This window comes from Pseudomonas sp. E45-MNA-CIBAN-0222, from assembly GCF_040310405.1.
GTDB lineage: Bacteria > Pseudomonadota > Gammaproteobacteria > Pseudomonadales > Pseudomonadaceae > Stutzerimonas > Stutzerimonas stutzeri_AC.
Map to the genome: position 1 here is coordinate 112397 of NZ_JBEOPU010000007.1, position 110898 is coordinate 223294.

A 110898-nucleotide genomic window follows, 5' to 3' on the forward strand; every position below is an offset into this window, starting at 1 on the left:
ACGCCCATGACGGACAATATCGCCCTATCCGGCCTCGCCAAGCAGATGGTGTTGACCGGCCTGCTCGACGACAAGACGGCGCAGCAAGCGCAACAGCAGGCAGCACGTAACAAGCTGTCGTTGGTGAGCTATGTCGTTCAGAACAAGTTGGCCAAAGGCCGTGCGGTAGCGGAGCTCGCTTCTGACCAGTTCGGCGTGGCCTTGCTGGACCTCGCTGCGCTTGACAAGGAGTCGCTGCCTAAAGAGTTGGTCAGTGAGAAGTTGGCGCGACAGCACCGCGTCCTGCCGCTCTCCAAGCGCGGGACAAAGCTTTACATTGCTATTTCAGACCCGGCCAATCATCAGTCAATCACCGATATACAGTTCAGTACTGGGCTGTCGATCGAATCGATCCTAGTCGAGGACGACAAGCTTGGCGATGCCATAGATAAGCTGTACGACAGCGGCACGACTGGCCTAGATGACCTAGGTGACGTCGATCTAGATGGCGTAGATGTCGAGACGGTCAGCGATGATGGCAAAACTGAGGACGGCGGCGAGGCGGCGGATGATGCCCCCGTAGTTCGCTTCGTCAACAAGATGCTGCTAGATGCCATTCGTGGAGGCTCATCTGACCTGCACTTCGAGCCTTACGAACGAACCTTCCGCGTTCGACTCCGTACGGACGGCATTCTTCACGAAGTTGCGAGGCCGCCTATTCAGCTGGCACCGCGCATTTCCGCACGTCTTAAAGTCATGGCTGGGTTGGACATATCCGAGCGGCGCAAACCGCAGGACGGCCGTATCAAGATGAAGCTGTCCAAGAGCAAGGCCATCGATTTTCGCGTCAATACACTGCCCACGCTGTGGGGTGAGAAAATCGTGATGCGTATTCTCGATCCGTCCAGCGCTCAGATGGGGATCGATGCACTGGGCTATGAAGAAAGCCAGAAAGAGCTGTACATGAATGCCCTTAAGCAGCCGCAGGGTATGATTCTGGTAACCGGCCCTACGGGATCGGGCAAGACGGTATCCCTTTACACCGGTCTCAATATTCTCAACACGGTGGATGTGAACATCTCGACCGCCGAAGACCCTGTGGAGATCAATCTGGAGGGTATCAACCAGGTCAACGTCAACCCGAAGCAGGGTATGGATTTCTCCCAGGCGCTACGCGCGTTTCTGCGTCAGGACCCGGACATCATCATGGTGGGTGAGATTCGCGACCTGGAAACAGCCGAAATCGCGATCAAGGCGGCCCAGACAGGCCATATGGTGATGTCGACGCTGCACACCAACAGCGCCGCTGAAACCCTGACCCGTCTTCGCAATATGGGCGTGGCCGCATTCAATATTGCGACCTCGGTCAACCTGATCATTGCGCAGCGACTGGCACGCAAGCTTTGCAACAGTTGCAAAAAAGAAGTGGAGTTGCCTCGCGAGGCCCTGCTGGAAGAAGGTTTCCCCGCGGAGAAGATTGGAACCTTCAAAATCTACGGTCCGGTTGGTTGTGATAATTGCAAGGGCGGTTACAAAGGCCGTGTCGGTATTTATGAAGTGGTTAAAAACACGCCAGCCCTTGCCAGGATTATCATGGAAGACGGCAATTCCATCGACATTTCCACCCAGATGCGTAAAGACGGCTTCAACGATCTGCGTACTTCGGCTCTTGTTAAAGCCATGCAGGGCGTGACCAGCCTGGAAGAAGTGAATCGGGTGACCAAGGACTAACATGGCGCAGAAAGCGATAAAGACCAGTGTGTTCACCTGGGAAGGGACGAACAGGCAGGGCGCAAAGATCAAAGGCGAGCTGAGCGGCGTCAGCCCTGCGCTGGTAAAGGCCCAGCTTCGTAAGCAGGGCGTCAATCCGCAGAAGGTGCGCAAGAAGTCGGTGTCGCTGTTCAGCGCCGGCAAAAAGATCAAGCCGATGGACATCGCCCTGTTTACGCGGCAGATGGCGACCATGATGAAAGCCGGCGTTCCGCTGCTCCAGTCGTTCGACATCATCGGCGAGGGCTTCGACAACCCGAACATGCGCAAGCTGGTGGACGACCTGAAGCAGGATGTCGCGGCAGGTAACAGTTTCGCCAGCGCGCTGCGCAAGCAGCCCAAATACTTTGATGACCTGTATTGCAACCTGGTCGATTCCGGTGAGCAATCTGGTTCGCTGGAAACCCTGCTGGATCGTGTCGCGACCTATAAGGAAAAAACCGAGGCACTGAAGGCCAAGATCAAAAAAGCGATGAATTACCCCATCGCGGTCGTTCTGGTTGCGATCATCGTGTCGGCGATTTTGCTGATCAAGGTGGTCCCGCAGTTTCAGGATGTATTTGCCAACTTCGGTGCAGAGCTTCCAGCGTTCACTTTGTTTGTGATTGGCATATCCGAAGCGCTACAGGCGTGGTGGCATTTGGTGCTGCTTGCCATGGTTGGCGCTGCCTTTGCTTTCAAAACTGCTCACGGCAAGTCCGAGCGCTTTCGTAACTCGTTTGACCGATTCCTGCTCAAGATGCCGATTGTGGGGGATATCCTCTATAAATCTGCCGTTGCACGTTTCGCCCGTACCTTGGCTACTACCTTTGCTGCAGGCGTGCCGTTGGTGGACGCGTTGGATTCGGTGGCGGGCGCGACAGGCAACGTGGTTTTCCGTAATGCCACGATGAAGGTCAAGAGTGATGTCTCCAGCGGTATGCAGTTGAATTTCTCCATGCGCACGACCGGCACTTTTCCGAGCATGGCGATCCAGATGACCGCCATTGGCGAGGAGTCGGGTTCGCTGGATGAAATGCTTGCCAAGGTCGCGACCTTCTATGAAGACGAAGTGGACAACATGGTCGATGGACTGACGGCTTTGATGGAGCCGATGATCATGGCGGTTCTGGGTGTTCTGGTGGGTGGCTTGATCATCGCGATGTACTTGCCGATCTTCCAGCTTGGGGCTGTCGTCTAAAAATGGATGTGGTGACTTTTCTGGTCAGCAACACGCTGGCCTTTGTTTTATGCGCGCTTGTGTTGGGCCTTCTGCTTGGCAGCTTTCTCAACGTCGTGATTTACCGCCTGCCGATCATGATGCAGCGCGATTGGCGTAGGCAGGCGCGTGAGTATCTGGAGTACCCACCGGAGCCGGCCGGCGAGCGCTTCAACCTGCTGTTGCCGAACTCACGCTGTCCTCACTGTGATCATAAGATTCGCTCTTGGGAGAACATTCCTTTAGTCAGCTGGTTGGCCCTGCGCGGCAAGTGCTCGGCTTGCCGGGCTCCGATCAGCTGTCGTTATCCGCTGGTGGAGCTGGCTTGCGGGCTGTTGTCCGGGTATGTCGCCTGGCATTTCGGGTTCTCCTGGCAGGCCGGGGCGATGTTGTTGCTGACGTGGGGCTTGTTGGCGATGAGCATGATCGATGTCGATCACCAGCTGTTGCCCGATGTGTTGGTGCTGCCGCTGTTGTGGCTTGGTCTCATCCTGAACAACTTCGGCTTTTTCGTATCGCTTGAAAGTGCACTGTGGGGCGCCGTAGCCGGATACCTGAGTCTCTGGTCGGTTTACTGGCTGTTCAAGTTGGTCACCGGCAAGGAGGGCATGGGCTACGGTGACTTCAAGCTGCTTGCGATGCTTGGGGCGTGGGGAGGGTGGCAGGTGCTGCCGTTGACCATCCTGTTGTCATCGGTGGGTGGCGCTGTGCTCGGTAGCATCCTCTTGCGGATGCAGAAGGCAGAAAGCAATACGCCAATTCCTTTCGGCCCTTACCTTGCTATCGCCGGCTGGATTGCATTGCTTTGGGGTGACTGGATTACCGAAAGCTACCTGCAGTTCGTGCGCTTCTAATCGATTACTGACCGGCTGAGTCAGCTTCTTGCCGGCGGAACTATGATGAGCTTCATGGTGTTACCGTCCTGCGGCGCCTGTGCCGCAGGCTTGCACTTCGCTTGCTGAGTGGTTACTACTGCGCGTCCTGTTTCTTGGCTAGGGGTGTGGCTGACGGATGAAACCCTGGGTTCTTGGATTGACTGGTGGTATCGGTAGCGGCAAAACCGCTGTGGCGGATCGGTTCGCCAGCCTGGGTGTGCATGTAGTCGATGCCGATCAGGCGGCGCGCTGGGTGGTCGAGCCTGGGCGGCCAGCGCTACTGCAGATCGTTGAGCGCTTTGGCAAAGATGTCCTGCTGCAGAGTGGTGAGCTGAACCGTGCCGAGCTGCGTCAGCGGATATTTGTCGACCCGGCTGAGCGGCAGTGGCTGGAAAAGCTCCTGCATCCCTTGATTCGTGCCGAGGTCGCTCAGCAACTCGCGCTTGCCGATTCTTCTTATGCAATCATGGTGTCACCGCTGCTTATCGAGTCTGGGCAGTATCGTCAGGTTGGTCGCGTATTGGTCGTGGACGTACCGGAGTCGCTCCAGATCGCACGCACGACGGCTCGTGATCAGGCCAGCGAGGAGCAGGTGCGCGCCATTCTCAGCGCTCAGGTTCAGCGTGAAGAGCGCTTAAAGCATGCCGATGATGTGCTTGTGAACGATCGTGACCTGTCATGGCTTGGAGTGGAGGTCGAGCGTTTGCACCGTTTTTATCTGACATTGCGAGGAGGCCAGGAATGACCGCAACAGTTGAGTGCCCCACCTGTGGGGCGCCAGTAGAGTGGGGGGCGCAGAGTCCGAATCGGCCATTTTGCTCCGAACGCTGCAAGCTCATTGATCTCGGCGCTTGGGCTGCCGAAGCACATGCCATTCCAGGTAACGAGCTGGAGGATGATGTGTTTTCGGGCGATATGCCCCCGCGTGAGCACTAGGCTCTTTTCGGGCTTCGCGTTTCCTTTTTGTTACTTCTCTTCTTTCCAAGGCGCTTGCAAGTAACGGCTATGGTTGAAACTTTCCATCCAGTCAGGATAGAAGACGACCAGCGCCGTAATGGCTGTGCCATTGATAAATGCCTCGGGAAACATTACCAGCCAGATGTATCCGGCAAAGTCGTCTAGCCAGGGCGGCATTGGGTAGCGCCCGTCAAATAGCAGCACACCTAGCGACGCCAGGATGCATGTCAGTGCTGCGAGGGCCGCTGGGAAGAATCCTGCGAAAAAAATAAACACGAACAGGTTGCGCGGCTGGGCGCGCTCGACTTGGCGTGCGCAGACGATGGTGACCAGTACCGGAAGCAGAACAAGCAGAACGCCATTCATGCCTAAGGCCGCCAGATGTTGGTGGCCGGTCAATGTCAGGCCGAGTTGTGCGACCAGTGCTGCAATGATGGCGAGGGGCCAGTCAAGCAGCAGGGTGATGGCTGTCAGTCCAATAAAGTGGAAAGAGAGACCTGAGTCGAAGTCCCGACGTACCAGCCAGAGCAGGAATATGGATAGCATTGCGCCGAACAGGAGGTGCTGTCGGCGTGTATCACTGAACAATTCCACCCACGGTGCTCGCCATGCCGCCCAGAGCAAGGCGGTCGAATAAATCAGCCAGCCGAGCAGAAGGCTGGAGGGAGAGAGTAGATGAGCGGCTATCATCTCGTGACTCCTTTGCGGTGGTCGTGCTGGGTCATTTTCTGCTGAATATTCTCGACTGTTGGATCTCTCAGGGCGCAGGGTTCGGCTGTCTCGTGTGGATCGCTTCGATCTCCTTCAACACTTCGCCCGACAGTTCTAACTCGATGCTGGAAATGTTTGATTCAAGCTGCTCGAGCGTCGTGGCACCAATGATGTTGCTGGTAACGAAGGGTTGTGCTGTGACGTAAGCGAGGGCCATCTGGGCCGGACTCAGGCCATGTTCGCGAGCTAGAGCGACGTATCGGGAGCAGGCTGCCCGTGCCTGAGGATTGTTATAGCGTGCGAAACGTTGAAAAAGCGTAAGGCGTGCATTGGCCGGTCGTGCCCCGTTCTCGTACTTTCCAGTCAGCATGCCGAATGCAAGTGGCGAGTAAGCAAGCAGTCCGCATTGTTCGCGTATGGAGATCTCGGCCAGGCCGACTTCGAAGCTTCGGTTGAGTAAGTTGTATGGGTTCTGTATCGACACGGCGCGTGGCCAGCCACGGGAGTCGGCCAGCTGCAGATACTTCATTGTGCCCCAGGGTGTTTCGTTTGAAAGGCCGATATGGCGAATCCTGCCGGCTTTAATTTCCTCGTCTAGCACCTCCAGGGTTTCTTCAAGCTCTGTGAAATCGCCCTCCTGATGCTGGTAGCCCAGTTGTCCGAAGAAGTTCGTGCTGCGTTCAGGCCAGTGCAGCTGATAGAGGTCGACCCAGTCCGTCTGAAGCCGGCGGAGGCTGTCGTCCAGCGCAGCGCGAATGTGTTTGCGGTTGAATTTAAGATGGCCATCGCGGATGTGGGTGATGCCATTGCCGGGCCCGGCGATCTTGGTCGCTAAAATCCATTTGGCCCGATCGCCGCGAGCCTTGAGATAGCTGCCAATGCAGTGCTCGGTGGCTGCGTAGGTTTCCGGGCGCGGAGGGACCGGATACATTTCGGCCGTATCGATAAAATTGATCCCGGCCGCTTTCGCGCGGTCGAGCTGGGTGAATGCTTGGGCTTCGGTGTTCTGTTCGCCCCATGTCATCGTGCCTAAACAGAGTGCGCTGACGTTCAGGTCGGTGCGGCCTAGTTGGCGATATTGCATGGGGGTACCTCGTGCAGTAGGGCGAATCGGAGAGCGGGTAGGTTATCGAAGATGGGGCGGCTCGTGAGCATGAGAGTGACTGCGTGCATTGAAGTGCCACGTGTGTTCGATTGATGCGTTGGACCGAGCTTCGAGGCTTAAGGGTGCGATAAATTTTCCCTGGGGCGTCCGCCTAGATAAGTGCGTGGAAGTAGTAAATGTCGGTTGCTATTTTTCTGGTAATCAGGATAATTCCGCAGCCTGTCGCCGGGGATGCCTAGCCCGTCGACGCAAGTCAAAGGTAGGGGATGCCAAGCCTGCCGAATCATTGCCGTAGCGGACGCGCTGACCCGAGCCCCCGATAGCGTCTGTTTCCGGCTGCCCTGGTCTTGCCAGGGCGAGCACCATTCAGTAAGATTCGCCGTCTTATTTTCAGGGCGGCCCCTGAGGCTATAACGAATGAAGACATTTACTGCTAAACCGGAAACCGTCAAGCGCGACTGGTTCGTCGTCGACGCTGCCGGCCAGACCCTGGGTCGTCTGGCAACCGAAATCGCTAGCCGCCTGCGTGGCAAGCACAAGCCGGAATACACCCCTCACGTAGATACCGGCGATTACATCGTTGTGATCAATGCTGAGCAAGTGCGTGTTACTGGTGCCAAGACCACTGACAAGATGTACTACTCTCACTCCGGTTTCCCGGGTGGCATCAAGTCCATCAACTTCGAGAAGTTGATTGCCAAGGCGCCCGAGCGTGTGATCGAGACCGCGGTCAAAGGCATGCTGCCGAAGAACCCGCTGGGTCGCGACATGTATCGTAAGCTGAAGGTTTACAAGGGTGCTAGCCATCCTCATACCGCTCAGCAGCCCCAAGAACTGAAGATTTAACGGAATAGTTCATTATGTCGGCGACTCAAAATTACGGCACTGGCCGTCGCAAGACTGCAACCGCGCGCGTTTTTCTGCGCCCGGGCACTGGCAAGATCTCCATCAACAACCGCGAGCTGGACAACTTCTTCGGCCGCGAAACTGCCCGCATGGTAGTTCGCCAGCCTCTGGAGCTGACTGAGACTGTCGAGAAGTTCGACATCTACGTCACTGTTCTGGGTGGTGGTGTAAGTGGTCAAGCTGGTGCAATTCGTCACGGTATTACTCGCGCCCTGATTTCGTACGACGAGACGCTGCGTAGCTCGCTGCGTAAGGCTGGCTTCGTTACTCGTGATGCTCGCGAAGTTGAACGCAAGAAGGTCGGTCTGCGCAAAGCGCGTAAGCGTCCGCAGTACTCCAAGCGCTAATTCGCGCTTTCAAAAGAAACGCCCAGTTTCGTTCGGAGCTGGGCGTTTTTTTTTCTGCTCGTTTTGTGTTGGTGCGACAGTGTGTCGCGCGTCGCTAGGCCAGGTTGTCTGGGGGGAGAGGCTTTGTGACTGGCTATTACCTTGTCAGAAGAAGGTCTTTTCTTTACCATTTGGCGAATTTTTCGCGGCTCAATTTTACGTAGTACATGCCTGTTTTAAAGCAGGCCATAAGAAGCTGATGGGAGACGACTGAATGAGCAATGACGGCGTGAATGCAGGCCGGCGTCGCTTCCTTGTGGCCGCCACTTCGGTGGTGGGCGCTGCAGGAGCGGTGGGTGCCGCGGTCCCGTTCGTGGGATCGTGGTTCCCGAGTGCCAAGGCCAAGGCTGCCGGGGCGCCGGTGAGGGTGAATATCGGCAAGATCGAGCCGGGGCAGCAAATGGTCGCCGAATGGCGCGGCCAGCCGGTATTTATCGTGCGTCGGACCGAAGAGATTCTCGGAAGCTTGGAGAAGGTTGCCGGTCAGGTAGCCGATCCAGAATCCAAAGACTCTGATCAGCCCGCTTATGTCGATCCAAAGAATCGGGCGATCAAGCCTGAGTTGCTAGTCGTGGTTGGTCTGTGCACCCACCTCGGTTGTGCGCCGTCTTTCCGGCCTGAGGTGGCTGCAGCTGACTTGGGGGCTGACTGGATGGGCGGGTATTTCTGCCCATGCCATGGCTCCAAATACGATATGGCCGGTCGCGTCTACAAATCGCAGCCAGCTCCCTTGAACCTGCCGGTGCCCCCGCACTCGTACGAGACCGATAATGTGATCATCATCGGTGTGGACCAGGAGAACGCCTGATGAGCAAGTTCATGGAATGGGTCGATGCCCGCTTCCCCGCGACCAAGATGTGGGAAGACCATCTCTCGAAGTACTACGCCCCTAAGAACTTCAACTTCCTGTATTTCTTTGGCTCGCTGGCGCTGCTGGTGCTGGTCAATCAGATCCTTACCGGCATCTGGCTGACCATGAGCTTCGAGCCTTCGGCTGAGGGCGCCTTTGCCTCCGTTGAATACATCATGCGTGATGTGGAATACGGCTGGATCATCCGCTATCTGCACTCCACTGGCGCATCCGCGTTCTTCGTGGTCGTCTACCTGCATATGTTCCGCGGAATTCTCTACGGCTCGTATCAGAAGCCTCGCGAGCTGGTGTGGATCTTCGGCATGATGATCTATCTGGCGCTCATGGCTGAAGCCTTCATGGGCTACCTGCTGCCATGGGGGCAGATGTCGTACTGGGGTGCCCAGGTGATCATTTCGCTGTTCGGTGCCATTCCGGTCATCGGCGCTGATCTGACCCAGTGGATCCGTGGTGACTACCTCATCTCCGGTATCACGCTGAACCGCTTCTTCGCTCTGCACGTAATCGCGCTGCCGATCGTCATTCTCGGTCTGGTAGTGCTGCACATCCTGGCGCTGCATGAGGTTGGCTCGAACAATCCGATGGGCGTGGATATCAAGAAGACCAAGGATGAAGCCGGTGTGCCGCTCGATGGCATTCCTTTCCATCCGTACTACACGGTGAAAGATATCGTCGGTGTGGTGGTCTTCCTGTTTGTCTTCTGCGCGGTCGTTTTCTTCTTCCCGGAGATGGGTGGTTATTTCCTCGAGAAGCCGAACTTCGAAGCGGCCAACGCGTTTAAGACGCCTGAGCATATCGCGCCAGTTTGGTACTTCACCCCTTACTACGCGATTCTGCGCGCGGTGCCTGACAAGCTTCTTGGTGTCATCGCCATGGGTGCGGCCATCGCTGTGCTGTTCGTTCTGCCTTGGTTGGACCGCAGCCCGGTCAAGTCCATGCGCTATAAGGGTTGGATGAGCAAGATCGCGCTGTTGGCGTTCTGCATCTCCTTCATCATTCTCGGTGTATTGGGCGTACTGGCTCCCACGCCTGAGCGCACTCTGGTGTCGCGCATCTGTACGGCTATCTACTTCGGATACTTCATCCTGATGCCGTTCTATACCAAGCTCGAGAAGACCAAAGTGGTACCGCAAAGGGTGGATGGCTGATGAAAAAGCAATTTGCTGCATTGATTCTTGCAATTGTGCCGGTCTTTTCCTTCGCGGCCGGCCCAGCAGTTCAGTTGGACAAGGTTGACATTGATTTGACCGATAAGGCCGCCATGCAGGACGGTCTGAAGACATTCGCCAACTACTGCATGGGCTGTCACAGTGCCCAATATCAGCGCTACGAGCGGGTCGCCACTGATCTGGGTATTTCGGAAGAAGTGATGATGGACAACATTGTCTTTTCCGATGCCAAGTTTGGTGATCACATGAAAATCGGCATGCAGGCCGACGAAGCGAAAGTTTGGTTCGGCGCTGCGCCTCCAGACTTGACGCTGGTTGCGCGTGTTCGTGGTAACGACTGGCTGTACTCGTACATGCGTAGCTTCTATGAGGATCCAGCGCGACCCTACGGCGTTAACAACACCGTGTTCCCGAACGTTGGCATGCCGCATGTACTTGCTCCTTTGCAAGGGCGTAGAGTCGTCGGTTGCAAGCAGGTCCAGGTGGTTGAGAACGGCCGCAAGCAGTTCGATCCCTTGACTGGCACGCCAATCACGGAAGAAGCGTGCGACCAGATGGTTGTCGAGCCGGGCACCGGAGAGCTTTCCGAGGCTGAGTACGATGAGAAGATCAAGAATCTGGTGACCTTCCTGGCCTACTCGGCCAATCCGGTCAAACTGCAGAGTCAGCGCATTGGTACCTATGTGCTGCTTTTCCTGGCTGTGTTCTTCGTGTTCGCCTACCTACTCAAACGTGAGTACTGGAAAGACGTTCACTAAGCCGTTCGTTGCTACTGCTGTACCCTGCGCGCGCCCAATGGGCGCGCGCGTTTTTTCTGCTTCCAGATAAATGAGTGAGGAAGGACCTATGGCTGCAACCAATCGGTTGGGCTGCTATTCCGATCCCGCCGACCACTATTCCCATCGTGTTCGTTTCGTGCTCGCAGAGAAGGGCGTTAGCGTCGACATCCTTGATGTCGAGGCAGGGCAGTGCCCGGTGAAGTTGGCGGAGGTTAACCCCTATGGCAGCTTGCCGACTTTGGTGGATCGGGATCTGGCGCTGTATGAGCCGGGAGTGATTCTGGAGTATCTGGAAGAGCGTTATCCGCATCCGCCGCTATTGCCGGTCTATCCCGTGGCGCGGGCCAATACGCGGCTACTGGTGCATCGTATTCAGCGTGACTGGTGTTCTCTGGTTGATCGCATTCTCGATCAACGTACCAGCGAGCCACAGCGTACGCAGGCCCGTAAGGAGCTTCGCGAAAGCCTGACGGGCGTTTCCCCGATATTCACCGAGAAGGCTTATTTCATGAGCGACGAGATCAGTCTGGTCGACTGCTGTCTGTTGCCTATCCTATGGCGTTTGCCCAAACTCGGTATCGAGCTGCCCCGAGCAGCCAAGCCACTGCTTGATTACATGGAGCGCAATTTCGCCCGCGAGGCCTTCCAGGCCAGTCTTTCCGCCGTCGAGCGCCGCATGCGCTGAGAGAGGATGTCGTCATGAACTCAAGTCGCCCGTATCTAGTGAGAGCGCTCTACGAGTGGATCGTTGACAACGAGTGCACGCCGCATCTGCTGGTCAACGTCGATTATCCGGGTGTGCAAGTGCCTGCCGGTTTCGCCAGCGATGGTCAGATCGTGCTCAACGTCGCGCCAAGCGCTGTGCGCCATTTGCACATGGACAACGAAGCGATCAGCTTTGAGGGGCGTTTTGGTGGTGTTGCTCACTCGCTTAATGTGCCGTCCGCGGCGGTTATGGCGATCTATGCCAGAGAGAATGGGCAGGGCATGGTTTTCGAAATCGAGCCTAGCCCACCGGACGATGACGCGCCGAGTGATAACGGTGGGGCTGGTGATGAGGGGCCGCGACCAGGCGGGCGCCCGAGTCTGAAGGTGGTGAAGTAAGCGGGTGCTAGATGCGGGAGCTCAGAAACTCTGAGCTCCGCTGATGACTTAGTCGATGTATTCGAAGAGCTTCACGATTCGCTGTACGCCCGAGACTCCCTGGACGAGGTTGGTGGCGCGATTGCCTTCCTGGCGGGTGACCAGGCCCAACAAATAAACGATACCGTTTTCGGTGATGATCTTGATGCGTGAGCCGGGCACGTTGTTGTCTGCCAGCATTTGGGTCTTGATCTTGGTGGTCAGCCAGGAGTCGTTGCTGCGCGCCAGCGCAGATGAAGGCTGCAGGATCTGTAGCTCGTTATGTACCCGCTTGACCCGCTGCACGCTGCTCGCGGCCTTTTCCGCCATTTCCTTGAGCTCTGCGCGTGGGGTTTGGCCTGCGAGGAGGACGACGCCGTTGTAGCTTGCTACAACAATGTGCGAGGCCTTATCGAGGTCGGGGTGGGCCTTGGCGATGTTGACGGCGGCTTTGGTTTCGATCAGTGAGTCGTCGATCTTGCTGCCAATGGTGCGGGTGCCGCGGTTGTCGGCAATTGGATCGTCGCGAGTGGCAGTCAGTACCGAGCTGCAGCCGCTGACGGCCAGGCAAAGTCCGAGGGTGATCACAGGTAGGCGAAACACGTTCATTCCTCACTTCCGAACAATTGGTTGTCGATCAGATCGCACAAGCAGTGGATGGCCAGCAGGTGGACTTCCTGAATTCGCGCTGTGACCTTGGCCGGTACGCGGATCTCTACGTCTTCCGGCAACAGCAGCGATGCCATTCCGCCGCCATCTCGACCGGTCAGCGCAACGACGAGCATTTCCCGATCATGCGCTGCCTGGATGGCTTGAATGACGTTGGCGGAATTACCGCTGGTGGAAATGGCCAGCAATATGTCGCCTGGCTGGCCCAGTGCGCGAATCTGCTTGGAGAACACTTCGTTGTAGCTGTAATCGTTAGCGATCGAGGTGATGGTTGAGCTGTCGGTGGTTAGCGCGATTGCCGGAAGGCTGGGGCGCTCGCGTTCGAAACGATTGAGCAACTCTGACGAGAAGTGCTGGGCATCGCCGGCTGAGCCGCCGTTCCCGCAGGTGAGAATTTTGCCTTCACTCAGCAGGGCGTTGACCATTGCTTGACCGGCTTGCTCAATGCTGGGAGCCAGCACTTCCATGGCCTGCTGTTTAGTTTCGATGCTGGCCTGGAAAAGCTGGCGGATACGGGTTTGCATGTCCATCGGTGGTTGACCTTCAAGGTGATGGGCGCGTCCGGGTGTCGATCGGGCAATGCGCTTACGGTTCGCTGGGCTGGGTGGCATAGCGCAGCAATCGCGCTATGGATCGTTCAGCTATCAAATGCGTTGCGGATCCAGTTCAGGTCCTGGGTATGGCCGGCTGCGGCGATGGCGATTACATCGAAGCGGCAAGGATGTTTAGCCCAGCGGCTTTCCTTCTGCAGGAAGAACTGGGCTGCCTTTATCAGCTTCTGCTGCTTGCGCGTGTCGACGCTCTCCAGCGCGCCGCCCCAGGCAGCGTGGCGCCTGTAGCGGACTTCGACGAATACTACTGTATCGCCATCTAGCATGACCAGATCGAGCTCGCCGCTGCGACAGGACCAGTTGCGTTCGAGCAGGCGCAATCCTTTGTCGCGTAGATGGTCCAGGGCGAGCATTTCAGCAGAGCGTCCACTGCTCTGGCTTTCGCTCATTGCTGGGCGTCTTCCAGTCGTTCCACCATGCCATCGCGGAACTGAGCCCACGGCAGCTCACGCTGGATGCGCTGCTCGGCGCTCAGGCTCAGGGTGCCGGAAAGTCCTTCCAGTCGTGTGTCCGGCAGTGCGAGTAACTGGTTCAGGCGCGGGGCTAGAAGGTAAGCATCAGCCCCCATGGCGTAGAGGCGCCCCAGGCTTCCACCGGCCTGCGGCCACTTCTGTTCTACCTCCCGGCGCAGTGGCAGCTGGTCATCCAGCAGCCAGGGGGTTTCGGCAAAGCGGATGCCTTCGAGGTCCAGGTACTGCGTGCGGTTGTGGCTGGCGGCATGCAGGTGCGAAGTTGCATATACCGGCAGGTCACCTGCGTACTGGAATATCAGCGTGGGTCTGACTTGCTGAGCTTGCTGCGGAGTTGCGGCCAGGAAGATGAAGTCAACGTCCTGGCGGCGAGATGGCTGGCTGGCTGCGGATGCGCTAGTGGTACTGCCTGCGCGGCTTCCGCTATTTCGCAGCTGTAACAGGTCGGCGATCTGATTGGCTAGCTTCACTGGCTCGGCCAGCGGCTCGGCTGCGACCAGAGTGCCGCCGGCCTCTTGCCAGCTCTGGCGAAATGCATCGAGGATTCGGGCGCCCCATTCCCCGCGCGGCGCAAGGGCGATGGCGCGGCGGTGACCGTCTGCCCAGGCGCGGCGTGCAACTTCGCGGGCTTCATCCTCTGCAGCCAGTCCAAATTGGAACAGCTGAGGTGGAGTGTTTTGTCCTGCGTCACTGTAGTTGAGGGCGAGGGTGGTAATCGGCAGCTGGTCGCGTTCGCCGAGTTGCCGAACCAGATCCTTCTCTAGCGGGCCGATTACCAGCTGCACGCCATCTGTCTGGGCCTGTCGATAGAAGTCATCGATGGAGCTCATGCGGGTGCTGTCGTACAGTTCGATGCGTAGCGCTTGGCCAGCCTGTTGCGCTTGCAGATGAGCGGCCAGGAAGCCATCACGCAAGGCGCGGGCGACGCTCGCCAGCTGGCCGTCCATCGGTAGCAGCAGGCCGACATGGGTCAGCGGTTGGTCGGCCAGTTCGCGTAGCTTCTGTAGCGATTCCGGCAGCTGCAGCGCAGCTGGATGCTGAGGATTCTGGGCGATCCAGTCGTCCATGGCACGCTGTTGCTGGGCGACGGTGCCCGCCCGCTTCAATGACAGGGCAAGCGCCTGCCAGCCGGCCAGATCGGTGTCCGTGGCGCCTTGTAGTTGTTTTTCGGGGAGGGCGGAAATCAGCTTCCAGATCGCTTCGTGGTTCGTCTTGGCTTGTTCGCCACTCAGCAGTGGAGCGGTGAAAACGCGTTCGCGCGCTGCGGCAAGAGGTTTGTTAGTGGCTTCCAGTGCGGCAGCGCGAGCGAGCTGGCTACGGATTTGCTGTGCCACCGGAAGTTCGCCGAGACGTTCGAATGCAGGGTGCTGAAATGCCTGTTCAGCCTTCTCTGGCTCCCCGTTAGCCAGTGCGATCTCGCCTTGCAGGGTCAGTGCAAAGATTTGCTGCGCCGGCATCAATCCATCCAGGGGAACTTGCCGCAGAATGTTCTGCGCCTGCGCGGTGTTGCCCTGCTGCATGCTCTGATCTGCTGCCGCGAGGCGCAGCTGAGCAGCTTGTTCTGGGTCGCTCTGGCTGGCTTTTTCCAGGAGCTGTTGAGTGGTTGCTTGCGGGGTGCGAGGAAGCTCGCCCAAGGTGGAGGATGGGGAGCTGGCGCAAGCTGCAAGCATGGCAGCGAGGCAGAGTAGTAGGAGAGGACGTAGGCAGGCCATTGTTTGATCGTTCCTGAAAGCACTGGCGAGTGTTTGCGGATTGTACCCAAGCACTGAAGTGGCCGCGATGTTGCGACGGTGAATCGGGCTACAATGCGCATTTCCGTAACAGAGGTAAGCCCTGTGACTGCCAGCGCTGGTGCGAATTCCGGAGTGGGTACGCTTTATGTCGTCGCCACACCTATCGGCAATCTGGAAGACATCAGTGCTCGTGCCCTGCGCGTGCTTGGTGATGTAGCGCTTATTGCCGCGGAGGATACCCGGCATTCGTCTCGCCTAATGGCGCACTTTGGCATCCATACTCCTTTGGCCGCGTGCCATGAGCACAATGAGCGTGACGAGGGCAGTCGATTCATCGGCCGATTGCAGGCGGGGGATGATGTTGCACTGATTTCTGATGCCGGCACACCGCTGATCTCCGACCCGGGCTACCACCTCGTGCGTCAGGCTCGCGCTGCGGGGATTGCGGTCGTGCCGGTTCCGGGCGCCTGCGCGTTGATTGCGGCACTATCCGCTGCCGGCTTGCCGTCGGATCGTTTCATTTTCGAGGGTTTTCTGCCCGCAAAGACTGCTGCTCGGTGCATGCGCCTTGAGGCGCTGAAGGAAGAGCCTCGCACCCTTATTTTTTATGAGGCGCCGCATCGAATACTCGAGTCTCTGTGTGACTTCGAGGCGATATTCGGTGGGGCGCGTGTCGCTGTGCTTGGCCGGGAGTTGACCAAAACCTTTGAAACGCTGAAAGGCTTGCCCTTGGCCGAGCTGAGAGCTTGGGTCGAGGCAGACAGCAACCAGCAGCGGGGCGAGTGCGTACTGCTTGTAGAGGGTTGGCAGGCTCCGCCGGGTGAAAGTGCGGTGAGTGCGGAGGCGTTGCGGGTGCTTGATTTGTTGCTAGCTGAAATGCCGCTTAAACGAGCAGCTGCCATCGCAGCTGATATCACGGGTGTGCGTAAGAATCTGTTGTATCAGGCAGCGCTGGAGCGCAAATAGCAGGACCCATTGCGCGTGCGCTAGGGAGGTGCGCTTGCAGCAAGCTCCTCGCAACGATACTCTGGCGCCTGGAGAGTCGATCGGACAGTCGCTGTCTCTTTTTGTTCCGGCAAGAAGGGAGGGAGGAAAGTCCGGGCTCCATAGGGCGAAGTGCCAGGTAACGCCTGGGGGGCGTGAGCCTACGGAAAGTGCCACAGAAAATAACCGCCTAAGCGTTTCGGCGCCGGTAAGGGTGAAAAGGTGCGGTAAGAGCGCACCGCACGGCTGGCAACAGTCCGTGGCTAGGTAAACCCCACTTGGAGCAAGACCAAATAGGGATCCATTGGCGTGGCCCGCGCTGGATCCGGGTAGGTTGCTAGAGGCAGTCAGTGATGGCTGTCGTAGAGGAATGGCTGTCCTCGACAGAACCCGGCTTACAGATCGACTCTCCTCCTCTTTTACCTTCGTGACGCCCGATTTTAATTCCGAAAGATTATTGCTCTTAACAAAGCACATTAACTTTGTTGAGTAACTGCTTGCGCCTGTTCGGAACCTCCCTTCCTTCCCTTCGCTGTTCTGCTCGATTCCAGCATTAGCGTCGCTAAATTGCCGCTCCGTAAGGCTTTTTCCCGTCCGGCTTGCCTTGACGGTGGGGCGGCTGCGTTTCTATAGTGCGCACAAGTGGTAGGAAGTGGCAGAAAGTGGGTAAATATGGGCATGGATAGCTAATTTAGGGGAAGCGCAGCCGTGTTTCGCGGAGCTAACGCCATCAGTCTCGACGCCAAAGGCCGGCTAGCTATGCCCAGCCGGTATCGCGACGAGCTGAATTCCCGTGGCGATGGCCAGTTGATCATCACAATCGACGCTGTGGACCGCTGTTTGTGCATCTATCCCCTGCCCGAGTGGGAGCTGATTGAGGCGAAGCTCCGCGAGCTGCCCTCTCTGCGCGAAGAAGCCCGTCGGTTGCAGCGTCTGCTGATCGGTAATGCCGTTGATCTTGAGATGGATGGCAGCGGTCGCGTGGTTGTGCCGCCGCGCCTTCGCGAGTACGCCCGGCTAGACAAACGGGCGATGTTGGTAGGGCAACTGAACAAGTTTCAACTGTGGAACGAGGACGACTGGAACGCGATATCCGACGCGGACCTGGCGGCCATCAAGCAACCCGGCGGTCTGCCGGAAGAACTACGTGACCTAATCCTGTGAGCCAGATCAGCAGTCTGCGACATATTACCGTGTTGCTCGACGAAGCCGTCGCGGCGCTGAACGTGCGCGCGGATGGCCGTTATCTGGACGGAACCTTCGGGCGAGGCGGTCATAGCCGACTGCTACTTCAGCAACTTGGCTCTGATGGCCAATTGCTAGGCTTCGACAAGGACCCGTTAGCCATCGCTACGGGGCAAGCACTAGCGGCCGAGGACGGCCGCTTTGTCGTTGTGCAGAGAAGTTTTGCCGAGCTGGGTGAGGAATTGGCGCAGCGCGGCTGGAATGGGACTGTCAGTGGAATTTTGCTGGACCTCGGTGTGTCGTCGCCGCAGCTGGACGACCCTGCTCGTGGTTTCAGCTTTCTTCACGACGGCCCTCTGGACATGCGAATGGATCCAAGCCGTGGCGTGAGCGCAGCTGAATGGATCGCCCATGCCGAAGAGGAAGAGATCGCTCGCGTATTCAAGGAATATGGCGAGGAGCGCTTTGCCAAACGCATGGCGCGCGCGGTGGTGCAGCGCCGTGTAGAGGCGCCATTCGAGCGCACGGCCGACCTGGCCAAAGTGCTAACCGAGGCCAATCCGGCCTGGGAAAAAGGCAAGAATCCGGCGACACGCGCCTTCCAAGGTTTGCGTATCTACATCAACAACGAGTTGGGCGATCTTGAGCGTGGGCTTGAGGCTGCCTTGGACGCGCTTGAAGTCGGTGGCCGGCTCGTTGTTATCAGCTTTCATTCGCTGGAAGATCGCATCGTCAAACAGTTCATGCGCCGACACGCCAAAGGCGAAGCGGACAAGCTGCCGCGCGATCTGCCAATCATCCCAAAGGCCTTCGAGCCGCGATTGAAGCTGTTTGGCAAGCCCCAGTACGCATCTGATGCTGAGGTCAAGGCCAACCCGCGTTCGCGTAGCGCGGTCATGCGCGTTGCGGAGAAACTACGGTGAGCCGTGTGCTTCGTTCGATGCCTCGCGGCAGCCTGTTGGTGCTGGTGTTGTTCGTCAGCGTTCTGCTGTCGGCGATCGCGGTTGCCTACTGCGCGCATTGGAATCGCCAGCTGCTCAATGATCTGTATGGCGAGCTCAGTGTGCGCGACAAAGCCCAGGCCGAGTGGGGGCGCTTGATTCTTGAGCAGAGCACTTGGACGGCTCACAGCCGCATCGAGACGCTGGCGACTGACCAGCTACGCATGCATATTCCTGCGGCGGCAGACGTCAGGCTGGTGAAGCCATGATGAACCTTCAGGGCGCGCTTTATCCGTGGCGCTTCCGCATCGTACTGACGCTGCTGGCTCTGCTGGTGGGTGCCATCGCTTGGCGTATTGTCGATTTGCAGGTGATGGATCAGGGGTTTCTCAAAGGCCAGGGTGACGCGCGCAGCGTTCGGCACATACCGATACCTGCCCACCGGGGCTTGATCACGGACCGCAACGGTGAGCCACTTGCAGTGAGCACGCCAGTCACCACGCTTTGGGGTAACCCGAAGGAGCTGCAGGCATCCCGCGCACGGTGGGCGGAGTTGGCCAAGGCCCTGGGTCAGGACGCAGCGACTTTGAGCGAGCGGCTACAGTCGCAAGCTTCGCGCGAATTCATCTACCTGGTGCGCGGCCTGACGCCCGAGCAGGGTCAGGACGTGCTGGATCTGAAAATTCCCGGTGTATACGCCCAGGAAGAGTTCCGCCGGTTCTATCCAGCTGGCGAAGTGGCCGCACATGTAGTGGGTTTTACCGATATTGATGACCGTGGTCGTGAAGGCATGGAACTCGCTTATGACGAGTGGCTTGCCGGCGTGCCGGGTAAGCGCCAGGTGCTCAAGGACCGCCGCGGCCGGCTGATCAAGGATGTCCAGGTAACGAAGAACGCCAAGGCGGGCAAGGCCATGGCATTGTCGATCGATCTTCGCCTGCAGTACCTCGCCCACAGCGAACTACGTAACGTTGTGCATGAGTACGGCGCCAAGGCCGCCAGCCTGGTGATGGTCGACGTCAAGACAGGCGAAATCCTCGCCATGGCCAATCAGCCAACCTACAACCCCAACAATCGGCGCAACCTGCAGCCGGCCGCCATGCGCAACCGTGCGATGATCGACGTCTTCGAACCAGGTTCGACCGTCAAGCCGTTCAGTATTGCCGCCGCGCTGGGCACCGGCAAATATCAGCCGGATTCAGTCGTCAACACGCTGCCCGGCTGGATGCGCATCGGCCGCTACACAATCCGCGACGTGTCTCGCGGCGGCATGCTTTCGTTGACCGGCATTCTGATGAAGTCGAGTAACGTTGGTATCAGCAAGATTGCGCTGGATATCGGCGCCGAGCCGGTTTACGCGGTGATGCAGCAAGCCGGCTTCGGTCAGGACACCGGACTGGGTTTTCCCGGTGAGCGTGTGGGCAACCTACCTAATCATCGTAAGTGGCGGGACGCTGAAACCGCATCCCTGGCCTATGGCTACGGCTTGTCCGTGACAGCCGTTCAATTGGCACATGCGTATGCCGTGCTAGGTAATCAAGGCTCCAACGTACCGCTTTCTCTGTTGCGCCTGGATCGGGCGCAGGATGGTGTGCAGGTCATCGATAAGCAGATTTCCGGGACGGTTCTGCAGATGTTGCGCGCTGTCGTTGAAGAGGAAGGTGGTGGTGGTGCGCGCGCAAAAGTGCCGGGCTACCAGGTCGGCGGAAAGAGCGGGACCGCCAAGAAGATCTCCGGCACGGGTGGCTACACCAAGGATGCCTATCGTTCGTTCTTCGCTGGTGTTGCGCCGCTGTCCAATCCGCGGATTGCTGCGGTAATCGTCGTAGATGAGCCGAGCAAGGGGCAGTACTACGGTGGTTTGGTTGCAGCCCCGGTATTCGGCAAGGTCATGGCCCGGGCGCTGCGTCTGATGAATGTTGCACCGGACAATCTGCCTCCGCCGGCCGATCTACAGACCGTGGAAGCAGTAAAAGGCAAGGGAGGGCGCATCTGATGCCAATGCCTCTGAATCATCTGTTGCCTCAAGCTGGCAGCGATGTCCTGATTCGCGAATTGACACTCGACAGCCGCAAGGTTCGCGGCGGTGATCTGTTTTTGGCGGTGCCGGGGCTGCAGTTCGATGGTCGCGACCATGTGCAGGATGCCATTGCTCGCGGTGCCGCTGCGGTTGCTTATGAAGCGGAAGGTCTCGACCAGGCGCTGACCGGTAATGCCGTGATGGTCCCGGTGCAGCATCTGGCCAGTCAGTTGTCCGCCATTGCCGGGCGCTTCTACGGTGAGCCCAGCCGCAGCCTGCGCCTAGTCGGCGTTACCGGAACCAATGGCAAGACCAGTGTCAGCCAGCTGATTGCGCAGGCGCTCGACCGTCTCGGCGAGCCCTGCGGCATCATTGGCACGCTGGGTACGGGGTTTCACGGCCATCTGCAGCTCGGCCGGCATACGACGCCGGATGCCATCGGCGTACAGGCGACGCTGGCCAACCTCAAGCAAGAGGGCGCTCGCGCCGTAGCGATGGAGGTGTCCTCGCACGGCCTGGATCAGGGGCGAGTCGCCGCGCTGGATTTCGACGTCGCCGTGTTCACCAACCTGTCGCGTGACCACCTTGATTACCACGGCACCATGGAAGCCTATGGGGCCGCGAAGGCGCGCCTGTTCGACGTGCCCGGCCTGCGCTGCCGGGTGATCAACATTGATGACGGTTTTGGTCGCGTGCTGGCGGGTGAAGAGCGCGACTCGCGGCTAGTTACGTACAGTCTGGAGGATCGCTCGGCCTATCTGTTTTGCGCCGATGCCCGACTCAGTGATGATGGCATCCATGCGCGGCTCATCACTCCCCAGGGTGAGCGCTCGATGCGCAGCCCGTTGCTGGGACGCTTCAACGTCAGCAATGTACTGGCCGCCATTGGCGCTCTGCTGGGAATGGACTACCCGTTGGATGAAATCCTGGCTGTGCTGCCGGAGCTCGAGGGCCCAGCTGGCCGCATGCAGCGCTTGGGTGGCGGTGATCGCCCGCTGGTCGTGGTCGACTACGCACACACCCCCGATGCATTGGAAAAAGTCCTCACCGCACTGCGTCCACACGCGCGCGGCAGGTTGCTTTGCCTGTTCGGTTGCGGCGGTGATCGTGATACCGGCAAACGTCCGCTGATGGCTGAAGTCGCGGAGCGTCTGGCCGACGGCGTTGTGGTCACCGATGACAATCCGCGCAACGAGGCGCCCGAGCAGATCATCGAGAACATCCGTGCAGGGTTCGTCAACCCCGAGGCCGTCACCATCATGCATGGCCGCGCCCAAGCGATTGCCAGCGTTATCTCGATGGCACGAGCCGAGGACGTGGTCGTGCTCGCCGGCAAAGGTCACGAGGACTACCAGGAAGTTTGTGGTGAGCGCCTGCCGTTCTCCGACATCGAAGAAGCCTCCACGGGCTTGGCCACTTGGGAGAATCCCCATGCTTGAAGCGATGCGCCTGAGCGCGCTGCAGCAGCCTTTGTCCGGCCGTCTGATAGGCGCGGATGCCGGCTTCGACGCAGTCAGCACCGACAGTCGCGCTGTTCAGCCGGGGCAGTTGTTCATCGCGCTGACCGGACCTCGCTTCGATGGCCATGCCTATCTGGCAGACGTGGCCAATAAAGGCGCAGCTGCAGCGTTGGTTGAGCGCGAGATCGCAGGCGCGTCGCTGCCGCAACTGGTCGTCGCCGATACCCGTTTGGCACTCGGGCGCCTTGGTGCGCTCAATCGTGACGCTTTCTCCGGGCCTGTCGCAGCGATCACCGGCTCCAGCGGCAAAACCAGCGTAAAGGAAATGCTCGCCAGCATTCTGCGTAGCGCGCACGGGCAGAACGCCGTACTGGCGACTCGCGGCAATCTCAATAATGATCTGGGCGCGCCGTTGACCCTGCTAGAGTTGAGCGCCGAGCACCGCGCTGCGGTCATCGAGCTCGGTGCTTCGCGCCCCGGCGACATCGCTTACACCGTAAAGCTGGTGCGACCTGATGTCAGTCTGATCACCAACGCCGGGACCGCTCATGTCGGCGAGTTCGGCGGCCCGCACAAGATCGTCGAAGCCAAAGGCGAGATTCTCGACGGTCTGAGCGAAAGCGGCATTGCGGTCCTGAATCGCGATGACAAGGCCTATCCGATCTGGGCCGAGCGTGTCGCGGGCAAGCGTATCGTTTCTTTCGGCCTGGCGAACCCGCTCGCCGATTTCTCCGCCGGCTCTATCGCCTACGATCAGCGCGGTTGCCCGAGCTTCGTTTTGACCGGCCCGCTGGGCAATCTCCGTATTCAACTCAATCTGCTGGGGCGGCACAACGTTGCCAATGCCTTGGCCGCAGCTGCGGCGGCTCATGCGCTCGGTGTCGACGCCGACGCCGTTGTTGCCGGCCTGCAACAGCTGCAACCGGTCAAGGGCCGAGCCGTAGCGCTGATGCTGGGCAATGGTGTGCGCCTGATCGACGACAGCTACAACGCCAATCCTGCTTCGATCTGCGCGGCAATCGACGTGCTGACCAGTTTTGCCGGTCGCACCATCCTCGTGCTTGGCGATATGGGCGAGCTGGGCGAGTGGGCTGAGCAGGGCCATCGTGAAGTTGGCGCATACGCGGTTGGCAAAGTCGACACCCTCTACGCGGTAGGGCCGCTGATGGCCCATGCGGTTCAAGCGTTCGGCCCAGGGGCGCGACATTTCGCCGACCAGGCCAGCCTCATCGATAGCCTGCGAGCCGAACAGGGCAGCGGCACCACCATTCTGATCAAGGGCTCACGCAGCGCGGCGATGGACAAAGTCGTCGATGCGCTCGCTGGGCCATCCATGGAGAAACATTGATGCTGCTGCTGCTCGCCGAGTATCTGCAACAGTTCCACAAGGGCTTCGCGGTCTTTCAGTACCTGTCGCTGCGTGGAATTCTCGGCGTCCTCACCGCGCTGGTGCTGTCGCTGTGGATGGGCCCTTGGCTGATCCGCACGCTGCAGTTGCGCCAGATCGGCCAGTCCGTGCGTACCGATGGTCCGCAGTCGCACCTGTCCAAATCCGGCACCCCGACCATGGGTGGTGCGCTGATCCTCAGCGCCATCAGCATCAGCACGCTGCTGTGGGCAGACCTGTCCAATCGCTATGTCTGGGTGGTACTGGCGGTGACTTTGCTGTTCGGTGCGATCGGTTGGGTCGATGACTATCGCAAGGTGATCGAGAAGAACTCCCGTGGCCTGCCGAGCCGCTGGAAATATTTCTGGCAATCGGTCTTCGGCCTCGGCGCCGCTGTCTTCCTTTATATGACTGCGCAGACGCCAGTCGAAACCACGCTGATCCTGCCGTTGCTGAAGAACATCGAGATCCCGCTGGGCATCGGTTTCGTGATTCTCACCTACTTCGTCATCGTCGGCTCGAGCAACGCGGTCAACCTCACCGATGGTCTTGATGGTCTGGCGATCATGCCTACCGTGATGGTCGGTGGTGGCCTGGGTATTTTCTGCTACCTGTCCGGTAACGTGAACTTTGCCGAATACCTGCTGATTCCTTATGTGCCAGGCGCCGGTGAGCTGATCGTCTTCTGCGGCGCGCTGATCGGCGCCGGTCTCGGCTTTCTCTGGTTCAACACCTATCCGGCCCAGGTCTTCATGGGCGACGTCGGCGCGCTGGCGCTCGGCGCAGCCTTAGGCACCATCGCGGTAATCGTTCGCCAGGAAGTGGTGTTGTTCATCATGGGTGGCGTGTTCGTGATGGAAACCCTGTCGGTAATGATCCAGGTCGCCAGCTTCAAGCTGACCGGTAAGCGCGTGTTTCGTATGGCGCCGATCCACCACCATTTCGAACTCAAGGGCTGGCCCGAGCCTCGGGTAATCGTGCGCTTCTGGATCATTACCGTGATCCTGGTGCTCGTTGGCCTCGCCACCCTGAAACTGAGGTAATTGAGAGTGCTCATCGCTTCCGACCAGTTCCGCATCGTTGTCGGCCTCGGCAAGAGCGGCATGTCCCTGGTTCGCCATCTGGCGCGCCGTGGCCTGCCGTTTGCCGTCGCTGACACCCGTGTGAACCCGCCGGAGCTGGCGACTCTCAGCGCAGAGTATCCCGACGTGCAGGTGCGCTGCGGCGAGCTTGACGTGGAGTTTCTCTGCACTGCCAGCGAGCTGCTGGTGAGCCCAGGCCTGGCAGTCAGCACCCCGGCGCTGCAGGAAGCGAAAGCCCGCGGAGTCAAGCTGTCCGGGGATATCGAGCTGTTCGCTCGCGAAGCCAGGGCCCCGATCATTGCTATCACTGGTTCCAACGCTAAAAGCACCGTAACCACGCTAGTGGGCGAAATGGCAAAAGCCGCAGGATGCAAAGTGGCAGTTGGCGGCAACCTCGGCACTCCGGCCCTTGATCTGCTCGATGATGAGGTAGAGCTTTACGTGTTGGAGCTGTCCAGCTTCCAACTCGAAACCACCGAGCAGCTCAATGCCGAGGTGGCGACCTGCCTGAACATCAGCGAAGACCACATGGACCGCTACAGCGGCCTGCCGGCCTACCACCAGGCCAAGCATCGAATCTTCCGTGGTGCGCGCCAGGTGGTGGTCAATCGTGACGATCGCCTCAGCCGGCCATTGGTGGCTGATGATTTGCCCACCTGGACCTTCGGGCTCGGCAAACCCGACTTCAAGGGGTTTGGGCTGTTCGAAGATAAGGGTGAGAAGTACCTGGCGTTCCAGTTCGAGACGCTGATGCCTGTTCGTGAGCTAAAGATGCGAGGCGCGCACAATCAGTCCAATGCGCTGGCGGCCCTGGCGCTGGGCAATGCCGTAGGGCTGCCGTTCGAGCCGATGCTGGAGACGCTGCGCCAATTCGCCGGCTTGCCGCATCGCTGCCAGTGGGTTGGCCAGCGGAACGGGGTCGATTACTACGACGATTCGAAGGCTACTAATGTCGGAGCGGCGCTGGCAGCGATCGAAGGCCTGGGAGCCGATATTGATGGCAAGCTGGTGCTGATTGCCGGTGGCGACGGCAAGGGGGCAGATTTTTCGGCGCTGCGTTTGCCGATTGCTCGTTACTGCCGCGCCGTGGTGTTGCTCGGTCGCGATGCACAGCGTCTTGCCGATGCCTTGGCCGATGCTACGGCCCTGGTCCACGTTACGACGCTAGACGAGGCTGTACAGCGCGCCGCTGAGTGCGCGAATGAGGGCGATGCGGTATTGCTCTCGCCGGCCTGTGCCAGCCTGGACATGTTTAAGAATTTCGAAGAGCGTGGCCAGCTCTTCGCCGCTGCGGTGGAGGCGCTCAACTGATGCTCGCCTTCCTGCGTCATGCACCTTCGCCTTTGTTCGGTCGCCGCGGCCTGGATCTGGATTTCCCCATGCTTGCCGGCTGCCTGGCACTGCTTGGGCTCGGCCTGGTAATGATCACCTCGGCATCCTCCGAAGTCGCGGCGGTGAACGCTGGCAATCCGCTCTACCACATGATTCGTCACCTCATCTATGTGCTGCTGGGCCTAGGCGCCGGCACCGCGATGCTGCTGGTGCCGCTGTCGGTTTGGCAGCGCCTGGACTGGATGCTCCTGCTGGCGGCGTTCGGGCTGTTGATTTTGGTGCTGTTGCCGGGCATTGGTCGCGAAGTGAACGGCTCCATGCGCTGGATCGGTTTCGGTGCGTTCAACGTGCAGCCATCCGAGTTGGCAAAAGTGTTCGTGGTCATTTATCTGGCCGGTTATCTGGTGCGCCGGCAGGAAGAAGTCCGCGAGAGCATGTGGGGGTTCGCCAAGCCGTTCCTGGTCCTGCTGCCGATGGCATTCCTCCTTCTGCTGGAGCCTGACTTCGGCGCCACGGTGGTCATGATGGGCGCCGCAGTGGCGATGCTGTTCCTCGGTGGCGTGGGGATGATTCGCTTCAGCTTGCTGGTAATCGCGGCGGTCGGTGCAGTAGTGGTGTTGGTACAGACCCAGGAGTATCGCCTGCAGCGCCTGATTACCTTCACCGACCCATGGGCGGACCAGTACGGTGCCGGCTACCAGTTGACCCAGGCGTTGATCGCCTTTGGACGTGGCGAATGGTTCGGCGTCGGGCTGGGTAACAGCGTGCAGAAGCAGTTCTATTTGCCGGAAGCGCATACCGACTTCGTATTCTCCGTGCTGGCCGAGGAGCTGGGCATGATCGGTGCGTTGGCGACGATCGCGCTGTTCGCGTTCGTCGGCATCCGCGCGCTGTATATAGGCCTATGGGCAGAGAAGGCCCGGCAGTTCTTCGCCGCCTATGTCGCCTGGGGGCTGGCGTTCCTCTGGTTGGGCCAGTTCCTGATCAACGTAGGCGTGAATGTCGGTCTGCTGCCAACCAAGGGTCTGACGTTGCCGTTCCTCAGCTATGGCGGCAGCTCGCTGGTCGTGACCTGCGCAAGCATGGCGCTGCTGCTGCGGATCGAATGGGAAAGCCGCACTGTGCTGGGCAGTGAGGATACCGAGTTCGACGAAGCCGATTTCGCCGAGCCGCCGACCAAGGAGGTCGCCCATGGCCGCTAATGTGCTGATCATGGCTGGCGGTACTGGTGGCCACGTCTTCCCCGCGCTGGCTTGTGCCCGTGAATTTCAGGCGCGTGGCTATGTCGTGCACTGGCTTGGTACACCGCGCGGTATCGAGAATGAACTGGTGCCGGCAGCCGGTCTGCCGCTGCATTTGATTCAGGTCAGTGGGTTGCGCGGTAAGGGCATCGCATCGCTGATCAAGGCGCCGCTGCAGCTGATTCGGTCACTGTTCCAGGCGCGCCGCATCGTTCGCCAACTACAGCCGGTGTGCGTGCTGGGTTTGGGTGGCTATGTCACTGGGCCGGGTGGACTGGCTGCTAAGTTGGCCGGTGTGCCGCTGGTTATCCACGAGCAGAACGCTGTGGCTGGTACCGCCAACCGTAGCCTCGCGCCACTCTCAAGCCGCGTTTGCGAAGCCTTCCCGGATACGTTCAAGGCCAACACAAAGCGTCGTACCACGGGTAATCCCGTACGTGAAGAGCTGTTTCTGGAAACCCCGCGTGACACCCTGGTCGGTCGCCGACCACGGCTGTTGGTGCTGGGTGGCAGCCTCGGTGCCGAGCCTTTGAACAAGCTGTTGCCTGTGGCTTTGGCGCAGCTGCCGCTGGAATTGCGCCCAGAAGTGTTCCATCAGGCGGGCAAGCAGCACGCCGACCTGACTACGCAGCGCTACGCAGAAGCAGCCGTCGAGGCCGAGGTCGCACCTTTCATCAAGGACATGGCGCGGGCATACGCCTGGGCCGATCTGGTCATCTGTCGTGCAGGCGCGCTCACCGTTTGCGAGCTGGCCGCCGCCGGGCTGCCGTCCTTTCTGGTGCCGCTGCCCCACGCGATAGACGACCACCAGACGCGCAACGCCGAATATCTGGCGAAGGAGGGCGCTGCCGTCCTTCTGCCGCAAGCCAAGACTGATGCGGCCGCGCTTGCCGCTCAGCTGACCGAGGTAATGATGCAGCCGGAAAAACTCAAGGCCATGGGCGCCACCGCGCGCCGCCTGGCCCGGCCCGACGCCACCCGCAGCGTGGTCGATATCTGTCTGGAGGTGGCCCGTGGCTAAATCTCCCGCCGCGGTAAAAGCGGAAGTACGGCGCATGCGCCGCATCCGTCGTATTCACTTCGTAGGTATCGGCGGAGTTGGGATGTGCGGTATCGCCGAGGTGCTGCTCAACCTCGGCTACGAAGTTTCCGGATCCGATCTCAAGGAGTCTGCCAGCACCGATCGCCTGCAGAGCTTCGGGGCGCAGATATTCATCGGCCACCAGGCCGGTAATGTCGCAGGTGCCGACGTGCTAGTGGTGTCCAGCGCGGTGAATTCGGCCAATCCAGAAGTTGCGCTGGCGCTCGAACAGCGTATTCCGGTTGTGCCGCGTGCCGAGATGCTCGCTGAGCTGATGCGTTATCGGCACGGCATTGCGGTCGCCGGGACCCATGGCAAGACCACCACCACCAGCCTGTTGGCCTCGGTGTTTGCTGCTGGCGGGCTTGATCCGACCTTCGTCATCGGCGGCCGACTGACTGCGGCCGGCACCAACGCGCAGCTGGGTAGCAGCCGTTACCTGATCGCCGAGGCGGATGAGAGCGATGCCAGCTTCCTCCACTTGCAGCCTATGGTGGCGGTGGTGACCAACATCGACGCCGACCACATGAGCACCTACGGCGGCGACTTCGGCAAGCTGAAGAAGACCTTTGTCGAGTTCCTGCACAACCTGCCGTTCTACGGTCTGGCTGTGCTCTGCGTCGATGATCCGTTCGTGCGCGAGATCATCCCGCAGATCGGCCGCCCAACTACCACCTACGGTTTCAGCGAAGACGCCGATGTGCGCGCGATCAATATTCGCCAGGAAGGCATGCGCACCTACTTCACCGTGCTGCGCGATGGCTGCGAACCGCTGGATGTATCGGTGAACATGCCCGGCAACCACAACGTGCTCAACGCTCTGGCGACCATCGCCATCGCGACTGATGAAGGTATTGATGACGACGCCATCGTTCAGGGCCTCGCGGAGTTTGCTGGCGTCGGCCGCCGCTTCCAGGTTTATGGCGATCTGCCGGTCGAGAATGGCAGCGTGATGCTGGTAGACGATTATGGTCACCACCCGCGCGAAGTTGCCGCTGTGATCAAGGCCGTACGCGGCGGTTGGCCGGAACGGCGCCTGGTGATGGTCTATCAGCCACACCGCTTCAGCCGTACCCGCGACCTTTATGACGACTTCGTACAGGTGCTGGGCGAATCCAACGTGCTGCTGTTGATGGAGGTCTATCCGGCCGGCGAAGACCCGATCCCCGGCGCCGATAGCCGTCAGCTGTGCCACAGCATCCGCCAGCGCGGACAGCTGGATCCGATCTATGTCGAGCGTGGCGTCGACCTGGCGCCGCTGGTCAAGCCGCTGCTGCGCGCTGGTGACATCCTGCTCTGCCAAGGAGCTGGCGATATCGGCGGACTGGCGCCGCAACTGCTGAGAAGCCCGCTGTTCGGTGGCGATGGCTCCGCGAGGAAATCCCAATGAGCGCCCTGCATTCGACTCGCGACCCCAAGGCATTCGGCCGTGTCGCTGTGCTTTTCGGCGGCAAGAGCGCTGAACGTGAGGTGTCCCTGAAATCCGGCGCCGCAGTTCTCGCCGCGTTACAGGAAGCCGGTGTGGATGCGTTCGGTATCGATGCCGGCGACGATCTGCTGCAGCGTCTGGGCAGCGAACGGATTGATCGTGCCTTTATCGTCCTGCACGGTCGCGGCGGCGAAGATGGCAGTATGCAAGGCTTGCTGGAATGCGCCGGTATCCCTTACACCGGTAGTGGCATCCTGGCGTCGGCCCTGGCCATGGACAAGCTGCGCACCAAGCAGGTCTGGCAGAGCCTGGGCCTGCCGACTCCGCAACATGCCGTGCTGGCTACGGAAGCCGATTGCAAGGCTGCAGCGGACACCTTGGGCTTTCCACTGATCGTCAAGCCGGCGCACGAAGGCTCGAGCATCGGCATGGCCAAGGTCGGTGAGCTGGCAGAGCTGATCAGCGCTTGGCGTGACGCTAGTGCCTACGACTCGCAAGTGCTGGTCGAGCAGTGGATCCAGGGCCCGGAGTTCACCGTGGCCGTATTGCATGGCCAGGTGCTTCCGCCTATTGGCTTGGGCACGCCGCATAGTTTCTACGACTACGACGCCAAGTACCTGGCCTCTGATACCCAGTACCGCATTCCCTGTGGGCTCGATGCAGAACGGGAAGAGGAACTCAAGGTGCTGTCAGCCCGTGCCTGCGAAGCGGTCGGCATTCGCGGCTGGGCACGGGTCGATGTGATGCAGGATGCCGTCGGCAATTTCTGGTTGCTGGAAGTGAATACCGTACCCGGCATGACCGATCACAGCCTGGTTCCGATGGCGGCGCGTGCTGCTGGTCTGGATTTCCAGCAGTTGGTCCTGAGCATTCTTGATGACAGCCTCGAGGCGGGGAGCTAGCCATGATCGCCACGCTGCGCCATTCGCAACCCGGAAGCGGCCGTGCCTCGCGCAAGCCCGTGCAACGGGGTGCGAGCCGCCTGGTGCAACCGCAGCCGCTTTCGCAGCGCCTGCCGAAGCCTAACCTCTCCGGCCTGAAACGCTTCGTCTGGCCGGTGCTGCTGATTGGGCTGGTGGTTGGTCTTTACGACCTGGGCGAGCGCTTGTTGCCCTACGCCGACCGGCCGATTGCCAAGGTCAGCGTGCAGGGCGAGCTGGGCTATGTCAGCCGTGAAGCGGTTCAGCAGCGTATCGCGCCTTTCGTCGAGCAGAGCTTCTTCAAGGTTGATCTGAACGGTATGCGCCACCAACTCGAACAGATGCCGTGGATCGCTCACGTCGAAGTTCGTCGCGTCTGGCCGGACCAGGTAATGGTGCGTCTGGATGAGCAATTGCCGATTGCCCGTTGGGGGGGCGAAGCATTGCTTAACAATAAAGGACAGGCTTTCTCGCCGGATGACCTGAGCCGATATGAACACTTGCCACATTTATATGGTCCGAAGCGGGCCCAACAGCGTGTCATGCAGCAATACCAGATGCTCAGCCAGATGCTGCGCCCCCTGGGATTCTCCATTTCCCGCCTTGAGCTGCGTGAACGTGGGAGCTGGTTTCTGACCACCAATCAGGGCATCGAATTGCTGCTGGGCAGGGATCAGGTTGTAGAAAAAATGCGTCGCTTCACCGCCATTTATCAAAAGGCGCTGGAGCAGGAAAGCGAGAAGATCGCACGGATCGATCTGCGCTATGCGAACGGCCTGGCCGTCGCCTGGCATGAGCCGATCCCGACTGCGGCGGATACGACCGTCGCTGCGAAGAATTGAGGAATGAGACACATGTCGAGCGTGCAAAGCGGCAAGATGATCGTCGGCCTGGACATCGGCACCTCCAAGGTGGTGGCGCTGGTGGGTGAGGTGACTGCCGATGGTGAGCTGGAAATCGTTGGGATCGGTACCCACCCCTCACGTGGGCTGAAGAAAGGCGTGGTGGTCAACATCGAATCCACCGTGCAGTCGATCCAACGCGCCATCGAAGAAGCTCAGTTGATGGCTGGCTGCCGCATCCATTCGGCCTTCGTCGGCCTGGCCGGCAACCATATTCGCAGCCTGAACTCCCACGGCATCGTCGCAATTCGCGACCGCGAGGTCAGCACTGCAGATCTCGAGCGTGTACTCGACGCCGCCCAGGCTGTGGCAATTCCGGCCGATCAGCGTGTACTGCATACGCTTCCCCAGGATTACGTGATCGACAATCAGGAGGGCGTGCGTGAGCCCCTGGGCATGTCCGGTGTGCGCCTGGAAGCCAAGGTTCATGTGGTTACCTGTGCGGTAAATGCTGCGCAGAATGTCGAGAAGTGCGTGCGTCGCTGTGGCCTTGAAGTTGACGACATCATTCTCGAGCAACTGGCTTCGGCTCATGCCGTGCTTACCGACGACGAGAAAGAGCTGGGTGTCTGCCTGGTCGACATCGGCGGCGGTACCACCGATATCTGCATCTTCACCGAAGGTGCGATTCGTCATACGGCGGTCATTCCGATCGCGGGCGACCAAGTCACCAATGACATCGCCATGGCGCTGCGCACGCCGACTCAATATGCCGAAGAAATCAAGATTCGCTATGCTTGCGCGTTGGCAAAGCTGGCCGGCGCAGGCGAGACCATCAAGGTTCCCAGCGTTGGCGATCGTCCGCCGCGCGAGCTCTCTCGCCAGGCATTGGCGGAAGTTGTCGAGCCGCGTTACGACGAGCTCTTCACGCTGATTCAAGCGGAGCTGCGGCGCAGCGGCTACGAGGATCTGATTCCGGCCGGAATCGTCCTCACCGGCGGCACAGCGAAGATGGAAGGAGCCATCGACCTGGCCGAAGAAATCTTTCACATGCCGGTACGCCTTGGCGTGCCGCACGGGGTCAAGGGACTGGCTGACGTAGTACGCAACCCAATCTATTCGACGGGCGTGGGCCTGTTGCTGTACGGACTGCACAAGCAGGCCGACGGCAATCCCGTACCTGGCATCGGCAATTTCGCCGAGGACTCAAAGACGTCTGTTCTGGATCGGCTCAAGGGCTGGATCCAGGGCAATTTTTAAGCAGTGCGCTGTAAAACCAAAACTAGAAAGCTGGAAGGAGAGAGGGAAATGTTCGAACTCGTAGATCATACCCCGCAAAGTGCAGTCATCAAGGTCATCGGTGTCGGCGGTGGCGGTGGCAATGCCGTGAACCACATGGTTCGCAATAACGTCGAAGGCGTAGAGTTCATCTGCGCCAATACTGACGCTCAGGCGCTGAAGAAGATCGAAGCGCGCACCGTGCTGCAGCTTGGCTCGGCCATCACCAAGGGCCTGGGTGCCGGGACCAATCCGGATATCGGCCGTCAGGCTGCGATGGAAGATCGTGAGCGCATCGCCGAAGTACTGGAAGGTGCCGACATGGTGTTCATCACCACCGGAATGGGTGGCGGTACCGGTACTGGTGCTGCGCCGATCATCGCTTCGGTAGCCAAGGAAATGGGCATCCTTACCGTCGCAGTGGTCACCCGTCCGTTCCCCTTCGAGGGCCGTCGTCGCATGCAGGTTGCCGATGAAGGCATCCGTGCGCTGTCCGATTGCGTCGACTCGTTGATCACCATTCCCAACGAAAAGCTGCTGACCATTCTTGGTAAGGACGCCAGCCTGCTGGCCGCCTTCGCCAAGGCCGATGATGTGCTGGCCGGTGCGGTCCGTGGTATCTCCGACATCATGCAGCGTCCAGGCCTGATGAACGTCGACTTCGCCGACGTGAAGACCGTAATGGGCGAGATGGGTATGGCGATGATGGGCACTGGCTGTGCCACTGGCCCTAACCGTGCTCGCGAGGCCACCGAAGCGGCCATTCGCAACCCGCTGCTCGAAGACGTCAATCTGCAGGGCGCACGCGGCATTCTGGTGAACATCACTGCCGGCCTGGACCTGTCCCTCGGCGAATATGCCGCGGTTGGTGAGATCATCGAAGCGTTTGCTTCCGACGAAGCTACTGTCAAGGTGGGTGCTGTTATCGATCCCGACATGACCGATGAGCTGCATGTCACTGTTGTCGCGACAGGTCTCGGCCCGCGCCATGAAAAGCCGGTCAAGGTCGTGGACAACACCGTGCAGACCACCGTTGCCGCTTCTGCCGCTCCGGCACAGCGCCAGCAGGAGCATGCAGCGGTCAACTATCGTGACCTGGAGCGCCCGACTGTAATGCGTAATCAGGCCCATGCAGCTGCCACGGCAGCGAAGATGAACCCGCAGGAAGATCTGGATTATCTGGATATTCCCGCGTTTCTGCGTCGTCAGGCCGATTGATTGAAGTTATCAGGAGTATTGTTGTGATTGGTGTTCAGCAAAGTTGGCTTCTGCTATTATCGCCGCCAATTGTTGAAAGCAATTCGCAACTAGCGCTATAGCGAAGCAAAAAAGGCCATGATCAGACAACGCACACTAAAGAACATCATTCGCGCCACTGGCGTCGGCTTGCATTCGGGTGAAAAGGTTTATCTCACCCTGAAACCGGCACCGGTGGATACTGGAATCGTGTTCTGTCGTACCGACCTCACTCCGCCCGTGGAGATTCCCGCGCGGGCTGAAAACGTTGGCGAAACCACCATGTCCACGACGTTGGTCAATGGTGACGTCAAGGTCGATACAGTGGAGCATCTGCTGTCGGCGATGGCCGGCTTGGGGATCGACAATGCCTACGTCGAACTCTCCGCGTCGGAAGTGCCGATCATGGACGGCAGCGCTGGGCCTTTCGTATTCCTGATTCAATCCGCCGGCCTGCAGGAGCAGGACGCCCACAAGAAGTTCATTCGCATCAAGCGTGAAGTGACTGTCGAGGAGGGTGACAAGCGCGCTACCTTCCTGCCCTTCGACGGCTTCAAGGTGAGCTTCGAGATCGATTTCGACCATCCGGTTTTCAAGGGTCGCACCCAGACTGCCAGCGTGGATTTCTCGAGTACTTCCTTCGTCAAGGAAGTCAGCCGTGCACGTACCTTCGGGTTCATGCGCGACATCGAGTTCTTACGCTCGCACAACCTGGCGCTTGGCGGCAGTGTTGATAACGCCATCGTGGTGGACGAAACCAGTGTGCTCAATGAAGACGGCCTGCGTTATGAGGACGAATTCGTGAAGCACAAGATTCTCGATGCCATCGGTGATCTCTACTTGCTGGGAACCAGCCTGATCGGCGAATTCCGCGGCTATAAATCCGGCCACGCGTTGAACAACCGCTTGCTACGCACCCTGATGGAACAAAAGGATGCGTGGGAACTGGTGACCTTCGATGACCCGCAGACCGCACCGATCTCCTACATGCGTCCGGTGGCAGCCGGCTAGCTGTACCTCTCTTCCAAAATTTAAGGCCACCCTCGGGTGGCCTTTTTTTGTTTTCGTTTTTGCAAGCAAGCCGGGCGTCTGTGCACTGACGGCGAAACAGTGCGCCTTGCTCGCTCAGTGTTAGTTCATACCGTCGAGCAAGCCCGCCAGATCATCGGCGTGCTCTTCTTCCTGCGCAAGAATGTCCTCGAAGATGCGCCTAGTGGTAGGGTCCTTGTCACCGATGTACTGGACGATTTCGCGATAACTGTCGATAGCGATGCGCTCGGCCACCAGGTTCTCAAAGACCATGTCGCGCAGCCCGTTGCCTTCGGTGTACTGCGCGTGAGCGCGCTCGGTCAGGCTGTCCGGGTTGAAATCCGGCTCACCGCCTAGCTGCACGATGCGCTCGGCGAGGCGGTCGGCATGCTGCTGTTCTTCGTTGGCATGCTCGAGAAATTCGTCAGCGGCGGCGCCGGACTTCAGCCCGGTAGCCATGTAGTAATGGCGCTTGTAGCGCAGGTAGCAAACCAGCTCGGTTGCCAGCGCTTCGTTCAGCAGGTTGATCACTACCTCGCGATCAGCCGAATAGCTCTCGGTGACGGCGCCATTCTCGACGTGTTGGCGAGCCCGCTCGCGTAGGCTCTGCTTATCGCTTAATTGTACGTAGCTCATCGCCATCTCCTGGTCAGTTTCACCGCAGTTGCGGTGCTTCACGGTTCGCCAATTGAGATCGGGATGCCGTCAAAAAGTTTAGCTGGTTGGCTCATCTGGCGGTGCAGGTAGAGGATCGGATTCCCCGGGCTCGTCTATTGGAACGGGGTCGCCTGGTTCCTCACGCTTGGGGTTGCCTTCTTTAGGTGCAGCGATTTGCCCATACGGTGCCCACATACATCTGCTCCTTAGCTAAGCGCTTGCAGCAGTTCGTCCTTGCGCATGCTAGAGCGGCCGCGAATATCACGTTCGCGGGCCTTCTGCATGAGTTCCTCACGCGTCATGTCGGCAAGTGCCGTACTCGAGGACTTCGAATTTTGCGCTGAGCCCTTGTTGGGTGATCTACCTTGTCGTGTGGCGGCCGCCCGATGGGCCGAGTCCTTTCGTTCGGCGCGCTTGGCCGTCTGGCTTTTGCTCGTGCCTGATCCGCCCTTGCGCTCGCCGCCACCGGATTGCTTATTGATGGTTGCCCAGGCACGCGCTTCAGCCTCTTTCTCGGGCACACCGCGTTGCTCGTAGCTCTCCTCGATATGCTCAGCCTTTCGCCGCTGCTGTTCGCTGTATTCGGCTTTGTCTCCGCGGGGCATCACAATCTCCTCCTGTTGCGGGATGAGCTGGCGGGCGCGTGGTGTACACCGCCTGCGCTTACATCTGGGTCAGCGTAGATTGCGCTGGTTTTCGTCCAGCTGCTTGCACGTGAGGAACCCTTGGCCGTCGACCCGCCCGGAGGCGTCAAAGCTGACGTAGTAAGGCTGCTGCTTGCCGTCATGATTGAGAATGTAGTCGTGGCAAAGCCCAGGTGCCGCCCCTCTTGCGCTGGCCTTGGAAGGCTCGCCGCCGATAGTCAGTACCCGTTCCAGGGACATGCCGGTTTCCACATCACGTACCAGTGGTTGATCGCGGAAGGTGATTCGGTCGACAGGGTTCTGCACATTGCCCGAGCAACCGGCGAGCAGTACCACTGGGGCGATGGCATAGATGGCGTGCTTGAACATGTGAATCCCTCGTAGCGAATGGTCGTATCTTTATGGCCGTTCGGTGCTGGGCAAGGTTCAATTTGATGCCGCGCTATGGGCCTCAACGGTCACTCGGCGTTACGCGCCAAATGACGTTGCCCACGTCATCAGCAATCAGCAGCGCTCCGGTCTTGTCCACCGCGACGCCTACTGGTCGGCCCAGTGCCTCACCTGCCTCGTTGACGAATCCGGTCAGTACATCCTCGGCGTCACCGTCCGGCAGGCCGTTGCGGAAGGGGACAAAGATCACCTTGTATCCACTGCGAGGTTTACGATTCCAAGACCCATGCTGGCCGACGAAAGCGCCGTGGGCGTATCGCTGCGCAAGCAGCGTGCCTTCATAAAAGGCTAGGCCGAGTGAGGCAGTGTGCGCGCCCAGCGCATAGTCCGGGACGATGGCGCGTTCGACCAGATCCGGGCGAGGCGGCTGAACGCGGGCGTCGACGTGCTGGCCGAAGTAGCTGTATGGCCACCCATAGAATCCGCCGTCCTGGACCGACGTCATGTAATCGGGCACTAGATCGCTGCCGATTTCGTCGCGCTCGTTGACCGTGGTCCAGAGTGCGCCGTTGTCAGGTTGCCAGGCGAGACCGTTGGGGTTACGTAAGCCTGAGGCGAACAGGCGTACGGTTCTCGCCTGCGGGTCGACCTCCAATATTGCGGCGCGGTGCTCTTCGGCCTGCATGCCATTCTCCGCCACGTTGCTGTTCGAACCGCTGGTGACGTAGAGATGGCGACCGTCCTGGCTGGCGATGACATTCTTGGTCCAGTGATGGTTGAGTGGGCCGGCTGGTAGATCCACCACCTTGGTCCCCTGCACGGTTATTCGAGTGGCGTCTTTCTCATAGGGGAAGCGCAGCAGCGCATCCGTGTTGGCGACGTAGAAATCACCGTCGACCAGCGCCATGCCGAAAGGCGAGTTGAGCTTTTCCAGGAATGCCGTGCGTAGTTCCGGCTTCCCGTCTCCGTCACTATCGCGCAGCAGGGTGATTCGATTAGCGCTGGGGCCGCCGGAGCCTGCTCGCGCCATGATCTTCTTAGCGATCCAGCCGCGCAGGCCCTGGCTCTTTTGCTTGGGAGGTGCAGCGCTTTCAGCGACCAATACATCGCCGTTGGGCAACACGTATATCCAGCGTGGGTGGTCCAGGCCGGTGGCAAAGGCCTCGACGTGAAACCCAGGCGCAGCATGCGGTTTGATTCCTTCCGGCCAGCCTTTGGCGGGTGCGATGTTAACGGTTGGCAATAGCGTCTTGTTCGGTTCCGGCAGAACTGGACTCGGCCCATACCCGGACTCGACTGGCAGCTTGGCTGTTTCGCTGCAGCCCGCTAATGCAAGTAAGCCGACACCGAGCAATAGGGTGGTTTGGTCAATACGCATGGCACAGTCCCTGAGTGGGTGACGCGGCTTAGGTTATGAATGATCTGCCCGATGGCGGCGCTTTCGAGCGGCCTGTAGTGCGGAGTGCCGTTCCAGGCGCGGCACCAGCACGAAGATCGCCAGGGCCAGAAGAGTGCTCAGCACGGCTGTAGCCTCATGCCCTAGGCCGACCGCTACACCGATTGCGGCAGTGAGCCAGATACCGGCTGCGGTAGTTAGGCCTTTGACGTCCTCCGCGGAGCTACCCTTGAGGATAGTCCCAGCACCAAGAAAGCCGATACCAGTCACCAGGCCCTGAATTACCCTGGAAATGTCCTCATGGGTCATGCCTGCCTGGACCGGTACCAGGACGAAAAGCGCTGCGCCGAGGGCTACCAGCATATGGGTGCGCAGGCCGGCGGCTTTGCGTTTGCGTTCGCGCTCATAGCCGAGCATCCCGCCCAGGATCGAAGCGATCAGCAGCCGGCTGCTGACCCTTGTCGCATCTTCCAGATCGGTAATGTCGGAGAACTCCGAAGCAACTGTGCTGGAGATGATTGCCCACCATTCCATGTCGTTCTCCCAGCCAGGTCGATACTGATATGGAGTCATGCTGGTGGGGAGGGTTCGCTAGTCAGTCACCTCGAAACGTAGCATGCCGATCATCTGACCAGCCTCAGTGACGACTCGCACTCGCCAGCGTCCGGCGGGTTCGGCTGGAAAGTTGCGTTTGTGGGTCCAGGCGCGATAACCGGCTTCGCGACCGCCGCTGATGTCTAGGGCGATGCGGTCAACGCGCCGGCCGTTGTGCGTCCACTCGTGGTAGATCCGTTCCTTCAGGCCGCGAGGCGCGTTGATCGCAGTGTATGCATATAGCCCGTTAGTGGTCAGCTCGGTGCTGCTCAGCTTTCGCAGCCCCTTGCCCGGTTTGCGCTGGCGGTCATCGAGACTCATGGTGACTGCGACGTCGGTCAGCCATAGCGTTGCCGGGGGCACCCAGGTTCGGCCCAGCCAGCCAGCTGCACCCAGCGCCACGGCCAACAAAACGATGCCCGGCACGGTGCGCCAGCTCCAGTGGGGAAACAGACCGCTTAGACTCGGCAGCGCCAGCACTACCGCGACCGCGAGAGCCAGCTGATAGCTCTGGGGCGTGGAAAGATGAAAGATGATCGGTAGTGCGGTCAGCAGTACGGCAAACAATGTCAGCGCGTGGAAGCCGAGGTAGACCCAACGCCTTGGCGCCAGCCATTTGTAGTACAGCGGATCGATCAGCGAAACCAGCGCGGCCGCGCCAAGCAACCCAGTAAACACGGCTTGGCCGCTGTTCCAGGTGGTGGTGATGAAGAAGAACGGAATGATGAAGAACAGGGTCTCCTGATGCACCATCTGGGTGGCGTAGCGCAGCAATGGCGGTGGCACCTGCCAGCCGAACCAGCGATGCAGGACGCGGCGCAGACTGGATTCGAGCACCAGCCAGAGCCAGCTGACCAGCATGACAAGCGCCACCACTTTGGCCAGGCCCGCATGGCGCTCCACCAATACGAAGCTGGCCACGCCTGAAATGAACCCGAATAACGCGACCGTGCCCGGGTAGCGGCGGATCAGCCGACTGGCCAGTTCGAACAGGCGCAACAGCAAGGGTTTGAGAGGCATGGTGGGTCGGGTCCGGAGACAGCGTGCTAATTAGCAGTATCGAGCACGCCTGGGCAGGCGCAAGCATGTGGTTCGCTCGCAGGCTGCATGGTACCGCGGACGCACCCGCTCAGGCGGGGGAAACGGCGCCGCGGCTGGCGACGCCGATCGCTGATGGATCAGTCCTCTATTTGTGGCAGCTGCTGCGCAGCGGTCTGTTCTGGCATCGCCGATGAGTGATGGCTGGTGATCAGCCATTGCTTGGCGTCATCGAACCACTTGTAGGTGAAGGTGTAACGGGCCGGGACGCTGCTGCCATCGCCAAGTTGAAAGTTGTAGACGCCGGTATCGAGCGCACTGGTGCAGTCGATCATGATCATCCGCGAGACGATTTCGCCTTTCGGCTTGAGCTCGAGAAAGTGTTCGAAATAGTCCAGTTTGGCTTCCGGGGTCTGCCGGGGCGTATTGGATACCGTCGGTAGCAGCAGCGAGTCCGGCGCATAATTTTCCACTACTCGATGTGGATCGCCGGATTGGACATCAGTGTTCCAGCGGTCGAACAAGGCGGCGACCTGGGTTTCATCGGTCTTATGGCAAGTCTGGTTGTCCGCCAACACGGCGAATGGGGCGAGAGAAAGTAATAGGGGGAGGGCGTATTTCATGCTGTCACTCGTAGTCGGTGGTCGATTTGCGGAGTGGCTCCGCAGCGGTACTGCACATCGTGGTTACGTCATGCTCAGCTGTGACCGTCCGGGAACGCCGTTATTCCCGCCAGCGGTCAGTCAGGGACGAAGTGCAGACTCGATGGCTTCACGGACATTCGTGTAGGACCGCGCCGCTTCTGGCGTCAAGTTAACCTGCGGTAGTCCAACGGTCTCGCACAGCCGGTCGATGAAATCCTGATCGGTTTCTGGCTCATCCAGGTTGACGACGCAGATCGGAGTCAGATCATTCTTGTCGCACAGCACGAAATCGAAGCGAGCGGCAGCAATGCGGTTGGTGGCTTGATACCAGTAGGCCCGACGGGGGATGGCGGTGACCTCCACTACATCTGCGACGCTAACCTTCGGCAGTATCAGGTATTGCTCGCCGACAGTACGCTGCAGCATTTCCAGCAATTCGCGTTCTGCTGGTGAAAAAAAAGGCGCCTTGAGGCTATAGGGATATTGCAGCGCAGGATGGTTGAGCTGGCGATTCTTTACGAAGAAAACCAGACGAAACAGACGAACGCGACAAGCGTCAGCGCCAGCCAACTCATCGCGAATCACCTGAGCGCATCCGTATCGCAGCCCTTCTCAGCGTAGTCATCGGTGGCCTCCTGTCTTTAAAGCGAGCTTACTGGTCAGTTGAGTATTGAATGACCAAAACGTTCGTCTGCTTATCCACTACAGCTGTGGGCCGAGCTGTGGATAAGCATGGGGCTGTTAGCTGCAGGCTAGGAACCACTAAGGATTTAGGGCGTTGATCAATAAACGAGCATTTCGTCTACACACGACGTGATAGCTGGAAATTGAGCTTATACAGCGAGGCTTTGCAACTGCAGGTTAGCTTATCCACGATTGCTGTGGATGCTGCTGTGGATAAAGTGGGGGGTCAATGCTGCAAGCCGCGCTGGGCGAGGCTTGCAGTCATTAGAGTGTTTTTTGACCAGCGCCAGGCCGAGCTATGTGGATGTCACTGTGGCACGCTCTTGGCCCAGCGACTGTGCGTCGGTGGCTGCCAGGCGTCGAGTAGCGTTATGAGCGCTTGGGGCTGGTCGCTGCGTCGCAGCATTTCGCGATGCTGCGCACGTACAAAGCCTTCTTCGACCAGGTGATCGAGGAAGTGACTGAGCTTGCTGTAGAAGTGATTGACGTCCAGCAGTCCAAGCGGCTTGGGGTGGTAGCCGAGTTGGCCCCAGGTCCAGACTTCGAAGAGTTCTTCAAGCGTTCCCAGCCCGCCAGGCAGCGCAATAAAAGCATCCGCCAGCTCTGCCATGCGCGCCTTGCGCGCGTGCATGCCGTCGACGACCTCCAGGCGGGTAAGCCCGGTATGACCAACCTCGGCATCTTTCAAGCTTTGTGGAATGATGCCAATAACCTCGCCGCCGGCGGCCATGGTGGCGTCAGCAACCACACCCATCAACCCGACTGCACCGCCGCCGTAGATCAGCCGGATATCGTTTGCGGCCAGCGTTCGGCCCAGATCCTGTGCCGCTTGTTCATAAATGGGGTTTGAGCCGCGGCTAGCGCCGCAGAAAACGCAAATGGAACGCAGGGTCATCGTTTACTCCGCTAATTAGGGCCTGCGGAAGACTACGCCGCCGGCTCCATGCGGCCAAGCTGACCAACGCATGATAAAGGCGTTCGGCGTTTATCAACGCGCCCCGGCGGCACATGCGTAGGTGGCGAATAGCTGCTTGATCAGATGGCGACTGGACATGGCTGATGCTCCTCAATAGGTGCGCTTATCCTGAGGCAACCGAGAGCAGCAGGCCTTTAGTTTCTCGCCATCGCGGCGATTGCCGTTAATCTATAAGGGATGCTTCTGATATCCCCAAGTTCTGTGTGCAGTTCTGTGGATAACCTTTGGAAGAGTGGCTGCAAGCGAGGCGTGCGTAGCGCCTACAAAGTATGTGCATTTTTTGTACAGCTCATCTCGGTGCGACCGCAGGCCGCATTGCAGCTGGTTTGGCACTTGCCTCAGGGGTTTGGAAAACGATTTTATCGGGCGTCGAAGAACGTCGTACTTATTCACCAAAGCTGTGGAAAACTCTGTGTGTAGTCTGGGTAAATACCCTCGTGGCCCTGTGCCCACGCCGTCGCCAATCACATGATTGAAAATCGCTCACTAGCCTGGACCGGCGCAAGGCGAGGTTCGGACATCCCCGAGTCTTATGCCGCAGCATTCATTTCTGGGCGGTTAGTTGTGAGGGGCCGGCGCCTGAACGACACTCGCTGCTCTGAATTCAACCAATAAGAAACCGCTTAGGGAGTTTCCCATGACTGATGCCATCCGCTTCGAAGACAAGGTAGTGATTGTGACCGGCGCCGGTGGTGGGCTCGGGAGAGCCCATGCGCTGCTGTTCGCTCGTCACGGTGCAAAGGTCGTGGTCAACGACCTGGGCGGCAGTGCCCAGGGCGAAGGCGCCAACAGTTCCGCTGCCGATCGCGTGGTGGAGGAAATTCGCCAGGCGGGCGGTACCGCCGTAGCCAATCATGATTCGGTTACCGATGGCGATCGGATCGTGCAGCAGGCCCTTGATTCCTTCGGTCGCATCGACGTAGTGGTGAACAACGCCGGCATTCTGCGCGACAAGACCTTTCACAAGATGGAGGACGCCGACTGGGATCTGGTCTATCGCGTGCACGTCGAGGGCGCTTACAAGGTCACCCGTGCAGCCTGGCCGCATATGCGTGAGCAGAATTATGGGCGAGTGATCTTTACCGCTTCGACGTCTGGCATCTATGGCAATTTCGGCCAGGCGAACTACGGCATGGCCAAGCTCGGTCTGTATGGGCTGACTCGCACGCTCGCACTGGAAGGGCGCAAGAACAATGTGCTGGTCAATGCCATCGCGCCAACCGGCGCTACCCGGATGACGGAAGGGCTGATCCCGCCGCAGGTGTTCGAGCAGCTCAAGCCGGAGCTGGTGAGTCCGCTGGTGGTTTATCTGGCCAGCGAGCAATGTCAGGAGACCTCAGGTCTCTTCGAGGTTGGCGGCGGCTGGATGGGCAAGGTGCGCTGGGAGCGCAGCCTTGGCGTGGGCTTCGATCCGAAGGCCGGCTTCGATGCCGAAGACGTCGCCGCGCAGTGGCAACAGATCTGCAATTTCGAAAATGCCGCGCACCCAGCCGATAACATGGAGGCGTTGAAGGAAATGATGGCCAACCTGCAAAAGCATGCCGGCTGATCTCGCTTCAGTTCAGCGCGCTGCCGGGTAGTCCGGCAGCGCGATCAGGCCGGGGCCTCGTCTGGCCCAGCCTGCAGCAGGCGCAGTGCTTTTTCTCGGGCCTGACTCAGATTGCTAACGTAGAGCAGGTGGCCTTGCAACCTGTGGATGCCGGCACGGCGCAGCTTCAGGCGGACCTGGGCATTGCTGCCACTGAGTATCAGCGTGACCCCTAACCGGCGGTAATCCACCAGCACGTTCTCCAGCGATGCCAGTGCAGTCATGTCCAGCATCGGTACCGCGCTGATATCGACGATCACCACTTTGACCTCGGGGTTGAAGCGCCGCAGGGCGCCCAGCGCCTTTTCCGCCGCGCCGAAGAACAGCGGCCCACGGATCGCATAGGTCGCGACGTGCTCGGGCATGTCTTGGAGGATCCGCCGTTGCTCGCGCGAGAGCGCGGTGGTATCGGTCAACTCGCTCATGCGCTTGATAAACAGTCCGGCCGCCAGCAACAGCCCGACGCCGACGGCCAGCACCATGTCGAACAGCACCGTGAGTGTCAGGCAGGTCAGCAGCACCAGCACATCGCTGCGCGGAGCGATACGCAGCACGTGCACCACGTGCGGGGCCTCGCTCATGTTCCAGGCCACCATTACCAGCAACGCAGCCAGCGCCGCCATTGGCAGATAACTGAACAGCGGCGCCAACCAGAGTATTGCCACCAGCACCACGCCGGCGTGGATGATCGATGCCAGCGGCGAGAAGGCACCAGCGCGGACATTGGTCGCGCTACGGGCGATGGCGGCAGTTGCGGTGATGCCGCCAAACAGCGGTGCGACCAGGTTACCCAGGCCCTGGCCTATCAGCTCTGCATTCGGTTCGTGATTGCTGCCGGTCATGCCGTCGGCAACTACTGCGCAGAGTAGTGATTCGATGGCCCCGAGCATGGCGATCGCAAATGCCGGGGCAAGCAGTTGGCGCAATAGCTCGTAACTCAGTTGCAGCGGCTGGCCGTCCGGGCCAGGCAAAAGCCATGGCCAGGCGAAGTCGGGCAGAAATGGTGGAATACCCGGATGGGTGACCCCGTCCAGCGTGTAACTGAAGCGCTCTCCCAGTGTCGCCACGGATAATCCGGACGACTCCAACAGCAGGCCAGCCAATGCGCCTACCGTCAACGCCACCAGATGCCCCGGTACTTTCGGTACCCAGCGCGGCCAGATGATCAGTACTGCCAGGCAAAGTGCAGCCACCAGAGCATCGCCAAGGTGTGCGCCTGGCAGCGAGCGGACCAGCAGGCCGACTTGCTCGACGTAGTGCTGTGGCTGTTCGGTAAGGGAGAGACCGAACAGGTCCTTGATCTGCAGGGTGGCGATGACGATGCCGATACCTGCGGTGAATCCCAGTGTGACGGGGTAGGGGATGAAGGCGATCAGACGGCCGGCGCGCAGCAGGCCAAGGGTGATCAGGATCAGACCGGCGAGCATGGTGCACAGCAGCAGACCGCCGAGACCGAACTGCTGGGTAATCGGCAGCAGGATCACCACGAACGCCGCCGTCGGCCCGGACACATTGAAGCGCGACCCCCCGGTCAGCGCGATCAGCGGCGCAGCGACCAGTACCGTGTAGAGGCCATGTTGTGGTGCCACGCCGACGGCGATCGCCAGTGCCATGGCCAGTGGAATGGCGATGATGCCCACCGTCAACCCGGCGCTAATGTCGCCGCGTAGGGCGCGGGCTCCGTACCCCAGGCGCAAGGTCTGATGCCATGCGGCAAATAAAGGGGGAAACTTCATGCCTGGGACGCTCCTTGTTCGCGAAGGCGCCATTATAGACGCGGGCAGCTCTTGTTATTTGTGCTGCAAGATCACCCGGTATGCTGGCGCGGCGATGTACGACCTTGGTCGCAAGCCGCCTTGGCGCGTTGAGTGAGTCGCCTGCGAGGAGTAAACTGCCGCCCCCGTGAGACCCCGTGGACCGGAGGCGGCATGCGTAAAGACAAGAAGCAGGTGATTGGCGACGAGATCGCAGATGAGTCGATCAAGCTGTTTCTTCAGCCTGAGCCGGCTGACGATACTCCCCCTTCGCTGCATAAGCTGATCAAGGCCTACCGTGGCCTTCGCGTCGATGATTTCGAGCGTTTTCTCGGCTTCTTCGTCGCTGCTGGCTACGATCTTGGCGCGCGGGATGGCAAGGGGCATGACTTTATCGACCTGGTCGCCGACCAGCGTCAGGCCAGGCCCTATATCGAATTGATCGAGGCCATGCGCGGCTGAACTGAGAGTCGCCATTTCGTATCGAACACAACGGCACCCTAGCCAGCCATGAACGGCAAGGCTGCGGCTGGCTACGGCAACATGATTCGCAATCGATTTCCTCGCAGTGTCCACCGTCGAGCCCTGGGTCAAGCCCGCTCCGGATGGATCGCAGCGAGAGGAAGGAGGCCAAAAGCCGCCCTTCCGACAGCTGGCAGGCAGCCTTTGGCTACCTGTTCTCGGGCACATGCTCCCGAGCAGCGGCACAGGCACACGCTCCGTTCCTGACCGTCTGGCTGGTGGGTTTTACGGGGCCGCGTACTGCGGTCACGACAGTTTAATGCTGTGATTCTGGAGAACGCGTTGATGACGCAACACGATAGCGAAGCAGTGGATATGGTGCTGGTGGGAGCCGGCATCATGAGTGCGACCCTCGCGGTACTGCTCAAGGAACTCGATCCCAATATCAAGCTGGAAATCGTCGAGCTGCAGGAATCCGGAGCCATCGAAAGCTCCAACCCGTGGAACAACGCCGGCACCGGTCACGCCGGGCTCTGCGAGCTGAACTACACCCCGGACAGCAAAGACGGCGCGATCGATATCAAGAAGGCCGTGCTGATCAACACCCAGTTCGAGGTCTCCAAGCAGTTCTGGGCCTACCTTGCCGACCGTGAAGGCTTCGGCTCTCCCCGTGATTTCATCAATCCCGTGCCGCACCTGAGCTTCGTGCGCGGCAGCAAGAACATCGACTACCTCAAGCGTCGCTTCGAAGCGCTGAAGACCCACCACGCCTTCGCCGACATGGTTTATACCGAGGACCGTGCGACGCTGGCCGAGTGGATGCCGCTGATGATGCCGGGCCGCGCTGCGGACGAGCCGATCGCGGCGACTCGCGCCATGAATGGCACTGACGTCAACTTCGGCGCGGTGACCAGCCAGATGCTCAGCTATCTGTCGCGTAGCGGCGGAGTCAAACTGTCCTACAACCAGAAAGTTACCGGTATTGACCGCACGGCCGGTGGCTGGACGGTGGACATCAAGAACACCCGCACGGGGGATTCGCGCCAGGTACAGGCCGGCTTCGTTTTCCTCGGTGCCGGTGGTGCTGCGCTGCCGTTGCTGCAGATGTCCGGCGTCGAAGAGGGCAAGGGCTTCGGCGGGTTCCCTGTCAGCGGCCAGTGGCTGCGTTGTGACAACCCTGAGATCGTCAAACAACATCAGGCCAAGGTCTACAGTCTGGCTGCAGTCGGTGCGCCGCCGATGTCGGTGCCGCATCTGGATACCCGCGTCGTCGACGGCAAGAAGTCGCTGCTGTTCGGGCCTTACGCCGGCTTCACCACCAAGTTCCTCAAGCGTGGTTCGTTCCTGGACCTGCCGCTGTCGATCCGTCCGGGCAACATCGGCCCGATGTTGGCTGTTGCTCGCGACAACATGGATCTTACCCGCTACCTGATCAAGGAAGTGCGGCAGTCCATGGAGGATCGCCTGGAGACGCTCCGTGGCTTCTACCCTGAGGCCAAGGCCGAGGATTGGCGACTGGAGGTCGCAGGCCAGCGCGTGCAGATCATCAAGAAAGATCCGAAGAAAGGCGGCATCCTGCAATTCGGCACCGAGCTGGTCGCCGCGAAGGATGGCACCATCGCCGCGCTGCTAGGCGCTTCGCCTGGGGCCTCGGTGACTGTTTCGATCATGCTCGACCTGCTCGAGCGCTGCTTCCCCGAGCAGTACCGTTCGCAGGCGTGGACGAGCAAACTGCAGGAGATGTTCCCGGCGCGCGAAGCCACGCTGCAGAACGATCCAGTGGCTTACCGCGAGATCAGCGAAATGGCTGATAAGCGCTTGGGGCTGGAGTACTGAGCCGCTAGGCCGGTCTAGTCTGAAGCATAAAGCCCCGTACCGTGCGTACGGGGTTTTTTTTGCATTGAGTTTGTCGGGGTGAGATCTGCCGTGCGCCATCCAGTCAGGCTGCCCGCAGGCAATTGGCGGGGAGTTGTTGGCCGATCCAGCTCAGACGCAGCTCCTGGATCTCGATCCAGCCCGCTCCTTCGGGCTTACCGGCACTGCTCAGCAGCATGCGGCAGCGACCATGCTCATCGAGCAGGGCAAAATGGCGGGGCTTGGGGCGGCGCAGTAGCGAGAGGATCTGTCGCATGGTTTTCGCTCATCGCAAGGGGATGCCTCTTTATCTCAGAGGTCTGTGACAGGCGCGTGAAATGAACGGTGGGGCGCCGCCGTTGGTCTGAATCGCATCACTGTCGGCACGTCGTGCTGCTGGGTATACTGCGCCCCACTCGTCGCCCCTAACCTGGAGAAAACAGCATGCTGCAACGCCTGTTGTTCGGTCTTGTCACCGTTCTTGGAATGAGTCTCGTGGGCTGTGCCCATAGCCCCCAGCAGCTCGATCCCAACCCAAAACTCAATGGCTCTATCAATCCTGTCGGTCAGGGCCAGCCGGTCGTCGTGCGGGTGGTCGATGGACGCCCGTCGCCGACTCTCGGTACCCGCGGCGGCCTTTACCCGGAAACCAGCGCCGTGATCGTGCCTGCCGCCAAGGTGCTACCAAAGCTCCAGGCGCAGACCGAAGCGGCAGTACGTCTGCTCGGCTTTACGCCGTCGGCCAATGCCTACAATGCGCCACAACTGACCTTGACCCTGGCGGAATTGAAATACCAGTCGCCGAAAGAGGGTTTGTACGTCACCGAGGCCAACGTTGGCGCGACGCTGAAGATTGAGGTACAGAATGCCGGCAAGCGCTACAACGGCCGTTATGGTGCGTCCCTGAATCAGCGTTTTGGCATGGCACCCAACGAGCAGACCAATACCAAGTTGGTCAGCGATGTTTTGAGTGATGCGCTGACCCGCGTTTTTCGGGATGAGAACATTGGCCGCTTGCTAGCCCAGTAAGCGTCGTTAGCACTGGGCCGTCTCACACGGACGGCTCATCCGAAACCCTGCCATGGCTGAGCCTGGCAGGGTTTTTCATTTTCAGGGTGCGGAAATGAAGACGCCCCGCGGGGAGCGGGGCGTCGAATGCAGCCAGTTGAATCAGCGCACGCCGGAGTTGCGCAGGGCGGCCGGGGTGTACTGGTTGGAGTTGGCCTTGTAGTTGTAGGTGTAGGGGTTCTTCTCTTCGTTCTTCATGCCCATGACCAGATAGCGGCCGGAGATGAGGTCGTAGAGGGTTTCCATCGAGTAGAGCGGAACCTGCACGTTATAGAAGTGCAGGTTATGCGCTTCGGCTACACGCCATAGTTGGTTGCGACCGTCATAGTGATCGACGACTGCGGCCTGCCAGGTGTCCTCATCGATAAAGAAGTGACGCTTGGCATAGATATGGCGCTCGCCGGTCTTCAGGGTCGCTTCCACTTCCCAGACGCGGTGCAGCTCGTAGCGGGTCAGATCCTGGTTGATATGGCCGGCCTTGATGATGTCGCTGTACTTGAGCTGCGGCGAATCCAGGCGATAGGCGTTGTACGGGATGTATAGCTCTTTCTTGCCGATCAGTTTCCAGTCGTAGCGGTCCGGCGCGCCATTGAACATATCCAGGTTGTCGGAGGTACGCAGGCCGTCAGCTGCAGTGCCCGGGCCGTCATAGGCAACCTGCGGGGCGCGGCGCACACGGCGCTGGCCGGCATTATAGATCCACGCCATACGCGGTTCCTTCACCTGGTCCAGTGTCTCGTGTACCAGCAGCACGTTGCCGGCCAGGCGGGACGGCTCGGTGACCTGCTGCTTGAAGTAGAACAGCACGTTGCCATGCTTATCGGGCTTGTAGTCGGTCAGGGTGTCGGTGTAGACGACTTCGTCGACGAACTTGACCAGGCTGAAATTGCCGTTCACCTGAGGCGTCGCCTGGGCGATCACCCGGCGTGCGGAGCCGCCGCGATAGCGGGTGATATGGTTCCAGATGACTTCCATGCCGTCTTTCGGGATCGGGAAAGCGATGGCTTTTTCGAAATTCTCCAGGCCGTTGCCGCCACGAACCATGTTGGTCTGCGTAGCGTTGCGCGCTGCAGCGTCATACACGTGCTGCGGCATGGCTGCGCTACGACGGGTCTCGTAGACCGGCAGGCGGTAGCTCTCCGGATAACGCTTGAACATGGCGATTTGGCCAGGTGTCAGGTTGTCCTTGTACTCCTCGAAGTTCTTCGCCGTGATGGTGAACTTTGGCTTGTCGTTGGGATAGGGGTCACCAACGAAACCGTCCGCAGATACCGCCGCGGCGTCCTGGGCCAGCCCGCCGGTCCAGGCAGGAATGGTGCCGGCGGCGTTGCCTGCCTTCTCTGCGCCGATCGGCGTCAGCTCGGCGCCAAGACGTGCAGCTTCGGATTCCGATACCGCGGCCATGACGTTACTGGCGAGCAGTGAAAGCGTGAGCGCCCCGGTTGTGAACATTGTTATTTTCATTATCTCGTCCTGTCGTTTTTAAATAGCTGTTTCCCCGTGGCGCGCAAAAAATGCTGACGCCAAGTGATACGGCGTAGTGACGCGTGCCGGCAGCGCCCTTCACTGGAAGGCATCCGCTCGGTGGCCATGCAATGCTTGCATCCACCGACGGCAATCGCGCTTGGCTGCCGCCCCCGCACACGCTCTAGTTCGCCGTTTCGAGGTATGCCGAGGGTGCGGGCGCACCTGGCCATTAGTCAAGGCCGACTGGTGAAGACCGTGCCATAAGCTGGCCTTATAGTAGTGCAGAGAGGTTGCCGCCCCGTCGGAAACGACGGAAATGGTACGCGTGGCTGGATAAGCTGCGCGGCTGCCTGGCGGGTCTGCAAAAGAGGATATCTGGATGGCGCTATATGCGCAGGTGGGACTGGTGATTGCCCAGCCGACGCTTCTCAATGCATTGGCGCTGGTCAGTGTGCTTTGCGGAAGCTGGTTGCTGCTGGCTACCCAATGGCGCGAGGCCCGCGCCCCGCGGCGAGCATTGACTACCTATACGCCGAAGGCTTCGCATCAGGTGGCATCGAACGGCACCGCAGCGAACGGCACTGCAACAAGACGCATCAACCAGGTGTTCTACAAGTGCGGTGTGGCTGGGCTGGTGATCGGCCTGACGCTTTCGATGGCTTCGCAGCTGCTTTGAAAAGCTCGTGTTGAAGGTTTGTGTTTGACGGCATTGTGGCTGACTGCAGGGCCCGTCGCAGTCTGTGCGCAGGGCCCAGCGCGTCTCAGGGCTCTAGCCCGGCGTTCAGGCGGTACTGGTTACGCACCGGCGTGGCGTACTGCTGAATCAGATAGGGTTGTTGTACGCTCGGGCAGGCGGCGAGGCGTTTGCTCCATTCGGCTTCGGCGCGCTCCACTTCCTCACGGCTGAACAGCTCGGCTGCGCTCGGTACCTGGATATCCGGATCTTGCTCATCCCAGAGGCGATAGGCCAGATAGTGCACTGGGAACAACCTATAGCTGCCGAGAATCTGACGATCGACCGCATTGGCCATCTGCTTGGCATCCTCGGGCACGCTCTCCATCGGCGTGCTGAAGGCAATATGCACACGGCCTTTGTAGCCGGTGATGCCCAAGGCGATGCTGGCATCGTCCTCACCCGGAGCCTTGTTGTAGGTCCCGGTAGTGGCGCGGATGTACAGCTCGCGTGCCTTGGCCTGATCGCACGGGTCGTACTCGTAGCTGATCGCCACCGGCACCGGTCGCAGCGCGGCGAGCGTTTCGGCAAAGGCCTCATCCTTGCGGCTCATGTGCAGCATCTTGAGGATCGCCGAGTCGGTGCGGTCATCACCATCCTTGGCGCGGCCTTCAGCCTGCGCGATCCAAACCGACTCCCCATCGTTGCGGATCGAGTGGTTGATATAGCCTGAAAGTACCTGATACGCCGCCAGCTTTTCCCGGCGGCCGGTAATGGACCGGCGTACGATGAAGCTCTTGTTCAGGCGCATCAGATCGCTGACGAAGGGCCGCTGTAACAGGTTGTCGCCAATGGCGATGCGTGGCGTACGGATGCCGGCCTGATAGACCGCATAGTTGACAAATGCCGGGTCCATGACGATGTCACGGTGGTTGGCCAGGAACAGATAGGCGCGGCCTTGCTGCAGCCGTTCCAGGCCGGAAAAGGTAACACCGTCGGTGGCTCTCTCAATGGTGCGGTCGATGTAGGCTTCGATCTTGTGCTGTAACGCATCCACTGTATGGATGCTGGCGAACTGTCGGCGCAGCCTGCGCGAGATGACTGGCTTGATCAGCCAGCCCATGCTGTCGGCCAGGCGCGGAAAGCGGAAGTGCGCCAGAATGTCTAGAAACTCCCGGTCGGCAAACAGGCGTGCCATGACTACCGGGACTTCGGCGTCGGCGTAGGGTCGGATGGCTTCGAATTCGTCCATCATGCTCTCTGTAAAGGAAACGAGGAACGGGCTGCAGCGCTGGGCAGGGCAATTCACGGAACGGGCCGGAGCCGGTTGGCTCATACTCTTCGAGTACAGCGGCTGTTCGCATGATTGCCGGCGAGGTCCTGCATGCGGCCCGGGGGCCTAATTGCAAGGCGCACCGAGTCAGTCTTCTTGTATGGGGTCGAGTCAACGACCTTCAAAGACGGCGATTATAGCGGCAAGTCACGTGGAGGATTGATGCTAGAAACACAGGTCTTTCAATGCCCCTACTGTGGCGAGCCGGTCGAAGCCGTGCTCGATCTGAGTGGCGGCGACCAACAGTACATCGAAGACTGTGCGGTGTGTTGCCGGCCAGTGCTGTTCGATCTGCGCACGGACGGTGAACAGTGGCAACTGGAAACCCTCAGGGAGGACGAGTGATGCAGCGTATTTACGAGCCGCGCGACCTGTTGGAGGCGGAGATGCTCAACGGCATGCTGATCGGCGAGGGCATCGAGGCCTTTCTGGCGGGCAGTCACCTGATCGGCGCCATGGGCGAGCTGCCCGCCGCCGGGTTGCTCGGGCTGATGGTGCCGGATGAGGATGCCGAACGGGCACGTCAGCTGATCGCTGCGTACAATGGCGCCGAGCCATTGCCGGGCGATGAACCGGAAAGTTATCCCGGCGAACTGATCTGCTGACGAGTGTTTCTATGTGCGGTCGCTACGCCCTTTTTCGTTGGAGCCAGGACTTCGCTGCCTTGCCCGGTTTCCCCGCTGATCAGCAGCCGCATTGGAGCCTTGCGCCTGGCGCTTCGGTGCTGTTGCTGCGCCAGGTAGATGCAGAATTGCAGCTGAGCCGGGTGCGCTGGGGACTTACACCGGCCTGGCTCACCGATCTGACGCGCACGCCCGCGCAGGCCCGCGCCGAAACCCTGGCTGAGCAACCGATGTTCCGTGATGCCTTGCGCCTGCGTCGTGGTCTGCTGCCGGCCAACGGCTTCTACGAGTGGCGGGGCACCGCACGAAAACGCCCTTACTGGATGACCAGCGAAGGTTCGCTGACCTACTTCGCAGCGCTCTGGGAAGCCTATCCAGTGCAGGGGCATACTTACCTCAGTGCTGCGGTCGTGACGCTGCCGGCGGCGACGCTGCGCCGGCCGTTGATACTCGATGAGGCCGGGCAGGCTGCCTGGCTCGATCCTGACACGCCGCTTGAGGCACTGAAGGCGTTGCTGGCTCAGCCCCAGCCAGCATTGCGTGAGCGCCCGCTCGCAACAGTGGTGAATGACCCGCGCATCAACGGGCCGGAATGCCTAACGCCGGCTTGAGCAGGCGTGCTGCTTACCTACTTACACCCTGAACTGATTGATTAGGCGGCGCTGCTGCTCGGCCAGGCGTGTCAGCCCGGCACTCGCTTGACTGGCTTCGTCGGCGCCGGCGGCGACTTGCTGGGCGACCTGGCCAATATTGGTGACGTTGCGGTTGATGTCTTCGGCGACCGCGCTTTGCTCTTCGGCAGCGCTGGCGATCTGGTTGTTCATGTCGTTGATCAACGAGACTGCCTGGGTGATTGCCTGCAAGGCTTCGGCTGCGGCGTCAGCCTGCTCGACGCTGCGTAGCGTACGGCTCTGGCTCTGCTCCATCACCTGCACCACGCTCCGCGTACCACTTTGCAGTTGCTGAATCATCTGCTGGATTTCGCCGGTCGCTTGCTGGGTCTTCTGTGCCAGGTTGCGTACCTCGTCAGCCACCACAGCGAAGCCGCGGCCTTGCTCCCCAGCTCGGGCTGCCTCGATTGCCGCATTGAGGGCGAGCAGGTTGGTCTGCTCGGCGATGCTGCGGATGGTGACCAGAATGGCGTCGATATTCTCGCTGTCTCGGGCGAGCGTCTGCACCACCTCAACCGCCTTGCCAATCTCGTCGGCCAGCTCGGTGATGGTGGAGCCGGTGTCCCGCACGATATGGCGGCCTTGGTTGGCCGCGCGATCCGCGTTATTGGCTGCCTCGGCAGCCTGGGTCGCATTACGCGCCACGTCCTGAGCGGTCGCCGTCATTTCATGCACCGCGGTCGCAACCAGCTCGATCTCCGCCAGCTGGGTCTGCACGCCTTTGTCGGTGCGAATGGCGATATCGGCCGTATGCTCGGAAGCGTCGCTGACCTTTTGAACGGAGGCGACTACCTCGCCGATCATGCCCTGCAGCCGTGCCAGGAAGGCGTTGAAGCCAGCGGCGATCTGGCCCAGTTCGTTGCGGCTGTCGATATTCAGACGTTGGGTGAGGTCGCCTTCGCCCTGGCCGATGTTGTCCAGCATCACCACCATGTCGCGTAGCGGGCGGGTGATGCGACGGCTGATCAGCCAGATGGCGAGCAGTCCAACAAAGGCGATCAGCACGCCGATGACCAGCATGGTGCCGAGATCGCTGCGGCTTTCCTCGCCGAGCGCGACCATCAATTGATCCAGTTCCTTCATTACTTCGGCAGTCGGCAGTTCGAGCATCAGCACCCAGCGGGCATCGGTACCGGGGAATGAGAATGGCAGCAGCAGTGCGACGCGGCCGCGAGCGTGATCGATGCGGTAGTGGGTCTGACCGGAGGGCAGTTGTTTGACCAGCGCCTGCTCATCGGCATCGAGAATTTGCGCTGCGGGTTTGCCAAGCAGGCTCTTGTCACGACTGTATGCCGCGAGGCGCCCATTGTTGGAGATCAGTGCGATCTGCCCGACACCGCCATATAGCTGGCTATTAGCGGCGCTCAGCAATTGCTGGATAAAGTCGACACTGATATCCGCGCCGACGATGCCCTGGAACTTGCCGTCAATGATGATCGGTGCGTTGAACGACGACAGCAGCTGCGTCTGGCCATTCATCTCATACGGCGCGGGGTCGCCGACGCAGGGCTTGAGTTGTTCACGCGGACACAGGTAGTACTCGCCGGCACGAACGCCGGTTTCCAGCAGGCTGGTGTCCTCGATGTCAGTGAGTCGCTCGACCAGCAACTTGCCGCTGGTGTCGCGGTAGATCCAGCTGGCGAAGCGGCCATTGACCATGCCCGGGGCGTCGCCGCGATACATCAGGTCATTGGCGTCTACCCCGTTAGGCTCCCAGGCGATATAGGTACTGGTGAGATTGGGATTCTCGGTCAGCGTCTGGCGCGCCAGGTTGATCAGTTCCTCGCGCGTGAGGTTGGCCATTGGCATACCCTCGTCGTCGCTGAGGCCGGTGAGGGTATGCACCCGGGCGAGGCCGGTGGCAATCTGCAGAGGTGCCTGTAGTTGTGCCTGGATGCGGCTGACCTGGGCTTGCGCCAGCGCCGTGACGCGCTGTTCGACCATGCCATCGATCAACGTGCGCGTGCGGTCCTCGACCAGCGCCTGGCTGCGCATGCCGGAAACCATCGCGTACAGCAGAAGCGCCGCGATCACGGCTAACGTGCAAGCACCGGCCAATGCCGCGAAGGCGGTCTGAATGGATCGGAACATGTGCGGTACTCCAGTTGCGTAGCGGATAAGTAGGCTATCGGCCGAATTTGCGACAACTGCAGCGGAGTCGCTGGTTGCCTGCCAGGTGGGGTCGCTCTAGGATACGGCGCAGGTTTACTGGAGAGACTCGATGTTCAAGCCGCACAGATTATCCATGCTTGTCGCTGCAGCCGTGCTGGCGGGGTGTCAGGCCGTCAACACCACCAGTGGCGGTGCCGTGGGTGTCGAACGCAAGCAGTACATGTTCAGCATGCTGTCGACCGACCAGGTCAACCAGATGTATGCCCAGTCTTATCAGGAGACGCTCAGCAAAGCTGCGAGCCAGGGCGTGCTGAAGAAGGACACCGCGATCGCCAAGCGGGTAAACGGCATAGCTCAGCGGCTGATCGCCAAGGTGCCGGTGTTCCGTCCAGATGCAGCGCAGTGGGCTTGGGAGGTTAACGTCATCGACAGCCCCGAGCTCAATGCCAACTGCGGCCCGGGCGGCAAGATCATTTTCTACACCGGCCTGATCGAGAAGCTGAAACTGACCGACGATGAGATCGCAGCGGTGATGGGGCACGAGATCGCGCACGCGCTACGTGAGCATGGGCGCGAGGCGATGTCCAAGGCTTATGGCGTGCAGATGGCGACCCAGCTGGGTTCGGCCATGGGTGTAGGCACTGGCGGCCTGCAGATGGCGAATATGGGTGTCGAGTATCTGATGACCCTGCCCAACAGCCGGGGCAATGAGAACGAGGCGGATCTGATCGGTCTGGAACTGGCTGCACGTGCCGGTTACAACCCGAATGCCGCGATTACGCTGTGGGAGAAGATGGGGGCCGCCGGTGGTTCGGCGCCGCCAGAGTTCATGAGCACTCACCCGTCGTCAACCACGCGCACTGCGGCGCTCAAGGCGAATATCCCGAAGGTCATGCCGCTGTACGAGCAGGCCCGTAGCGGCCGCTGAGCGATGCCTCGTCGCCGACCGCTCAGGCCGGCGACAGCAGTGCTGAAAGGGGTGTTTCGATGCCCAGTTGCTGATGCACGCCTTCGAGGTCGATGAGCGTGTGAATCTCCTCGATGTCCCCGGCTGGGCTGAGTGTCCAGACGCTCACCACAGCAATTGCAAGAATCTTGTCGGTTACCGAGTAGCCGAATTGTGGCGTGGCGAGTGTGCCCATCACGGTGCTCGAGGTTACTACCTTGTGTCCCTCGCAAATGCACTCATCCACAACCACTTCCAGATCCGGCATGGCCGCACGCACGTTACGCACGAGTTCGGCGAAGCCTGCGCTGTTCAGCGGCTGGCCAATGAGTGAGCCTTTATAGGCGAAATATTTGCTCTGCATCTGTTCGGAGAGGGCCAGTCGGCCCTTGTTCCAGCTCAGATCGATATGGTTGCAGACTCGTTTCTTGCGTCCATCCGCTGACATGCAGCCTATTCTCCTCGGGGCGCTGATGGTGCGCTGCGGTAGCGCACTCTATCAGCTCCCCAGATGCGCAGATTTGCGCTGCGTATCAGCCTGAGACAATAGTGCTCATGGTCAGCGCCTGATAGCCGGCGTACACCGCCAGTGCCGCGAAGCCGGCCGCCGCGACACGGCGAATCAGCGTCAGCGGCAGGCGATCGGCAGCGAAATGGCTGGCCAGAACGACCGGGACGTTGGCGAGCAGCATGCCGACGGTGGTGCCGAGGATGACCAGAACGAAATCCGGGTACTGCGCGGCGAGCATCACCGTGGCGACTTGGGTTTTGTCGCCCATCTCAGCGATGAAGAAGGCCACGGTGGTGGCAACGAAGGGGCCATAGCCGCGGCCCAGTTTGGCGTCGTCGTCATCCAGCTTGTCGGGCACCAGCGTCCACAGTGCGACGGCGACAAAGCTTGCGGCCAGCACCCAGCTCAACACTACTGGCGAGACCAGGCCAGATACCCAGCTGCCAAGCGCGCCGGCTGCTGCGTGGTTGGCCAGGGTTGCGACGACGATACCCCAGATGATCGGCCACGGCCGCCGATAGCGTGCCGCCAGCAGCAGTGCGAGCAGCTGAGTCTTGTCGCCGATTTCGGCGAGGGCAACGATCAGGGTAGGGACGAAAAACGATTCCAAGCGGCATTCCTTTAGGGCGGGTCGACAGATTCACCATGACATGCGCAGCCTGCCCGCCCGGGTCAGGTGTACATGTCATGGGTCTTGTCAAACCTGGCCTGGCGTATCGTTACGCGCCGGCCGGTCGCATGCGCCATGGTCTGCGGACCAAGTATGTTGACGCATGCCAGACGAGCAGGGCGCTCGTCGGAGACTACTCCCCCAAGGACGGCGGCGAGTTTGCCGCAACCGCCCGTTCGGTGCAACCGCCGGTCGCGGGGGTCAGAGTCGCACGGTGCGATAGATGCGAAAGCCATCGCGCTCGGCAACGGTATGACAGGTGCCAAGGTGCTGCTCGATCAAAGGTGGATAGCGTAGAAATGCATTGGCCACCAGGCGCAGTTGTCCACCGCTGAGCAAGTGTTCGGAGGCACGCTCGAGAAGGGTCTCGCTGGCTTTGTAGCTGGTGTGTACACCCTGATGGAACGGCGGGTTGCTGACGATCGCTGCCAATTGCCGTGGCGCGGCGTCGATGCCATCGCCCGCAATAACGTCACCCTCGAGTCCGTTGGCGGTGAGCGTTCTGCGACTGCTCTCGACGGCAAAGGCATCCACATCCAGCAGCACCAAGTCGCTTTGCGGATAGCGACGCTTGAGCGTCGCGCCGAGGATGCCGGCACCACAGCCGAAGTCGAGCACGCGGCCGCAGGGCAGGTCGTCGAGATGCTCGAGCAGTAGGGCGCTGCCGATATCCAGGCGACCGTGACTGAAGACGCCGGGCAGGCTGATGACCTGCAACGGGCCGTCCGCCAGCTCTAGGGTGAAATGGCGCGCCAGTGCGTCGAGCTCCGGTACGCTCGGCGCCTGCTCGATGTCGACCTGCCAGAGCTGGCAGTGGCGGGCGCTGTCGAGTTTGCGGGCGCGGCCCAGGCTGGTTAGCTGCTTGGCGGCACGCTCGACGCCGGCTCGTTTTTCGCCGACCAGGTACAGCGGACGACCTTCAAGGTGCGCCGCCAGTGCATGCAGCAGATAGTCGGTCAGTTCGCGGGATTTTGGCAGGAATAGCACGGCGGCTTCGAAGTCGCCCTGTGGTGGAGAGACGCCGAAGCTGCAACGTCCGCTGAAGCGCTTGTTCAGCAGTTGCTGTTCGCCTGCGTGCCAGCTCCAGCCGACAGCGCTTTCGAGCTGACCCAGCAGGTCGTCCGCGGGCAGGCCTGCCAGCAATAGCCGCCCTTGAAACAACCCGGCCTGACGCAGCAGCACTTCGCTTCGAGGGTCCATCGGCGTCTCCCTGAAAAAGTCCGGGAGCTTAGGGGCTATGGGCTATTGCTCGCAAGCTGGGCAAGGCTATTGCCTGCAGGCCTGAACTCAGTTCACCTGACGAATCGGCGCGCCAGCGAAGAAAGCCGTCGCGTTCTCTGCCAACTGGTCGACGATCCGCTGACGTGCCTCCCGACTGCCCCATGCGCTGTGCGGGGTGATGATCAGGCGCGGCAGGTCCGGGGCCAACAGCGGGTTGTCGTCGCTTGGCGGCTCGCTGGTCAGCACATCGGTGGCGGCTCCGCCCAGATGACCGTGGCGCAGCGCGTCGGCCAGCGCCTGTTCGTCGACCAGACCACCGCGGGCGGCGTTGATCAGGAACGCGCTCGGCTTCATCAATTGCAGTTCGCGCGCACCGATCAGATTGCGCGTCTGCTCGGTCAGTGGGCAGTGCAGCGTCAGGGCGTCCACCTGCGGCAGCAGTTCTTCCAGGTTTAGACGCTCCGGGCGCTTTGGTCGCCCCGGCAGGTTGCCGACCAGCACGCGCATGCCGAATGCCTCGGCCAATCGAGACACCGCGCTGCCGAGTTCGCCATGGCCTAGCAGGCCGAGGGTCTTGCCTTCCAGCTCGACGATGGGGAAGTCCAGCAGGCAGAACTGACCGCTTTCCTGCCAGCGGCCGCGGGCGACCGCCGCCTGGTAGTCGGGCAGGCGCGTGGCCAATGCCAGCAACAACATCAGCGTGTGCTGAGCAACGGTCGGGGTGCCATAGGCCTGGCAGTTGCAGACAACGATGTCGCGTTCGCCGGCAGCTTGCAGGTCAATATTGTTGACCCCTGTGGCCGAGACCAGGATCAGCTTGAGATCGGGGCAGGCCGCGAGGGTGTCTGCATTCAGCGCCACCTTGTTGACGATGGCCACCTGCGCGCCACGCAGACGCTCGACAATCTGATCCGCCGTGCTTTGCTCATGCAACACGAGCTCGCCGAACGCGTCCTGCAGCGGGGTCAGATCGAGGTCACCTTGGTCGAGCGGAGAAAGATCGAGGAAAACGGCGCGACTGGACATCAACTGTACCTTTCGAAGAAGCCGGGGCTGGTCGACAATGAAACCCGGCATTATGTGGAGAGCGGATTGTGTACTGGATGGAATTTATGACCGTGGCGCTGGTGCATCTACTCGCAGTGGCGAGTCCCGGGCCGGATTTCGCGGTGGTGGTGCGCGAAAGCGTAACCCAGGGGCGGCGCACTGGAAGTTGGACAGCATTGGGCGTTGGCTGCGGGATATTCGTGCACGTCGCCTACTCTTTGCTCGGCATTGGCCTGATCGTCTCGCAGTCGATTGTGCTGTTCAACCTCTTCAAGTGGCTGGCGGCTGGCTATCTGCTCTATCTCGGTTGGCGTGCCCTGCATGCACGGCCGATGAGCCTGGATGTGGAGGATGGCGCGAGTGCGCGGGCAAATCGCTCGGCGTGGCAGGCGTTCGCTGTTGGCTTCGTCACCAACGGTCTGAATCCCAAAGCCACGCTGTTCTTCCTCTCGTTATTCACAGTAGTGATCAGTCCTGATACGCCGCTGTTGGTGCAGGCCGGTTACGGCGTCTACCTCGCCGGCGCCACTGCGCTGTGGTTTCTGCTGGTGGCCTGGCTGTTCAGTCGAGGCCGCGTGCGTGCTGGCTTTGCGCGAATGGGCCACTGGTTTGATCGGCTCACTGGCGCGGTACTGATCGGTCTTGGTGTACGTCTGGCCGTCAGCGAGATCGGTTAACACGCTGAAACGAGGTGCGCGGAAAATAATCCTTTGGACTGATTTTGCATGGGGGCGGACGCTCTAGAGTGCTGCTTACAACTCCAACAAGAACAGGATGCCCCTCATGCTGCAGACCCGTGTCATCAAGCCCGCGGCGAACGCCTATCAATATCCCTTGTTGATCAAGCGCCTGCTTTTGTCCGGCGTGCGCTACGAGCGCACCCGCGAGATCGTCTACCGTGACCAGCTGCGTTACGACTACCGCACCCTGAATCAACGTGTCGCGCGGTTGGCCAACGTGCTGACCGCAGCTGGCGTCAAGGCGGGCGATACTGTGGCGGTGATGGACTGGGACAGCCACCGCTATCTGGAATGCATGTTCGCCATTCCTATGATTGGCGCCGTGGTGCATACCATCAACGTGCGGCTCTCCCCGGATCAGATCCTTTACACCATGAATCACGCCGATGACCGCTTCGTGCTGGTCAACAGCGAGTTCGTGCCGCTGTACCAGGCGATTGCCGGGCAGCTGACCACCGTGCAGAAGACGCTGCTGCTCACCGATGGCGACGTGCACGACGCCGGCCTGCCGGATTGCGTCGGCGAGTACGAAAGCCTGCTGGCTGCCGCCGAGCCGAACTACGACTTTCCCGATTTCGATGAGGATTCGGTTGCCACGACCTTCTACACCACTGGCACTACCGGCAATCCCAAGGGTGTGTACTTCACCCATCGCCAGCTGGTGCTGCACACCCTGGCCGCGGCGGTGACCGTCGGCTGCCGGGAAAATCCTCGGCTGATGGGCTCGGACGACGTCTATATGCCGATCACGCCGATGTTCCATGTGCATGCCTGGGGGTTGCCTTACGTCGCTACCATGCTCGGCCTCAAGCAGGTCTATCCCGGGCGTTACGATCCCGAGTACCTGATCGACCTGTGGCGCCGTGAGCAGGTGACTTTCTCCCATTGCGTGCCGACCATCGTGCAGATGCTGCTCAACGCCAAGGCGGCGCAGGGTACTGACTTCAAGGGCTGGAAGATCACCATTGGCGGCAGTGCACTCACCCGCGGCCTGTATGACCAGGCCAAGGCGTCCGGTATGAACCTGATCGCCGCGTACGGCATGTCCGAGACCTGCCCGCTGATATCCGGGGCGCACATCAACGACGAGCTGCTTGAGGCTGACGAAGACAGCCGCAGTACCTTCCACCTCAAGGCCGGTGTTCCGGTGGTGCTGGTCGATGCGGCGATTCAGGCCGCCGACGGCAGCTTTCTGCCCGCAGACGGTACCTCACAGGGCGAACTGGTATTGCGCGCGCCGTGGCTGACGCAGGGCTATTACAACGAGCCGGAGAAGAGCGAAGAGTTGTGGGCCGATGGTTGGCTGCACACCGGTGACGTCGCGGTGATCGACGAGATGGCCAATATCGAGATTCGCGACCGCATCAAGGACGTGATCAAGACCGGAGGTGAATGGCTGTCATCCCTCACCCTGGAAGGACTGATCAGTCGTCACGAGGCGGTGCGTGACGTCGCCGTGGTCGGTGTGCCGGACGAACGCTGGGGCGAGCGACCCTTTGCCCTGGTGGTGCTGTGTGAAGGCCGTGAACTGAGCGCTGCCGACTTGCAGGCCTTCCTCGAACCGGCGGTGACTGAGGGGCACATCAACAAGTGGGCGATCCCGCAGCAGATCGCGGTGGTCAGCGAGATTCCCAAGACCAGCGTTGGCAAGCTGGACAAGAAGCGCATCCGCAGCGAGATCGCGCGTTGGCAAGACGAAGGCGCTTCGCAGCAAACCTCGCCCAATTGAGCGAGGGGCCTGCTGGTTCAGACGTCCAGCAGGTCCTGCGCGCGGCTCTATAGGACGTCCAGGGTAAACGGTTTGCCGAGTAGTTCCAGGTCCGGCTGGGCTGCGCTGCGTGCATGCAGCGCCTCTTCGGCGTAGCCGGTGATGACGGCGCTTCGACTCTGATTGGGTTTGCCGCGCGAGCTCGGTGAATCAATGGCCGTTCATTCCGCCCGGCAAGCCGATGTCCTTGATCGGCAAGTCTAGCGCGCTGACCTGTGCGAGCAACTCGAGGGCGGGGCTTCTGCTGTCCGCCTGCAGCGTTTGATGCTCCATATCTTCGAGTACTACTGCGAACAGCGGTTGGCCGATCACGTCTGCGCTGCCGGTCATGGTTGCGCGCAGGCGCTGTCGCTACTGGCGACTACGGTGTAATCAACGTCGGCTGCCACGATCAGATATCGACACGGCACGTGACCGTTGCTGGATGGCGGCGCAGCAGTCAATCTCTGCTACCGCGCTTCGACGCGCCGGAAAAAACTGCTGATTACAGAGGATGAAATGGCCGCTACCCCACCGATGCTGATCCGCGAAACCTTTCCTGTCGGGCCTTTGCAGTGCAACTGCCATCTCTTCTAAGCTCATAACTCTCTGATTTATAGTGTTTTCCTTGGTTATGTCCTTTTAAATCAGATGGTTGCGTATCTGCTATATGCGGCATTATTTAGCAGTGATATGCATGATTTTGCACTGCCGATGTGCCAAATTTGTGCCATGCGATCACTTCGAGAAAGGGTTTGGGAGAGCCTGTAGACAGCACGTTGCCAGCCCGCTCCGCTACTTTAACCGTGTCGCCTTCGGCTAATTCCCTTCTATTGGTTCTAACAGCATGCTCAAGATAGTACTGACCAGCATCACATTCCTTTGCGGCATCTACTTCATCGGTGAAAAAGTCCGACGCAACGCAAAAATCGACGCGTTTTTGGGTGCTCTTGAAGGCAGCTATACACGGATAAATGAACACCTGGAGAGCTCGACTGTGCTCTCTGGCCTGAGGCTTCTGCGCAAGATTTATGGCTGGACTAGCATCGCACTGTTCGGTTTTGTCTTCGTGATCATGAAGGTGTTACCTGGTAGTGCGGGGGCCTTCCTAGTTGTTTTTCAGCTGTTCTTGCTGACATTCCTTGGCTGGTTCTCGATCAAGTGGGCGATCGATCACAAAGCCACTCTGAGTGATCACTGGAAAACGCATTCGTTGCTGATTTTTGGCCCTCTGCTGATGGGGGTTTCTGACACATTCCTGCACACGCCGTTTACCCAAGCTCTGGCCCTGTCGCTTGAGCCCCTATCAGGTGAGCTACATGCTGTGGTGCTCGACCTTCACCCTATGGCCATCGGCGCACTTTATTCAGCCATTTGCCTAGTTTTCTTTTTGCTCTACTACCTCATGACCTGGATCATCACCACCCCTTTGCTGATTGCGTCGGTGCTTGCAATTGCCTTACCCATTCACTTCGCTCGCTTTCTGGCAGTAATTGATCGGGAGAATACTTTTCTCTGGTTGGCCGTATTCGTAGCAGGGGTTTGTACGATCTGGCTGACGCAACTCTAGATTTTGGCTGCTGATGAGACGTGGAGCCTAGCCGGTAAAAAACTTTCGAAGAACCTACCGGGAGTCTGATTTCACATTGAGCAAACCTGACGGCATCAGCTAACCAATGCAGCCGTGAGCACAACAATGTCATGGCTGTGGCGAGAGTCAGTCCATGCAAGCTTTGCTCACAGTCGAACAGCTTTCGGAATACCTGCAGAAATCAGTTACTAGCGTCCGGAGTGATGCAACACGTAATCCGCAGTCCCTTCCACCTGTAGCGGCCCCTCTGCTTCCGAAGCGTGGGCGTCCGACCAAGGCTGAGCAGGTCACCAGGTCTCGACGTTCTGCGTCATGAGTCAGGACGTACCTCCAACCTCAACGAGCTTGCTGTCACGTCTTGAGCGGCTGCAGTCTGCGGCCATCGAAAAGCGTGCGCCGACTGTCGAAGTTCACCAGCCGCTTTTTCTTCCTGGGGTAGGTGCGATTAGTCGGGCGATGCCTAACCACATTGCGCGTTCTAGCCTGTTTTCACCTGTTGCCAGGGGACGCAAGAAACTGCACAGAGAAGCCGTGCTGGTGAGTCGTTCTGATGCGGTCATCACATACTGGGGCGAGCAACTGGACGAGTCTCAGGCTGACGTATGGATGCAGGTCATGCACGAAGCTCTGAAGTATCCATTGGGTGATTCCGTTCCCATAAACCGCGCCAGATTTCTTCGTGACATCGGTCGACACACTGGCAAGTCCGACTACGAATGGCTACATCGAGCAATAAAAGCTTTATCGTTTGCCATGTTGGTCGCTGAAGCTGCCAAGGATGGTAAGACAAAGTTGTCAGTCGGTCGCACACGGGTGCTGCATATGATCGATGGATTTGACTACGACGATGAGTTGGAACAGTACAGCGTGCGTATCGATCCTAGGTGGCGTGGCCTTTATGGCAACAATGAGTACGCGCTGGTCGATTGGGAGAAACGTCTGCAGATTCGGCCGGGCCAGGATATGGCTAAGTCTCTGCAGCGTTTGGTTGCCACTACGAGTGACACGGTTCAGCGGTATCAGTTGAGTTGGCTCAAGGAGAAGTTGCAGTACTCCAGTCCGATGCGAAAGTTCAAGGAGGCGCTGATCGCTGCCATGCGCGAACTCGAACGGGTAGGGATCATAACTGGCGGGCGCATCGAGCTCAGCACCAGGGGGAAGGAGCAGGTGACTTGGCATAAAATTTCGAGTTCTTTGACGGGGCATCGGGATAGCGTTCCGTCCATATCGGGATAGCGTTCCGCTTGGTCGGGATTGCATTCCGCTTCATCGGGATAGCATTCCACCCAGAGCACTGGAGGTCACGGCTGGCGGGCCTTTCAAGTTGCTGTGGAGCTCTCTACCTTTTTTCTACCGTTTAACTACCCGGGGCGGCCTGTGGATAGTCGAGGCATGAGGGTTGGACGCCAGGGGAGGGGCTGCTCGTCTGGCGTCCAACCTGTTAGTCGAAGAAGTGCGCCTTTGGATTGTCCCTTCTGCGCTCAGCTTCCAATTGCTCCAGCTCTTCAGTGACCAGTTGCTTCAGGCCCAGCCTGTCGAGTTCGGCCATCACCTGGTTTTCTTTTAGGCACGATTGTATGTCTTGCCAAACTGTGCCGGTCAGATTTAGGCCAATACCGTCGATGCGTGCAAATGGTTCGGTTTCTTTACGCAGTCGGTACAGAGCGATTGCACGGACGAAGTCGGCAAACGAAATCTCATCTTTTGCCGCAGTGATTATTGATAGCTGTACAGCTCGTTCGCTTATCACAAAAGGCATCTTGGAAGAGGACTTTGGGTGGCTACGAATACAGGCTATAAGATCCGCAGTCTCTCCCCAGATCGCACGCCATTTTCCAGAGTCCTGAGTATGGTTATGTGTTAACTGATCAAACCAACCGGCAAACTGATGTGGATTTGTGCAGCCTGTTCGGCACATTAGCTCGTACATTAGAGCAACTGAGCGAATCTGATCTTGATGAAGCTCTTTTGCGTTGCGTGCTGGCATGGGGGCGGTAATTAAAGGTTGATTAAATTACCTTGTAGTTTATTCGGTGTGCGGCTGTAGGAAATAGATTTATCTGCTTGCTGTGGCTGGCAGAGGCAAGTTTAATTAATTCTGGTTGCATAGTAGGTGCAGAGAAGTGGCAGGATAAAATCGTCTAGTGCCTAGTTGATATCGTATGTGTGGTAAGTTTTTTAGGGCAGGATGTGTGAGGTAGGCCTACCGGCAACCTCACCACCTGCTTTATTCGCCTGTGGCTCAAAAGGGTTTTTGTGATGTGAAGAATTAGCTACGGTCAGTGTTGGGTTGAGTTTTATACGTAATCAATATGATCTCTTTTCAGGCAGTAAGTGATTATATCTGGCTTTCCAGCAGAGTTACGTAAGATGCCATGAGAGTAATCTGGGTGATAGAGCCTTGGTTGCGCATAAATTATCTCTGCTCTGTCACCCAAAGTCGGAAAGGCAAGTGCCATCGCTAGTACATGGGGCTTTGGGCCTAGCGGAATTAAGTCAATATTACGGGTGGTCTCATTTCCAACGCTTTTAATCCAGTCCAATGCTGCAAACATATCCATAGCATGAATTCTTTTAATTTCAGTGTGGTACTCAAGATTCGGTGCGAGGTTGTGCAGTAAGGCCCAGCTTCTCCTGAAGCTAGGTGAGCCTGGGGGGAATGGAAATAAAAATTTCGGTGATTTTCCTCGGTGCTGTTCAAGTACCTCTGCAAGATTGAATGCCATGTATCCGACGCTGATAATTGCAGTAGAGTCGCCGCTTGCAGGTTCTATGCGAGAGAAACCAGGAAGAGCTGATGGAGGCTCTGCGTCTTCCGTTAGTTGACCTTCTTTATACCCCTCTGGGCGGGTATAGCAAACAATGAGATCTTTAACATTTTGGTTGACCAGTAACCGTTTTATTGCGAATAAGAAAAATCTTTTTGGGAGCGAGCTAATGTCGAGAAGGATGGAGGAGTTTTCTTCGGATGAAAGGTCCGATATAATTTGATTCCATGTGCTTGCTTCTGAAAGTAGATGTGCTTGTATCACATCAACTTTATTATTTAGAAGTTTTTTTATTTTCTCTTCATGGAGCTTAGTAAGCTTTTCTGTTTCACTGGTGAAACGATTTTCAGGGTCAGAAATTTTCAAGCAGCAGTGTGTTTGTGAGCTATCTATGGCGGATAGCCATTCTGCTACGGCGGTACACCTTGGTTCAAAAGATGCACAAAGCAATCCCTTCCATTGGCGGGGGCCTATTTTGGGCAGTATCCAATCAATGTCCCCCCAGGGGCGAATACTGCTAGTGCCTATTAGACTCATTTAGAAAAGCTCGTTCTGAACAGGTGGGTCAGAGTCTTCCGTTTTACTGTCTTTATGGTTTGTGTTTTTTCCATCAAGTACGTCAGAAAGATGCTGGATATTTGCATATATAGGTTCTTTTGTTCTGACGTGAGGGATGCGGAAATACGGACATAATAGTGGGTTGAGATACCACTTCATTCGGGGTACTCCGTCCGGGCTCTTTGTTGTGTGCTCGGACTCAATCAAATCCCCTTGATCTCGGCAGCTTCGTAACAAGTTTGTTACGGGAGTGGATTGTTCAAAATCACTTTTATATAAAGAAAATCCAGTGTGTCCTGGGTTGGATAGGGCGCGATCATTTCGGATTGCATTGGATAGCCACGCGCCGATAGAGGTAATAAAGGCGAGGCGCTTATCGCCGTCAGTCCCTTCTCTCAATTTCTCAGCCCATATCCTACTGGCTTCGTAAATGCCAATTACTTGTTTGTCCATATCTATCGAGGGTAGGCTGGTTTTCTGGAGCTCTTCATCTGATGTACTTCTTAGCCATGCAGCCCAAATCGATCTGCATATGGTCATAAACGCAAGAATGTTCCATCCAGATAAGTCAATAATATGTCTTTCCCCGCTCCAAATTAGCATTTCTCGTGCATCGCCAGCTATCTGGACTAAGGCGGCTTCATTTCTCTCTTTTTTCCAATAAACCCTCTCTTTCCAGGTCGGTGTGCTTTCAGGAACCGAAGAAAGATAAGTTTTATCCTTTTGTTGTTTGCGTTGTCGAAGCCAAACTTCGCTTAGCTTTGCATCTAAAGGATCGGTTTTCCAGGTCTCCTCAAGCAGTAGCCTCCATTCATTTGACCAGTTCTGAGGTATATTTAAGAGTGGTTTTTTTTCTTTTGCGTATATTCGTGCTCGCTCCGCAGGGGTCAAAGTTTTGCCGAATACCGTGCTTAATAATTTATCTTTGCTGATGTTTTCTATGCTGAAGCCGTATGCGGTCAAACGTCGATGAAAAACGTCTGTTGCGAAGTCTCTGAATGATATCCCAAGCGACGCATTTTCATGTCGTCTAAGTATTTCATCTATATCTACGATGGAATAGTCTCGCATATTCTCAAGGTGGGCGCCGCTGCCCCAAACAGATACGTCTGAGTTCCAGGCGTAGTGGCGTGTCCCAACACGATAAGCTACGCGACCGTCCCTGAGTGCAAGCGCTCTGTTAATTACTTGACGAAAGACATTTGAGTTGCCAGATAGTTTCTCTAATTCGTATAGCTCTTCGTGTTGGTCGATTCGCAAGTATACGAGAGTGTTATCTGGTATCACGCCTGAGAGTCTTAGTGCTTCTGCTAAAGCTGCAGCTGGCTCACCAATATCCGTTTTTGTGGACTCTACTTCAGGGGGGAGTTTTTCTGTGTTGAAGTTAAAGTATTTTCTATATTCTGTTATTCGATTGTTTATCTTGTTTTCGATTTCTTCGAAATTATGACAATCTTGAAGGTAACCATACCAGGCGAGAGAGGATGCTATTTTATCGCTGAGAGATTGTTTTGATTTTGTTGTCCAGGTAATAGGGAGTTCGCCTCTTAGAACGCCATCTATTGCCTGCTCTTCTGCTAGATACTTAACGTTGGCTATGAGGTCTTGGACTAGAATGTAATTTATATAATCGGCAAATGTGGTTGCGGCCCAACTCTGCCGCTTTTCAATTGGGTGCTCAGATAAGCGGGAAGCTACTACTCGTGCATTGTCTCTTATCAGGTGCACCCCTGCGGCTATGAATGCTTTATAGTTGTTCGGTGCAGGGTATTTGTGGCCGGACCTGGAGTAAGCAACCCTGGTCCTAGTATTGAGTAAGCTTAAAAGCATGCTCTTCCCGCTACCTTGCCTGCCTTTGATGACAACATTTCCAGTTCCAAATAGCTCTTCGGAGTCAGACGCTATGATCGGGCTGAACATTTTTACGAAGTCATTTGGTGCCAGTATTTCTGTTACCCAAAGGTCGTGAAAGGGGTTGTCAAATCTGTTCATTGGACTACCTTTAGCTCTCGTTCTGACCTTGGAAATAGAGGCTTCCAAGTTGCGCTGGTCTGATGATAAATGGGGGGAGTGTTGTTTGGGCAGTTGCTGTAGAGAACCACAAGGCTACCAACTTTATTCCATCCGAACTCCTCCCCATCTAGGGGGTGCTCAATTGTCTCGTACCCTGATTTTAAAGTGGCCCTTAGTTTAGAAAAGAGCTTTGGTTCGCCAGGGGTGGAGGCTGGGCCGACTAGGCATGAGTCACTTAAAATTGAGACGGGTTTGTAAGTGATGTTATTGTTTTTTAGTTCTGCTATTTTATCTTTGACTGCTTTGTCGCCGGGCGCGCAAATAATTAATGGTATTACTATTATTGGCCCATTAAAGTTCTCCGAGGCGAACTTCAGCGCGCGACATAGTTGCCCCCCTGAGCCAACAAAGTCCTCAAGCAAGACTAGGTACTTAATTTCTTTTTTGTTCCGGTAGGCTTCAATTCTATCCGGGCATCCAAGTTCTCTTAGGCTGAGCCAATCTGGACGAAGGCTCTGCCCTTCGAGGCCTGTTATATGTAAAAAACCATTTATTCTTAGGCTGTCGGTTACTGGGCACGGCCAAGTGGCTTTTAGTTCGGCATTCAGGAGTTCTGATGCATTTTTGCTAAATATATCAATGTTGGCTAAGTCGATGAGCCAGGGTTTAATTATGTGCTCGCTTGCGCAACGATATAGCTCTTCGAATTCTTGATGTCCGGCAAAAAATAAATACTCGATAGATCTAAACGCATTCCATTGATCTTCTTCTGACTCAAAGCAATTTAGCCATGTGTTTAAGCGAGCCATGAAGTCTCTGCTAACACGATTAGATACTTTCTTTGTGGGTTCGAATTGGTGGAATAGGTGGGCTGCAAGTGTCTCATAAAGTCCCCGTAGCTTGCTCGCACGGGCAGCGCGCCCCTCATGTTCCGGGTGATGCTTTCTTTGCAGTTTCTCAATAATATCAAGGGCGGTAGTCATTATTTTTCCCTTGAATTGCGTCTTTTAGCATTCTTCCTATTGTAAGTCCCATCGTAGGGGGGACTGCATTACCTACTAGGCGGAATTGCTCATCAATTGGGCCGTGAAAAATATAGGAATCTGGGAATCTTTGAATGCGAGCGGCTTCTCTCACGCTAAAGCCGCGGTGCTCGCTCGGATGCAAGAAGCATCTGGGATCCCCAAAGCGAGAGTCAACGGTGTGTGATGCTCCGTTCAATAAAGGTCGCCGGTACTTACCATTAAAGGTGTTGGTCAGGTCCACGAAGCCATCGATTTTTCTGAGATATCCTTTTCTGATGAGGGACTTGATATCTGTTGCAACCTTCCTTTGTAGGTCTAGGTATATGGCGCGGGGTATTACTGGGTCTGCGTCGCCGAAAGTTCTTCTTCTGTTTCTACGGCGCAATTTCATTATGCTCTGTAAAACTTCTTTTTCTTCTAGTGTGGTATCGCCAAATACTTCAGGGATGTTCCATGTATGTACCGAGGCGGTGCCGCCTCTAACATTGCAGAGCTTCTGTCCAGGTTCAATTTGACTAGAGATTTTATACTCTGGTGTGTCTGGTTGAAATGTTTTTGGCTCATGATTGGCAAGGTTGGAAATGTTGGCTAAAACATCTATCAATGTAAGGTGTTTTTGTTTTTCAAGCGCTGTTGTTATTTTGAAAGTTTTCTTCCAGGCTAGCAGGAACGCTCTTTTTCTAGATTGCGGGGATCCCGTGTCTCTTGCATCTAATATTAGTGTGGTGGTCTCGTAGCCCGCAGCGTTTAATTTTGAGTGAGCGCGATCCCAGTGGGTTTTATGCTCACCTTGTAATATGCCTAGGACGTTCTCGAAAACCATCGCTTTGGGGTTTACGTCGATTCCTATTTTGACGGCGGATTCAAGTAGGTGATTCCTCGGGTCGTCAATATTTCTTTTTCCTACCGTAGAGAAGCCTTGGCATGGTGAGCCTGCAACTACTACATCGCAATCAAACTCATTGGGTAGTTTTCCGTTTGATAGATCCCAGATGTGAGCGTGATCACCAATGTTGTTCCTGTAGTTTTCAACCGCAAGCGGCCAGATATCAAAGGCTGCTACGGGGCTGAAACCCGCTTGCATGAACCCCAAGTCAAGTCCGCCACAACCTGAGAATAGGCTCAAAAAACTTAGGCTGCTTTCCGGTTCTTGGGCTTCTGGAGTCATTTTGAATTCGTAGGTTTGTTGAAGTGTCAAAGTGTGTAATAGGCACAGTAGGGCGAGAGTATACTGATCTAAGCGGCCTGGGCCCAGGTGTGTGCTAGATCAGCTTCCTTGCGAGGTCTTCCGCTCTCGGGTGGTAGTAACGCATCAGCATGCGAGTGTCCTGGTGGCCGGTAATTTTGGTTAGCTCATGCAGCGGGAATATTTCTGCCAGGCGTGAGGTTGCCTCATGGCGCAAGTCATGGAAGCGCAAATCAACCAGAAACGGGTCGTCTTGGATGAGTTGGTCGATCTTCTCTTTGGCGAGTCGCTTCTGTTCGAGGAAAAGGTTCAAGCCCTCGACATAGGCCTTGCGCGCCTCGGTGATAGCGCTCGCGAATGCTTTGCTGATTGTGTCTGGGCGACTCTTAAAGCAGCGGCCATCGTCACGCTCGGCGAGACTTTCCAGTATCTCCACAGCTTTGCTGGAAAGGGGGACGCCCCGAGCAGAGCCGTTCTTGGTCATGGGCAGCAGTGCGACCCGCTTGTCCCTGTTTACGTTGGCGCGTAGCAGGCCGGTTATCTCACTGCGGCGCATCGCCGTTTCTACGGCGAAGGCGACGATCTTTGGCAGCTCGGCCGAGCGCGAGTGGCGGCTGATCATTTCCAGTTCGTCCAGGTGCTCACATACCAGCTTCCCGTCTTTGCGTGTCCATACATCGGCACTGAGGATTCGCCGTTCTCTGGCGTCATCAACGCTCGGCTGCCGGATCAGTTCGACAGGGTTGCTTAGCGACTCCATGCGCCACTCTTTGCGGGCGATGGTGAAGACGTGAGAGATCAGGGCCAGCTCGCGGCGCACGGTGGAGGGGGCCATGCCTTCCTCTAGGCGCATGTCGCGATAGGCCGCCATGTCGGAGCCACGAATGCTGGCAAGCGAGCGAAGCGTGAGAGGGTGGCGTTGCATGGCCTGGATGCGCGATAGCTCGGAGGCGCTGCTGCGCTTCTTGCTGGTCACCTCCTTGGCGTACAACTCCAGTGCGCTGGAGAACGAGGTGGCCTCGGCTTCGTTGCGGCTGACGAACACGCCAGCATCCATTTCGCGTTCGATCATGGTCGCCCAGGTTTTTGCCTCTGTCTGGGTATTGAATGTGCGGGTCTGTTGGGGCCACCCTTTACGCCTGATTTGGGCGTGCCACTGGTAAGGGCCTTTCTTCCTGAATGTCGCCATCTTCAAACCGCACTGTGCCAAAATTGTGCCATCAATCATACAGGAGCACCCATGGAAGCCGCAAAACCCCAGATAATACGGGAATCCTTCCCCGTCGGGCCTTTGCAGTGCAACTGCACGATCATTGGCGACCCGGTAAGTAAAAAGGCCATCGTGGTCGATCCCGGTGGCGACCCGGAGCTGATCATGGCCCGGCTGAATACCCATGGCCTGAAAGTGGTGAGCATCATCCATACCCACGCGCATCTGGATCATTTCCTGGCTTCGGGGCAGATGAAGGAAAAGACCGGCGCCACGCTTCACTTGCACAAGGCTGATCAGTTTCTCTGGGACAACCTGGAAATGCAGTGCCGCATGTTCGGTGTGCCGTATACGCCGGTGCCAGGGCCTGATAAGTGGCTGGCCGATGACGAGGAGCTGGCCTGCGGTTGCGGTGTGGCGTTGCACACTCCGGGGCATACGCCAGGCTCGATGAGTTTCTGGTTCGCTGACGCCAAGCTGTTGATCGCCGGCGATACGCTGTTCCGTCGCGGTATCGGGCGTACCGACCTTTGGGGTGGGGACTACTCAAGCATCGAGCGCTCCATCAAGCAGCGACTCTACTCGCTCGACGAAGAGGCCACCGTGGTGACTGGCCATGGTCCGGACACTCGTCTGGGAGACGAGATGCGCGAGAATCCTTTCGTTCGCGCCTGAATGTCCGGCCGTTGGACGGGTTCTGCTGCACGGTTCCTATCCTTGGTGGTGGTCGATGGTAATCTAGCGCCGCATTCAGGGCTGCGCTCGCAAGGGCTGGGGACTGCCTTGGTAACTGACAAGAGAAGGAAGTAACTATGAAAATGCTGAACATGACCGCTCTGGCTGCAGGCGTTGCTCTGCTGGTTGGTTGCACCACCAATCCCTATACCGGCGAGCAGCAGGCTGGAAAAGCCGGTGTATATGGCGGTATCGGTGCCGTCAGTGGTGCGGTCATCGGCGCTGCGACTTCGAGCAAGAAAGATCGCACCAAGGGCGCACTGATTGGCGCAGCGGTAGGCGGCGCAGCGGGCGGTGGCTACGGTTACTACGTCGATACCCAGGAAGCCAAGCTGCGTCAGACGCTGCAGGGCACCGGTGTTCAGGTACAGCGCAATGGTGACAATCTGACGCTGATCATGCCTGGCAACATTACCTTTGCCAGCAACTCGGCAGATATCTCCAGCAGCTTCTATCCGACGCTGAACTCACTGGTGCAGGTGTTCAAGGAGTTCAACAAGAATGGCGTAGATATCGTCGGCCATACCGACAGCACCGGTTCGCTGCAGCTGAACCAGGATCTGTCCAACCGTCGTGCGCAGAGCGTTGCCTCTTACCTGGCGTCCAACGGCGTCGCCGCTTCGCGGATTTCCTCCTACGGTGCGGGCCCAAGCCAGCCGATCGCCAGCAACGATACGACTGCTGGCCGTGCGCAGAACCGCCGCGTCGAGATCAATCTTCGTCCGCTGTAATGCTCTAATAGATTGCGGGGCTGCAACGGCCTCGCAATTGTCTGTTTTCAGACGCCATTAATTCGTTTCTTGCTCGTGCCATTGAACCTCTCTGCACTATTCGAATCTGACATTCGATAGCACACCAGTAGTGGCACAGAGGAGGTCGAATGGATGATCGTCCCGCTCTCCATTCCCGCAGGTCCTGGTTGCCATTACTGGTCGCGCTGGCCCTGATGGCGGGGCTGGGTGGATGGATTGGCTGGCAATGGTATGTTCAGGAGCAGCGCAGCAGGATCGAGCAGGAGCAGCGCTTTACCTTTGCCGTCGATGATATAGAGCACACCCTTCGCGAAAGAATGCGCGCCTACGAAATGGTCTTGCGTGGGCTTGCCGGCGTAGTTGCGGGCAACGACGACGTGAAAGTGGACGAGTGGGCGCGTGCTGCGGATCAGCTGCAGCTGCAGGATTTCTACCCCGGAATTCAGGGCGTTGCATTGGCGCGACACGCCACGCCAGCGACTCTGGAAACCATGATCAATCACATCCGCAGCATGGGCCGCGACCGTTTCCGGATGTATCCGCCTGGGGAGCGGGACGAATATGTGGTGACCGATTACATCCATCCCACCGATTGGCGCAATCGCCGGGTGCTCGGTTTCGACTTGTTCAGCGAAGCGACACGCCGTGAGGCCATTACCACCGCACGTAACACTGGCAACCCGGTGCTCACTGGCCCGTTGCGACTCAAGCAAGAAACCGAACAGAACGTGCAGATGGGCGTTCTGTTGTTCTTTCCTCTTTATGCCTCGACGGCGCCGGTAACCACCGAAGAAGAGCGTAAGCGCGCCTTCGTAGGCAGCCTGCATGGAGCCTTTCGCCTGACCGATCTGATGGAAGGCATCTTAGGGTCCCGTAGTCGGATGCTGCAGCTGCAGCTGTTCGATGCCGCCAGTCCGGAGGCGCCGCTTCTTACCGGGCGTGCCCCGGTGAGTACCGATGCCGCGTTTCAGCGCATCCGCAATATCTACATGTATGGACGTAGCTGGCAGTTGCAGGTGGCAAGTACTCCCGAGTACGAAGCGGTGCTGCGCGACAACAATCGGGCCTTCAGCCTGGCCGCCGCTTTGACGGCCGCGGCACTGTTTTCATTGCTGGTGGGCGGCTACCTCTACCTTCGCGAACGCGCACTACGCAGCAGTCAGGCGTTAAGCCTGCAACTGCAGGAACGCGAGGCACGCTTTCGTCAGTTGATCGAACAACTTCCGGTTGCCACGCTGCTGTGCAACGCAGGTGGGCGCATCGAGCTGGCCAACCAGAGCGCCGGACAGCTGCTGGCAAGCTCAACAGAGCTTCTGGCCGGGGAGCGTGTGAGCCGCTATGTTCCAGGTGTGCTCGGTGAACAGACCCTGCGGCAGCTGCGTGAGACTAGTCAGCTGGAGCTCCAGGCACAGCGCGAGGATGGCAAGCCCATACCGGTGGCCGTCAGCCTGACAAGCTTCAGTCATGATGACGAGTTGTACTACGTGCTCAACCTGCTCGATCTGCAGGCGCGTAAGCGCGATGAGGAACGCTTTCGCAACGTCGTCGAGGCCTCGCCTAATGCGTTCGTGCTGGTGGACGCGCAGGGCGAGATCGTCATGGTCAACCGCCAGACCGAAATTCTTTTCGGCTACAGCCGGCAAGATCTGGTCGGCCAGCCGGTGGAAGTGCTGCTGCCCGAAGCGTTGCGCGAAGCGCACCACGGCCTTCGTCAGGGGTACGCGGAAAATCCTGAGCCCCGCCGCATGGGCAGCAATCGCGAGCTGTTCGGTCGGCACCGCGATGGTAGCGCGCTGCCGGTGGAGATAGGGCTTTCACCGTTGCGCAGCGGCGATGAACAACTGGTGCAGGCTGTGATCATCGATATCAGTCACCGCAAGGCGGCCGAACGGCGCCTGCGCGACCAGGCTGACCAATTGGCCGTAGCCAACCGTTACAAATCGGAATTCCTCGCCAACATGTCGCACGAGTTGCGTACACCGCTCAACAGCATCCTGATCCTTAGCGACCAGTTGCGGCAGAACGGTGCGGGAAACCTCAACGACAAGCAGGTCCGTCACGCCGACATCATCCACCGCGCCGGCCATGAGCTACTGGAGCTGATAAACGATGTGCTGGACCTTGCCAAGATCGAGTCCGGGCGGATGCAGCTCAAACTGGAGCCGCTGAATCTACGCGAGTTGCTGAACGAGCTGGATGTCGCGCTCGGGCCTATGGCCGAGCAAAAAGGATTGGCGCTGAAAATGACGGTCGATCCGGATGTACCGCTCACGCTGAATTCCGATCGCGCGCGGCTTCAGCAGATTTTGCATAACCTGTTGACCAACGCACTGAAGTTCACCGAGCGCGGCGGTGTCGAACTACTGGCCGCTTGCCTGCCAGCCGACGACCAGACAGGCCCGTTGCTGCAACTGCAGGTGCGCGACAGCGGCATCGGTATCGCCCCGGATCAGCAGGAGCGGATATTCCAGGCGTTTCAACAGATCGATGGTTCGATCAGTCGGCACTACGGCGGCACCGGACTTGGTCTGGCGATCACCCGCCAACTGGTCGAGGTGCTCGGTGGCCATCTCACCGTAGTCAGCGAACTGGGGCAGGGTGCGACATTCACCGTTCAGTTGCCCGTGGAGCTTATCGCAGGCACCCCTGCGCAATCGTTGCTACCGCCTCAGCCGCAGCGACGCGGCCGAGGACCCGGTTTGCTGATCATTGAAGATGATGCGGATTTTGCATCGGTGGTCGCAGAGGTCGGTCAAAGCCACGGCTTTACCAGTCTGATCTGCAGCACCGGACAGCAGGGGCTAGAGGCGCTGAATCGCGAGCATTTTGCGGCCGTGATTCTGGACATCCTGCTCCCGGATATCAGCGGTTGGCAGGTCCATCGCGAGCTTCGTGCAGATGAGCGCCATCAGGGTATGCCGGTGATGATCATTTCCTGCGTACCTCAGCCCCATGATTGGCACGACGACGGTTCGCGCTACCTGGTCAAGCCGGTGGCGCAATCCGAGCTGGAACGAATCTTCAGCGAGCTCGCTCGACACGATCACAATCCGCTACGCCTGTTGCTGGTAGAAACGGACCCGCGGCGGCGCATGCTGATCCGCGACTACTTCGAGCGTCTCGGCTACAGCGTCACGCTGGCCGCGACCGCTGAGGCTGCCCGACTGGCCTATGCCGAGCAAGCCTTTACGGTGGTCGTGACCGATCACGAACTCGCTGATGGCAATGGACTGGATCTGTTGGATGCCCTCGAGCGGTTGCGTTCACTTCGCGCGGTCACTGTGCTGGTCAACAGTCGCAAGCCTTTGTCGGAGGATGATATGCAACGCTTGCGCAGATATTCGGCATCGTCCTTATCCAAGGATGAGGATGTGGAGCGTATGGGCGCGCTGATACGGCCGGAGCCAGCCACTCCTGCGTCAAGTGCTGCGGCCTCGTTGCAGGTGACCGCCGCTGGCCGCCGTGTCCTGTTGATGGATCAGGATGTGCGCCTGATCTATTCGTTGACCGCTCAGCTCGATCAGTTAGGCCTGCAGGTGGTTCCGGTTACCAGCGCCGATGAGGCCATCGAGCGTTTCGAAGAGGATGCCTTCGATCTGGTACTGCTGGACATGAGCCAGCCTGGGGCGGATGGTCCAGAGTTGGCGCAGCGGCTTAAGCGGGGGCATGACTGTCAGGCGCCGATCATCGCGCTGGTAGTGACGGACAACGATGAGGAGCGCGAGCGTTGCGCTGCTGCTGGTGCGGACGATGTGCTGGTCAAGCCGGTCGAGCCGGAGCCGTTACAAGAATTGACGCGGCACTGGCTAGGCCTGGACGCCGGCGCGACTGATGCTGATGAGGAGTGAGCGGGTGGTGCACGCTGAACATGGCAGTGGCGAAACAAAGGTCAGCCGATATCGTGCGGTGCGCATGGCGCTCCTGTGGGTGCGTCGATGCGGCTTGCTTGGAGGTTGGCGATGACGCAAACGCAGCTTAAGTCCAAACCCCGCAGCCGCACGTTGCTGGTGGTGGATGATCGCGAGGCCAATCTGGTGGCGATGGAGGCGTTGCTGGGCGACGGTGACTGGCAGGTGCATACCGTCAATTCGGGGGAAGGGGCGCTCAGGGCGTTGTTGGAACTCGACGTTGAGCTCGTCCTGCTCGATGTGCAGATGCCGGGTATGGATGGCTTCGAAGTCGCGCGGCTCATGCGCGGCAGTCCGCATACCCGCTACACACCTATCATTTTCGTTTCCGCAATTGCCCACACCCGCGATTCGGTGTTGCGTGGCTATGCCACCGGAGCGGTCGACTTCATTCTCAAACCCTTCGATCCGCAGGTGCTCAAGCACAAGATCAACACGCTGCTGGCCCATGAGCACAACCGACGCGACCTGCAGCTGCTCACTCAGCAGCTCGACACCGCCCGCGCGTTCAACGCTTCGGTGCTGAGCAATGCCGCGGAAGGCATTTTGGTAGTCGGAGAAGACGGCTACATCAACTTCGCCAATCCGGCCATTGCCGGCATGTTGCATACCCGTGTCGAGGACCTGCAGGGTACGCCGCTGCTGTCGCATCTCGCCGCGCCGGACATGCCGGCCAATTGGCACGAGTCGGACTTCTATCGTTACTGGCGCAGCGGCTCGACCTACCGCTTGCACGAAGCCCAGCTGCACACCGCCAATGGCACGCCGCTGCCGGTGGCGTTGTCCAGCTCGCCGTTGCCGCGCCAGCAGCGCTCCATGGTGGTTATCGCGCTGGATATGTCGGTGGTGCGCAACCTGCATGTTCAGCTCGAGACCCAGGCGGTCACTGACTCGCTGACAGGCCTGTTGAACAGGCGTGGCTTCCACCAGGCGCTGGAGTCGTCGCTGGCGCGTGTCGATCGCAATGGCAAACGCATGGCGATCCTCTATATCGACCTGGATGGTTTCAAGCGCATCAACGACTCCCTTGGTCACGATGCTGGCGACGAGATTCTGTGCAAAGTGGCGCGCCTGCTGGAAACCTGTATGCGGCCGTACGACATCATCGCGCGCATGGGGGGGGATGAGTTCACGGCGCTGCTGGACTCTCTGGATCATCCAGAGGACGCGGCTCGTGTGGCCGAAAAGCTGATCGAGCTGATCTCGGTGAGGCACAAGATCGACGGCACCGAGGTGACCCTTGGTGCGAGCATCGGCATCGCGCACTTCCCGGATTGCGGTGTCAGTGTTGACCAGCTGCTGCGTTCGGCGGACATGGCGATGTATGAAGCCAAGCGTGCCGGGCGCAGGCAGTACCGCTTTTTCTCGAACGACATGAACGAGCGTGCCCACGCCCGATTGATGATGGAAGAGAATCTACGCAACGCCACCGAGCGCAACGACTTCGAGCTGCTCTACCAGCCGCAGGTGATGCTTGCCAGCGGCAAGCTAAGGGGCTTCGAAGGCCTGTTGCGCTGGCCGCAGGGTGACGCCAGCGAGAACGATCCGGCGGTGTTCATTCCGTTGCTGGAGGAAACTCGCCTTATCGAGCGGGTGGGTGACTGGGTGTTACGAGAGGGGATGAACCAGTACTGCCAATGGGAGCCATCTTCCGGCAGCGACCTGATACTCAGCCTGAACGTCAGTCCGGTGCAGTTCAGTCGCGCCGGGCTTTTCGATTCGCTACGACGCCTGCTCGACGAGTATCAGCTCAATCCGGTGCAGCTGGAGCTGGAGGTCACGGAAGGTACGCTCATGCAGGATCTGGAGCGCAGCTGCGAGAAGCTTCGTCAGCTGCGAAAACTCGGCGTACGGGTTGCAATCGACGATTTTGGCACCGGCTATTCGTCGCTCGCCTATTTGCGGCATTTCGAGCTGGATACGCTGAAGATCGACCGCCTGTTCATCGCCAACATGCTGGGCTCGCCGCGCGATGCGGCTGTGGTCAGCACCATCATCGACCTTGGGCGCAATCTTGGCCTGGAGGTGATAGCCGAGGGCGTAGAAACGCTCGCTCAGCGCGACTGGTTGCTGGAAAACGGCTGTGATGTCATGCAGGGTTTTCTGGTGTCCCCGGCCGTAACGGCGGAGGAGGCGCGGGCCTTTTCTGCCCGCACCACGTGGGATGTGCAATAGCGGCTATGACGCTCGATGTTGCACTGGAAACGTCTGGTGCAGTTGCGCCAGCTTCGCATCCTTGTCGGCCCAGAGTCCGTTGACCCATTCCTGAAACGCCAGCCTGTACGCCTCGTCCTGATCATAATTGTGCCCAAGAAACTCGGCTGGAATCGGCTGGGCCTCGATTCGCAGGACCACTTGATGAATATTGCCGGCGAGTAAATCCCAGAAGCTGGGGCGACCATCGGGGTAGTGAATGGTGATGTTGATCAGCGCCGTGAGCTGTTCGCCCATGGCATCGATCACGAAGGCGATACCGCCAGCCCTGGGCTTGAGTAGAAATGGGTAAGGCGACGCCTGCTCGGTGTGCTTATCCTCGGTGAAACGTGTGCCTTCCAAGAAATTGAATACCGACACCGGGTTGGTTCGATAGCGCTCGCAGGCCTTGCGTGTGGTCGCCAGGTCCTCGCCACGTTTTTCCGGGTACTTGGCCAGATATTCCTTGCTGAAACGCTTCATGAACGGGAATTCCAAAGCCCACCAGCACAGACCAATTACCGGAACCCAGATCAGCTCCTGCTTGAGGAAAAACTTGAGAATCGGCATGCGTCGGTTGAGCTGATACTGCAGCACGAGGATGTCCGCCCAGCTCTGGTGGTTGCTGGTGACAAGGTAGGAGTGGTGCATGTCCACCAGCTCGAGGCCCTGCACATCCCAACGAATCGGCTGTACCAGGTTCATCCAGAAGCTGTTCACCGCTATCCAGGACTCCGCGATCCAGTGCATGCCGAAACGCAGGCCACGTTGTATGGCGGGGACGGGGAGCACTAATTTGAGCAGCGAGAGGGCGAAAAGGGGCCAGCACCAGAACAGGGTATTGAGCGCCAGGAACAGTGCGGCGAGGGTGCCGCGCGCGGGCGCAGGGAGGAAGCTCAGCATGGGGTTCTCGTCGATACGGCTGATTCGAGGCGCCAAGAGTAGCGATTACGCGCTGAACTGCAACTATCGAGAGCGATTCGAGACTGACGCCGCCGGCTAAAAGGCGGTCGGCGTCAGCTTCGACAGGCGGTCAGGTCTGCTGGTTGGCGGCCTGTAGTGCGGTGAGCGCGATGGTGAAGACGATGTCGTCTACCAGTGCGCCACGGGACAGGTCGTTAACCGGTTTAGCCAGACCTTGTAGCATCGGGCCGACGCTGAGGCAGTTGGCGTTACGCTGAACGGCCTTGTAGGTGGTGTTACCGGTGTTCAAGTCGGGGAAAATGAACACGGTAGCTTGCCCGGCCACCTTGCTGTTAGGCGCCTTCTGCTTGCCGACGCTGAGAACGGAGGCGGCGTCGTACTGCAGCGGACCGTCAATCGGCAGCGCTGGCGCACGCTCCTGAGCAATGCGAGTGGCTTCGGCGACCTTCTCGACCTCAGCACCGCTGCCGGAACTACCGGTGGAGTAGCTGATCATCGCGACACGCGGGCTCACGCCTAATGCCACAGCCGATTCGGCACTTTGCAGCGCAATCTCGGCCAGCTCGGTGGCGCTCGGGTTGGGGTTCACTGCGCAGTCACCATAGACCAGTACCTGATCCGGCAGCAGCATGAAGAACACCGATGAAACCAGGCTGTAGCCCGGTGCCGTCTTGATCAGCTGCAGAGCAGGGCGGATGGTGTTGGCAGTGGTGTGCACGGCACCGGAAACCAGGCCGTCGACCTCGTCTAGAGCCAGCATCATGGTGCCCAGAACTACGGTGTCCTTCAGTTGTTCACGTGCATCATCCGGCGTAAGGCCCTTGGCTTTACGCATCTCGCACATTGGCTCGACGTAGCGATTGGCGATGCTGTCCGGATCGAGAATCTCCAGGCTGGCCGGCAGCATGATGCCCTGCTCACGGGCGACCTGCTGGACTTCCTCCGGCTTGGCCAGCAGCACGCAGCGGGCGATGCCGCGCTCCTGGCAGATGGCGGCGGCGCGGATGGTGCGCGGCTCGTTGCCCTCGGGCAGCACGATGCGCTTGTTGGCATCCTGGGCGCGCTTGACCAGCTGGTAGCGGAAGGCGGCCGGCGACATGCGCAGCTCGCCGCGCGGCACGCTGTAGCGCGTGTGCAGAAACTCAGGGTGCAAGTGCTTGGCGATAAAGTCGGTTACGCGGGTAGCGCGTTCGATGTCGTCCGACGGGGTCTCCTTGTTCAGGCCGAACAAGTTGTTCGCCGTGTCGTAAGAGTTGGTCTGGACGGTCATCACCGGTAAGCCGCCGTCCAGCGCAGCCTTGCACAGCTCGAGGATGCGTGGATCCGGCGCGAAGTCACTGCACAGCAGCAGGCCGGCAAGCTTTTCACCGTTGAGCGAGGCGAGGCTGGCAGCGAGGATGATGTCGTCGCGATCTCCTGGGGTGACTACCAGAACGCCGGATTGCAGCAGCTGCACGGTGTTCGGAACGGCACGTGCGCACAGCACGATCTTGCCGACACGGCGCTGATCGGCCTCGCCAGCGTTGAGCACCTGGGCGCCAAGTAGTTCGGCGATGTCACGGGTGCGCAGTGCGTTGAGTTCTTCAGAGAAGGGGATCGCACCGAGCAACTGGAACTCGGCCCCGCCCAGCAGCGGCAGGTGTTGCTTCAGGCTGTCGATGTATGCCGGCAGACCTTCTTCGGTCTTGACCTTGTTGAGGATGACACCGAGTACCTTGGGATCCTTGGCGCCGCCGTATAGCTGGGCCTGGATCTCGATACGTTCGGCCAGACGCTTGAGGCTGTCACTGCCCTGGGCTGCGATCAGGATGACCTCGGCGTCCAGGCTCTTGGCCAGCTGAGTGTTAATGCGCTGGGTGTAGTTGGCTTCGCGGGTGGGCACCATGCCCTCGACGATGACCACGTCTTTGCCGACTGCAACCTGTTGATAGCGGCTGATCACGTCCTCGAGCAGCAGATCGATCTCGCCGTCGGCGAGCTGACGCTCAACCTGCTCCAGCGGCAGCGGCTCGGGAGAGGCCAGGTTGAGCGTGCGCTCGACCAGAATGCAGGAGCGCTCGCGGCCCTGGTCAACCGGGAAGGGTTGAGCAATTGGCTTGAAGAAGCCGACTTTCAGACCCGCGTTTTCAAGCGCGCGAATCAAGCCAAGGCTGATGGAATTGAGGCCGCCGCCGAAACCGGTAGGGGCGAGAAAGATTGTGTGCATGGCATCTCCTTGAGGACAGGGTGCTCGGGTAACGGTGCTGGGCGCCGGCAAGGCTAGGGCACTTGTGCCAGGGTGGAAACTGCCTGATTGCCGCGGCGCTCAAGTGCAGAGACCCGACTGCCTGAGGCTGTCGGGTCTCGGTGTGCCTGCATGCCTCTGCGGTCAGGCGTCCAGCAGGGCCAGCGTGTCGAGGGCGATTTGACGCTCCTCGTTGGTGGGAACCACCATGATGCGTGGGCTACCCTCGGCCTGGATTTCGCCGGCGACACCACGGGTGCAGCGGGCATTCGCCTCGGCGTCGAGTTTGAAGCCGAACAGCTTGAGGTGCTCCAGGGTCCGCTCACGCACGGCCGAAGAGTTCTCGCCGATACCACCGGTGAATACCAGGCCGTCCAGCTGCGGTAGGGCGCAGGCCATGGCCGACAGCGATTTGGCCAGGCGGTAGCAGAACACTTCGAAGGCCAGTACGGCGCCCGGATGCCCAGCGTTGCGGGCATCGGCCAGGGTGCGCATATCGTTGGACAGGCCGGACAGACCCTTCAGGCCGCTTTCCTTGTTGAGCATGTTGTCGATCTTGGCCAGATCCCAGCCCAGGGTCTTGTTCAGGAAGTTGTGCAGGCTCGGGTCGACATCGCCACTGCGGGTGCCCATCACCAGGCCTTCAAGCGGGGTCAGGCCCATGCTGGTGTCGCGGCTTTCGCCGTTGACTACTGCGCAGGTGGAGCAACCGTTGCCCAGGTGAGCAACCAGCCAGCTGCTGCTTTCAGGTGCCACGCCAGCCAGTTCGGCCGCGCGATTGCTGACGTAGCGATGGCTGGTGCCGTGGAAGCCGTAGCGACGTACGCCGTGTTCTTTGTAGAGCACTTCCGGCAAGGCGTAGCGGTACGCGTGCTCGGGCATGGTCTGGTGAAAGGCGGTATCAAACACGCCTACCTGCGGCAGCTCCGGGAACAGGTTGATGGCGGCATGGATGCCGCTGAGGTTGGCTGGATTGTGCAGGGGGGCCAGCTGGATGTTGGCTTCGATGCCGGCCAGGGTTTCGTCGTTGAGCAGCGAGGAGGCGAAGAACTTCTCACCGCCATGCACTACACGGTGACCGATGCCGTCCAGATGGCCGCCAGCGGCTTCTTCTACGCGTGGCAGGATCTTGGCGAGAGCAGCTTGATGATCGGCGTCGGGCACCTTGACACTTTCTTTGCCTGCCGCGCTTTCGAAGTGGATGACAGCCTCTGGGCTGCCAATGCACTCGGCCAGGCCTTGCAGCGGGAAAGTCGCTTGCGCTTCGTTGACCAGGGCGAACTTGATCGACGAGCTGCCACAGTTAATCACCAGGATGTTACGAGCCGACATCGGTGCTCCTTGGTTCTCTAATGTTATTGATATGGGTGCCAAAGATACTTTTCGCCGATTCTTGCACATCGGCCGTTAAAACGATGCCATCCGAAGGTTGTAGTCACACATTCGATGGCACTACATCTCGGCAAGCGCCGACGGGCGGCAGTGGTCCGTTCATCCATGGTCGGTTCGCATTCGGCGCAGTGGATGGTTAAACTTCGACATCCATTCTCTAAAGCAAAGGTTCTGCCCCATGCTGATTGCCGCTAACAAGGCTGTCTCCATCGACTACACACTCACCAACGACGCCGGTGAGGTGATCGACAGCTCGGCCGGCGGCGCGCCGCTGGTCTACCTGCACGGTGCAGGCAACATCATCCCTGGTCTGGAAAAAGCGCTCGAAGGCAAGCAGGGCGGTGACCAGCTTCAGGTTTCCATCGAGCCTCAGGACGCCTACGGCGAGTACAGCGCCGAACTGGTTGCCACGCTGAACCGCGCGATGTTCGAAGGTGTCGACGAGCTGGAAGTGGGCATGCAGTTCCACGCCTCCGGTCCTGACGGCGGCATGCAGATCGTCACCATTCGCGACGTGGAAGGTGATGATGTGATTGTCGACGGTAACCACCCGCTGGCCGGTCAGCGTCTGAACTTCGACGTCAAGGTCGTCAGCGTGCGCGAAGCCAGTGAAGAGGAAGTTGCTCACGGCCACGTTCACGGTGAAGGTGGTCACCACCACTGATCTCGATCGCCACTCAGGCGTTCGTGCGCACGGCGGCTGGAAGTCCACCGTGTTGAATGCAAGAAGAGCGCTCCGGTCGTTTGCCGGGGCGTTTTTTCGTTAGGAGAGATTTCATGAGCGCATTCCATCAATTGGTTTTGCCAGGTCTGAGCGGCGAGGAGTTGCCGCTGGCGCAGTTCGGCGATCAGATCACGCTGGTGGTCAATGTCGCGTCGCAATGTGGCCTGACACCGCAGTACGCCGGCCTTGAGCGCCTTCAGCAGCAGTACGGTCCCCGTGGCTTCAGCGTGCTGGCCGTCCCGTGCAACCAGTTCGCCGCGCAGGAGCCGGGCAGCGACGATGAGATTCGCTCTTTCTGCTCCCTCAACTATGGCGTCAGCTTTCCTCTGAGCGGCAAGCTCGAGGTCAACGGCCCGCAGCGTCATCCGTTGTATCGGCTACTGGCTGGCGAAGGTGCCGATTTCCCCGGCGACATCACCTGGAATTTCGAGAAGTTTCTGGTCGGCAAGGACGGCCGCGTGCTGGCTCGTTTCTCGCCGCGCACCGCGCCCGACGATGCCGCGCTCATTCAGGCAATTGAAACCGCCTTGGCCTGATCTGTACTCCTCGCGACCGCAGTTGCGGTCGCATCCTTTTCCCTCCGCGTAATCCTCCCCCCATCGTCGCCATGGTTGCCACTGGATAAGTGACATGGATGATGCTGTGCCGACGAGACGACCGGTCATATTCTCTGTACATGACCAGTCCAGCACGTAATGACAAACGCGACCTTATCCTGTCCCGAGGCGCTCAGGTAATGACCCGCCGTGGCTATCACGGCACTGGCGTGCAGGAGATTGTCCAGGCAGCCGGTATCCCCAAAGGCTCGTTCTACCACTACTTCGCCAGTAAGGAGGACTTTGCCCTGCAGGCGCTCGACTACATTTACGCGCCACGGTTGGAGCGCTATCAGGCGGCGCTGGGTAATTGCGCAATCTCCCCGCGGCAACGTGTCCTCGACTACTACGCCGATCTCGTTGCGCACTTTGCCCGCAAGGAAAGGCCCGAATATCACTGCTTTATCGGCAGTCTGAGTTTCGAGATGGCCGAGCTGTGCCCGCCCATCTCGAATCGGCTCAGCGAGATACTTGAGCAATCCGTCTATCTGCTCGCGACTTGTCTGGAGCAGGCGCGCAGCGCTGGCGAGATCGCCTCCGACTGCGATTGCCCAGCCCTCGCGGAATTCATAAGCAATGCCTGGGAAGGCGCGCTGCTGCGCATGAAAGTGAGCGGCAACATTGCGCCTTTGCAGGTGTTTTTTCAGCAGCTCGAACGCCTGTTGGCGCCGGCTGCAATAACATCGCCGGGGCATGAGCACCCGGTTGCCTTGATCAATGCCACAGGAGTCGATCGATGACCGCCAGCGTACAAGCCTTGTTCCAGCCCTTTGAGTTGGGTGCTCTCCGTTTGCCGACCCGTGTGGTCATGGCGCCGATGACCCGTTCGTTCTCGCCCAACGGTGTACCCACTGCCGATGTAGTCGAGTACTACCGCCGTCGCGCTGCCTCCGGAGTGGGGTTGATCATTACCGAAGGCACCACGGTCGGCCATGCCGCGGCTAACGGTTATCCCCATGTTCCGCGTTTCTACGGTGAAGATGCCCTGGCTGGCTGGAAGGATGTGGTTGATGCGGTGCATGCCGCTGGCGGCAAGATCGTTCCGCAGCTCTGGCACGTCGGTAATGTGCGCCGCAAGGGCACCGAGCCCGAGCCAGAGGTCGTCGGTTACGGCCCGATGGAGAAGCAGAAGGACGGTCAGGTCGTCGTCCATGGCATGACCAAGCAGGACATCCAGGATGTGGTCGAGGCGTTCTCCCAGGCTGCACGCGATGCCCAGGCGATCGGCATGGACGGCGTGGAAATCCACGGTGCCCACGGTTACTTGGTCGATCAGTTCTTCTGGGAGGGCAGCAACCAGCGCACCGACGAATACGGCGGCAGTTTGGCTAACCGCTCGCGCTTCGCCATCGAGCTGATCCAGGCCGTGCGTGCGGCGGTGGGGCCTGACTTCCCGATCATCTTCCGCTTCTCGCAATGGAAGCAGCAGGACTACACCGCGCGACTGGTGCAGTCGCCCGAAGAGCTCGGCGAGTTCCTGGCGCCGCTGTCGGCGGCCGGTGTGGACATCTTCCACTGTTCGACACGCCGATTCTGGGAGCCGGAGTTCGAGGGCTCCGAGCTCAATCTGGCCGGCTGGACGCGTCAGCTGACCAGTAAACCGACCATCACCGTAGGTAGTGTTGGCCTGGACGGCGAGTTCCTGCAGTTCATGGTCAAAACCGATAAGGTGGCTCAGCCGGCCAATATCGAAGGTCTGCTGGAGCGTTTGAACAAGCAGGAATTCGATCTGGTGGCAGTGGGGCGCGCATTGATCTGCGATCCAGACTGGGCGGTGAAGGTACGTGAAGGCCGAATGGAAGAGATTCTGCCGTTCAGTCGTGAGGCGTTGAAGACGCTGGCGTGAGTGATGGCGGCAGCCAGGGCAAATCTGGCTGCCGGTTTGCACGCTCTCGCGATGTAATGAGATGCAGGGCTGGCTGGCGGTTTCGGCTTACGGCAACCATCGAGTTGCCTGAAGGAAACCTCTCTGCCAGACGCCTGCAGACCCCGCTAGATAGCTATTCTTGGCGATCCAGCTGCCAATTGGGCCCACCTTCCCTTACCCAGAACAACGTAGCCCCCGCCACGGCCGCCGGCATGATCAACAGGTTCAGCACCGGTACCAGCAAAGCCGCATAGGTCACTGCACCAAAACTCAGGCTCTGCCAGCGACGCTTGCGCAGCCACCCCATCATGTCTGCCCAGCTCAGCTTGTTGTTGTCTGCCGGATAGTCGATGTATTGCACTGCCATCATCCACACGCCGAACAGCAGCCATAACGGCGCTGCGGCGAGGTTCAGCACCGGAATGAAGGACAGCACGAGCAGCGCCAGTGCGCGCGGCGCGAAATAGGCCAGCTTGCGAAGCTCGCGGCCAATGGTGCGCGGCAGCATGGCTAGCAGCTCGGCCCAGCTAAAGGGCGGCGCGGCATCTTCGCCGCGTACCACCACCTCGACCTTTTCTGCCAGGAAGCCGTTGAACGGTGCGGCGAGGATATTGGCCAGCATGGTGAACGTGAAGAACACCATCAGCACCACAAGCGCGACGAACAACGGCCAGAGAATGTACTCGAGAAACGCGAGCCAGGTGGGCAGGTTGGGCATGAAGGTATCGACCCAGCCGCTGAACTGGCCGACCGCAAACCAGATCAGGCCGAAGAACAGCAACACGTTGACCGTCAGCGGCAGAATCACGAACAGACGCAGCCCTGGGCTGAGCACCAGACGCAGGCCCTCGCGCAGGTACTGCGGGCCGGAGAGGGCGGATACGGGCATTGGCGTCTCCTGTAGAGGCGTTGATAGGCAAGGGGCCTGGCAGAGGGGATAGCCCATGACTATGGGCTACATGCAAAACCTGAATTATCCGCACCCGCGATAGGTGGGTAAGTTGGCATCCAATGGTTTTCGGGTCATCCGCTCCTTTCAGCCTTCCCCAAGTGCTTGGGATGACCCTTTTTACTTCCTCGCGGAGCCGGCGCGATCTCCGGCTCGGTCCTGCAGAGTAGAGCGCTATTGCTTGCGTTTGAGCGGCTGCTCATCGAAACGCACGCCGGGCAGCCCGGTATCCATCAGCGCGCGAATGTTGCGGTGATCGGTGCCGTTGGGGTTGGCCAGTACCGCTTGGTAGTGCTCGCCGAACGCGAGCAGCGCTTCTTCCGTCGTGAACCCTTCTAGCAGAGCGAGGCCCAGTGTCTTGCAGGAGCCTTCGTTCTCGCCGGCAGCGTTTTCCAGAGTGCCGTTGAAGAAGCGGCTCGGCTGATAGTCGTAGGCGCTCTCGATGAATGCCAGTGTTTCGCTGAATGCGTGGTTGCGATTGCGCAGGCTTGCGCGGAAGTCCTTCAGGTCGTTCATTCTTTCTGGGCCTTGTCGAAAGCGGCCTGCTGCTCGGCGGTCGCTTCCTTCTGATAGCGTTTCTTCCACTCGCTGTACGGCATGCCGTACACCTCTTCGCGGGCTTGGTCGATGCTGACTTCGATCTCCAGATCATCCGCGGCAGCCTTGTACCACTTCGACAGGCAGTTGCGGCAGAAGCCGGCCAGGTTCATCAGGTCGATGTTCTGCGCATCGGGGCGGGTGCGAAGGTGCTGGACCAGGCGGCGGAAGGCAGCAGCTTCCAGTTCGGTGCGTTCTTGATCATTCATCTTTTGGGTCTCGGCGTTGGCTGAGGTCGGCCGGATCATAACCTTGCGTCGTTGAGCCGGCCAGCCTTGCGCAGGGTCAATCCCGATGCGCTGCCAGGGTGATCGATACGGACTCGGCGAAGCGCAGCGCGTGGGGTTTGTCGACTTCCACTTCGGCGTAGCGCACCTGTGGGTAGCGCATCACCAGGTCAAGGATTTCCTGGGTCAGCCGCTCGAGCAGGGCGAAGCGGTTGTCTTCGACGTGCTGAATGATCGCCTTGGTGATGGTGCGGTAGTTCAGCGCCTGTTCGATGTCGTTCTCGCGCACCGCTTCTGCGGCGGGATAGAGCATCGTCAGGTTGATCAGTACGTCCTGGCGGTTGAGGATCTCCTCTTCCTTGATGCCGATGTAGGTGCGCAGCCGCAGGTCCTTGACGCGGATGCGAGCCATCGCGGGTTCCAGTCTGGGCATGGGGACTCCTTGCAGTCTTCAGATCAGGTGGCGGCCGCCGTTCACGGTCAGTGTGGTGCCGGTGACATAAGGGTTGTCGAGCAGGTAACGCAGACTTTGGTAGATCACCTCCGCACCGGGCTCGATGCCCAGCGCGGACTTGGCCAGTGCCTTGCGGCGATATTCGGCGGCGTCCTCCGGGTTGAACTGGATCAGCGCCGGGGCAATGCCGTTGACCTTGATCGCCGGCGCGAGGCTGGCGGCAAAGGACAGCGTCAGGTTGTCCAGGCCCGCTTTGCTCGCAGCATAGGCGATGTGCTTCTTGCTGCCCTTGCGGGTCACGTCGTCGCCGATGTGCACGATGTCCGCTGGGCCGCCGTGGCGCAGCAGTTCGGCGCAGTGCAGATTGATCAGATAAGGCGCGAGCATATGCACCTGGAACAGTTGGCGGAACGCCTCGGCTTCCTGTCCTGGGGTATCCGGGCGCCATTCGGAGGCGTTGTGCACGATGGCCCGCAGGCAGTCGGTCCGCTGCTTGAGCACGCTGATAAAGGTGGTGATGCCGGTTTCGTCGCTGAAGTCTGCCTGCAATGCCTGTGCGCCCAAGGCGCGAAGCCGGTCGATGCTGTCGCGTTCGCGACGGTAGGTAAGGATGACCGGAAAGCCGTCTTCCAGCAGTCGCTCGGCACAATGCAGCCCGATCCGCTGGCTGGCTCCGGTGATGAGAATCGGCGCCTGATGCATGAAAATCCACTGCCTGAAATGGGCGGACCGCCCACACATTGAGGCGGTCGCTACAGGCGTGGCAGCTTACACCAGATCGGCTGGCAGCTCCGGCTGCAAATCAGGGTGCAGGCGCTGGTGCTGGCGATAGAGGAAGGAGCGGATCCGCTCGGCATCCTTTTCCTGGGTGAACTCCACTTCGTACGCGGCTCGTCCGCCGGTCAGCTCGCGGACGCGATGGGCGTCGATCTCCAGCGGGCTGTCATCGGGCAGCGCCAGGCGCAGGTGGAAGTGCTTGGGTGGTTTGCGATGTCCGCCGGCATCCACCAGCAAACCGTGCGGAGACAGCTCGTGCACGCTGAGCGAGCTTTCACCGCCATCGTTTTCCAGCAGAGGGAGCGGCTGGTCCAAATGCAGGCGCCAGGCACGCGTAGTTGGTCCGCGTTCGTAGATCACCGGCGGGGCCAGCTGTAGGTCGAGGCTGTGTAGTTCGTCTTCCCGGAGCTGCAGCGGAAAGGACATGCGGAAATCCTCGAACTCCGCCTGCAACGACAGATTGGCGCGAGCGGCCAGCTGCATCAGCAGTTCGTTGGATTGCGCTCCGCCGTCGATCCGAAAGCCTGTCGTGCGCTCGGCGCTGGTGCTGCCGTTGCGCTGCATCAACTTGCGGATGAAGGTCAGTTCGTCTTTGCTGAGAATCGTCTCTTCCGCCATGCGGATACCCTCGGAGGGACAGTGCCCTCCACGTTTGGCGTCGCGGGGTGGGGCCGCTACACGCCTGCAACCGGTATGGTCGCGATGGGGCAATCGGCCCTATGACAAATGGGCTCGATAGTGGTTCCGCAGGCTGCACGTTTTCTGGATGGACGGCTTCGCCTGAGCAGGGTGTGCCGACCAGACTTGGCGATTGCGGCATAATGCGCAGCTTTGATTGCCTCGGAGCGCACATGAAAGTCGCCATTCTTTCCGGGAGCGTCTACGGCACCGCCGAAGATGTCGCCCGTCACGCCGAACACCAGCTGAAAGCCGCCGGTTTCGAAACCTGGCACGATCCCCGCGCCCAGCTGCCACAGATTCTCGATTTCGCCCCCGAAGCGCTGCTGGTCGTGACCTCGACCACCGGCATGGGGGAGCTGCCGGACAGCTTTATTCCGTTGTACTCGGCAATTCGCGATCAGTTTCCCGCCTGGAGCGGTTTGCCCGGAGGCGTCATCGCCCTTGGCGATGCCAGCTACGGCGACACCTTCTGTGGTGGCGGCGAGCTGATTCGTGAGCTCTATGCCGAGCTGGGCGTGCGAGAAGTCGTGGAGATGCTGCGCCTCGATGCCAGCGAGACGGTGACGCCGGAAAGCGATGCCGAACCATGGCTGGAAGCCTTCGCGGCGGCCTTGCGTGCCTGAGTGGCTCGCCGGGTCAGCGGCCTGGCTGCAAGAGCAACTGCCTGGCCATTAGCGGCTGGCTAGAATCCAGGGCATCTTCACGACAATAACAAGAGGTGCCCTCGATGACTGCGCTGCACGCTTTGCCTTCTTTGGAAACCCAAGTGAGCCCTGCCGAGTGGCAGGCGCGGGTCGATCTGGCCGCCTGTTACCGGCTGGTCGCGCTGCATGGCTGGGATGATCTGATCTTCACGCACATCTCGGCCAAGATTCCCGAAACCGATCATTTTCTGATCAATCCGTACGGACTGATGTTTCACGAAATCACCGCGTCCAGCCTGGTCAAGGTCGATCTGGGCGGCAACAAGGTGATGGACAGCCCGTACGAGATCAATCCCGCCGGTTACACCATCCACAGTGCTGTGCATGAGGTTCGCCATGACGTCGCCTGCGTCATGCACACTCACACCGCCGCCGGGGTGGCAGTCTCGGCCCAGCGCCAGGGCGTGCTGCCCATCAGTCAGCAGTCGTTGTTCGTGTTGGCCAGCCTTTCGACCCATGGCTATGAAGGAGTGGCGCTGAATCACGACGAGAAGGCGCGCCTGCAGGCCGATCTGGGCGAGACCGCGTTCATGCTGCTGCACAACCACGGTTTGCTGACCTGCGGTAGCAGCATCGCCGATACCTTTCTGATGATGTTCATCTTCCAGCGCGCCTGTGAAATCCAGGTCATGGCGCAGGCCGGTGGTAGCGAGCTGATCGCCATTCCGGAGCAGATTCTGGCCGGTGCGAAGGCCATGGCAGCGGGCGTGACCCGCACTCGCTCGGGCATGGGCGGTGCGCTGGCATGGCCCGGTCTGTTGCGCAAGCTGGATGCGCAAAGCCCGGGCTATGCGCAGTGATACGGGGCGTTCGCGCTACATCGCCGCCTTGGCGAACTGCTGCAGCTGCGGATAGAAGTGGCGGAAGTCCTCGAGCAGCGGGTCGTATAGCTGTTCCAGTTCTTCCAGGCCGCCGGCCAGGCCACCCGGCCGGCTCAGGCGACGGCCCATGTTCGCCAGCACCCTGCCCAGTACCTCGAATTCACGGTAACTACCGAGCCAGTCGTGTGCCGCCATGTGCGGTGCGATCACGGCGAGCTTGCCGGGCAGCTCGGGCTCTTCGTTCAACGCCCGGTAAGCCCGTTGGGTAAACAGGTCCAGCGGTTCGCCGGAGTAGTCCGCCCAGTTCGCAGCCAGGCAATGATCGAAGAACAGGTCCAGCAGTATCCCGGCATAGCGGCGACGCTCGCTGGGAAAGCGCGCTTTGGCCTGCAGCACCAGCGGATGGCTGTCGGTGAAGGCATCGATCTGCCGATGCAGACGGATGCCTGCTTCGATCTGCGCCGGCCAGCGACCTTGGAGTGGGCCTTTGACGAAGTCCCCGTAAAGACTGCCGAGCATGTCCGCGGGGCTGGGGCCGCCAAGATGAAGATGAGCGAGATAGTTCATGGGCGAAGCTTAGCGCAGCCTCGACAGGAGGTCGCTATGCGGCCTCGCGCGCGGCCTCCTGCGCCTCCCCAGACAGTGCGCGCTCGATGGCCCGCTGTGCTTGCTCGGCGAGAGCCCTGCGACTGAGTGAGGCAACGGGTATCGGCGCCAACAGATGGATTTCTACTTCTGCCAGGTCACTGACCAACAGCCTGCGCAAATGCGCGGGCAGCTCGTCGTCGCCAATGAAGGGGGCCAAGGTGTCGGGCTTGCCGTTGCGCGTATAGCGGATCGCCACGGGTTGAACGGCGCAGCCGGCCTCTATCGCGCAGGCGAACAGCCGGGAGTGGAAGGTGCGCACGCTGTTGCCGTCGGTCGAGGTGCCCTCAGGGAAGATCAGCAGGTGGCGGCCCTGGGTGAGGTGATTGGTCAGTTGCTGATTAATCTGCGCGGCATCGCCGGCGCCGCGGCGGATGAACAGCGTGCCAGCTTGGCGTGCCAGCCAGCCAAGCACGGGCCAGCGTGCGACTTCTGCCTTGGCCAGGAACGACAGCGGCCGCAGCATTCCCAGCAACGGGATATCGCACCAGGACACATGATTGGCGACCCAGAGCGTTGGCTGCGCTGGCAGCTCGCCAATGATGCTTACGCGATACGGCAGCGCGGCGGCCAGGCGAACCATGAACCAGCGCGTCAGCTGTTGCCTGCGTCGCAGGGAGGCACGTAGCGCGAGGCGCTCGCCGAGACCCAGTGCGGCCGCCAACAGCAACCCCAGCAGGATCACCGCGGCGACCCGCAGCAAGCGCCAGTACAGGCGCAACCGCGTCATCTATACCGCCGCCTTGAAGTGGCGAGCGTAGCGCGGGCACAGCTCCTCGCGCTTGAGCAGGATGAATATGTCGGCAACCTGAAAATCTGGGTCCCAGCAGGGTTCTCCACAGATCTTCGCGCCGAGGCGCATATAGGCTTTGAGCAGCGGTGGTAGCTGGGCAGTGACGTTGTCCGGCAGCTCCAGTTCGGGAAGTGGCGTTCGCGGCTCAGCGTGCAGCAGTTCGGTGCTCAGGTGGCTGTCGCGCAATCGCTGCATGATCGCTAGGGCCTGGATGCCACCGTCGCGCATCGGGATGCTCGCGCACCCCATAAGGTAGCGATAGCCACCCTGGTTGAGCACCTCGGCCAGTTCGCTCCACAGTACTGCGATGGTTGCACCACTGCGATAAGCCGGGGCTACGCAGGTACGGCCGATCTCCAGCACCGGCTCGTTGATGTCCGCCAGGCCATGCAGGGCAAACTCCCCCTCGCTATAGAATCGCCCGAGCTGCTTCGCAGTGAGGTGATCGAGCAGGCGGGTGGTGGCGACCAGCTCTCCACTTGCCAGATCACGTACACCGATATGCCGGCAGTGAATGTCGAAATCGTCCATGTCCAGCCCGAGCTCGGCGCCATTGAGCTGGGCGTCGAATTCACTGCTGAACACCCGATAGCGCAAGGACTGGGCTTCGCGGAGGGCCCGTTCGCCTTCCAGGCGTTCGGCTCGAAGTTGACGCGTGCTGCGTGGATCGACGATGGCATTCATGCTCTGTCTCCTTGTCCGCCGGGGCAGTGGCGGGTTGGCGATGCAACGCGAGCGTCTGGTTGTTATCGTTGGGCTCGACGGGTTTGGCGTGATCAGGCTAGGAGCGGCGCATGTCGCCACTGTGACGTTCGGATGATGGTTGGATGACGGCTCGAGCCTGTGGCCAGTGATTGCAGAACCTTTGGAGATGAAGATGCCCTGGAAACGATTGATCGGTCCGCTACAGCCAGTTGCCGCGACCTCCGGGCTGCGCGACTGGTACCGGGACGTGTGTAACGGCGCTCCCAGTACGGATGCGTTCAGCCAAGCGGTCTACGGCGGCCGGCTGGCGACCACGCCGGGGCTGGCCTTTCTCGCTGGATACCAGGCAGCCTTGCGGGCGCTCTGGCCGGATGCGCCGCCCGGGCTCGGTGCGTTATGCACGACGGAGCGGCGCAAGTTGCGGCCGGCCGACATGACGAGCCGTTGCGAGAACGGCCAGCTCACTGGCAGCAAGGATTTCGTGACGGCGGGCGACGCGGCGCAATGGCTGCTCGTTTCGGCCCGGGAGGAGGGGGCCGGTGAGTCACCGCGCCTCGGCCTGTTCGTCGTCGAGCCGTCCGGTGCCGGCGTGTCACTGGTGGCTGGGCCGGATCTGCCGATCGTGCCGGATATCGCGCATGGCAGATTGAGCCTTGAGCAGGCTGCTGGGCGGCGCCTGCCTGGTGACGGCTGGAGCGAATACGTCAAACCGTTCCGCACCCACGAAGATCTTCATGTGCTGGCGGCGCTGACTGCCTGGCTCTACGGCATCGCGTTGCCGGAACAGTGGCCGCGGCCTCTGGCACTGCGCCTGCTCGGCGTTCTTGCGGCCGCAGCCGAGGTCGCGCGACAGCCCGCCAATGAGCCGGCCACCCATCTGCTGCTGGCTGCGTTGCTTGAGCAGTTCGCCGCGTTGCAGCCTGAGGTGGACCGTGCGTTGATGGAGTCGCAGGGCTCCTGGAATGCGATGTGGAAACGTGATCGGGCAGTGCTGGGCATTGCGCGCGACGCCCAGACACGGCGCCTGGAGCAGGCTATTACTGCGCTAGCGCCCGGATGTTCTTAGTGCCGTTGTGTATTGGATGCACGCTTGGCAACGGTTGGGAACTCTGCCCCGGCGATCCTGGCCTATAGAGGATCGTGTTTTACTGCCAACCAGCTGCTGCTGAGCGTTCACGGCCTTGCCTTGCCTTACGGAAGGGGCTGGGTAAGCTAGCACGTGGTCCATTTGCCGCCTTGGGTGAGTGTGCCAGCTTGCCGTCGCGCATCGGGATGCCGATCAGAAAAAGGGATTTCATGTCAGTTCGCTGTTTGTCTTGTTCAATGCCTCGCAGGCCTGCGTCTATCGTTGCCCAGGGAGATGCCCTGTGATGCTGGCCGGCTCCGTTTTCCCTTGGCGCAGCGACAACCACTTCCGCCTGTTGATAGATGGTCCGCAGTTCTTTCCGGCCATGTTCGATGCGATCGAGCGCGCCGAGCGCCGTGTGGATCTGGAACTCTACCTGGTTGAGGACGGGCATTGCCTCGAGCGAATGCTCGAGCCCTTACTGCGCGCGGCGTCACGCGGTGTCCGAGTGCGCTGCCTGTTCGACGGCTTCGGTTGCCTCAAGATGAGCCAGGCCAGCCGTGATCGCATCACTGGTGCGGGCATCGAGCTGCGCCTCTACAACCCGCTTTCACTACGGCTGAAGCTGCGTAATCTGCACCGTGACCATCGCAAGTTGCTGCTGGTGGACGGCTGTATCGGCTATGTCGGAGGCACGGGCGTCACGGACGAGTTCTGGAATCCACTTGAGCCCGCCGTGCATTGGCACGAGGTGATGGTCGAGATGTCCGGCCCGCTGCTGCAGGATTGGCAAGAACTGTTCGACACCCAATGGGTGCATTGCCTGAAGCGGCGAATCTGGCAGCTACCCTTGCCGAGTGTTGCGCCACGTATTCCGCTGCTACCCAGTGGTTCGGGCTTTGGGCGGGTCGCCTATTCGGCGGCACGCCAGCATCGCGACATACTGCATAGCTTGCTGCGCAACCTGAGGCGCGCGCAGACCCGCATCTGGCTGGCGACGCCGTATTTCCTGCCAACCGGCAAGGTGCGGCGAGCGCTGATCCGTGCGGCACGCCGTGGGGTGGACGTACGGTTGCTCTTGACCAGTCGCAATACCGATCACCCGCCGGTGCGCTACGCCGGGCAGCGTTTCTATCCACGGCTGCTGCGTGCCGGCGTGCGAATCCATGAATATCAGCCACACTTTTCCCACCTGAAAATGGTGCTGGTTGACGACTGGGTCAGCGTCGGCTCTTGCAACTTCGATCACTGGAACCTGCGCTGGAATCTGGAAGCCAATCTCGAGGCCATCGATGCTGCGTTGAGTGCCCAGGTAAAGGCATGCTTCGAGCGCGATTTTCAGGACAGTATCGAAATCGACATTAAAAGCTGGTACGCCAGACCGCTGCACCTGCGCCTCTACCAGCGCATGTGGGGCTGGCTGGACCGGCTGCTGGTAAACATCTTCAACCGCGGTGGCTGAAGCCGCCGCGTCACGGAGCATTGCTCCAAACCCGCGCGAAGAGGACGATCCAATGGCGGCGAAGAACATTTTGATGCTGGTGGGTGATTACGCCGAAGACTACGAAACCATGGTGCCTTTCCAGGCCCTGCAGATGGTTGGCCATCGCGTGCATGCCGTGTGCCCGGACAAGAAGGCCGGCGACAGCGTGCGCACCGCGATTCACGATTTCGAGGGCGACCAGACCTACAGCGAGAAGCCGGGTCATAACTTCGCGCTGAACTTCGACTTCGACGCAGTGCGTGCCGAAGATTACGACGCACTGGTCATTCCCGGTGGTCGAGCGCCCGAGTACCTGCGTTTGAACGAGCAGGTGCTGGCGCTGGTGCGTGCTTTCGATGAGGCCAAAAAGCCGATCGCGGCCGTTTGTCATGGTGCACAGCTACTCGCCGCTGCGGGCGTACTCAAGGACCGCGCGTGCAGCGCATACCCGGCCTGTGCGCCGGAAGTGAAGCTGGCTGGTGGGGAGTACGTCGATATTCCGGTGGACCAGGCGCATACCGATGGCAACCTGGTCAGTGCCCCGGCTTGGCCGGCCCATCCTGCCTGGCTGGCGGCATTCCTCGAAGTGCTGGGTACCCGCATCAGCCTGTAATATGTCCGCTATACAAAGGCCCGCCACGGATACTGCGTAGCGGGCCTTTTCACATCTGAGGCTGTGCCCTCGTGTCCATGAGAGTCCCATGAGCCAAGTAAAAGATCCTCTTCACGGTGTAACGCTGGAGGCCATCCTTGTCGAGTTGCATGCGCGCTTCGGCTGGGATGGTCTCGCCAAGCGGGTGGATGTCAGATGCTTCAGCAATGAGCCCAGTATCAAATCCAGCCTCAAGTTTCTGCGTAAGACACCCTGGGCGAGGGCGAAAGTCGAAGCGCTGTACGTCGAAGAGCAACAAGCGGGCCGCTAGTCCGTCCGCGCACGGCGCATCTCACTAATGTGCCGTTCGGCGATTACTTCTCGATCCCACTCAAGTTTGCTCTGTGCTATCCGACTCTCTGTAACAGATTGATTCGTCGTGACCGGCGAGTCGAAATTGCCAGCGAATCGCTATCATGGAGCTCATGCGATGAGAAACAACGGGCCGGTAAGCAACACAGAACGAGCTTTTCCGGCGCATCAGCGACTGATTTCTGCAACCGATACGCAGGGCAAGATCCTCTATTGCAACGACGAATTCGTTGCCGTCAGCGGTTACTCTCGATCCGAGTTGATCGGCAGCGATCACAATCTGGTGCGTCACCCAGATATGCCTCCAGCCGTTTTCGAGACCATGTGGCGCTACTTGAAGGCCGGCAAAAGCTGGATGGGGGTGGTCAAGAACCGCTGCAAGAACGGCGATTTCTACTGGGTCAGCGCCTATGTCACACCTATTTTCGACAGCGGCAAGCTGACTGGCTACGAGTCGGTTCGGGTCAAACCAACCGCTGATCAAGTGGCCCAGGCTTCCGCCCTGTATGAACGCCTGCGTGCCGGTAAGCCGGCTGTCCCTATGGGGCGCAGAGTGAAGGGCTGGGCGCGTGCACTGGCGCTGCCTATGGGCGCAGCGGCTCTGGCGGCAGGTGGCATCTTCTGGCTGCCGCCGGCAGTGGAAGCGGTTGTCGTGCTCGGCCTGTTCTTCGCGCTGGGGCTCAGCTGCCACTTTGCAGCGGAGCGGCAACTGCAGCAGATTCTGCAACGTGTTCCCGAGGCATTCACCGACCCGGTGGTTGCGCTTACCTATACGCATCAGCACGGTAACGCAGCACGGCTGGAGATGGCGCTGGTCAGTGAGGATGCGCGTTTGCGCACGGCCTTGACGCGCCTGTCCGACCTTGCTGGGCAGGTTGCAAGTGCTTCTGCCGAGACTTGTTCTTTGGCCAGCCGGACCGAAAGCGATCTGCGTCAGCAGCGCGGTGAAACGGATATGACGGCCACTGCGGTCACTCAGATGACCGCATCGATTACTGAAGTGGCGGGGCACGTTCAACACACGGCGGAGGAAGCCACCACGGCAAATGCGCTGGCCGATGACGGTGACCGAGTCGCCGCCAATTCCCGCAAGGCGATGGAGATGCTAGCCAGAACTGTTACCAACATAGGCAACGCCGTTAACCAACTGGCCGGCGAAACTCAGCAGATCATGTCTGCCGCCGGCATGATCCAGAGCATCGCTGAACAGACCAACCTGCTGGCCCTCAACGCAGCCATTGAAGCCGCGCGTGCCGGCGAGCAGGGTAGGGGGTTTGCCGTGGTGGCCGACGAGGTCCGTGCATTGGCGAGCAAGACCCGCGATTCTACCCAGCAGATTCAGGCCATCATCCAGTCGCTGACCAGCAAGGCAGACGAGGCCGTGGCCATCGCGCAGATCGGTGACAAGGAGGCAGCGCAGGGGTTGGCTCAGGTCGTCGAGGCGCAGCAGGCGTTGCAGGGTATCCGTGATGCGGTCAACCGTATCACCGGCATGAGTCAGCAGATGGCGGCGGCGGCCGAGGAGCAGGCGCATGTAGCTGAGGATATCGCCCGCCAAGTAACCAATATCGCGGTGACGACCGACAGCAATGTTGGCAAGGCGGACCTAGCCATGCAGCGAGGCCGTGAACTGGAGTGCGCCGCGCACGGGCTTCGGGCACTGGTCGAGCGCTTCAATCGCTGACCTTTGCGCAAACAAAAAGCCCGGCACTGAGCCGGGCTTTTTATTGGCAGGACGCTTACTGAACTTCGACCGCCAGGCTGTCGGCGATCTTCTGCTGCCAGAGCGCTGGTCCGGTGATATGCACCGACTCGCCGTTGGTGTCGACGGCAACGGTGACCGGCATGTCCTTCACTTCGAACTCGTAGATGGCTTCCATGCCCAGCTCGGCGAAGGCCAGCACCTTGGACTTCTTGATCGCCTGGGCAACCAGGTAAGCCGCGCCGCCAACAGCCATCAGGTAGACGGCCTTGTTGTCCTTGATTGCGTCGATGGCGATCGGACCACGCTCGGACTTGCCGATCATGCCCAGCAGGCCAGTGCTCTCGAGGATCTGGCGGGTGAACTTGTCCATGCGCGTCGCGGTGGTCGGGCCAGCCGGGCCAACCACTTCGTCACCGACCGGATCGACCGGGCCGACGTAATAGATGAAGCGTCCCTTGAGGTCTACCGGCAGTTCTTCACCCTTGTTCAGCATGTCGACCATGCGCTTGTGTGCGGCATCGCGACCGGTAAGCATCTTGCCGTTGAGCAGGACGGTTTCGCCCGGCTTCCAGCTCTGCACTTCTTCCGGGGTGATGGTGTCGAGGTTGACGCGGCGCGCGCTCGGGCCGGCTTCCCAGACGATTTCCGGATAGGCGTCCAGCGGCGGCGGGGTCAGCTCAGCAGGGCCGGAACCGTCGAGCACGAAGTGTGCGTGGCGCGTAGCGGCGCAGTTGGGGATCATGCATACCGGCAAGGAAGCGGCATGGGTCGGGTAATCCATGATCTTCACGTCGAGCACGGTGGTCAGGCCGCCCAGGCCCTGTGCGCCGATACCCAACTGATTGACCTTCTCGAACAGCTCCAGACGCATCTCCTCGATGCGGTTCTGCGGCCCGCGGGCCTTCAGCTCGTGGATGTCGATGGATTCCATCAGGACTTCCTTGGCCATCACCGCGGCTTTCTCGGCGGTGCCGCCGATGCCGATGCCGAGCATGCCTGGCGGGCACCAGCCGGCGCCCATGGTCGGGACGGTCTTCAGGACCCAGTCGACGATCGAGTCGGACGGGTTGAGCATGGCCATCTTCGACTTGTTTTCCGAGCCGCCGCCCTTGGCTGCGACGTCCACTTCAACCTTGTCGCCGGGAACGATGGAGTAATGAATGACGGCGGGGGTGTTGTCTTTCGTGTTCTTCCGGGAACCTGCCGGGTCGGCCAGGATCGAAGCACGCAGCACGTTCTCGGGCAGATTGTAGGCTCGGCGCACGCCCTCGTTGATCATGTCGTCCAGGCTCATGGTCGCGCCATTCCAGCGCACGTCCATACCGACGCGCACGAAGACGGTGACGATGCCTGTGTCCTGGCAGATCGGGCGATGACCGGTGGCGCACATGCGCGAGTTGATCAAGATTTGCGCCATGGAGTCGCGGGCGGCCGGTGATTCTTCACGCAGGTAGGCTTCATGCATCGCCTGGATGAAATCGACGGGATGATAGTAAGAAATGAACTGCAAAGCGTCAGCGACGCTTTGAATCAGGTCGTCTTGCTTGATCACGGTCATGCAGCGCGTCCTCATGCGGGGCGATAAGAGGCGCGTCGGGAGTGGCAGTCGACGCGCCGCGAAAAAAAATGCGGCGCAGTATAACGCGTCAAGCTGCGCGGTACACGGATGGACCAGGAGCGATGGGAATGTCGGCTAGGTTTTTGTTTTCGGTAAGCGTAGAGTGCGGCAAATTGCCACGGCGGGAAGGATCCCTATGAGTGCGATGCGTGACGAGACCGATATGCGTACTTTGCAGCAATTGGTTACGCGGCGATTCGCATTGGCCTCCGTGACCTATGGTTTGGCGTTGCTACTGACTTGGGTGGCAGTAGCCGGCGGGTTCTACGAAGCCTCCGTTGCCAGTGCGATCGTGCATTCGGCGTTGATAGTCTTGAGTCAGTTACTGTTCTTCTGGCTTTTCCACCGCGGTCTCAATCTGCGTTTCAAGGACCCCAGCCTGACCGAGCCTCAGGTGCTGGTTGCGTTGCTATGGCTGACCTTTTTTCTGTTCAACCTGGGCAGCGCGCGCGGCTCGCTGCTGGTGCTCTACTTGCTGGTGATGATGTTCGCGGTGTTTCTGCCGCCGAAAGTGTTCATCCGCTACGCCGCGCTGGCTTTTGTCAGCTTCGTCGGCATGGCTGCGTTGGATTATTTCCTGCAGCGTCCGGTTGATCTCACGGTGTTTCTGCTGCAGGCCAGTGTGCTGCTGGTGACGCTCGTCTGGATGTGCCTGTTCGCCGGCCATGTGTATCGCCTGCGTCAGCGTATGCGCCAACGACGCTTCGCGCTTCAGGCGCACCAGGACACCTTGCGCGGCATGATGCGGCAGCTTGAAGACTTGGCATCCACCGATGAGCTGACTGGGCTGTATAACCGGCGGCGCTTCCTGCGTATCGCCGAAGGCGACCTGAGCCGTCTGCGCAAGGGGCATCAGTCCGGCTTGGCGTTGATTGATCTGGACCACTTCAAGCGCGTCAACGACATTCATGGGCACGCCACCGGAGACCGCGTGTTGCAAACCTTTGCCAATGTGGCGCGAGCCTGCCTGCGTGATGGTGATGTGCTCGCCCGGTACGGTGGGGAGGAGTTCGTGCTGTTGATCCCCAGCACTGACGCTGAGCAGTTCTCCGCCTGCTGTGAACGCCTGCGCGAGGCCTTCGCCATTGCCAAGCCAGAGGATGCTGACATCGCTGCCGGCCATCTCAGCCTCTCCATCGGCCTGACTTTGCTGAATGCCGGCGATGATCTGGATGCGGCGCTGCAACGTGCCGACGAGGCGCTCTACCGAGCCAAGCGCGCCGGGCGTAATCGCTGTGAGCCTGCATGGGTTACCAGCGATGCCTGAGCTGAGTTGCGCCGGAAGGCGTTGGAGCGTTGCGCCCGCTACGAATCTGCTCGATGCATTGGTCGAAGCCGGCTTGCCCGTGCCATCCAGCTGCCGTGCCGGCAGTTGCCACGCCTGCCTGGTGCGCTGTACGGCAGGCGAGCCGCTGGACGCGCAGCCAGACTTGCTGCGCGCTGAGCAACGCGAGCAGGGCTGGCGCCTTGCCTGCCAGTGCCGCATCGTCGGCGACCTGAGCGTGGAGGTCTTCGATCCTCAGCGTGACGGGCAGGCGGCGCGAGTCGAGCATCTGCAATGGCTAAGCCGCAGCGTGCTGCGCCTGCGTCTGCTGCCAGAGCGACCGCTGCGCTATCGAGCCGGCCAGCACCTGGTGTTGTGGACGGGAACAGAGGTTGCCCGGCCATATTCGTTGGCCAGCCTCCCCGGAGATGATCCTTGGCTGGAGTTCCACCTCGATTGCAGCAGGCCGGGTGCGTTCTGCGATGCGGCCCGACAGCTGTGCGTGGGCGACACGCTGCGGCTGGGTGAGCTACATGGCGGTGCATTGCACTACGAGCCGGATTGGTCCGAGCGGCCTTTGTTGCTGCTGGCATCGGGAACCGGGCTGGCGCCCATGTGGAGTCTGCTGCGCGAGAGCCTGCGTCAGGGCCATTGCGGGCCGATCAGGCTGCTGCATGTCTGCGGTGACGGTCACTACCTGAGTGAACCACTGCGCGACCTTGCGGGCAGACATGAAAATCTGCAGCTCGAATTGATTGATGCGAGCCAGCGTGACAGCGTTCTACAGGCACTGCGGCCGACATCGCGGCGGGAAATTGCGCTGCTGTGCGGTGGGCCGGAGTTCGTCGAGACGTGCGCCAGGGGCCTGTTTCTTGCGGGGTTGCCCCGCGGGCAGATATTCAGCGATGCATTCGTGGGCGCAAACCGCCCTGCGTAGATAGCATCTCGTCTGCGCCGATACAGAAAGCATGAGGCCGGCGAAAGCCGGCCTCATGTCGAATCCCGGCGAGCTTACTGATCGCCGACTCGCAGGATCTTCATCGTGTTGGTGCCGCCGGTACTGTCGTGGTAGCTGTCACCCTTGGTAAGCACCACCCAGTCGCCAGGCTGCACGATGTTGCGCTTGAGCAATTCCTCGACGGCCATCTGGCTGACCTTGTCTGCCGGCATCGCGGCCGGATCGAAAGGCACGGTCTGGACACCACGGAACAGCGCGACGCGGGCTTGGGTTGCGCGGTGTGGGGAGAAGGCGAAGATTGGCACCGCAGAACGTATGCGCGACATGATCAGCGGTGTATAGCCACTTTCGGTCAGCGCAATGATGGCCTTGACGCCAGGGAAATGGTTGGCGGTATACATGGCCGCCAATGCAGCACTCTCGTCGCAGCGTTCGAACTGTTGGCCGAGGCGGTGACCGGACTTGGTGCTGGTCGGGTGCTTCTCTGCGCCACAGCACACGCGGGCCATGGCCTTGATCGCCTCGATCGGGTATTCGCCGGCGGCGCTTTCTGCCGAGAGCATTACCGCATCGGTGTAGTCGAGCACTGCGTTGGCTACATCGGACACTTCGGCGCGGGTCGGCATCGGGCTGTGGATCATCGATTCCATCATCTGGGTCGCGGTGATCACTACTTTGTTGTGACGACGCGCGTGCAGAATGATCTTCTTCTGAATACCGACCAGCTCGGCGTCGCCAATTTCCACACCCAGATCGCCGCGCGCCACCATCACGCCATCGCTGGCGCGGATCAAGCCGTCCAGTGCTTCATCGTCGGCCACTGCTTCGGCCCGCTCGATCTTGGCGATCAGCCAGGCGTCGGAGCCGGCCTCATCACGCAGACGACGCGCCAGTTCCATGTCGGCGGCATCGCGCGGGAAGGAAACAGCAAGGTAGTCGAGCTGCAGGTCCGCGGCCAGCTTGATATCGGCCTTGTCCTTGTTGGTCAGCGCCGGCGCAGTCAGACCACCGCCCCGGCGATTGATGCCCTTGTTGTCCGACAGCGGTCCGCCGATCAACACGGTGCAATGCAGTTCATCCGCTGTGGCGTTGTCGACGCGCATCACTACGCGCCCGTCATCGAGCAGCAGTTCGTCGCCGACAGTGCAGTCCTTGACCAGATCCGGGTAGTCGATTCCGACCACTTCCTGGTTGCCGGCATCACGCGGATGGGTGACGGAGAAGCGGAAAAGATCGCCTTCCTTCAGCTCGATACGCTTGTCGGTGAATTTGGCGATGCGGATCTTTGGTCCCTGTAGGTCGCCGAGCAGCGCGACGAAGCGGCCGTGGCGCGCGGCGATTTCGCGGACCAGTTCGGCACGGGCGCGATGCTCGTCGGGGTTGCCGTGGGAGAAATTCAGGCGGGCGACATCCAGCCCGGCGACGATCATCTTCTCCAGGACCTCCGGTGAGCTGCTTGCTGGGCCCAGGGTGGCGACGATCTTGGTGCGACGCGGAATCATTCAATTGCTCCTTTTTCTGGCTGGACCCGAGGCTACTATGCTCCTCCGTTGTAGTCATCGCCTGGCGGCCACTACTCTTTCGGCTTGCCGGACGGGCTGTCTGCAGGTTTTCTGAATGCGGTCGATACAGGAGGCATACGGAGGAACCCATGCGCACCCTGATTATCGTTTTTCTAAGTCTGCTAACCGTCGGCTGCAGCAGCCGTCATGCTTTCGATCGCCATCTGGACGCGGCCTACCAGCATTACGAGGCCGACAACTGCGAGCGGGTGATGCAATCACTGTCGCAAGCAGAGCGCCGCAGCAAGCCGCGCAGTCAGGTTCAGCCCGAAATATCGCTATTGCGCGGCCAATGTCTTGAGCGTCAGGGGCTGTTCGTCGATGCTGGTGAAACCTACCGTTTCATCGTCGAGCGATATCCTGCTAGTGAGTACGCTTATCGCGCCCGTGCACGGCTGGAGACGCTGAGGCAGCTTGGCCATTATCATGTCGAAGCGCCGCCGGTGGTTCAGCCGGCTAAACGTTGATGCCGTGATCGAAGGTCTGGTGAGGGAACATGCGAGCTTTGCTGCTTACTGCCGTGCTGGTGCCGATGCTGGCATCTGCTCAGATCTACCGCTGGACCGATGCCGAGGGGCGCGTGCATTTCGGCCAGCGCCCGCCAGCTGGCGCGGAACAGGTCAACGTGCGACCACAGGTGGTAGAGCGTGACGAACAAACCCGCGCGCGTGAAGCTCGCAGTGAGCGTTTTTTTGATGCGCGGCGGCAGGAACAGCAGGAGGCGCGCGAGCAGGCGAGCGAGGCCCGCGTCGCCCGGGAGCAGGAGTGCGGGAGTTTGCGCAATCAGCTGTCACAGCTGCAACTCGGCGGACGCTTCTTCCGTAACGATGCAGCTGGAGAGCGGGTCTACTACAGTGATAGTGAATTAGAGGCGGCTCGACAGCGTCTGGCAGCGCGTATCAGCCAGGAGTGCAACTGAGCCGAATGAACTCGAATCGCAGGGCTCAGGCTGAAGGCTTCAACGACATGATCATGGCGAACCAGCGTCGTATCCAGCGGCACCAGTTGCCGTACTACCTCAATGTTTTCAATCGGTTTACCGAGAAGCCGTTGGGCTTTATCGGCAACCTGTCCGAAGGTGGGCTGATGTTGATCAGTCCCTATCCGATGATGCTCGGCGTGCGCTTCGATATGCGCCTGAAAATACCTGTACAGGCGGGCCAACAGCTGCGTCATGTGGATTTCAGCGCGTTCAGTCTGTGGTCCAGTGAGGATGTGACACCAGGCAGTTACGACACGGGCTTCTCCCTGATCGAACCACCGAGTGACATCCGCGAGATGATCACGGCGCTGCATCACTACTTCAGTTTTCAACCGATGCTGCACTTTGCTGCACCGCATCTTACCGGTGCGGCATCTGACCGTTTTACTGACAAGGATTGCTGCCACGGCCTGTAGCCGCATTCATAGCGATCCCGTTTTCTTCCAAGACAGATAGCGTCCGATCAGTGCGGGGCCCAGATCGCACGGCTGTACGTCCATAACAGGTGTGCCGCGGGCAGCCAGTCGTTTGTGGAGCTCCTGGCGTGCGCTCAGGTAATCCTGCGCGCCACAGTAGTCGAGGGCATCCTGCAGGGTTTCCACCGGGCGCAGACGCAGGTGGTCCAGCACCTCTTCACGCAGGCTCACCAGCAGCACGCGATGTCTGCGGCCGAGGCGCGCGAGCGCAGCATGCAGCTCGACATCGTCTTCGTCGCGCAGGTTGCTCAGCACGATCACCAGGGCCCGGCGCTGCTGTCGCATCAGCAACTGATCGACTGCTGCTGCGAAATCTGCCGGCTGCTGGGTGGGTTGCAGGTCGTAGAGGCTGTTCAACAACACCCGCAGATGTTGCTGGCCTTTGCCCGGTGCGACATGTCGCTGCTCGCCGGCGAAGGTACAGACGCCGACAGCATCGCCTTGGCGCAACGCGGCATAGGCGAGTAACAGCCCGGCATTGAGGGCGTGGTCGAAATGGGTGAGTTCGCCATCCTGACTGCGCATGCGACGGCCACAATCGAGCATCAGCATGATCTGCTGGTCGCGTTCGTCCTGATATTCCCGGGCAATCGGCGTTCGCGTGCGCGCGGTGGCCTTCCAGTCGATCTGGCGCAGGGTGTCGCCCTCGCGGAACTCGCGCAGCTGATGAAACTCCAGGCCAAGCCCCCGGCGTGGATGCTGGCGAACGCCGAGGCGGTTCAGCCAGACATCTATCGCCTGCAAACCGGCATCATGCAGTTGCGCGAAGTCGGGGTACACGCGTGTCTCGTCGGCCAGTGGGAGCAAACGGCGGTTGCGCCACATGCCAAGGCGGCTGGTCAGACGAATGCTGCAGTGACGCAAAGCAAAGCGCCCGCGCTGGGTCGGGCGTAGGCGGTAGTCGAGTCGACAGTGCTCGCCTGGCTGCAGTCGAACGCTTTGTGGAAGCTGCTCGAAGGCCATGCTTTCAGGCACGTGGTCGAACAGTTCGATTTCTACCGCTCGGCCGTGGTCGTTGCGAACGGTCAGTTTTACGGTGCTCCAGTGCCCGAGCGGCAGGTTGCCCGATAGGCTTCGCTGCACGGCGGGCATGGGCAGGCGCCGGAGATCGATCACGTCAATCAGGGCGGCCACGCCCAGTGCCAGTAACAGCCCCCACCAGATGGGCTGCCAGCTACCGGCGTCAATCTGCAGTGCTGCAAGGATGCCGAGCGGCACGGCCAGCAGCAGCATCGCAGCCAAGGCGATGAGCAGGCGACGGGACGGTGTCATGCGCGCGGAGCCGCGACCTGATCGAGTACCTGTTGCAGTACCTGATCCACCGATAGCCCCTCAATGTCCAGTTCCGCCGACAGCCGCACTCGATGGCGCAGCACCGCCAATGCGCAGGACTTGATGTCATCGGGTGTAACGAACTCGCCGCCACGCAGGAGTGCTCTGGCGCGACCACCGCGTACCAGTGCAATGGATGCACGCGGGCCTGCGCCGAGGGTCAGGCCCGGCCAGCTGCGAGTACTACGAGTCAGACGCACGGCGTAGTCCAGCACCTGCTCGTCCAGCGGCAGCTCGCTGGCAATCTTCTGTAGCGCCATCACGTCGCGAGCTTGTACCAGTTGGCGCAACGGGCTGACGTCTAGCATGTCGCCGCGGGCCGAACGGGTGACCTGACGCACCAGCTCCAGCTCTTCGTCTGCCTGCGGGTAATCCATGCGCAACATCAGCATGAAGCGATCGAGCTCGGCTTCGGGCAGTGGATAGGTGCCCTCCTGTTCGATGGGATTCTGCGTGGCCATGACCAGGAATGGTTGCGGCACGGCCAGGGCCTTGCCTTCAAGAGTCACCTGACGCTCCTGCATCACCTCGAGCAGGGCGGCCTGCGTCTTGGCCGGCGCGCGGTTGATTTCGTCGGCCAGCAGTAGATTGGTGAATACCGGGCCCTTGCGCAGCTTGAACTGCTCGCTCTGCATGTCATAAACGGCATGGCCGGTAACATCGCTGGGCATCAGGTCGGGGGTGAACTGGATGCGCGAGAACTCGCCCCCAAAGCAGCGTGCCAGCGCCCGCACGAGAAGCGTCTTGCCCAGGCCGGGCACGCCCTCGATCAGGACGTGGCCACCTGCGATCAGGGCGACCAGGATGCCGTCGACGACTTCGTCCTGACCGATCACCGCTTTGTGCAGTTCGTCGCGCAGGGCCTGGGCCAATTGGCTGGCACGCAGACGTTGGCCTGCGGGGTTGGCGGCTGGGGCAGGAGTGTTCGATTCGGAGGTGTTTTCGCTCATAGCGCGTTCCTGAGGGTTTGCAGGTAGGCGACCTGCCGGGTGAATTCGGTGGCTGATAGGCGTTGTTGCGACAGCGGGCGCATGGCTCGATCCACGTTTACGATCGGTAGCTGCGAGAGCTGTGCGAGCAGCGGCAACTGCGCCTTGGTCGGGAGATGCTCGAAGCCGGGGTGACGGTGATTGGCGCGGCGCTGGATGTCCTGCTGCAGATGCCGCAGTAGGGTGTCCTGTCCGCCGTGGCGCAACAGGAAAGCGGCCGCACCATGCAAATGCTCTTGTAGCTGGCGTCGCGCGGGGCTGGCCGGAGACTGCATCGGCCCGAAGCGCTGCCCGACATGCCAGAGCCCGAGCAGGACGAGCAGCCCGAGTGCCACGATCAGCTCTGGAAAGTGGCGGCGCAGTTGCGTCAGCAGTCCGTCGTGCTCGCTACGGTGTACCAGTGTCACCTCGCTGTCCTGGGTCAGGTACCAGAGCAGCCAGGCGTGGTCGTAATCGTCGATGTTGCGGTTCTGCCAAATCCAGCTGTCGGTGAGGGCTGTGATCAATCCTTCGCCGTGCTGCAGCTGGAGCATGTGGGTAGCGCCAGCACTGTTGGCCCAGGCGTGGGCTCGGTTGTCGGCATCGTAGAGGTGAAAGTCGGTGTCGAATGCCAGGTAAGCGGGCGCACTTTCATTCTCCAGATAGAGCTTGGTCAACTGCGGGTGGCGTTCCGCTGAAGATGATTGGGGCAGCTGATCACTTTCGTCCATGTCATCGGCTGCATACTGCTGCAGGTTGAGTCGATCGAGCAGCAGGTCGCCGCTCTTTCCCGCTTCCTCATCCCACAGGCGTTCTGCAACGACGACTAGGTGGCCGCCGGCAGACGCCCAAGCCAGCAGGCGATCGGTTTGCACGGGCGTCAAGTTGCGACGATCGCCGAGCAGGAGCAGAGTCTGGCCCGCGGTCGGCAGCGTCTCCAGCCCGGCAATGCCTTCGTGCTGGGATACCTGCAGCCCAAGGTCGCGCAGAAAAAGCTCGGCGGCGAGATAAGTGTTGCTTCGGGCATGGGGAGCAGGGCCGTGCTCGACGACTTCTTCATAGGATTGCAGCTGGCTGCCCAGCCAGATGATCAACAGCCCAAGTAGCAGAACCGCGACGGCGGCCAGGAGGCGGGGGCGGGGGCTGTTCATGGCTTGGCCTCCCTGCTGAACAACGCACGCCAATCGCCGCATAGCTGGTCGCGGGTTGCCTGGCTGGCAGGTTGGTGCCCGT

At 59.7% G+C, this 110898-nt stretch carries 110 protein-coding genes, 1 other RNA gene, 3 pseudogenes and 1 riboswitch (1 of these 115 running past the window's edge); of the genes and pseudogenes, 64 read left to right on the forward strand and 50 right to left on the reverse strand.

What is annotated here, in order from left to right; translation table 11 throughout:
- Positions 1-6: 6 nt before the first annotated feature.
- The 5 genes from pilB (at position 7) to yacG (ending at position 4758) form a co-directional block, all read left to right on the forward strand.
- Positions 7-1710 carry a type IV-A pilus assembly ATPase PilB gene (pilB, locus tag AAEZ08_RS12400; protein ID WP_500124383.1) on the forward strand — a complete coding sequence of 568 codons (1704 nt, stop codon included), beginning with the start codon at positions 7-9 and terminating at the stop codon, positions 1708-1710.
- A gap of 1 nt (position 1711) precedes the next feature.
- Entirely contained in the window at positions 1712-2929 is a 1218-nt protein-coding gene (locus AAEZ08_RS12405; RefSeq protein ID WP_500124385.1) for a type II secretion system F family protein, read from the forward strand.
- 2 nt (positions 2930-2931) lie between these two features.
- Positions 2932-3801: a prepilin peptidase gene (locus AAEZ08_RS12410; protein WP_500124386.1), complete on the forward strand. Its 870-nt coding sequence runs from the start codon at positions 2932-2934 to the stop codon at positions 3799-3801.
- Between the two features lie 157 nt (positions 3802-3958).
- Positions 3959-4567 carry a dephospho-CoA kinase gene (coaE, locus tag AAEZ08_RS12415; RefSeq protein WP_020306480.1) on the forward strand — a complete coding sequence of 203 codons (609 nt, stop codon included), beginning with the start codon at positions 3959-3961 and terminating at the stop codon, positions 4565-4567.
- Positions 4564-4758: a DNA gyrase inhibitor YacG gene (gene yacG / locus AAEZ08_RS12420; RefSeq protein ID WP_102820600.1), complete on the forward strand. Its 195-nt coding sequence runs from the start codon at positions 4564-4566 to the stop codon at positions 4756-4758. The genes coaE and yacG overlap by 4 nt, the downstream gene beginning before the upstream one ends.
- A 30-nt stretch (positions 4759-4788) precedes the next feature.
- Here yacG and AAEZ08_RS12425 read toward each other — a convergent pair whose 3' ends face one another.
- Entirely contained in the window at positions 4789-5469 is a 681-nt protein-coding gene (locus AAEZ08_RS12425) for an energy-coupling factor ABC transporter permease (RefSeq protein WP_500124387.1), read from the reverse strand.
- Positions 5470-5536: 67 nt separating this feature from the next.
- Positions 5537-6574 carry an NADP(H)-dependent aldo-keto reductase gene (locus tag AAEZ08_RS12430; protein WP_500124388.1) on the reverse strand — a complete coding sequence of 346 codons (1038 nt, stop codon included), beginning with the start codon at positions 6572-6574 and terminating at the stop codon, positions 5537-5539.
- Positions 6575-7012: 438 nt separating this feature from the next.
- Here AAEZ08_RS12430 and rplM point away from each other — a divergent pair, with 438 nt between their 5' ends.
- The 7 genes from rplM to AAEZ08_RS12465 all read left to right on the forward strand — a co-directional run bounded on the left by rplM (position 7013) and on the right by AAEZ08_RS12465 (position 11810).
- Positions 7013-7441, forward strand: coding sequence for a 50S ribosomal protein L13 (gene rplM, locus AAEZ08_RS12435; RefSeq protein WP_003281188.1), 429 nt, complete (start codon positions 7013-7015; stop codon positions 7439-7441).
- A 14-nt stretch (positions 7442-7455) separates the two neighbouring features.
- Positions 7456-7848 (forward strand): 30S ribosomal protein S9, encoded by a 393-nt coding sequence (gene rpsI / locus AAEZ08_RS12440; protein ID WP_003281187.1) that lies wholly within the window; start codon positions 7456-7458, stop codon positions 7846-7848.
- A 253-nt stretch (positions 7849-8101) separates the two neighbouring features.
- On the forward strand, positions 8102-8695 hold the full coding sequence (petA, locus tag AAEZ08_RS12445; protein WP_003281184.1) for a ubiquinol-cytochrome c reductase iron-sulfur subunit: 594 nt from the start codon (positions 8102-8104) through the stop codon (positions 8693-8695).
- Entirely contained in the window at positions 8695-9906 is a 1212-nt protein-coding gene (locus AAEZ08_RS12450; RefSeq protein ID WP_003281182.1) for a cytochrome b, read from the forward strand. The genes petA and AAEZ08_RS12450 overlap by 1 nt, the downstream gene beginning before the upstream one ends.
- Positions 9906-10685 (forward strand): cytochrome c1, encoded by a 780-nt coding sequence (locus AAEZ08_RS12455; protein WP_003281181.1) that lies wholly within the window; start codon positions 9906-9908, stop codon positions 10683-10685. Before AAEZ08_RS12450 ends, AAEZ08_RS12455 begins: the two co-directional genes overlap by 1 nt.
- An 88-nt stretch (positions 10686-10773) precedes the next feature.
- The gene (locus tag AAEZ08_RS12460) at positions 10774-11391 is read left to right on the forward strand and encodes a glutathione S-transferase N-terminal domain-containing protein (RefSeq protein ID WP_003281180.1); all 618 of its coding nucleotides are present in this window, start codon (positions 10774-10776) and stop codon (positions 11389-11391) included.
- A 14-nt stretch (positions 11392-11405) separates the two neighbouring features.
- Positions 11406-11810: a ClpXP protease specificity-enhancing factor gene (locus AAEZ08_RS12465; protein WP_003281178.1), complete on the forward strand. Its 405-nt coding sequence runs from the start codon at positions 11406-11408 to the stop codon at positions 11808-11810.
- A gap of 48 nt (positions 11811-11858) precedes the next feature.
- Here AAEZ08_RS12465 and AAEZ08_RS12470 read toward each other — a convergent pair whose 3' ends face one another.
- From AAEZ08_RS12470 to AAEZ08_RS12485, 4 genes are all read right to left on the reverse strand, one after another.
- Positions 11859-12437 carry a BON domain-containing protein gene (locus AAEZ08_RS12470; protein ID WP_003281177.1) on the reverse strand — a complete coding sequence of 193 codons (579 nt, stop codon included), beginning with the start codon at positions 12435-12437 and terminating at the stop codon, positions 11859-11861.
- Positions 12434-13027: a phosphoheptose isomerase gene (locus tag AAEZ08_RS12475; protein ID WP_036991073.1), complete on the reverse strand. Its 594-nt coding sequence runs from the start codon at positions 13025-13027 to the stop codon at positions 12434-12436. The genes AAEZ08_RS12470 and AAEZ08_RS12475 overlap by 4 nt, the downstream gene beginning before the upstream one ends.
- A gap of 107 nt (positions 13028-13134) precedes the next feature.
- A complete protein-coding gene (locus AAEZ08_RS12480; protein WP_003281175.1) occupies positions 13135-13497 on the reverse strand; it encodes a YraN family protein in 363 nt (120 codons plus the stop codon).
- Positions 13494-15290 (reverse strand): penicillin-binding protein activator, encoded by a 1797-nt coding sequence (locus tag AAEZ08_RS12485; RefSeq protein ID WP_181066211.1) that lies wholly within the window; start codon positions 15288-15290, stop codon positions 13494-13496. The genes AAEZ08_RS12480 and AAEZ08_RS12485 overlap by 4 nt, the downstream gene beginning before the upstream one ends.
- A 123-nt stretch (positions 15291-15413) precedes the next feature.
- On the opposite strand from AAEZ08_RS12485, the gene rsmI reads away from it, so the two are divergent.
- The 18 genes from rsmI to lpxC all read left to right on the forward strand — a co-directional run bounded on the left by rsmI (position 15414) and on the right by lpxC (position 34740).
- Positions 15414-16277: a 16S rRNA (cytidine(1402)-2'-O)-methyltransferase gene (gene rsmI, locus AAEZ08_RS12490; protein ID WP_500124389.1), complete on the forward strand. Its 864-nt coding sequence runs from the start codon at positions 15414-15416 to the stop codon at positions 16275-16277.
- 72 nt (positions 16278-16349) lie between these two features.
- Positions 16350-16709: RNase P RNA component class A (gene rnpB / locus AAEZ08_RS12495), an RNA gene on the forward strand.
- 294 nt (positions 16710-17003) lie between these two features.
- Positions 17004-17459 (forward strand): division/cell wall cluster transcriptional repressor MraZ, encoded by a 456-nt coding sequence (gene mraZ / locus AAEZ08_RS12500; protein ID WP_003281171.1) that lies wholly within the window; start codon positions 17004-17006, stop codon positions 17457-17459.
- Entirely contained in the window at positions 17456-18403 is a 948-nt protein-coding gene (gene rsmH, locus AAEZ08_RS12505) for a 16S rRNA (cytosine(1402)-N(4))-methyltransferase RsmH (RefSeq protein ID WP_003281169.1), read from the forward strand. The genes mraZ and rsmH overlap by 4 nt, the downstream gene beginning before the upstream one ends.
- Complete coding sequence (gene ftsL / locus AAEZ08_RS12510) at positions 18400-18690, forward strand: cell division protein FtsL (protein WP_500124390.1); 291 nt, start codon at positions 18400-18402, stop codon at positions 18688-18690. Before rsmH ends, ftsL begins: the two co-directional genes overlap by 4 nt.
- Positions 18690-20417, forward strand: coding sequence for a peptidoglycan D,D-transpeptidase FtsI family protein (locus AAEZ08_RS12515; RefSeq protein ID WP_500124458.1), 1728 nt, complete (start codon positions 18690-18692; stop codon positions 20415-20417). Before ftsL ends, AAEZ08_RS12515 begins: the two co-directional genes overlap by 1 nt.
- On the forward strand, positions 20417-21880 hold the full coding sequence (locus AAEZ08_RS12520) for a UDP-N-acetylmuramoyl-L-alanyl-D-glutamate--2,6-diaminopimelate ligase (protein ID WP_500124391.1): 1464 nt from the start codon (positions 20417-20419) through the stop codon (positions 21878-21880). Before AAEZ08_RS12515 ends, AAEZ08_RS12520 begins: the two co-directional genes overlap by 1 nt.
- Positions 21873-23249: a UDP-N-acetylmuramoyl-tripeptide--D-alanyl-D-alanine ligase gene (locus tag AAEZ08_RS12525; protein WP_500124392.1), complete on the forward strand. Its 1377-nt coding sequence runs from the start codon at positions 21873-21875 to the stop codon at positions 23247-23249. The genes AAEZ08_RS12520 and AAEZ08_RS12525 overlap by 8 nt, the downstream gene beginning before the upstream one ends.
- The gene (mraY, locus tag AAEZ08_RS12530; protein WP_003281161.1) at positions 23249-24331 is read left to right on the forward strand and encodes a phospho-N-acetylmuramoyl-pentapeptide-transferase; all 1083 of its coding nucleotides are present in this window, start codon (positions 23249-23251) and stop codon (positions 24329-24331) included. Before AAEZ08_RS12525 ends, mraY begins: the two co-directional genes overlap by 1 nt.
- A 6-nt stretch (positions 24332-24337) precedes the next feature.
- On the forward strand, positions 24338-25681 hold the full coding sequence (gene murD / locus AAEZ08_RS12535; RefSeq protein ID WP_102820610.1) for a UDP-N-acetylmuramoyl-L-alanine--D-glutamate ligase: 1344 nt from the start codon (positions 24338-24340) through the stop codon (positions 25679-25681).
- Positions 25681-26904 carry a putative lipid II flippase FtsW gene (gene ftsW, locus AAEZ08_RS12540; RefSeq protein ID WP_003281157.1) on the forward strand — a complete coding sequence of 408 codons (1224 nt, stop codon included), beginning with the start codon at positions 25681-25683 and terminating at the stop codon, positions 26902-26904. Before murD ends, ftsW begins: the two co-directional genes overlap by 1 nt.
- Entirely contained in the window at positions 26894-27964 is a 1071-nt protein-coding gene (murG, locus tag AAEZ08_RS12545) for an undecaprenyldiphospho-muramoylpentapeptide beta-N-acetylglucosaminyltransferase (RefSeq protein ID WP_003281156.1), read from the forward strand. The genes ftsW and murG overlap by 11 nt, the downstream gene beginning before the upstream one ends.
- Positions 27965-27998: 34 nt before the next feature.
- Positions 27999-29414: a UDP-N-acetylmuramate--L-alanine ligase gene (gene murC / locus AAEZ08_RS12550; protein ID WP_036991069.1), complete on the forward strand. Its 1416-nt coding sequence runs from the start codon at positions 27999-28001 to the stop codon at positions 29412-29414.
- Positions 29411-30355: a D-alanine--D-alanine ligase gene (locus AAEZ08_RS12555; protein ID WP_058063891.1), complete on the forward strand. Its 945-nt coding sequence runs from the start codon at positions 29411-29413 to the stop codon at positions 30353-30355. Before murC ends, AAEZ08_RS12555 begins: the two co-directional genes overlap by 4 nt.
- Before the next feature lie 2 nt (positions 30356-30357).
- Positions 30358-31215, forward strand: a complete 858-nt coding sequence (locus tag AAEZ08_RS12560) for a cell division protein FtsQ/DivIB (RefSeq protein ID WP_003281150.1) — start codon at positions 30358-30360, stop codon at positions 31213-31215.
- A 12-nt stretch (positions 31216-31227) separates the two neighbouring features.
- Positions 31228-32475, forward strand: coding sequence for a cell division protein FtsA (ftsA, locus tag AAEZ08_RS12565; protein ID WP_003281147.1), 1248 nt, complete (start codon positions 31228-31230; stop codon positions 32473-32475).
- A 48-nt stretch (positions 32476-32523) separates the two neighbouring features.
- On the forward strand, positions 32524-33711 hold the full coding sequence (gene ftsZ, locus AAEZ08_RS12570; protein ID WP_003281145.1) for a cell division protein FtsZ: 1188 nt from the start codon (positions 32524-32526) through the stop codon (positions 33709-33711).
- Positions 33712-33828: 117 nt separating this feature from the next.
- Positions 33829-34740: a UDP-3-O-acyl-N-acetylglucosamine deacetylase gene (gene lpxC / locus AAEZ08_RS12575; RefSeq protein ID WP_003281143.1), complete on the forward strand. Its 912-nt coding sequence runs from the start codon at positions 33829-33831 to the stop codon at positions 34738-34740.
- A gap of 120 nt (positions 34741-34860) precedes the next feature.
- Here the strand turns inward: lpxC and AAEZ08_RS12580 are convergent, their stop codons facing one another.
- The 9 genes and pseudogenes from AAEZ08_RS12580 to AAEZ08_RS12620 form a co-directional block, all read right to left on the reverse strand.
- A complete protein-coding gene (locus AAEZ08_RS12580) occupies positions 34861-35394 on the reverse strand; it encodes a ferritin-like domain-containing protein (protein WP_058063893.1) in 534 nt (177 codons plus the stop codon).
- A 227-nt stretch (positions 35395-35621) separates the two neighbouring features.
- Complete coding sequence (locus tag AAEZ08_RS12585; protein ID WP_003281140.1) at positions 35622-36020, reverse strand: Rho termination factor N-terminal domain-containing protein; 399 nt, start codon at positions 36018-36020, stop codon at positions 35622-35624.
- Between the two features lie 69 nt (positions 36021-36089).
- Positions 36090-36428: an osmotically-inducible lipoprotein OsmE gene (gene osmE, locus AAEZ08_RS12590; protein ID WP_003281138.1), complete on the reverse strand. Its 339-nt coding sequence runs from the start codon at positions 36426-36428 to the stop codon at positions 36090-36092.
- An 82-nt stretch (positions 36429-36510) separates the two neighbouring features.
- Positions 36511-37827, reverse strand: coding sequence for a PQQ-dependent sugar dehydrogenase (locus AAEZ08_RS12595; RefSeq protein WP_500124393.1), 1317 nt, complete (start codon positions 37825-37827; stop codon positions 36511-36513).
- 33 nt (positions 37828-37860) lie between these two features.
- Entirely contained in the window at positions 37861-38379 is a 519-nt protein-coding gene (locus tag AAEZ08_RS12600) for an MgtC/SapB family protein (protein WP_500124394.1), read from the reverse strand.
- A gap of 57 nt (positions 38380-38436) precedes the next feature.
- Positions 38437-39459 carry a DUF5924 family protein gene (locus AAEZ08_RS12605; protein WP_003281135.1) on the reverse strand — a complete coding sequence of 341 codons (1023 nt, stop codon included), beginning with the start codon at positions 39457-39459 and terminating at the stop codon, positions 38437-38439.
- Between the two features lie 158 nt (positions 39460-39617).
- The gene (locus tag AAEZ08_RS12610) at positions 39618-40100 is read right to left on the reverse strand and encodes an SgcJ/EcaC family oxidoreductase (protein WP_102820612.1); all 483 of its coding nucleotides are present in this window, start codon (positions 40098-40100) and stop codon (positions 39618-39620) included.
- A gap of 120 nt (positions 40101-40220) precedes the next feature.
- Positions 40221-40696 (reverse strand): annotated as a pseudogene (locus tag AAEZ08_RS12615) (DUF2726 domain-containing protein).
- A 416-nt stretch (positions 40697-41112) separates the two neighbouring features.
- On the reverse strand, positions 41113-41700 hold the full coding sequence (locus AAEZ08_RS12620) for a cytokinin riboside 5'-monophosphate phosphoribohydrolase (RefSeq protein ID WP_102820614.1): 588 nt from the start codon (positions 41698-41700) through the stop codon (positions 41113-41115).
- A 718-nt stretch (positions 41701-42418) separates the two neighbouring features.
- Between AAEZ08_RS12620 and AAEZ08_RS12625 the strand changes: the two genes are divergently transcribed.
- The gene (locus AAEZ08_RS12625) at positions 42419-43330 is read left to right on the forward strand and encodes an SDR family oxidoreductase (protein ID WP_058063899.1); all 912 of its coding nucleotides are present in this window, start codon (positions 42419-42421) and stop codon (positions 43328-43330) included.
- A 44-nt stretch (positions 43331-43374) separates the two neighbouring features.
- On the opposite strand, the gene dauA is transcribed toward AAEZ08_RS12625, so the two are convergent.
- On the reverse strand, positions 43375-45105 hold the full coding sequence (dauA, locus tag AAEZ08_RS12630) for a C4-dicarboxylic acid transporter DauA (protein WP_500124396.1): 1731 nt from the start codon (positions 45103-45105) through the stop codon (positions 43375-43377).
- Between the two features lie 192 nt (positions 45106-45297).
- Here dauA and AAEZ08_RS12635 point away from each other — a divergent pair, with 192 nt between their 5' ends.
- The gene (locus tag AAEZ08_RS12635) at positions 45298-45585 is read left to right on the forward strand and encodes a PA4642 family protein (RefSeq protein ID WP_003285840.1); all 288 of its coding nucleotides are present in this window, start codon (positions 45298-45300) and stop codon (positions 45583-45585) included.
- A gap of 330 nt (positions 45586-45915) precedes the next feature.
- Entirely contained in the window at positions 45916-47421 is a 1506-nt protein-coding gene (mqo, locus tag AAEZ08_RS12640; protein WP_256054825.1) for a malate dehydrogenase (quinone), read from the forward strand.
- A 103-nt stretch (positions 47422-47524) separates the two neighbouring features.
- Here the strand turns inward: mqo and AAEZ08_RS12645 are convergent, their stop codons facing one another.
- A complete protein-coding gene (locus AAEZ08_RS12645) occupies positions 47525-47716 on the reverse strand; it encodes a hypothetical protein (RefSeq protein WP_500124397.1) in 192 nt (63 codons plus the stop codon).
- 167 nt (positions 47717-47883) lie between these two features.
- Between AAEZ08_RS12645 and AAEZ08_RS12650 the strand changes: the two genes are divergently transcribed.
- Entirely contained in the window at positions 47884-48468 is a 585-nt protein-coding gene (locus AAEZ08_RS12650) for a YajG family lipoprotein (protein ID WP_003285844.1), read from the forward strand.
- A 141-nt stretch (positions 48469-48609) separates the two neighbouring features.
- On the opposite strand, the gene AAEZ08_RS12655 is transcribed toward AAEZ08_RS12650, so the two are convergent.
- The gene (locus AAEZ08_RS12655; protein ID WP_003285845.1) at positions 48610-49959 is read right to left on the reverse strand and encodes a DUF1329 domain-containing protein; all 1350 of its coding nucleotides are present in this window, start codon (positions 49957-49959) and stop codon (positions 48610-48612) included.
- A 394-nt stretch (positions 49960-50353) separates the two neighbouring features.
- Here AAEZ08_RS12655 and AAEZ08_RS12660 point away from each other — a divergent pair, with 394 nt between their 5' ends.
- Positions 50354-50650, forward strand: coding sequence for a hypothetical protein (locus tag AAEZ08_RS12660; RefSeq protein WP_003285846.1), 297 nt, complete (start codon positions 50354-50356; stop codon positions 50648-50650).
- Between the two features lie 85 nt (positions 50651-50735).
- Here the strand turns inward: AAEZ08_RS12660 and AAEZ08_RS12665 are convergent, their stop codons facing one another.
- Complete coding sequence (locus tag AAEZ08_RS12665) at positions 50736-51902, reverse strand: 1-acyl-sn-glycerol-3-phosphate acyltransferase (protein ID WP_181066200.1); 1167 nt, start codon at positions 51900-51902, stop codon at positions 50736-50738.
- 240 nt (positions 51903-52142) lie between these two features.
- On the opposite strand from AAEZ08_RS12665, the gene AAEZ08_RS12670 reads away from it, so the two are divergent.
- Genes AAEZ08_RS12670 through AAEZ08_RS12680 form a run of 3 tightly spaced genes read left to right on the forward strand, consistent with a single transcriptional unit; the run spans position 52143 to position 53214 of the window.
- Positions 52143-52325: a CPXCG motif-containing cysteine-rich protein gene (locus tag AAEZ08_RS12670; protein ID WP_003285849.1), complete on the forward strand. Its 183-nt coding sequence runs from the start codon at positions 52143-52145 to the stop codon at positions 52323-52325.
- Positions 52325-52585, forward strand: coding sequence for a putative signal transducing protein (locus tag AAEZ08_RS12675; protein ID WP_003285850.1), 261 nt, complete (start codon positions 52325-52327; stop codon positions 52583-52585). The genes AAEZ08_RS12670 and AAEZ08_RS12675 overlap by 1 nt, the downstream gene beginning before the upstream one ends.
- Before the next feature lie 11 nt (positions 52586-52596).
- Positions 52597-53214, forward strand: a complete 618-nt coding sequence (locus AAEZ08_RS12680) for an SOS response-associated peptidase (protein WP_003285851.1) — start codon at positions 52597-52599, stop codon at positions 53212-53214.
- A gap of 21 nt (positions 53215-53235) precedes the next feature.
- On the opposite strand, the gene AAEZ08_RS12685 is transcribed toward AAEZ08_RS12680, so the two are convergent.
- Both AAEZ08_RS12685 and AAEZ08_RS12690 read right to left on the reverse strand, forming a co-directional pair.
- A complete protein-coding gene (locus tag AAEZ08_RS12685) occupies positions 53236-54078 on the reverse strand; it encodes a methyl-accepting chemotaxis protein (RefSeq protein ID WP_500124461.1) in 843 nt (280 codons plus the stop codon).
- 15 nt (positions 54079-54093) lie between these two features.
- Positions 54094-55365: pseudogene (locus AAEZ08_RS12690) on the reverse strand (methyl-accepting chemotaxis protein); the annotation flags it as partial.
- A 130-nt stretch (positions 55366-55495) separates the two neighbouring features.
- Here AAEZ08_RS12690 and AAEZ08_RS12695 point away from each other — a divergent pair.
- Positions 55496-56314, forward strand: a complete 819-nt coding sequence (locus tag AAEZ08_RS12695; RefSeq protein ID WP_003285853.1) for a M48 family metallopeptidase — start codon at positions 55496-55498, stop codon at positions 56312-56314.
- Positions 56315-56336: 22 nt separating this feature from the next.
- Here AAEZ08_RS12695 and AAEZ08_RS12700 read toward each other — a convergent pair whose 3' ends face one another.
- The 4 genes from AAEZ08_RS12700 to AAEZ08_RS12715 form a co-directional block, all read right to left on the reverse strand.
- On the reverse strand, positions 56337-56780 hold the full coding sequence (locus AAEZ08_RS12700; protein ID WP_003285854.1) for an ester cyclase: 444 nt from the start codon (positions 56778-56780) through the stop codon (positions 56337-56339).
- 85 nt (positions 56781-56865) lie between these two features.
- Positions 56866-57453: a TMEM165/GDT1 family protein gene (locus AAEZ08_RS12705; protein ID WP_003285855.1), complete on the reverse strand. Its 588-nt coding sequence runs from the start codon at positions 57451-57453 to the stop codon at positions 56866-56868.
- A gap of 90 nt (positions 57454-57543) precedes the next feature.
- Positions 57544-57660, reverse strand: a riboswitch (yybP-ykoY riboswitch).
- Positions 57661-57714: 54 nt separating this feature from the next.
- On the reverse strand, positions 57715-58713 hold the full coding sequence (locus AAEZ08_RS12710; protein WP_500124400.1) for a methyltransferase: 999 nt from the start codon (positions 58711-58713) through the stop codon (positions 57715-57717).
- Between the two features lie 87 nt (positions 58714-58800).
- On the reverse strand, positions 58801-59760 hold the full coding sequence (locus tag AAEZ08_RS12715) for a 2-hydroxyacid dehydrogenase (RefSeq protein WP_500124401.1): 960 nt from the start codon (positions 59758-59760) through the stop codon (positions 58801-58803).
- Between the two features lie 68 nt (positions 59761-59828).
- Between AAEZ08_RS12715 and AAEZ08_RS12720 the strand changes: the two genes are divergently transcribed.
- Both AAEZ08_RS12720 and AAEZ08_RS12725 read left to right on the forward strand, forming a co-directional pair.
- Complete coding sequence (locus AAEZ08_RS12720) at positions 59829-60458, forward strand: LysE family translocator (RefSeq protein ID WP_427702798.1); 630 nt, start codon at positions 59829-59831, stop codon at positions 60456-60458.
- A gap of 106 nt (positions 60459-60564) precedes the next feature.
- Entirely contained in the window at positions 60565-62250 is a 1686-nt protein-coding gene (locus AAEZ08_RS12725; RefSeq protein ID WP_427702797.1) for a fatty acid--CoA ligase, read from the forward strand.
- Between the two features lie 189 nt (positions 62251-62439).
- Here AAEZ08_RS12725 and AAEZ08_RS12730 read toward each other — a convergent pair whose 3' ends face one another.
- The gene (locus tag AAEZ08_RS12730) at positions 62440-62619 is read right to left on the reverse strand and encodes a response regulator (protein WP_102820625.1); all 180 of its coding nucleotides are present in this window, start codon (positions 62617-62619) and stop codon (positions 62440-62442) included.
- 496 nt (positions 62620-63115) lie between these two features.
- On the opposite strand from AAEZ08_RS12730, the gene AAEZ08_RS12735 reads away from it, so the two are divergent.
- Complete coding sequence (locus AAEZ08_RS12735) at positions 63116-63838, forward strand: hypothetical protein (RefSeq protein WP_500124403.1); 723 nt, start codon at positions 63116-63118, stop codon at positions 63836-63838.
- A 333-nt stretch (positions 63839-64171) separates the two neighbouring features.
- On the forward strand, positions 64172-65095 hold the full coding sequence (gene trfA / locus AAEZ08_RS12740) for a plasmid replication initiator TrfA (RefSeq protein WP_500124404.1): 924 nt from the start codon (positions 64172-64174) through the stop codon (positions 65093-65095).
- Between the two features lie 205 nt (positions 65096-65300).
- Here trfA and AAEZ08_RS12745 read toward each other — a convergent pair whose 3' ends face one another.
- From AAEZ08_RS12745 to AAEZ08_RS12770, 6 genes are all read right to left on the reverse strand, one after another.
- Complete coding sequence (locus AAEZ08_RS12745; RefSeq protein WP_500124405.1) at positions 65301-65846, reverse strand: hypothetical protein; 546 nt, start codon at positions 65844-65846, stop codon at positions 65301-65303.
- A 310-nt stretch (positions 65847-66156) separates the two neighbouring features.
- Complete coding sequence (locus tag AAEZ08_RS12750) at positions 66157-67164, reverse strand: hypothetical protein (RefSeq protein ID WP_500124407.1); 1008 nt, start codon at positions 67162-67164, stop codon at positions 66157-66159.
- Positions 67165-69177 carry an ORC-CDC6 family AAA ATPase gene (locus tag AAEZ08_RS12755; RefSeq protein ID WP_500124408.1) on the reverse strand — a complete coding sequence of 671 codons (2013 nt, stop codon included), beginning with the start codon at positions 69175-69177 and terminating at the stop codon, positions 67165-67167.
- Complete coding sequence (locus AAEZ08_RS12760) at positions 69174-70181, reverse strand: phosphoribosyltransferase-like protein (protein WP_500124409.1); 1008 nt, start codon at positions 70179-70181, stop codon at positions 69174-69176. The genes AAEZ08_RS12755 and AAEZ08_RS12760 overlap by 4 nt, the downstream gene beginning before the upstream one ends.
- The gene (locus AAEZ08_RS12765) at positions 70165-71391 is read right to left on the reverse strand and encodes a DNA cytosine methyltransferase (RefSeq protein WP_500124410.1); all 1227 of its coding nucleotides are present in this window, start codon (positions 71389-71391) and stop codon (positions 70165-70167) included. The genes AAEZ08_RS12760 and AAEZ08_RS12765 overlap by 17 nt, the downstream gene beginning before the upstream one ends.
- A gap of 94 nt (positions 71392-71485) precedes the next feature.
- On the reverse strand, positions 71486-72637 hold the full coding sequence (locus AAEZ08_RS12770) for a tyrosine-type recombinase/integrase (protein ID WP_500124412.1): 1152 nt from the start codon (positions 72635-72637) through the stop codon (positions 71486-71488).
- A 12-nt stretch (positions 72638-72649) separates the two neighbouring features.
- On the opposite strand from AAEZ08_RS12770, the gene AAEZ08_RS12775 reads away from it, so the two are divergent.
- From AAEZ08_RS12775 to AAEZ08_RS12790, 4 genes are all read left to right on the forward strand, one after another.
- Positions 72650-73294, forward strand: coding sequence for an MBL fold metallo-hydrolase (locus tag AAEZ08_RS12775; RefSeq protein WP_500124413.1), 645 nt, complete (start codon positions 72650-72652; stop codon positions 73292-73294).
- Positions 73295-73431: 137 nt separating this feature from the next.
- Entirely contained in the window at positions 73432-74085 is a 654-nt protein-coding gene (locus AAEZ08_RS12780) for a YiaD family glycine zipper/OmpA-like lipoprotein (RefSeq protein ID WP_003285864.1), read from the forward strand.
- A gap of 149 nt (positions 74086-74234) precedes the next feature.
- Complete coding sequence (locus tag AAEZ08_RS12785; protein ID WP_500124414.1) at positions 74235-77954, forward strand: CHASE domain-containing hybrid sensor histidine kinase/response regulator family protein; 3720 nt, start codon at positions 74235-74237, stop codon at positions 77952-77954.
- Positions 77955-78065: 111 nt separating this feature from the next.
- Positions 78066-80189, forward strand: coding sequence for a putative bifunctional diguanylate cyclase/phosphodiesterase (locus AAEZ08_RS12790; RefSeq protein ID WP_003285866.1), 2124 nt, complete (start codon positions 78066-78068; stop codon positions 80187-80189).
- Between the two features lie 3 nt (positions 80190-80192).
- Here AAEZ08_RS12790 and yihG read toward each other — a convergent pair whose 3' ends face one another.
- From yihG to AAEZ08_RS12805, 3 genes are all read right to left on the reverse strand, one after another.
- A complete protein-coding gene (gene yihG / locus AAEZ08_RS12795; RefSeq protein ID WP_500124415.1) occupies positions 80193-81110 on the reverse strand; it encodes a 1-acylglycerol-3-phosphate O-acyltransferase, YihG family in 918 nt (305 codons plus the stop codon).
- Positions 81111-81240: 130 nt separating this feature from the next.
- Entirely contained in the window at positions 81241-83337 is a 2097-nt protein-coding gene (gene pta, locus AAEZ08_RS12800) for a phosphate acetyltransferase (protein ID WP_500124416.1), read from the reverse strand.
- A gap of 162 nt (positions 83338-83499) precedes the next feature.
- On the reverse strand, positions 83500-84687 hold the full coding sequence (locus tag AAEZ08_RS12805) for an acetate kinase (RefSeq protein WP_003285870.1): 1188 nt from the start codon (positions 84685-84687) through the stop codon (positions 83500-83502).
- A gap of 238 nt (positions 84688-84925) precedes the next feature.
- On the opposite strand from AAEZ08_RS12805, the gene AAEZ08_RS12810 reads away from it, so the two are divergent.
- The 4 genes from AAEZ08_RS12810 to AAEZ08_RS12825 all read left to right on the forward strand — a co-directional run bounded on the left by AAEZ08_RS12810 (position 84926) and on the right by AAEZ08_RS12825 (position 87913).
- Positions 84926-85411, forward strand: a complete 486-nt coding sequence (locus AAEZ08_RS12810; RefSeq protein WP_003285872.1) for an FKBP-type peptidyl-prolyl cis-trans isomerase — start codon at positions 84926-84928, stop codon at positions 85409-85411.
- A gap of 113 nt (positions 85412-85524) precedes the next feature.
- Entirely contained in the window at positions 85525-86007 is a 483-nt protein-coding gene (locus tag AAEZ08_RS12815; protein ID WP_003285873.1) for a glutathione peroxidase, read from the forward strand.
- Positions 86008-86147: 140 nt separating this feature from the next.
- Entirely contained in the window at positions 86148-86807 is a 660-nt protein-coding gene (locus AAEZ08_RS12820) for a TetR/AcrR family transcriptional regulator (protein ID WP_500124417.1), read from the forward strand.
- Complete coding sequence (locus AAEZ08_RS12825) at positions 86804-87913, forward strand: NADH:flavin oxidoreductase (protein WP_003285876.1); 1110 nt, start codon at positions 86804-86806, stop codon at positions 87911-87913. The genes AAEZ08_RS12820 and AAEZ08_RS12825 overlap by 4 nt, the downstream gene beginning before the upstream one ends.
- A gap of 154 nt (positions 87914-88067) precedes the next feature.
- On the opposite strand, the gene cysZ is transcribed toward AAEZ08_RS12825, so the two are convergent.
- The 6 genes from cysZ to AAEZ08_RS12855 all read right to left on the reverse strand — a co-directional run bounded on the left by cysZ (position 88068) and on the right by AAEZ08_RS12855 (position 91556).
- Positions 88068-88823 (reverse strand): sulfate transporter CysZ, encoded by a 756-nt coding sequence (gene cysZ / locus AAEZ08_RS12830; RefSeq protein ID WP_003285878.1) that lies wholly within the window; start codon positions 88821-88823, stop codon positions 88068-88070.
- Between the two features lie 234 nt (positions 88824-89057).
- Positions 89058-89399: a HopJ type III effector protein gene (locus AAEZ08_RS12835; protein WP_003285879.1), complete on the reverse strand. Its 342-nt coding sequence runs from the start codon at positions 89397-89399 to the stop codon at positions 89058-89060.
- Positions 89396-89689: a DUF1244 domain-containing protein gene (locus AAEZ08_RS12840; protein WP_003285880.1), complete on the reverse strand. Its 294-nt coding sequence runs from the start codon at positions 89687-89689 to the stop codon at positions 89396-89398. Before AAEZ08_RS12840 ends, AAEZ08_RS12835 begins: the two co-directional genes overlap by 4 nt.
- A gap of 76 nt (positions 89690-89765) precedes the next feature.
- Entirely contained in the window at positions 89766-90140 is a 375-nt protein-coding gene (folX, locus tag AAEZ08_RS12845; RefSeq protein ID WP_003285881.1) for a dihydroneopterin triphosphate 2'-epimerase, read from the reverse strand.
- A gap of 18 nt (positions 90141-90158) precedes the next feature.
- On the reverse strand, positions 90159-90863 hold the full coding sequence (folM, locus tag AAEZ08_RS12850; RefSeq protein ID WP_500124418.1) for a dihydromonapterin reductase: 705 nt from the start codon (positions 90861-90863) through the stop codon (positions 90159-90161).
- A 66-nt stretch (positions 90864-90929) separates the two neighbouring features.
- The gene (locus tag AAEZ08_RS12855) at positions 90930-91556 is read right to left on the reverse strand and encodes a PilZ domain-containing protein (protein WP_102820634.1); all 627 of its coding nucleotides are present in this window, start codon (positions 91554-91556) and stop codon (positions 90930-90932) included.
- A gap of 233 nt (positions 91557-91789) precedes the next feature.
- Here AAEZ08_RS12855 and AAEZ08_RS12860 point away from each other — a divergent pair, with 233 nt between their 5' ends.
- Positions 91790-92242: a flavodoxin gene (locus AAEZ08_RS12860; protein ID WP_500124420.1), complete on the forward strand. Its 453-nt coding sequence runs from the start codon at positions 91790-91792 to the stop codon at positions 92240-92242.
- A gap of 104 nt (positions 92243-92346) precedes the next feature.
- Entirely contained in the window at positions 92347-93123 is a 777-nt protein-coding gene (locus tag AAEZ08_RS12865) for a class II aldolase/adducin family protein (protein WP_483030912.1), read from the forward strand.
- Between the two features lie 15 nt (positions 93124-93138).
- Here the strand turns inward: AAEZ08_RS12865 and AAEZ08_RS12870 are convergent, their stop codons facing one another.
- Genes AAEZ08_RS12870 through olsB form a run of 3 tightly spaced genes read right to left on the reverse strand, consistent with a single transcriptional unit; the run spans position 93139 to position 95266 of the window.
- The gene (locus AAEZ08_RS12870) at positions 93139-93711 is read right to left on the reverse strand and encodes an acyl carrier protein phosphodiesterase (protein ID WP_500124421.1); all 573 of its coding nucleotides are present in this window, start codon (positions 93709-93711) and stop codon (positions 93139-93141) included.
- Positions 93712-93745: 34 nt separating this feature from the next.
- Positions 93746-94519, reverse strand: a complete 774-nt coding sequence (locus tag AAEZ08_RS12875; protein WP_500124422.1) for a lysophospholipid acyltransferase family protein — start codon at positions 94517-94519, stop codon at positions 93746-93748.
- Positions 94520-95266 carry an L-ornithine N(alpha)-acyltransferase gene (olsB, locus tag AAEZ08_RS12880; RefSeq protein ID WP_003285891.1) on the reverse strand — a complete coding sequence of 249 codons (747 nt, stop codon included), beginning with the start codon at positions 95264-95266 and terminating at the stop codon, positions 94520-94522.
- A gap of 187 nt (positions 95267-95453) precedes the next feature.
- Here olsB and AAEZ08_RS12885 point away from each other — a divergent pair, with 187 nt between their 5' ends.
- From AAEZ08_RS12885 to AAEZ08_RS12910, 6 genes and pseudogenes are all read left to right on the forward strand, one after another.
- The gene (locus tag AAEZ08_RS12885) at positions 95454-96353 is read left to right on the forward strand and encodes an acyl-CoA dehydrogenase middle domain-containing protein (protein WP_500124423.1); all 900 of its coding nucleotides are present in this window, start codon (positions 95454-95456) and stop codon (positions 96351-96353) included.
- A 304-nt stretch (positions 96354-96657) separates the two neighbouring features.
- Positions 96658-97815, forward strand: coding sequence for a phospholipase D-like domain-containing protein (locus AAEZ08_RS12890; RefSeq protein WP_500124463.1), 1158 nt, complete (start codon positions 96658-96660; stop codon positions 97813-97815).
- A gap of 52 nt (positions 97816-97867) precedes the next feature.
- A complete protein-coding gene (locus AAEZ08_RS12895; RefSeq protein WP_500124424.1) occupies positions 97868-98449 on the forward strand; it encodes a DJ-1/PfpI family protein in 582 nt (193 codons plus the stop codon).
- 88 nt (positions 98450-98537) lie between these two features.
- Complete coding sequence (locus AAEZ08_RS12900) at positions 98538-98759, forward strand: VF530 family protein (protein WP_427702784.1); 222 nt, start codon at positions 98538-98540, stop codon at positions 98757-98759.
- 159 nt (positions 98760-98918) lie between these two features.
- Positions 98919-99239, forward strand: a pseudogene (locus tag AAEZ08_RS12905) (PAS domain-containing protein); the annotation flags it as partial.
- Positions 99240-99386: 147 nt separating this feature from the next.
- Positions 99387-100484, forward strand: a complete 1098-nt coding sequence (locus tag AAEZ08_RS12910) for a methyl-accepting chemotaxis protein (protein ID WP_500124465.1) — start codon at positions 99387-99389, stop codon at positions 100482-100484.
- 55 nt (positions 100485-100539) lie between these two features.
- Here the strand turns inward: AAEZ08_RS12910 and AAEZ08_RS12915 are convergent, their stop codons facing one another.
- A complete protein-coding gene (locus AAEZ08_RS12915) occupies positions 100540-102063 on the reverse strand; it encodes a fumarate hydratase (RefSeq protein ID WP_500124425.1) in 1524 nt (507 codons plus the stop codon).
- 196 nt (positions 102064-102259) lie between these two features.
- Between AAEZ08_RS12915 and AAEZ08_RS12920 the strand changes: the two genes are divergently transcribed.
- Together AAEZ08_RS12920 and AAEZ08_RS12925 are read left to right on the forward strand one after the other, a co-directional pair.
- On the forward strand, positions 102260-103390 hold the full coding sequence (locus tag AAEZ08_RS12920; RefSeq protein WP_058063929.1) for a GGDEF domain-containing protein: 1131 nt from the start codon (positions 102260-102262) through the stop codon (positions 103388-103390).
- Positions 103383-104324, forward strand: coding sequence for an iron-sulfur-binding ferredoxin reductase (locus AAEZ08_RS12925; RefSeq protein WP_500124426.1), 942 nt, complete (start codon positions 103383-103385; stop codon positions 104322-104324). Before AAEZ08_RS12920 ends, AAEZ08_RS12925 begins: the two co-directional genes overlap by 8 nt.
- Before the next feature lie 74 nt (positions 104325-104398).
- Here the strand turns inward: AAEZ08_RS12925 and pyk are convergent, their stop codons facing one another.
- A complete protein-coding gene (gene pyk, locus AAEZ08_RS12930; RefSeq protein ID WP_003285903.1) occupies positions 104399-105847 on the reverse strand; it encodes a pyruvate kinase in 1449 nt (482 codons plus the stop codon).
- 149 nt (positions 105848-105996) lie between these two features.
- Between pyk and AAEZ08_RS12935 the strand changes: the two genes are divergently transcribed.
- From AAEZ08_RS12935 to AAEZ08_RS12945, 3 genes are read left to right on the forward strand one after another with little or no spacing between them, the layout of a single operon-like run.
- Entirely contained in the window at positions 105997-106374 is a 378-nt protein-coding gene (locus AAEZ08_RS12935) for a tetratricopeptide repeat protein (RefSeq protein WP_003285905.1), read from the forward strand.
- Between the two features lie 29 nt (positions 106375-106403).
- Positions 106404-106826 (forward strand): DUF4124 domain-containing protein, encoded by a 423-nt coding sequence (locus tag AAEZ08_RS12940; RefSeq protein WP_003285907.1) that lies wholly within the window; start codon positions 106404-106406, stop codon positions 106824-106826.
- A gap of 47 nt (positions 106827-106873) precedes the next feature.
- Positions 106874-107305: a PilZ domain-containing protein gene (locus AAEZ08_RS12945; protein WP_036992261.1), complete on the forward strand. Its 432-nt coding sequence runs from the start codon at positions 106874-106876 to the stop codon at positions 107303-107305.
- Positions 107306-107311: 6 nt separating this feature from the next.
- On the opposite strand, the gene AAEZ08_RS12950 is transcribed toward AAEZ08_RS12945, so the two are convergent.
- The 4 genes in view from AAEZ08_RS12950 to AAEZ08_RS12965 are tightly spaced (each overlapping or abutting the next) and all read right to left on the reverse strand, a layout consistent with a single transcriptional unit that may run on beyond the window.
- On the reverse strand, positions 107312-108637 hold the full coding sequence (locus tag AAEZ08_RS12950; protein WP_500124427.1) for a DUF58 domain-containing protein: 1326 nt from the start codon (positions 108635-108637) through the stop codon (positions 107312-107314).
- Positions 108634-109647 carry an AAA family ATPase gene (locus AAEZ08_RS12955; protein ID WP_500124428.1) on the reverse strand — a complete coding sequence of 338 codons (1014 nt, stop codon included), beginning with the start codon at positions 109645-109647 and terminating at the stop codon, positions 108634-108636. The genes AAEZ08_RS12950 and AAEZ08_RS12955 overlap by 4 nt, the downstream gene beginning before the upstream one ends.
- Positions 109644-110816, reverse strand: a complete 1173-nt coding sequence (locus AAEZ08_RS12960) for a DUF4350 domain-containing protein (protein ID WP_483030905.1) — start codon at positions 110814-110816, stop codon at positions 109644-109646. Before AAEZ08_RS12960 ends, AAEZ08_RS12955 begins: the two co-directional genes overlap by 4 nt.
- Positions 110813-110898 carry the 3' end of a DUF4129 domain-containing protein gene (locus tag AAEZ08_RS12965; RefSeq protein WP_500124429.1) on the reverse strand. The gene runs 1468 nt beyond the window's last position, so the window shows 86 of its 1554 coding nt (coding positions 1469-1554); the start codon falls outside the window, past its right edge; the stop codon is at positions 110813-110815. The genes AAEZ08_RS12960 and AAEZ08_RS12965 overlap by 4 nt, the downstream gene beginning before the upstream one ends.

Coding starts and splice junctions, on each gene's coding strand:
- folX (WP_003285881.1), bottom strand. CDS start 90,140: ATGCCCAGACTGGAACCCGCGATGGCTCGCATCCGCGTCAAGGACCTG.
- AAEZ08_RS12815 (WP_003285873.1), top strand. CDS start 85,525: ATGAGCGCATTCCATCAATTGGTTTTGCCAGGTCTGAGCGGCGAGGAG.
- AAEZ08_RS12820 (WP_500124417.1), top strand. CDS start 86,148: ATGACCAGTCCAGCACGTAATGACAAACGCGACCTTATCCTGTCCCGA.
- AAEZ08_RS12860 (WP_500124420.1), top strand. CDS start 91,790: ATGAAAGTCGCCATTCTTTCCGGGAGCGTCTACGGCACCGCCGAAGAT.
- AAEZ08_RS12870 (WP_500124421.1), bottom strand. CDS start 93,711: ATGAACTATCTCGCTCATCTTCATCTTGGCGGCCCCAGCCCCGCGGAC.
- AAEZ08_RS12865 (WP_483030912.1), top strand. CDS start 92,347: ATGACTGCGCTGCACGCTTTGCCTTCTTTGGAAACCCAAGTGAGCCCT.
- AAEZ08_RS12745 (WP_500124405.1), bottom strand. CDS start 65,846: ATGCCAGCACGCAACGCAAAAGAGCTTCATCAAGATCAGATTCGCTCA.
- AAEZ08_RS12835 (WP_003285879.1), bottom strand. CDS start 89,399: ATGAACGACCTGAAGGACTTCCGCGCAAGCCTGCGCAATCGCAACCAC.
- AAEZ08_RS12735 (WP_500124403.1), top strand. CDS start 63,116: ATGCTCAAGATAGTACTGACCAGCATCACATTCCTTTGCGGCATCTAC.
- trfA (WP_500124404.1), top strand. CDS start 64,172: ATGAGTCAGGACGTACCTCCAACCTCAACGAGCTTGCTGTCACGTCTT.
- AAEZ08_RS12770 (WP_500124412.1), bottom strand. CDS start 72,637: ATGATTGATGGCACAATTTTGGCACAGTGCGGTTTGAAGATGGCGACA.
- yihG (WP_500124415.1), bottom strand. CDS start 81,110: ATGCTGAGCTTCCTCCCTGCGCCCGCGCGCGGCACCCTCGCCGCACTG.
- AAEZ08_RS12605 (WP_003281135.1), bottom strand. CDS start 39,459: ATGCCTCTCAAACCCTTGCTGTTGCGCCTGTTCGAACTGGCCAGTCGG.
- AAEZ08_RS12560 (WP_003281150.1), top strand. CDS start 30,358: ATGATCGCCACGCTGCGCCATTCGCAACCCGGAAGCGGCCGTGCCTCG.
- AAEZ08_RS12450 (WP_003281182.1), top strand. CDS start 8,695: ATGAGCAAGTTCATGGAATGGGTCGATGCCCGCTTCCCCGCGACCAAG.
- AAEZ08_RS12950 (WP_500124427.1), bottom strand. CDS start 108,637: ATGACACCGTCCCGTCGCCTGCTCATCGCCTTGGCTGCGATGCTGCTG.
- AAEZ08_RS12955 (WP_500124428.1), bottom strand. CDS start 109,647: ATGAGCGAAAACACCTCCGAATCGAACACTCCTGCCCCAGCCGCCAAC.
- AAEZ08_RS12595 (WP_500124393.1), bottom strand. CDS start 37,827: ATGCGTATTGACCAAACCACCCTATTGCTCGGTGTCGGCTTACTTGCA.
- AAEZ08_RS12785 (WP_500124414.1), top strand. CDS start 74,235: ATGGATGATCGTCCCGCTCTCCATTCCCGCAGGTCCTGGTTGCCATTA.
- AAEZ08_RS12935 (WP_003285905.1), top strand. CDS start 105,997: ATGCGCACCCTGATTATCGTTTTTCTAAGTCTGCTAACCGTCGGCTGC.
- AAEZ08_RS12790 (WP_003285866.1), top strand. CDS start 78,066: ATGACGCAAACGCAGCTTAAGTCCAAACCCCGCAGCCGCACGTTGCTG.
- AAEZ08_RS12555 (WP_058063891.1), top strand. CDS start 29,411: ATGAGCGCCCTGCATTCGACTCGCGACCCCAAGGCATTCGGCCGTGTC.
- AAEZ08_RS12710 (WP_500124400.1), bottom strand. CDS start 58,713: ATGGACCCTCGAAGCGAAGTGCTGCTGCGTCAGGCCGGGTTGTTTCAA.
- osmE (WP_003281138.1), bottom strand. CDS start 36,428: ATGTTCAAGCACGCCATCTATGCCATCGCCCCAGTGGTACTGCTCGCC.
- AAEZ08_RS12920 (WP_058063929.1), top strand. CDS start 102,260: ATGAGTGCGATGCGTGACGAGACCGATATGCGTACTTTGCAGCAATTG.
- rpsI (WP_003281187.1), top strand. CDS start 7,456: ATGTCGGCGACTCAAAATTACGGCACTGGCCGTCGCAAGACTGCAACC.
- AAEZ08_RS12600 (WP_500124394.1), bottom strand. CDS start 38,379: ATGGAATGGTGGGCAATCATCTCCAGCACAGTTGCTTCGGAGTTCTCC.
- AAEZ08_RS12910 (WP_500124465.1), top strand. CDS start 99,387: ATGGGCGCAGCGGCTCTGGCGGCAGGTGGCATCTTCTGGCTGCCGCCG.
- ftsZ (WP_003281145.1), top strand. CDS start 32,524: ATGTTCGAACTCGTAGATCATACCCCGCAAAGTGCAGTCATCAAGGTC.
- rplM (WP_003281188.1), top strand. CDS start 7,013: ATGAAGACATTTACTGCTAAACCGGAAACCGTCAAGCGCGACTGGTTC.
- mraY (WP_003281161.1), top strand. CDS start 23,249: ATGCTGCTGCTGCTCGCCGAGTATCTGCAACAGTTCCACAAGGGCTTC.
- AAEZ08_RS12925 (WP_500124426.1), top strand. CDS start 103,383: ATGCCTGAGCTGAGTTGCGCCGGAAGGCGTTGGAGCGTTGCGCCCGCT.
- petA (WP_003281184.1), top strand. CDS start 8,102: ATGAGCAATGACGGCGTGAATGCAGGCCGGCGTCGCTTCCTTGTGGCC.
- AAEZ08_RS12525 (WP_500124392.1), top strand. CDS start 21,873: ATGCTTGAAGCGATGCGCCTGAGCGCGCTGCAGCAGCCTTTGTCCGGC.
- AAEZ08_RS12485 (WP_181066211.1), bottom strand. CDS start 15,290: ATGGCCTGCCTACGTCCTCTCCTACTACTCTGCCTCGCTGCCATGCTT.
- AAEZ08_RS12470 (WP_003281177.1), bottom strand. CDS start 12,437: ATGAACGTGTTTCGCCTACCTGTGATCACCCTCGGACTTTGCCTGGCC.
- AAEZ08_RS12895 (WP_500124424.1), top strand. CDS start 97,868: ATGGCGGCGAAGAACATTTTGATGCTGGTGGGTGATTACGCCGAAGAC.
- AAEZ08_RS12900 (WP_427702784.1), top strand. CDS start 98,538: ATGAGCCAAGTAAAAGATCCTCTTCACGGTGTAACGCTGGAGGCCATC.
- pta (WP_500124416.1), bottom strand. CDS start 83,337: ATGCACACAATCTTTCTCGCCCCTACCGGTTTCGGCGGCGGCCTCAAT.
- AAEZ08_RS12760 (WP_500124409.1), bottom strand. CDS start 70,181: ATGACTACCGCCCTTGATATTATTGAGAAACTGCAAAGAAAGCATCAC.
- AAEZ08_RS12625 (WP_058063899.1), top strand. CDS start 42,419: ATGACTGATGCCATCCGCTTCGAAGACAAGGTAGTGATTGTGACCGGC.
- pilB (WP_500124383.1), top strand. CDS start 7: ATGACGGACAATATCGCCCTATCCGGCCTCGCCAAGCAGATGGTGTTG.
- AAEZ08_RS12465 (WP_003281178.1), top strand. CDS start 11,406: ATGAACTCAAGTCGCCCGTATCTAGTGAGAGCGCTCTACGAGTGGATC.
- olsB (WP_003285891.1), bottom strand. CDS start 95,266: ATGAATGCCATCGTCGATCCACGCAGCACGCGTCAACTTCGAGCCGAA.
- AAEZ08_RS12715 (WP_500124401.1), bottom strand. CDS start 59,760: ATGTCCAGTCGCGCCGTTTTCCTCGATCTTTCTCCGCTCGACCAAGGT.
- AAEZ08_RS12670 (WP_003285849.1), top strand. CDS start 52,143: ATGCTAGAAACACAGGTCTTTCAATGCCCCTACTGTGGCGAGCCGGTC.
- AAEZ08_RS12660 (WP_003285846.1), top strand. CDS start 50,354: ATGGCGCTATATGCGCAGGTGGGACTGGTGATTGCCCAGCCGACGCTT.
- AAEZ08_RS12755 (WP_500124408.1), bottom strand. CDS start 69,177: ATGAACAGATTTGACAACCCCTTTCACGACCTTTGGGTAACAGAAATA.
- AAEZ08_RS12875 (WP_500124422.1), bottom strand. CDS start 94,519: ATGACGCGGTTGCGCCTGTACTGGCGCTTGCTGCGGGTCGCCGCGGTG.
- AAEZ08_RS12580 (WP_058063893.1), bottom strand. CDS start 35,394: ATGAGCTACGTACAATTAAGCGATAAGCAGAGCCTACGCGAGCGGGCT.
- AAEZ08_RS12475 (WP_036991073.1), bottom strand. CDS start 13,027: ATGGACATGCAAACCCGTATCCGCCAGCTTTTCCAGGCCAGCATCGAA.
- AAEZ08_RS12480 (WP_003281175.1), bottom strand. CDS start 13,497: ATGAGCGAAAGCCAGAGCAGTGGACGCTCTGCTGAAATGCTCGCCCTG.
- AAEZ08_RS12855 (WP_102820634.1), bottom strand. CDS start 91,556: ATGGCGGAAGAGACGATTCTCAGCAAAGACGAACTGACCTTCATCCGC.
- coaE (WP_020306480.1), top strand. CDS start 3,959: ATGAAACCCTGGGTTCTTGGATTGACTGGTGGTATCGGTAGCGGCAAA.
- dauA (WP_500124396.1), bottom strand. CDS start 45,105: ATGAAGTTTCCCCCTTTATTTGCCGCATGGCATCAGACCTTGCGCCTG.
- AAEZ08_RS12460 (WP_003281180.1), top strand. CDS start 10,774: ATGGCTGCAACCAATCGGTTGGGCTGCTATTCCGATCCCGCCGACCAC.
- AAEZ08_RS12840 (WP_003285880.1), bottom strand. CDS start 89,689: ATGAATGATCAAGAACGCACCGAACTGGAAGCTGCTGCCTTCCGCCGC.
- AAEZ08_RS12885 (WP_500124423.1), top strand. CDS start 95,454: ATGAAGATGCCCTGGAAACGATTGATCGGTCCGCTACAGCCAGTTGCC.
- AAEZ08_RS12455 (WP_003281181.1), top strand. CDS start 9,906: ATGAAAAAGCAATTTGCTGCATTGATTCTTGCAATTGTGCCGGTCTTT.
- AAEZ08_RS12700 (WP_003285854.1), bottom strand. CDS start 56,780: ATGTCAGCGGATGGACGCAAGAAACGAGTCTGCAACCATATCGATCTG.
- AAEZ08_RS12620 (WP_102820614.1), bottom strand. CDS start 41,700: ATGACCCTGCGTTCCATTTGCGTTTTCTGCGGCGCTAGCCGCGGCTCA.
- AAEZ08_RS12610 (WP_102820612.1), bottom strand. CDS start 40,100: ATGAAATACGCCCTCCCCCTATTACTTTCTCTCGCCCCATTCGCCGTG.
- murG (WP_003281156.1), top strand. CDS start 26,894: ATGGCCGCTAATGTGCTGATCATGGCTGGCGGTACTGGTGGCCACGTC.
- AAEZ08_RS12810 (WP_003285872.1), top strand. CDS start 84,926: ATGCTGATTGCCGCTAACAAGGCTGTCTCCATCGACTACACACTCACC.
- folM (WP_500124418.1), bottom strand. CDS start 90,863: ATGCATCAGGCGCCGATTCTCATCACCGGAGCCAGCCAGCGGATCGGG.
- ftsA (WP_003281147.1), top strand. CDS start 31,228: ATGTCGAGCGTGCAAAGCGGCAAGATGATCGTCGGCCTGGACATCGGC.
- AAEZ08_RS12425 (WP_500124387.1), bottom strand. CDS start 5,469: ATGATAGCCGCTCATCTACTCTCTCCCTCCAGCCTTCTGCTCGGCTGG.
- AAEZ08_RS12765 (WP_500124410.1), bottom strand. CDS start 71,391: ATGACTCCAGAAGCCCAAGAACCGGAAAGCAGCCTAAGTTTTTTGAGC.
- AAEZ08_RS12410 (WP_500124386.1), top strand. CDS start 2,932: ATGGATGTGGTGACTTTTCTGGTCAGCAACACGCTGGCCTTTGTTTTA.
- AAEZ08_RS12805 (WP_003285870.1), bottom strand. CDS start 84,687: ATGTCGGCTCGTAACATCCTGGTGATTAACTGTGGCAGCTCGTCGATC.
- AAEZ08_RS12675 (WP_003285850.1), top strand. CDS start 52,325: ATGCAGCGTATTTACGAGCCGCGCGACCTGTTGGAGGCGGAGATGCTC.
- lpxC (WP_003281143.1), top strand. CDS start 33,829: ATGATCAGACAACGCACACTAAAGAACATCATTCGCGCCACTGGCGTC.
- AAEZ08_RS12515 (WP_500124458.1), top strand. CDS start 18,690: ATGAACCTTCAGGGCGCGCTTTATCCGTGGCGCTTCCGCATCGTACTG.
- cysZ (WP_003285878.1), bottom strand. CDS start 88,823: ATGCCCGTATCCGCCCTCTCCGGCCCGCAGTACCTGCGCGAGGGCCTG.
- AAEZ08_RS12430 (WP_500124388.1), bottom strand. CDS start 6,574: ATGCAATATCGCCAACTAGGCCGCACCGACCTGAACGTCAGCGCACTC.
- AAEZ08_RS12890 (WP_500124463.1), top strand. CDS start 96,658: ATGCTGGCCGGCTCCGTTTTCCCTTGGCGCAGCGACAACCACTTCCGC.
- AAEZ08_RS12635 (WP_003285840.1), top strand. CDS start 45,298: ATGCGTAAAGACAAGAAGCAGGTGATTGGCGACGAGATCGCAGATGAG.
- AAEZ08_RS12685 (WP_500124461.1), bottom strand. CDS start 54,078: ATGATCGGCGAGGTAGTCGCCTCCGTTCAAAAGGTCAGCGACGCTTCC.
- AAEZ08_RS12725 (WP_427702797.1), top strand. CDS start 60,565: ATGCTGCAGACCCGTGTCATCAAGCCCGCGGCGAACGCCTATCAATAT.
- murC (WP_036991069.1), top strand. CDS start 27,999: ATGCGCCGCATCCGTCGTATTCACTTCGTAGGTATCGGCGGAGTTGGG.
- AAEZ08_RS12960 (WP_483030905.1), bottom strand. CDS start 110,816: ATGAACAGCCCCCGCCCCCGCCTCCTGGCCGCCGTCGCGGTTCTGCTA.
- AAEZ08_RS12655 (WP_003285845.1), bottom strand. CDS start 49,959: ATGTTCACAACCGGGGCGCTCACGCTTTCACTGCTCGCCAGTAACGTC.
- AAEZ08_RS12645 (WP_500124397.1), bottom strand. CDS start 47,716: ATGCGACAGATCCTCTCGCTACTGCGCCGCCCCAAGCCCCGCCATTTT.
- pyk (WP_003285903.1), bottom strand. CDS start 105,847: ATGATTCCGCGTCGCACCAAGATCGTCGCCACCCTGGGCCCAGCAAGC.
- AAEZ08_RS12665 (WP_181066200.1), bottom strand. CDS start 51,902: ATGATGGACGAATTCGAAGCCATCCGACCCTACGCCGACGCCGAAGTC.
- AAEZ08_RS12750 (WP_500124407.1), bottom strand. CDS start 67,164: ATGAGTCTAATAGGCACTAGCAGTATTCGCCCCTGGGGGGACATTGAT.
- AAEZ08_RS12945 (WP_036992261.1), top strand. CDS start 106,874: ATGATCATGGCGAACCAGCGTCGTATCCAGCGGCACCAGTTGCCGTAC.
- AAEZ08_RS12680 (WP_003285851.1), top strand. CDS start 52,597: ATGTGCGGTCGCTACGCCCTTTTTCGTTGGAGCCAGGACTTCGCTGCC.
- AAEZ08_RS12520 (WP_500124391.1), top strand. CDS start 20,417: ATGCCAATGCCTCTGAATCATCTGTTGCCTCAAGCTGGCAGCGATGTC.
- AAEZ08_RS12585 (WP_003281140.1), bottom strand. CDS start 36,020: ATGCCCCGCGGAGACAAAGCCGAATACAGCGAACAGCAGCGGCGAAAG.
- AAEZ08_RS12780 (WP_003285864.1), top strand. CDS start 73,432: ATGAAAATGCTGAACATGACCGCTCTGGCTGCAGGCGTTGCTCTGCTG.
- AAEZ08_RS12650 (WP_003285844.1), top strand. CDS start 47,884: ATGCTGCAACGCCTGTTGTTCGGTCTTGTCACCGTTCTTGGAATGAGT.
- yacG (WP_102820600.1), top strand. CDS start 4,564: ATGACCGCAACAGTTGAGTGCCCCACCTGTGGGGCGCCAGTAGAGTGG.
- AAEZ08_RS12695 (WP_003285853.1), top strand. CDS start 55,496: ATGTTCAAGCCGCACAGATTATCCATGCTTGTCGCTGCAGCCGTGCTG.
- AAEZ08_RS12940 (WP_003285907.1), top strand. CDS start 106,404: ATGCGAGCTTTGCTGCTTACTGCCGTGCTGGTGCCGATGCTGGCATCT.
- AAEZ08_RS12730 (WP_102820625.1), bottom strand. CDS start 62,619: ATGACCGGCAGCGCAGACGTGATCGGCCAACCGCTGTTCGCAGTAGTA.
- AAEZ08_RS12825 (WP_003285876.1), top strand. CDS start 86,804: ATGACCGCCAGCGTACAAGCCTTGTTCCAGCCCTTTGAGTTGGGTGCT.
- AAEZ08_RS12775 (WP_500124413.1), top strand. CDS start 72,650: ATGGAAGCCGCAAAACCCCAGATAATACGGGAATCCTTCCCCGTCGGG.
- AAEZ08_RS12915 (WP_500124425.1), bottom strand. CDS start 102,063: ATGACCGTGATCAAGCAAGACGACCTGATTCAAAGCGTCGCTGACGCT.
- ftsW (WP_003281157.1), top strand. CDS start 25,681: ATGCTCGCCTTCCTGCGTCATGCACCTTCGCCTTTGTTCGGTCGCCGC.
- AAEZ08_RS12405 (WP_500124385.1), top strand. CDS start 1,712: ATGGCGCAGAAAGCGATAAAGACCAGTGTGTTCACCTGGGAAGGGACG.